The following is a 115,343-nucleotide window of genomic DNA, read 5'->3' on the forward strand; positions in this document are numbered from 1 at the left end:
CAACCCCAGGGTCGATCCGTAAAATGGAGTCGGACTTGTCAGACGTTTCGCCCTTAGGCTTGGGCTTCAGGTAGTAATCCAGGGCACGAGTGGCCGCTTCGTCGAGCTTTTTGTTGCGAGCCGATTGGGCCCGTGATGTGGGTTCGTCTGTATCTGTAACTGGAGGATTCGGTGTAATTTTGACCATAGCCTTAGCTCTCTTGGTTGGGCTACGTCCCGCTCGCGACTAAACGATTGGGAGGCAGCTGTACGCAGGTTAGTCGACCGACGAGCTAAGGAATCGGCGCGCCCGAGGGCGCCCTGCGCACAGCCACCATCGAGTGCAGGGATGGGGATACCTGACTGATGGACGCTTGAGCGACTTAGCAACGACGGGCGACTAAACCCGATCACTGATGAGCAGTGACAGGTCCCAAACTACCGATGCAGCCCAAGGCGAACAAGCCGGCGGATTCTGGCGTAGTTGTAGGCAAAGGCGCAAGGCGACGTCGGCTGGCGAGGCCCGTCTGCCCAACGACTGACAGCCCCGCCTGACATTCCTACATCCCAGGCAAAAAATCTTTCCACTCCATCCCCTTGCGCAAAGCTCCCATCCGCTCCAGCAAACTCCCCCGCCAATCCCCGCCTCGATAATGCCTTCTTCACTCACCCCCTACCGCTGCAGCCGAGCAACGTGTACTCCCATGAACCTACACACCTTCATCCGGAGCTATTGCCTCAACTCCAGGCTCGCCACGAATGCCCTGACCCGCCTGCACCGGGCGCTGTCATCCCTGGCCGGCTATCTGGCGCAGCAAGGCTTCGACTCCGAAACATGGCCAGCCACCCGTGACGAAGCCGCTCTGGACCGTCGCCTCAACACCGTGTGCCCAGAGCTGGCCGCCACCGTGTTCAGCCATGCCCGCGAAGGCATCATCCTGGTCGATCCATTCGGCCGGGTCATCGCCGTGAACGAGGCGTTCACCCGCCTGACCGGTTACGGCCAAGACGAGGTAAGGGGCCGGGAGTTGAACTCCCATCGCATGGTGCGTCGGCTCGCGGCGTTTTATGCGCCGATGAAGAACGCATTGGATTTCCACGGGCATTGGTCCGGTGAGATTCAAAGCAACCATAAGGATGGCCGGGAGATGACGTCGCGCATCAGCATCAGTGCCGTGCATGACCGTCACGGTAACGTGCAGCACTATGTGGCGCTGCTCAGCGACATGACGCAGGTGAAGCAACGCCTTCAGTTACTGGAGCGCGATGCCCGTTATGACGCCCTCACGCAACTGCCCAATCGCTTGCTGTTGGCCGAGCGGATGCGCCAGGCGCTGGGCAAGGCGCGGATTCACCAGCACAAGGTGGCCATTGCGTTCATTGATCTGGATGGGTTCAAGGCACTGAACGACAGTTATGGCCATGACTGGGGGGATCGGGTGTTGCAGATTGTCGCGGCGCGGATCAATGCGACGTTGCGTGAAGGCGATACGTTGGCGCGGCTCGGTGGCGATGAGTTCGTGGCGGGGCTGGTGGGTTTGCAGGCGGTGGAGGACAGCGAGCCGTTGCTCAAGCGGATGCTGGCGGCGGCCAATGCGCCGATCGTGATCGGTGCGCAAACGGTGGAGATTGCCGCCAGTATCGGCGTGGCGTTTTTTCCTGAGCATGGGCAGGAGGTCGATGGGCTGATCAGCAAGGCGGACAAGGCGATGTACCTGTCGAAAAAGGCCGGCGGCAATCGTCTGGCGTTTTGTCCGACGCGGTTTATTTCGCTCAATAGCGAAGCCTGACGGTGGTGCCGAGGGTTCGTTCGCTGCCGGTCATGACACCATAGTCACCGGCGCCGAGCAGTGAATAGACGGCGGTGATGTAGTTGCGGTCGAAGACGTTGCGCACCCAGCCTTCCACTTCCCAGGCGCGGTCCTGGCTGCGCAGGCCCAGGCGCAAATTGGTCAGGCCGTAGCTGGGTTGATAGCTGCCTTCGCCGCCTTCGAGGGTGCCGGAGTAGCCGGTGCGAAAGCTGTAGTCGATGCCGCTGTAGGCTTCCAGCCCATAGGGTAGCGGATGGGTGTGGTCGAGGCCGCTGCTGAGGTTCCATTCCGGCGCGTTGTAAAGGCGGTCGCCGCTGAGGTCACAGGTCCATTGGCCCGAGGCCGGCGGACACGGGGCGTTGGGGAAGCTGCGGTAGCGCGCGTCGCTCCAGGCCAGGCCCAGGCGCCCGGTGAGTCGGGGGGTGAGTTGCCAGGCGGAATCCAGCTCGATGCCGCGCAGGCGGACCTTGCCGACGTTGATCAGATTGTCCCGCAGCGGTGGCGCGAACATGGACGTCGGCGGGCTGTAGGTGAGCGCCTGGTAGTTGTCGACGTCGGTCTGGTAGACGGCGAGGTCGAGCAATGCGCGCTCATCCCAGAAACGCGTCTTCATGCCCAGCTCCAGGGACGTGGCCCGCTCCGGCTCGAAGGTGGGTGCGGTGAACGGGCCGACCACGTCGAAGTTGATGCCCCCGGCCTTGTAGCCCCGCGACCAACTGACGTAGCCCATCACTCCATCGCTGAAGCGGTAGCTGGCGCTGAGGAGGCTGGAGACGTTGTTTTCTTTTATCGAATCCTCGCGGTAATAAGCACCACCGAGGGCAATGTCGCGCAGCAACTGTCCACCGGCCTGGAACACCGGCGGCAAACCTGTCAGCGGGGCGAGGTTGCTGACGTCGCGGGAGACCCAGCCATCCTTGCGCTCCTGGCTGTAGCGCAGGCCGCCGGTGAGCTCCAGCGGGTCGATCGGGCGCCAGGAGAGCTGGCCGAAAAGGGCTCGGCTGTCGCCCTTCTGCTCGCCGTCATAGCGTTGCCGGGCGCCGTCCAGCAGCATCGCCGGCACCTGCTTCGGATCGGTGAACGTGATGCCGTAGAGCTTTTGCAATTGCTCCAATTGATCGCCGACGAACCAGGGCGCGGCGTCCTTGCCGAATTCGGCGTCGATCTCCCGATCGAGTTGTTGACGCAGGTAATAGAGCCCGGCCACATAGTCGACGGAAGAACCGACCGTGCCGGACAGGCGCCATTCCTGGCTGAACTGCCGGTGGCCCAGCTCGGTTTCGGACTGGGCCACCGACAGCGCGGTGCTGTCGCTGTCGCGGGTGGCGCGGTAGTCCCAGTCGCGGTAGGCGGTGATGCTGGTCAAGCGCATCGCCTCGTCGAGGTCCCAGTTCAGTTCCAGTGAGACACCGTTCTGCAAGGTTTGCGGATGACCCGGCGCGTCGATACGTGTCTCGCGCTTGTAAGGGTCGGGCTCCGACAATGGGTAGCCGAGGAACTGGGCGCGCTTGCGGGTCTGCTGGCTGTAGTGATTGACCAGCAGGACGTTGCCGGCTTCGTTTTGCTCGGCATAGTCGGCGATCAGGCGGGCGCTGAAGTCGGCGGTCGGCGTCCACAGCAACTGGCCGCGCAGGCCATGGCTGTCGGCGTCGCCGAGGCGGGCGCCGTCTTCGAGGTTCTCCACGGCGCCATCGGTGGAACTGTCGAAGACATTGAGTCGGCCGGCGAGCACGTCGTCCTGCAACGGCCCGGAAACCGTCCCGCGATATTCCCGCAGGCCGCGCTCGCCGTAGCTGGCTTCGAGGTTGGCTTCGGGCTGAAACGTTGGTTGGCGAGTGATGATGTTCAGCGCGCCCGCCGTGGTGTTCTTGCCGAACAAGGTACCTTGCGGCCCGCGCAGCACTTCGATGCGCTCGATGTCCATCAACTCGGTGAAGGCCATGCCCTGGCGCGCCTGGTAAACGCCATCGACGTAGGTGCCGACGCTGCCTTCCAGGCCATCGTTGTAGGCGGTCGCGCCGAAGCCGCGCAGGCCGAAGCCGGCATAACGGGCGTCGTGACCGGACACCACCAGGCCGGGCACGCGCTGTTGGATGTCTTGCAGGCGGTGCAGGCCGGCCTCGTCCAGTTGCTCGCCGTAGAGGACGTTGATCGGGATCGGCACCTGTTGCGGGTCTTCCTCGCGACGGCGAGCGGTGACGGTGGTGGCGTCGAGCGTGAGGGCGCTGGGCGCCACTTGTTCGGCCTGGACCGACGGCCAGGGCAACATCGAGAGGCCGCCGAGCAGGAACAACCGGTAACCCAAACCCGGCATCCTAGTGCTCCCGTACCAACGCGCGACGCGTGGTGTCCGGGCAGGCCAGAGCCTTCACCCACGCCAGCAATTCGCGGCTGTCAGCAGGCTTGAGCAGGACCGCGTCGAAGGCCAGGTCCTCTGGATAGTCCTGCGGCCTGCGGGGCGGCACCGCCGAATAGAGCATCACCGGCAGATGGCGCCAACGCTCGCGCACTTGGCGCAGCAGTTCCCAGCCGTCCATGCCGGGCATCATCTGGTCGCTGATCAGCAGGTCGATTGGCTGCTGCGCCAGGCAGGCCAAGGCGTCTTCGCCGTTCGCCGCCATGCTCACGTCAAACCCGTAGCCGGCCAGCAAGTCGTAGAGCCATTCGCTGTTCTGCTCGACGTCGTCCACCAGCAGAACGTGTTTGCCCTGGCCGTCGAACGGCGTGGCGTTGTTGTCGACGATACCGTTTTCCAGGTCATGTTCTTGGGCGCCATTCAATTGCAGGCGAAAGCTGAAGTGGCTGCCCTGCCCGGTGGCTTGGGGTTCGAGGCGGCTGTCCATGCGTTCCAGCAGTTGGGTGACGATGGACAGGCCCAGCCCGCTGCCTTCGTAGCGCTGGGCATTGCGACCGCGGCGGAACGGTTGCAGCAGTTGTTCGAACTCTTGCGGGTCGATGCCGATGCCGGTGTCGGTCACGCTGAAGCGCAGTTCCACGGTGTCGGCGGTGGCCCCTGGACCTGCGCTCACTTCGAAGCGGATCTGGCCGTTGCGGGTGAATTTCGCCGCGTTCGCCAGAAGGTTCATGAGCACCTGGCGAAGGCGTTTGAAGTCGGCCTCCACCAGTGGCGGCAAGTCATCCGCCAGCACCGCTTCGAAGGTGTTGCCCTGGCGTGCGGCGAGAAAGCCCGCTTCGTCTGCGATCTCTTTGAGGAAGCCGTAGAGGTAGCCCGGCGCGAGGGTCAGTTGCATCTGCTCCAGCTCGCCACGGGAAAACTCGAGCATCTCGTCGATCAGCTCCAGTTGCTGGCGGGCGTTGCGCTCGATCGTGGCTTGATAGTCGCGGTTCGGTCCGGCGTGCAGCAGACGCGCATAGTCGATGATGCGCACCAGCGGCGAGCGCAAGTCGTGGCTGATCCGCGCCATCAACGCGCTGCGGGCCGCCAGGGAGTCGCGCAACTGCGACGTACGCAGGGCCACGGTGCTTTCCAGGCGTTCGTGCTCGGCCTGGCGTTGTTGTTCGAGGGTGGCCAGGGCGTTTTTTTCGCGGTTGCGGCTGCGGGCCACTTCCATGATCAACGTGCACACCAGCAACGCCACGCCCGGGAGTGTGGACGATAAGCTGTATTTGCTCTGGGGCGACTGCCAGGGCAATTGTTCCTGGGGGAAAAGCATCCGCATCAGCAATTGTGCAAGCAAGAGCCCTGACACCAGCCAGGCCAGCCAGCTGTAGCTCAGCCGTCTGCGCCAGGCCATGAACAGCGTGACGAGCAGCACCCCGTAGAAACTCAGGAGGGATATCTGGACGATCTGCGCGCCCTGGACCGGATCGACTTTTAGCCACCAGAGTCGGCCGAGCACACACCCCGACAGCGGCAGCCAATAGCTCCAGCCAATGACTTTGGGCAGGACGGACACCTGTAACAGCACGCGGAAGTAGGCGAGGAACAGGACGAACGAGAGGGCGCTGGCGCAGGTCAGCAACTCCCGGGTCCAGCCCAGCGCGGTGGGCCAGTAAATCAGGTAGCCGTTGAGGATGCAGGTCAGCAGGATGTAGCTCAGGACCGCGCCCGCATTCACGCTCAGCAACCGGGAGCGCAGGATCCAGCCGACGATGAAGCCGAATGGCACGACCAGCAGGACAATGCCGAGGGTGAGTCCGTCGCTCAAGTAGGTCTGTTGCTGACTGCGCAGCAGCGCCGGCTCGGACCACAGCTCCGGCTCCAGCAACATTTGGAAGTTGCTGGTCACGCGGACGAACACCGTGACGCGCTCCCCCGCCGCCAGCGAGACCGGGAACGCCGGCTGACGCGCCGCCGGTTGGGGCCATTCGGCCAAGGGATAGGCGGCTCCGGCGTGGGCGTCATGTCCCGACTGGTACACACGGATGTCTTCCAAGCGCGGCGCCCCGATCACCAGCAGGCGCGAACACGACACAGCGCTTGAGTTGGTGAGCTGCACTGTCAACCAGAAGGCGGAGCGGCTATAGCCTTGGGTCGGCCAGCCAGGGGTTGCGGCGTTGAAACGCGTTTCGGGCAGTCGGGCGACGTCTTCCAGGCTCAAGCTGGCTTGGGTGTCTTCGAAAATCTGTATCGCGGGCATCAGCTCCAGATGGTCCGCCCGGCAGATATCCACAGGCGTGGCGTGCAGCAAGCCTGTGGATAACAACGCTGTCGCCAGCAATAACAACTGTAGGAGGCGCATCAGGCACGCCCGGCCGACTCGGTTTCGGTGATGCCCAGGGCTTGCTGGCGAAACTGGCTGGGCGTCATGCCGATTCGCTGGCGGAAGGCCGTGGTGAAGTTGCAGGCGTTGCGAAAACCCACCAGTTCGGCGACGTCCTGCACGCTCATGGCGCTTTCGGAGAGCAAATCCTGGCCGCGCCGCAATCGGGCGTCGCGAATGTAGGCGAACACCGTCAGCCCCAGGTGCTCGCGAAAGATCCGCGAGAGGCGCTTCTCGTGAGTGCCGACTTTCTGCGCCAGCTGGACCAGGGAAGGCATGTCATCGAGGTGTTCTTCGATCAATCGCATCGCGGCGCGCAGGACGATCTCATCGCCCTCTGGCTCCGGGGCGGCCGGGCTGGCTTGAGCGGTGGGCGGCGCGCGCCAAGTCAATTGCAGGTGGATCTTGATACGCGCCAGCACTTCCTCGGGCGCGCAGGATTTGGGGATGTAATCCACCCCGCCGACGGTCAGCCCTTCCAGACGTTCGATGGAGCTGTTGGCCGAAGACAGGAACAGAATCGGCGTGTGCCGGGTCGCCGGCGCCTCGCGCAACAGCCTGCACAGACTGAAACCGTTCATGTGCGGCATGTGCACGTCCAGCACAATCAGGTCCGGGCGCAAGGCCAAGGCCCGCTGATAACCCTGGTGGGCATCGCTGGCCAGGGAAATGCGCCAGGGTTGCGCCTTGAGCAGGACGAGCGTTGCGCGAATATCCTCCGGGACGTCGTCGATCAGCAGGATATGCGGCTCGGACCACGCCGCCGCGCTTGCCTCCATAGCCGTCCGCCTTTCGTATCGTCCGTCGTCCATTCGCTACGTTCTCTTATCGTGCGTTTGCCAATTAATTGCCGGAAAGCAACGGTATTGCAAAGCCAATCGATGGATCGGTAAAAATCGTTATACCGATAGCGGCAGCTCTGGCGAAGACTTGAAGGTGCCGAGAATACCTGTGGGAGCGAGCTTGCTCGCGATAGCGGTATACCAGCCGCCATCGATGTGCCTGACCTGACCCTATCGCGAGCAAGCTCGCTCCCACAGTGGACTGTGCCCATCGATTTGGGGCTACTGCGCAGCCCAGCGGGAGCAAGCTCCCTCGCCACGGGTTTATTGGATTGCTCAAGGTCGGCGGTGTGCGGCTAAGATGGCGCGCAGAGAAACCACAAGGAAGACAGGCGTGATGCAATCGCAATTCGATCCGTTGGTTCATATCGATTGGAAAACACCGGGCAGCGACTTGCTCGGGCTGTTGCAGCATTACTATCCCGACATCGGTGTGTTTGCCGGCCCGGGGTTCGAGGCGCTGTTGGATGAGCTGTCCAACGAGATGCCCGAAGTCTGTTTCGAGGCGCTGGCGCCGCTGTTGGCGGGTCAGGGTTATGACTTGTGGAACCTGGACGCCGGTGGCGATGATTATCGGCCGGTGATTGTTCCGGTCGCTCAGCGCGAGGCCTTCGCCCGGCACTGGCAGGGCCAGCGCGGCGAGCCGAGGTTCACGGCGAGTTTGATCGAGCCGCCCAAGCCTGCCGCCGTCGAGCGAAAACCGGCCAAACCCAAGCGCAGCAAGGTGAAGTGGCTGCAGGAAGTCCATGACTATCCCGGTGCCACCTATGTGCATGAATACAACTACCGCAACGGTTGGGCCGCCATCACCGAGCAGGACGAAGACCAGTGGTTGTGCTTTCTGATCGATTACAACCAATGGCCGCCCGCCGAGCAGGACATGCTCGAACACCGGGCCGATGGCGTGGACGGCGCGGACCTTCAGCTCGTCGATGCCGATGCCCGGCGCAGCCTGTGGAAACGTCGGGTCATACGCGGCGATTACAGTGCGGACGACCGCTACCAATACGAAACTCGTCAAGGCGATGCGATCGCGGCGTTCGGACCTGCCGGGGTGCAATGGCCGGAGTTTGAACAGCCCTGCGTGGTGGTGGGCTGGGAGATATTCGAACGTCAACGCATCTACGAACCCGAGCATTTGACGCGGATCTGGCGGATCACGGCGGACAGCAGCGAGGTGATTTTCGAGTATGCGGATGAACTGACGATCCTGCCCATCGGCCCTCGCCGTTTGCTGTTCATGCAACACAACGGGGCGAAGTGCTGGGTCTGGAATCAAGACCCTCCGCACCAAGCCATCGTCGCCCGAGCAATGCCTGCCGAGGGCTATAAACTCAGGGCGTCAACGGCTTACCTGGGGGGTGACGAGGTTCTGCTGTTCAGCGAAGGCGCGCGGCAGAACCTTGAGCATTCGGGTTATCAGGAGACGGTGCTGTTGGCGTGGCGCTTCAACTTCGTGACCGGCGCTACGACGAAGGCGCTGTTGGACGGTTTCGGCAGTGAACTGCGCCAGGACACGCGTTTGCTCGTCACCCAGCCCAAGCAGGTCATTACGTTGCGCACCTTTCATGGGCAGCTTCATGTTGCCCGGGGGCATGGGAATTGGTGGGTGTGGAGTTATCGCGCCAATACGTTTGGGTCGCAGACGCTGGCGTGGTTCTGGAATCAGGACAGTAACGAGGTGGTGAAGCTGTCGACCAAGGACATCCCGCGGATCAAGCCAGATGTTCGTTATGTACCGGCGCAGGATCGCTACCTGGCGTTCGAGACGGCGTTTGTGGCGCGGCTGCCGGAATTCAGCGAGATGGTTGAGGCCAAGGGGGGTGAGGTTTTGGTTTTTGGGTGAGGGGCTTCTGCCGCATTTCCTTCGACCGTACGCTATCACCGTGGCGAGGGAGCTTGCTCCCTCACCACGGGGTTAGCGGTGATGTTGAGGGCTCAAACCCGCAGCAACCCGCGAAACCCTCGCGCCGCGTAATACGACTGCACACCATTGTGGTAAACGAACACCCGGCCATAACGAAAGTCACCGAAAATCGCTCCTCCGAGGGCGCGAAGCTCTGGAGGGGTTGCCAGCCAGCTGGACGTCTTGGCGTCGAACTCACCGAGGGTTTGCAGGGCTCGGTATTGGTCTTCCGTCAGTAGGGCGATGCCCATCCTTTCGGCCATTTCGATGGCACTGCCTTTGGGCTTGTTCTCCTTGCGCGCTTCCAGCGCCGCGCGGTCGTAGCAAAGGCTCCGGCGTCCGGTCGGACTTTCTTTGGCGCAATCGCAGAAGGTGACGAGGCCCGTCTCTTTGTCTTGGCCAATCACGTCTGGCTCGCCGCCGGTGGCTTCCATGGCTTGGAGGGATTTCAGGGCGTTGGGGTTGTTTTCAAGCCGGCTCTGGACGCCGGCCCAAGGGATGTCTGGGTGACGATTCAGGTTTTGTTCGAAGCGGGTTTTCAGGGTTTGGATGAGGTTGTCTTGTTCTTGTTTTTTCATGGTGTGGAAGTCCGTGGGTGATCGGTTGCCGATTCCGCGCCTGGTTCAAGACTACCTAGGATAGACGTGCTGCAGATTTCCCACAGACGTCATCGTTTTTTGTGGGAGCGAGCTTGCTCGCGATGGCGGTGTAACAGCCAGCAGATTGGTTGACTGTGAATCCGCTATCGCGAGCAAGCTCGCTCCCACAGGGGGTCAGGCGTTGAACTGCTTGATCCAATCAAGGCCTGCCACGGTAGAGCTGATGGGGCGGTACTCACAGCCGATCCACCCTTGGTAGCCACGCCGCTCCAAGTCTGCGAACAAAGCCGCAAAATCCATATTCCCCGTCCCTGGTTCATGACGCCCCGGGCAGTCGGCAATTTGCACATGGACGGTTCGGTCATAGAAGCGAGCCAGGACATCCGCCGCATCCCCGGTCAACCGTTGGGCGTGGTAAAGATCGAGGATCAGCCCGACACTCGGGAAAGTCTCCAGCACTTGTTGCGCCTTGGTGAAGTCGGACATGTAATAGTCCGGCATCTCCTGCACACAGATGACTTCAATCAGCGGCCGCAAACCCTGGTCCTCAAGGTATTTGACGGCGTACTCCAGGTTGCGCCCATAGATAAGCGCGGCGTCTTCCTGAATCGTAACGCCCGACATGATGTGGACATCCAAACACGCCAGCGCCTTCGCATAGCGAGCAGCCTGGAGCAAGCCGCTGCGAAACTCCTCGTCCTTGCCGTGCAAGGCTGCGATGCCTTTGGTCACGCCAGCCGGTGCGGCGAACTGGATCAACGGCAGGTTGTGTTGAGTCAGATGATCGGCCAGAAGACTGGCATCGAATTCGTAGGGCGAAGGGAACTCCACCGCGCGAAAACCCGCAGCAGCGGCGGCTTCGATGCGTTGTAGAAAAGGCACCTCATTGAATTGAAAACCGAGGTGAGCGTTGAACTTGGGCATTGGGTCAATCATCCATCCTGGGAAGAAACGAAATCATCCGTTCAGAGCAACTTGTGCAGCGCCAGCACCGCACTGTCGGGCGTCGTCAATACTGGCAGACCGGAGCGGGCCTGAGCTTGCCCGGCAGCGCTGGTCATCGAAAACTGGGCGAAACATATCAGGTCGCAGCCCTCGACCCGGGCGGCCATTTCCACGATGGCGGCATCGTGGGCTTGCGGGTTGCCGTCTTTCAACGCCTGCAATGCACCCGGAACGAAATAGGGCACCACTTCGACCACGCGACCACTGCGCTCTGCCGCTTGCTTGAACTCGGGCATCATCGAGGTAATGGTGGGTTCGAACGTTGCCAGCACCGCAATGCGCGATGCCTGGCTCAGTGCCTGCTCGATCATGGCTTCGTTCGGCTTGAGCACGGGAATGGCCACCTCGGGTTTAATCAGGTCGATGGCATCGCCAAACGCCGAGCAGGTAAACAGAATGGCATCCGCCGCGCTTTGTACGGCGTACTGGGAAAGCGTAAGGAAGCGAGCTTTCATGCTCGTGGTCAACTCGCCCTCTTCCACCCGGTCCTGGGGCAGCGAGTCCTCAAGCAGATTGATGATCCGTGCCTGCGGCCAATGCCGGGCAAAAGCAGCGGTGATGGGCTCGATCGCCAAAGGGGTTGCATGGATCATAAAAATTCGTGGAGCCTTCATGCTTATGCCATTCTCCAGATCATGTTTTTTGCACGGTATCAGAAGCCCCGATAGCGTGTGGAATTCCTGTGGCAATAAACAATGCGGTACTGAGCACATGAGGCCCGTATGAAGAACTTCACGATTCAACGCATCGACCACATCGTCCTGCGCGTAAAGAACCTCGAGCGCAGCCTCGCTTTCTACACATCGGTGCTCGGTTGCGAGCTGAAGAAACGCCGGGACGATCTAGGCATGCTTCATCTGGGCACCGGTGTTTCGATGATTGACCTGGTTGCTGTCGACGGGCCTCTCGGTCGCCAAGGTGGGCCGGCAGCGGGAAAGCAGGGGCACAATGTCGATCACCTGTGCCTGCGGATCGAGCCGTTTGATGAACCCGCCCTTCTCGCGCATTTGGCTTCGGCAGGCCTGACCGTTGAGAAGGCGCAGATGCGCTATGGCGCGGAGGGCAAGGGCTGGTCGATTTACTGCTTCGACCCGGACGGCAACCAGATCGAGTTGAAGGGGCCGGCATTGGAACCCTGAGCTTCAACTGGCGAGCAATCCCCTGTGCGGACTTGCTCGCGAAAGCGGTCTATCTGGATCGGTGATGTTGACTGTGCCGGCGTCATCGCGAGCAAGCTCGCTCCCACAGGAGGTCGGCGGTGGACGCAATAGTGGCACATCAGTAGCATTCACCCACTTTATCGATCCTTCAAGGATGCCTCATGCTCGCCCTGCCTCGCCGTCTTGTCCCGCTGTCAGCATTGTCCGCGTTGTTCGTATTGCTCGGCGGTTGCAGCGTCAACGGCAGTTACCCCGACGCCACCGAACCGGACGCTGCCAAGTTGCGGTTCGTCGCCAATACCAGCAACGCCACGCTGGACTATTTCGATGCCGCCCATTGCGACGGGCAAACCACGGGCATTCTCAACAATCTGCTGCTGAGCGATACCGCGCGGCGGGTGGGGATGAGCGTTCCGGCGCCCAAGGATGCCAAGGGCTATCTGGAGGTCAAGTTCAAGCCCGGTGAGCAGATTTACCTGCGCACCAACATGAACAGCGGTTATGCCGTGTGCGGCAAGGGCTTCAACTTTACCCCCGAGGCCAATGCCGAATACGAGGTGACCTTCAAGTCCGAGAAGAACCTCTGCCTGACTCAGTTGCAACGCCTGCAACGGGTCGACGGCAAGGACGTGCGCACACCGATCTCGATCCTGAAAAAAGATTTTCCCGCCTGCGCCGGTCGCAACGCGCTGTTTCCCAAGACCTACCCGGACACGCCCCATCGCCTGGAGCTGATGAACCGGGTCATCGATAAAAGCCTGGTCGTCACTGTGAAAACCGATCCGGCCAAGGAAAAAGTCGAGAGTTACTCGCCAGAGAAACTCGACACGTTGATCAGCGAACGCAAGGCCAAGCTCGGCTTCGACCTGCCGCCTGACTACTGGACGCTGTACCGGGAAAACCTGAAGACATTTGGCGATGACATGGCGCAGAACAAGGCGCGCTCGCTGGAACGCTTCAAGGATGAATACCAGACGCGCCTGCGGCAGGTGAAGGATGAGCAGTTGGAACAATGGGCGTTGCCCAAAACCGCCAATGCCAAGCCGGAGAAAGCCGAGATCGATCTGGACATCGCGATGATGGTGGAGTACTTCCGGATCGGGAATGGGGTGACGGTCGAAGCGGTAGGTCATCACCTGGAAAGGATGGCGCAGATGGATGAGCGCTACGGGGTTTGTGCACGGTTTGCGGAGTGCTGGAAGCGCAACTAGCAGCCATGGCTGTAGCGCCGTCATCGCGAGCAAGTTCGCTCCCACAGGGGGGCGGTGGTGGATACAGCATTTGCACACACCCGAGATCAAAAACTGTGGGAGCGAGCTTGCTCGCGATGGCGGTGTGTCAGCCACATCAATGTTGACTGATCCGCCGCTATCGCGAGCAAGCTCGCTCCCACAATGTTCTGCGGTGGAGGTTATTGCGCCGTCAATTCCACCACACCCCGAACCCGCTGCTGCATATTGATCAAATGCAACCGCATCGACGCCCGCGCCGCTTGCGCATCATGCCGCGCCAACGCCGCGTAGATCTGCTCGCGCTCACGCACCACCAACGCCCGATTTTCATCCGTCACCGCCGGTCCGGCCTGTTGCACCACGGCGATCAACGTATTGCCCACATGGGCCATGGCGTCGATGAAAAAGCTGTTGCCGGTGCACTGGGCGATCTGCAGATGAAATTCGAAATCGACCCGGGCGCTTTCGTCAGCCGTTGAGTCAAAAGCATTCGCCGCGTCGAGCGCCTCACGCATCGCCTGCAACTGCTCCGGTGTGGCCCGTTGTGCGGCGATGCCGGCGGCTTCCACTTCCAGGCTCAGGCGCAGTTCGATCACGGCGAGCGCATCGTAGGCACCGCCCTTGACGTGTTTGCTGCCCTGGAAATCCCCCGGGCGGGCGGTGTCCACCACGAAGGTACCGATGCCGTGACGGGTTTCCACCAACCCTTCGGCCTGGAGCCGCGACATGGCTTCGCGGACCACCGTCCGGCTGACGCCGCGTTCCTTGATGATGACTTGTTCGGTGGGTAACTTGCTGCCCGCAGGCAGTTCGCCGGCCAGTATCTGCTGCGTCAGGTCGACCACCAGTTGTTGAGTCATGCTCAGGCGTCGATCGGGTGTGACACGGTCCATTGCACCTATCCATTAAAGCCAGACGATCGCGGCATTATAGCCGCGACCTTGCGCTAAAACTCACTATAATGCCCGCTGATCACCCAAGAGCAAGCCGATGACGGATCAAGCGTTATCTCCACTGAACAAGCCACGCCGCCTCGCCGAAACACTGGTCGACCGCTTTGCCCAGCGCATGCGCGACGGCACCCTCAAGTGTGGCGAAAAGCTTCCCACCGAAGTGCATATCATGGAGGCCGAGGGGGTCAGTCGTTCAGTGGTGCGCGAAGCGCTGTCGCGCTTGCAGGCGGCGGGGCTGGTGGAGACGCGCCATGGCGTCGGCACCTTTGTCCTCGACATGCCGGCGCCGGAGGGCTTCACCTTGGGGCCGGCGACGATTGCCACGTTGTCGGACGTGCTCAACCTGTTGGAGTTTCGCCTGAGCCTGGAAGTCCAGGCCGCCGGCATGGCCGCGCAACGCGCAACCCCCGAAGCCCTGGCCGAACTGGCCCAGGCGCTGGAGGCGTTGCTGCAAGGGCCGGAAAAGTCCGGTACCACCATCAATGCCGATTTCCAGTTCCATCTGAAAATCGCCAAGGCGGCCGGCAATTACTACCTGATCGATATCATGAAGCACCTGGGCACGAAGCTGATCCCCCGTACCCGCATGAACTCCGCCTACTCCGGGCAAAGTGATCGCAGCGCTTACCTGCAGGGGATCAACGCCGAACACCAGCAGATCTTCGACGCCATCGCCAGCGGCAATGTCGATGCGGCGCGGGCGGCCATGTACCTGCATTTGAGCAACAGCCGCATGCGCCTGTGTGAAACGCAACAGCGCCAGGCGTTCTACAACGAGTAAGCCCTGCCCCTGTGGGAGCGAGCTTGCTCGCGATGGCGGTGTGTCAGCCACATCAATGTTGACTGATCCGCCGCTATCGCGAGCAAGCTCGCTCCCACAGGTTGATCCCGCGCTTCAACAACTTAGAAAAAGTTGTATTGAATACCGACCCGCAGACGCAGTTGACGATCACTGTCGACGGAGTTGACCTTGATATCACCCACTTCAAAGAACGGCGCCCAGCGCTTGTCCCACTTGTACTTGACCACGGCATTCTGCTCATAGTCGTCGGTGCCGCCGTTATAACGGATGTAGTTGGCATCGAAGTACGTCAGTTGATATTCATACGCCCACGGCCCCTGGTTCGCGTAGTTGATGTACACGTCGTAACGATGGATCTTCTGGTCGTCCTGGCCGTTGTCCGGCACGTCATGGTCGACCTTGTCACGGTCGAGCTTGGAGGAGTCGTAGCGGTAGCGTCCGGCGATGCTCAGCTCCTTGGTGAGCTTGTAGCCCAGGCGCATGCCCATCTTGTAGGTGGTGGATTCTTCGTCGCTTTCCATGGCGAACGAAGGCGTGAGCGTCCAGCGATCATTGAGCTTGTGCTGGTAGTTGACGGTGAATTCATGGCCGCTGCCGACGGTGTTGTCGAAGGCAACGTCTTCGCGATCACCGGCGGTCTTGTATTTGAGTTCCCCTTCCAGCCCCACGCCGTTGTCCAACCGCATGCCGAACTTGGCGCGGTCGGCGTGCATGCGGGTTTGTTCCGCATATTGGTGGCGTACGTTGATATAGCCGGTATCGGCCATGGCAACGACTGAAGTGAACAAGGAAGCGAGGGACAGCGCGACAAGTGTCTTTTTCATGTTTTTTTATTCTTGTTAGTTGAGTTATTAGTTGGGTTGAACGCCAAATCACAGGCGAGCGCGTGCGCGGCATTGAAACCTGCGGTTCAACGTCTTCTGCGGGTTAAAACACGTGCAACGAACGAGTCAGCTCAAACAGCGATAGGTATTCGCTGTATGTCCCGACTGGCTTGCACCAGCAAACGGGTGTACGCATGGGTGGCGCCATCGCTCGCCAGCAGATGGCTGTCGAGCGTCTCCACCACCCGGCCCTGCTGCATCACCGCCAGCCGATCACACAAATGCGCCACCACCGCCAGATCGTGGGTGACCATCAGGTAGGTCAACCCTTCCTGGCGACGCAAGTCGGCCAGCAGGTTGAGGATTTCCGCCTGCACCGAGACATCCAGCGCCGAGGTCGGCTCGTCCAGCAACAGCACCCGGGGCCGCAGGATCAGCGCCCGGGCAATCGCCACGCGTTGGCGCTGCCCTCCGGACAACTGGTGCGGATAGCGGAAGCGAAAGCTGTCGTTCAAGCCAACCTTGCGCAGGATCTCGCTGACCTTCTGCCCACGCCCATCGATGCCATGGATGCGCAGCGGTTCCTGCAACGCGGCGTCGATGGTGTAGCGCGGATGCAACGAGGCATACGGGTCCTGGAACACCATCTGCACCGTGCGGTAGTGGTTCAGCGGCAGGTTGCGCGTCACGGCCTGGCCGGCGACCCGCAGTTGTCCGCTCCAATGCTGGTACTGCCCGGCCAGGCAGCGCAGCACGGTGGTCTTGCCCGAACCGGACTCCCCCACCAGGCCGAATGCCTCGCCTTCGCCCACGCTCAAATCGACGTCGTGCAGTACCGCGTTCAATGCCGCGCCGGTGCCGAAACTGAGGTTCAGGCCGGCGATTTCAATCATGCTCATGACAGGCTCCTCAAGCGTTCAACCAGAGTGGGTCGCGCTGCAGCACTGGCAGCGTGGCACGCGGATGGTCCAGGCTCGGCAACGCGGCCAACAGGCCTTGGGTGTAGGGATGGGTGGCGTGATCCAGGTCGGCGGCGGCAATCGACTCGACCACGCGGCCGGCGTACATCACCAGCACGCGGTCACAGAAACTCCGCACCAGGTTCAGGTCGTGACTGATGAAGATCAGCCCCAGGTCACGCTCGCTGACCAACTCTTCCAGCACGTTGAGCACCTGTCGGCGCACCGACACGTCCAACGCCGAAGTGGGTTCGTCGGCGATGATCACCTGGGGATCGGTGATCACCATCATGGCGATCATGATCCGCTGGCCCATGCCGCCCGAGACCTCGTGGGGGTAGAGGTCGTAGACCCGCCGGGGATCGCGAATGTGCACCTTGGCGAGCATGTCCAGGGCCCGTTCGCGCGCTTCGCGATGGGGCACCTTGTGATGGGCCAGGTACGCCTCGGCGATCTGTTCGCCAACCCGCACCACCGGGTTCAGCGAGTATTTCGGGTCTTGCATGATCATCGACATGCGTGCGCCACGAATCGCCTGGATCTGCTTTTCGCTGGCGGCCAACAGGTCGATATCGGCGAAGCGCAAGGTCTTGGCGGTGACCCGCGCCGTCGGTGGATGCAAGCGTAAAAGGCTGCGGCCGACGGTGGATTTACCCGAGCCGGACTCGCCGACGATGGCGAGCTTTTCTCGCCCCAACGTGAACGACACATCACGCACCGCCAGCGAGGTTTTGCCGGCATTGCGAAACTCCACACACAAGTCCTGCACGGCAAGTTTTATCTCAGTCATGGGCTGTTCCTCAGGATTGGCTGCGTGGGTCGAGGACGTCGCGCAAGCCGTCACCCAACAGATTGAAGGCCAGACTGACCAGCATGATCGCCGCACCCGGCGCCGCCACCAGCCACCAGCTTTCGAGCATGTAGCGCCGCCCGGTGGAGATCATCGCGCCCCACTCCGGCAGCGGTGCCTGGGCGCCAAGGCCGAGAAAGCCCAGGGCAGCGGCGGTGAGGATGATGCTCGCCATGTTCATGGTCAGGCGGATGATCACCGACGACAGGCACATCGGGATGATGTGGCGCAGGATGATGCGGGTGCTCGACGCGCCCTGAAGCTGCACCGCGACGACGAAGTCCGCGTTGCGCAGCGGCAGTGTTTCGGCGCGGGCGAGCCGGGCAATCGGCGGCCAGGCCGTGAGTGCGATGGCGATTACCGCATGCTCCAATCCCGGGCCGAGAGCGGCGATGAAGGCCAGCGCCAGGACCAGGCTGGGGAACGAGATGAAGATGTCGGTGATGCGCATGAACAGGCTGTCGACCCAACCGCCGAAGTAGCCGGAAACCGTACCGACCAACAGGCCGATGGGGCCGACGATCACCGTCACGAGCAAGACGATGTACAAGGTGATGCGCGAGCCATACACCAGTCGGGCGAAGACATCGCGACCGTATTCGTCGGTGCCGAACCAGTGCACGCCGCTGGGTGCCTGCAAGGCCCCGGCGAGGTTCTGCAACAGCGGATCGTGGCCGGCGATCCAGGGCGCGAAGACCGCGACCAGCATCAGGGTCGCGACGACGATCAGGCCGGCGAAGGTCATCGGGTTGCGCAGCAAAAATCGCAGCAGGCGCACGGTGCTGGCGACCAGCGCTGCCGTACTCGAAGCGGGCAACGTGGCGCTGCCGGCTGCGCTGGAAGCAAGGGGCAGGTTCATTAGCGAGTCCTCGGGTCGAAGATCTTGTACAGCGCATCGCTGATCAGGTTCAGCGTCACGAAGATGAGGCCGATCAGCAGCACGCAGGCCATCACCGCGTTCATGTCGCCGAGCAGCAAACTGCTGGTCAGGTACTGGCCGAAGCCCGGCCAGGCGAACACGGTTTCGATCAGCACCGCACCTTCCAGCAGGCCGCCATAAGCCAGGGCGACGATGGTCAACAACTGCACGCGAATGTTGCCGAAGGCATGACCCCAGACGATCCGCCGTTGGGACAATCCCTTGACCCGCGCCGTGATGATGTATTCCTGGGACAGTTGCTCGAGCATGAAGCTGCGAGTCATGCGGCTGATGTAGGCGACCGAGTTGAAGCTGAGGATCACCGCCGGCAACAGGATGTGCCGCAGGGCGCTGCGAAAGGCCTCCCAGTCGCCGGACCAGGCGGTATCGATCAACAACAATCCGGTGTGTTTCGGGATCAGCCCGTCATAGGCCAGACCGATGCGCCCGACGCCGCCAGCCCATCCCAGCCAGGCGTAGAACACCAGGAAGGCCATCATGCCGATCCAGAAAATCGGCGTGGAGTAACCGAACAGCGTGATCAGCCGCGCGACATGGTCACCAGCACGGCCCTGATGCGTCGCCGCGTAGACACCCAGCGGCAAGCCCGCCACCACGCCGAACAGGATGGCCAGGGTCGCCAGTTCCAACGTCGCCGGGAAGACCCGGGCGATGTCGGTGATGACCGGGTTGCCGGTCAACAAGGCCATGCCGAAGTCACCGTGCAGCAAGTCGCCGAGGTAGATCGCGAACTGGGTCCACAACGGCTTGTCCAGGCCCAGTTCTTTGTACACCTGGGCGTAGGCCGAGGCGTCGGCGTCCGGGCCGACGATGGCCAGCACCGGATCCAGGGGCATCACTCGCCCGATGAAAAAGGTCAGCAGCAGCAACCCCAGCAGCGTCACCGCCACCGAGCCGCCGCGCCGGGTCGCCGAAGCGGCCCGGGTGGTCCAGATTGAAAAGGATGCAGTCGACATGTTCATTCCTGCCTTGGCCCTGTGGCCGTCGATTTCAGCGCTGCTTGTAGACGTCCCGAAGACGCGTGGTGGCGGCGGTGTGGCCGATGTAGTTGCGCACGTCGGCGTGGATCACCACTTCGTCCACCATCTGTGAGACCGGCATGATCGCCCCGGCCTGTTGGTCGTAGAGGGTCTGGATCTGCCCATAGATTTCGCGCTGGCGCTCGGGGTCACGTTCGCGCTCGGCTTGCTCGATCAGTTGATTGAGCTGCGGGTCGAAGAACGAGGTGCGCCAGCCCTGGAAGTTGCTCAGCTTGGCTTCGGTGCGGTTGTCCGGGTTGTACACCAGGGCCCGCAGGCTCGAATGCGGATGACGCTCCGCCCCGCCACCGCCACGCCCGACGAGGATGTCGAACTGACGGTCGCGCATCGCGCCATAGATCTGGTTGCCGGTGCCGGTGATGATCGTCGCCTGGATCCCCGCCTGGGCCAGCGTCGCTTGCAGGCTGGTGGCGATGTTGATGAACGGCGGATCGGTCAGCGAACGGATAGTCACCTTGAAGCCTTCGGCATGCCCGGCCGCCGCCAACAGGCGCTTGGCTTCGGCCACGTCCAGGCGATAACCCGGATCGTCCAGGCGTGCCGGCAGCCCCAACTGCAAAGGCCGCTGATTGATCACACCGTAGTGCGGCATGACCACATCGTTGATGCCCTGGTAATCGATCAGCAGGCGGATGGCCTGGCGTACGCGGATGTCTTGGAACAACGGCTGCTGCATGCTCATCGCCACGTAGTACAGCGTGCCGCGGGCGATGCTCTGGATGCGCACTTCATCGACCTTGCCCAACGCCTTGATGTCGGTGGCGGCCATGCCGCGGGCGACGTCCAGGTCACCGCGCTCGACCATCAGGCGCAGGGCCTGGGACTCGGTCATGTTGCGCATGATCACCCGGCGCAACTTCGCCGCGCCGCGCCAATAGTCGTCATTGCGACTCATCAGGATCACGTCGTTGGCCCGCCAGATGTCGAGCTTGAACGCGCCGGAGCCGGCCGTGTGCGTCGCCAGCCACGCCGCGCCTTGGTCGTCGCCGACCTGATGTTGCAAGGCGACCGAGCGATCGATGATGAAAGCACTGGGAGAGGTGGCCAGGGTGTTGAGCACCAGCATCGGGTCAGTGACGCGTGGCAACTCCATGACAAAGGTGTGCGGCCCTTCGGCGCGCATCAGTTTGACGACGTTGTCGGCGGTGAAGCCGTAGGCTTTCCAGGTGGAAGCCAGGGCGCGGTTGAGGGTGACAACGCGCTGCAACGACCAGGCGACGTCTTGGGCGGTGAGCGGCGCGCCGGAGTGAAAACGCACGTCGTCGCGCAATTGGAAGGTCAGCCGCATGCGGTCGGGGCTGATGTCCCAGGTTTTCGCCAGGGCCGGAATCAGCGTGTCCGGCTGCGCCGCGTCCTGCTCCAGGAGCATGTCGTAGACGTTGGCGTTGACCTCGGCGACCTCCAGCCCCGTCGCCGCGGCAGGGTCCAGGGACAGCAGGTTGATCATGCTCATGCCCACCACCAATTGGTCGGGGGGCGTTTCGCCTTGGGCCAGGCTGACGGGCACCTGCACTGCGCACAGGGCCACGGTGACACACAGCAGCCTGGTCAGGCGCTTGGGCCAGAGATTCATGGTTCAGTCCTTTCTTATATTTATAAAGACTTGTCGCCCGGGCAGCCATCGACCTCAGGCGTGGAACAGGATCAATGTCGGGACAGGGTGTTGGCCTCGATATACGCGAAGTTGATGTCCTCGCCCAACCCCGGCCGGTCGGACAGGTGGACAAAACCGTCGGCGTCCATGGGGTCGACGATGCTGTTGAGGTGCGCCGGGACGTCTTCATAGTCGAGGAACGGGTGCAGCAGGCCGCGCTCGTACCAGCGGCAATTGCTGATCGCCCCGACCACCGCCAGGTTCGCCGCGCCATTGCCGTGGACCTCGCAGTCCATGCCGAACGACTCGGCCAGGTGCGCCACCTTCAGGCACGGCCCGATGCCCCCGACCCCGGCCACGCCGGCACGCAGGATGTCACAGGACTTCTGGGTGACCCAACTGGCGCGGCTATGGAACTTGCCGGCGATGCTCTCCGGGCCCAGCACCGGGATGTCCAGGTTGGCGGCCAGCCAGGCATAGGACTCCGCCGAGTCTTCCATCATCGGCTCTTCGAACCAGGCGAAATTCAGCTTTTGCAGGGCCTTGCCAATGGTCAGCGCATCCATGCGACTGTACCAGTGGTAACCGTCGAGCATCAGCGCGATGTCCGGCCCCACCGCCTCACGCACGGCGGCGCAGGCCTGGATGTCCATTTGTGGATTTGGCGCGAAGGAAATCGGCGGCATCCAGGTGTGCAACTTGATGGCCTTGTAGCCGCGCTGCACCAGTTTCTCGGCAAATTGGCCGTACTCGTCCGGCGTCGACAACCCACCCGGCAAATCGTCGCCGCACATCGTCGAGCCGTACGCCGGGACCTTGTCGCGATAACCGCCAATCAGTTTATGCACCGGCAATTTGAGCTTGCGTCCGGCCAGATCCCACAAAGCCTGCTCCACCAGCGCCAGCGCCCGGTCGGTGAACTGCCCGGCGCTACCGCGCTGCCAGTGCGCCAGGTCTTGCCAGATGCTTTCACGGTCCATCGGATCGCGGCCCACCAGCACTTTGCGCACGAAGGATTCGATGATGTGCGGACGAATCAACTCAGGCGGGCCAAAGGCATAACCCTCACTACCATCGTCGCAGCCGATTCGCAGCAAGGCCATCTTGATCATGACCTCATCGCCCGGATGGGCGTGACCGGCGCTGTCCTGGGCACGGCGCGAAGGTGTGGAAAAGACTTCGACGTGAACGCCTGTGATTCTCATAGAAGGGAGCACCCTGTTGTTATTGTTTATTTGTATGTCGTCATACAACGTAGCGGATTATTCTGACGTTTCACACGGACTGTCAACCCACAAAATCAATAAAAATTAATGAAACCTGGGATGAAAGAGAGAAATGAGATTATTTTTCTTGAGAGAAATCTAAAATGTCGTCATACCACACAACAAAAACAATACGACTCGCCCCGGGAGGGCCACGATGACGGGAGGACTGGAAACCGAGGCGGGAGAATAAAGATTTGTGGGAGCGAGCTTGCTCGCGATAGCGGTGTACCTGGGCCGATGATGTTGGAGGTGCCGCCATCATCGCGAGCAAGCTCGCTCCCACAAGGGGGCCGTGAACACCCGCTCCCACCTGGCAGAAGCCCGATGGTTTGCCCGCCGGAACACCTCACCCGGCAGTGGATGGTTTTTCTCCTAGACTGGACGTTGTCTGCTGTACGCCGGGTTCCGAAGAGGCCCGTACGATGAATGTAAAGGCAAAGGGAATTTCGCAATGCTCAAACCTGTATGGAAAGCGCTCGCCTGCACCCTGGCTTTCGGCGCGTGGGGCACGGCCATGGCGGCTGAGCCGATCGTCATCAAGTTCTCCCACGTGGTAGGCGACCAAACGCCCAAGGGCCAGGGCGCGTTGATGTTCAAGAAGCTGACGGAAGAGCGGCTGCCGGGCAAAGTGAAGGTCGAGGTCTACCCCAACTCCACGCTGTACGGCGATGACAAGGAGATGGAAGCCCTGCTCCTGGGGGAGGTGCAGATCATTGCGCGGTCACTGGCCAAGTTCGATCAGTACACCAAGACCGTGCAGCTGTTCGACTTACCCTTTCTATTCGACGACATCGCCGCAGTAGACCGTTTCCAGCAAAGCCCCGAGGGCCAGAAACTGCTCAAGTCCATGGAAAGCAAGAACGTCATCGGCCTGGCCTATTGGCACAACGGCATGAAGCAGTTGTCGGCCAGCAAGCCATTGCGCACCCCTGAGGATGCCCGTGGCCTGACGTTCCGGATACAGACCTCTGCGGTGCTGGAGGAGCAGTTCAAGGCGGTGGATGCCAAGGCCAAACCGATGATTTTCTCGGTGGTGTACCAGGGGCTGCGCACCGGCCTGGTCAACGGCACGGAAAATACCTATTCGAACTTCTACAACCAGAAGCTCAATGAGGTGCAGAAATACGTCACCGAATCCAACCACGGCATACTCGACTACATGTTGATCACCACGTCGGACTTCTGGAACGGCCTGCCGCCGGATATCCGCAGCGAGCTGGACCAGATCGTGGTCGAATCCACCGCCCATGCCAACCAGGAAGCGGAGAAATTCAACCAACAGGACAAGCAGCACGTCCTGGACGCCAAGACCACCGAGATCATCACCCTCACACCGCAAGAGCGCAGTGTCTGGCGCGAACGAATGAAACCGGTATGGGCGAAGTTCGAGAAAGAGATCGGTCCGGACCTGATCAAGGCGGCCGAGGCTTCCAACAGCGCCCAGTGACATCACCAGGCTTGACACGTTCCTGTGGCGAGGAAGCTTGCTCCTTCGCCACAAAAGCGCCCACTCCCCCATCCCCAGCGGCATAGCACATTGCGTTATGATCCCCGCCTCTCCCTGAACAGAGCTTTTTTCGCGAATGCTGTCGTCCACTCCAGACATGACCTCTACCCTGCCCCCTGTTCTGGTCGGCCCGCTGTTACGGCGCCTGGAGCCTGCGCGCCTGGTGATGTGGTTGGTGGGCACGCGAGCGTTGGCGTTGACGCTGCGCATTGACGGTGTCGGCGACCTGGCACTCGATGCATCACGTTGCACCGTGGTGCCGGTGGGGCAACGGGCGTTTGTGCACTTGATCGATGTGACGCTCGACGCGCCCCTGCCCCAGGACGTGGCGATTGACTACGACCTGCTGGTGGACGGTGCCCCCATCGCCGAGTGGGCGCCGCATCTGTTGTATGACGGCGCACAGTGCCCGAACTTCATGTTGCACTCGCGTATCGAGCAATTGGTCCACGGTTCCTGCCGCAAACCCCACTACCCGGCCAACGACGGCCTGCTCTGTGTCGACCGTCTGCTCGCGCAAGACCCGGCGCAACGCCCGGCTCTGTTGATGATGAGTGGCGACCAGGTCTATGCCGACGATGTCGCCGGGCCCATGCTGCGGGCGATTCATGGGCTGATCGAACGCTTGGGGCTGTTCGAGGAATGCCTGGACGGCGCCGTCGTGGAAGACAGCGCCAAGCTCTACCAACACCCGGCCAGTTATTACCATCGCGCCGATTTGCTACCGGCATTGGAGAGCAACGAAACCCTGCGCGAGCGTTTTTTCGGCGGGGCGCGCAAGCCGATCTTCACCAGCAGCAGCGCCGATAATCACTTGGTGACGTTCGCCGAAGTCATGGCGATGTACCTGCTGGTGTGGTCGCCGGTGCCCTGGACACTGATCGCTGTGCAGCCCCCCGAACTGACCGTCGAGCGGCGCCAGCGCTACGACCTGGAACAGCGACGCATCGACGCGTTCAAGACCGGGCTGGACGGCGTGGCGCGGGTATTTGCGCACTTGTCATGCCTGATGATTTTCGACGACCACGACATTACCGATGACTGGAATCTGTCCGCGCAGTGGGAGGAAACGGCCTACGGCCATCCGTTCTCCAAGCGCATCATCGGCAACGCCTTGATCGCCTACATGCTCTGCCAAGGCTGGGGCAACAACCCGGATGCCTTTGCGGACGTGCTCCCGCAAACCCTGGCCTTGAGCGACACCGCTCGCGACCGCTACCTCGACAGCGAACCACAGGACCAATTGATCGACACCCTGCTGGGTTTCCAGCAGTGGCATTACGTGCTGCCGAGCACCCCGGCCCTGGTGGTGCTCGACACCCGCACCCGCCGCTGGCGCAGTGAGAACACCCTCAAGCAACCTTCCGGCCTGCTGGATTGGGAAGCCCTGAGCGAGTTGCAGCAAGAGTTGTTGGATCACCCCTCGGCCATCATCGTCTCACCGGCACCGATCTTCGGCGTAAAGCTGATCGAGACCGTGCAGCGGGTGTTCAGTTGGTGCGGTTATCCGTTGCTGGTGGACGCGGAAAACTGGATGGCCCATCGCGGCGCGGCCCAGGTGATCCTGAACATTTTCCGACACTCACGCACACCGGGTAATTACGTGGTGCTGTCAGGGGATGTGCATTATTCCTTCGTCTACGAGGTGCTGATCCCACACCGCAAGGGCGGCCCGCGTATCTGGCAGATCACCAGCAGCGGCATCAAGAATGAATTCCCGCCCGTACTGCTGGAATGGTTCGACCGCCTGAACCGTTGGCTCTACTCCCCGCGCTCGCCCCTGAACTGGTTCACCAAGCGCCGCAGCATGCGCATCGTCCCCCACACCCCGGAACACGCCGAAGCGGGCGAACGGCTGTGGAACAGCGCCGGCATTGGCCAGGTGTTCTTCAATGAACAGGGCCAGCCCACGAAGATCTACCAGCACAACGCCAACGGCCAACCACCGACACGCATGCTGCCCCCCAAATCCCCACCGACCTGAAAGCGCTGGCACATCCAGCACCTACGCAAACTGACAATCCGCTATCGCGAGCAAGCTCGCTCCCACAGGGGATTGGGGATGGATGCAAAATCTACAGTCACACCAAAACAACTGTGGGAGCGAGCTTGCTCGCGATGACGGCGGCACAGCCAACACCTAGGCAAGCTGACACTCCGCTTTCGCGAGCAAGCTTGCTCCCACAGGGGATTGAGGATGGATGCAAAATCCACAGTCCTACAGGGAAGTGGCAGTCAGAACGCCAACTGCAGGGTCTGTTGGCCTTCGAGGCTGAGCAGCAATTGTTTGGCCGCCAAACCGCCAGCGAAGCCGGTGAGGCTGCCGGAGCTGCCGATGACGCGGTGGCACGGGGCGATGATCGAGATGGGGTTGCGACCGTTGGCGGCGCCGACCGCCCGGACCGCTGTCGGTTGGCCGATCTGGACGGCGATGTCGCGGTAGCTGCGGGTTTCACCGAAGGGGATGGTCAGCAGTGCGTGCCACACTCGGACCTGGAAATCAGTGCCGGCAAAGTCCAGCTCCAATTCGAAACGGCGGCGCTGACCGGCGAAATACTCCAGCAACTGACGTTCGGTTTCCTTGAGGACCGGATGCTGGGTGTCTTCTTCCAAAGGCCCCAGGCGCACCCGGTTGAGCCGCTCGTTTTCCCACAGGATGGCCGCCAATCTTGTCTCCCGGGCGACGAGGATCAACTGGCCGACGGGGGATGGGATGGTTTTGTACAGAGGCAACATCGAGGGATTCCTTGTCAAAGCCTTTGTGGCAAGAAAGCTTACTCCCTAGCCACAGTTTTTTCTCACCGCCCCCAAAACCTTGCTCAGCCCAACAACCCCAACGCCTTCGCCCGCGCCACCGCCTGGGTGCGGCGCTCGACGCCGAGTTTGCTGTTGATGTGGCTGGCGTGGGTCTTGACGGTGTGCAGCGAGATGAACAATTGCTCGCTGATCTCCTGGTTCGAACAACCTTGGGCAATCAGCTGCAACACCGCCCGCTCGCGACTGCTGAGGGTTTCGACAGGTGCCGCCGGGTCGACAGGCTGGGCCACCGTCGAGGGCAGGCGTTCGAGCAGATGTTCGCGCAACGTGCTGGGCGGTGCATGCAGCAGTTGTTCGCGAAACCATTCACAGTGTTTGCCAAACAACCACTCGAAGGGCTGCAACACCCCGCCGCTGGCGGCTTCGAAAGCTTGGGCCAGGGTACGGCGTGCTTCGGGCTCACGGCCGACGCTCAACAGCAAGGCGACCTTCTGGTTGAGCGCCATCACGCTGAGCATTTGCCGGCCGGTTTGCTGGCCGTGTTCAAGCAGGGCATCGAGTCGCCCTTCGGCAAGCATCGGTTGACCCCGGATGGATTCCAGCACCGCCTGCTGCAATTCGACATGCAGCGGCAGTTGCGGGTGGAACTCCGGCGGCGCGGCGGCCCGTTCGCCCGTGTAGGTCTGGCCCAAGCGGGCCAGCCAGGCTTCGGCCAGATCGGTGCGACCCTGGGCCAGCCAGAGCTCGCATTTGACCAGGGTAATCATCGCCAGGTAGTAGATCGGCGGAACGTCCCAGATGTGCATCAGACGCTCGGCTTCAGCCAGTTCGGCAAAGGCCCGGGCGAACTCGCCGCCATAGCCTTCGATACGGGCGATCACGCAATGACCGATCAGCACGCTGATGTCGCGGCAGGCGCGGGCTTCGGTGAGGCCTGCCTGCAACCGCGCCAGGCCGACCTGGGGTTGCATGCGCAAGGTCAGCAGGAACCCCTCGTACATGATCAACCGCGCCCGCACCGCATAAAGCCGCTGGGGCGATAATTTATGCAAACGTTGCAAACCCTGGTGCACTTCGTCCAGCGCCCGCAGGATTTCCCCCCGTGCCTGCAAGACCCGGGCACGGTCGTAATGGGCCAGGGCCTCGAACAATGGGTTGCCAACCCGCTGCGCCAGCTCCAGGGAATCGCGGTTCAGGTTCCGGGCGCGCCACAGGTCGCCGTCGGCAATCGCCAGGTTCGACAAGGTGGACAGGCACATCAGCCGCTGGCCGTAGCGTTTTTGCGGCAGGCTCTCCAGGGCTTCGCTGCAATAACGCAGGGTGGCCTCGCGATCACCGCGGCCACGGGCGACGATGCCGCTCAGGGCCAGCCATTGGGCGAGCATGGACTTTTGCGCGGTGGCGGAAGGGGCCGGCAGGAAACGACTCAAGTGCGCGGCCAGCTCTTCGGCGGCGTCCAATTGGCAGGCCAGGCCCAATGCCCAACTGTAGAGCACGATCAGCCGCGGCGTGCTGATGAGCAGGCTGTCGGGCAAATCCATTTTCCAGCGCAGCAACATGCCGACGTTCTGCTCGGCCAGCAGTTGCTCCTCCGAAAGGTTCTGCACCAGGTTCGCCGCCACATCCAGGTGCCCGGCCCGCAACGCCTGTTCCACGGCTTCGTCGATCAGGCCCTGGGCGTTGAACCAGCGACAGGCCCGCAGGTGCAGGGTCGCGGCCGGGACCATGGCCGGCGCGCTGGGGCGACTGCGCAGCAGGTCGGAAAACAAGTGGTGATAACGGTACCAATGGCCGTGCTCGTCCAGCGGTACCAGGAAGACCTGGTGGGCCGCCAGGTAACGCAGGATTTCGCCACTGTCATGGGCTTCGCGCACGGCATCGCACAGCGCGCTGCAAAAACGCTCCTGAGGGGCCGTGTCGTAGAGAAACGCCTGCACCTCGGCGGGCAGGCAATCGATGACTTCTTCGAGCAGATAATCGCGGATCAGTCCCTCCCCACCGTGCAAGGCCTGGGGCAGCAGGCCTTCGTTGCCGGCCTCGGAGGCGGCCAGCAACCAGAACCGCAGCCCGGCCACCCAGCCTTCACTGCGCTGGATGAGGTTTTCCAGCGCCTCGCCGCGCAACGAGCTGCTGTGATGCTGGAGCAGGGTCAAGGCTTCGTCATGGGTCAGGCGCAGGTCTTGCTCGTTGAGTTCGAGCAATTGCCGCGACAGGCGCAGGCGCGCCAGGTGCCAGTCCGGCCGCTGGCGGCTGGTGACGAGTACCAGCAAACCGTCGGGCAGGTGATTGAGGAAAAATTGCAGGCAGCGATCCAGCACCGGGCTTTGGGCCAGGTGGTAATCGTCGAGGACCAGCAACAAGGGATTGCGGGGCGATAAGTGCGCGGACAACTCGTCCAGCAAGCCATCGAGCCATTCTTCGAAGGCAAAGGGCTGATGGCGCTGGCGCATTTTCAGCAGCCCCAGCGCCCGGCCGCCCAGTTGCGGGAAAAATGCCTGGAGCCCGTCGAGCAAGCGTTCCAGGAAACGCCCCGGATCGTTGTCCCGGGCACTGAGCCCCAGCCAGAGGCTTTGCCAATGGGCCGGCAGGCTCTGGCAGAACTCCACCGCCAGGGAGCTTTTACCGAACCCCGCCGGGGCACTGACCAACAGCAACCGCCCGCCGAGCCCGGCGCTCAAACGTTCGCACAACCGCGGCCGCGCGACATGGCCGTCGGGCAAGGGCGGGCGGTAGAAACGCCCGTCCTGTACCGCGATGGCTGCGCGGGCAGAATCCGGAAGTGAAGACAAATCAGTCATGGCCGGCTCTTGTAGGAATGCGGGTGGCGGCGTTGCAGATGTCCGCAGACTAGCGGTAAACGAGAAGGTATTGAAGGGAGTGCTACAAATGGCTACAAAAAGACTACAAGCCGACCGACTTGAAAAAACTCAGGCAGCCAACGCTCTTGTGGCGAGGGAGCTTGCTCCCGCTGGGTTGCGAAGCAACCCGCAAGGCAGCGACTGCGTTGTACCTGACACAATGAGTCGGCTGGTTTGGGGCTGCTGCGCAGCCCAGCGGGAGCAAGCTCCCTCGCCACAGGGTTTTGTGTTGACTGATCGAACAAAAAAAACGCCCCGAACCAGTCGGGGCGTTGTTTCGAGGATGCGGCCTCGGGTGAAGCGGTTTAGCGGATGCCGTCCTGACGCAGTGCGTTCGGGGTGAAGTCGGCGGTGGTGGCGGTGAAGCCGAAGTCGTAGGCCGATTTCTCCTCGTTCTTCATGCCCAGCGCCAGGTAGCGGCCGGACTGCAGGTCGTAGAGGGTTTCCAGGGCGTACCACGGCACTTGCTTGTCGTAGTAGTTCTCGGCATGGGCCTCGGCCACACGCCACAGTTGGCCACGACCGTCGTAGTGGTCGATCACCGCGGCTTGCCAGGTGTCTTCATCGATGTAGAAGTCACGCTTGGCGTAGATGTGGCGCTGGCCTTCCTTCAGGGTCGCAGTCACATGCCAGACGCGACGCAGCTCGTAGCGGGTCAGGTCCTGGTTGATGTGGCCGGCCTTGATGATGTCGGCGTACTTGAGTTGCGGCGAATCGATCCGGTAGCTGTTGGCGGCGATGTACAGCTCTTTCTTGCCTTCCAGTTTCCAGTCGTAGCGGTCCGGTGCGCCGTTGTACATGTCCAGGTTGTCGGAGGTACGCAGGCCGTCGGCGGCAGTACCCGGGCCGTCATAGGACACTTGCGGGGCACGGCGCACACGGCGCTGGCCAGCGTTGTAGACCCACGCCGAACGCGGCTCCTTCACTTGGTCGAGGGTCTCGTGCACCAGCAGCACGCCACCGGCCAGGCGCGCCGGCGCGGTCACTTGTTGCTTGAAGTAGAACAGGATGTTGCCAGGGTTGGCCGGATCGAAATCCTTCATCTTGTCGCGGAACACGAACTGGTCGCGGAAGTACACCAGGCTGTACGAACCGTTGGGCTGCGGGGTGGCCTGGGTGACCAGGCGCGTCACGCTGCCGCCGCGATAGCGGGTGATGTGGTTCCAGATGACTTCGACGCCGCTCTGGGGAATCGGGAACGGCACGGCCGTCTCGAAGTTCTCCAGACCGTTGCCGCCGGAAACCAGCTTGGTGTTGACCGCATTCTTCTTGATGGAGGCGAACACCTCGTCCGGCACGGTGGCGCCGCGATGGGTCGGGTAGACCGGCATCTTGAAGGTTTCCGGGTAGCGCTTGAACATCGCGTACTGGCCCGGGGCGAGCTTGGCCTTGTATTGCTCGACGTTCTGCGCAGTGATGGTGAACAGCGGTTTTTCAGTCGGGAACGGGTCGGCCAGGAAGCCCTTGCTGTCCACGGCACCGGCGTTCTTGGCCATGGGTTTCCAGGCCGAGATCGAGCCATCGGCATTGCCGGCCATCTCGGCGCCCATCGGCGTCAGGCTCTTGCCCAGCTTGTCGGCCTCGGCCGCGGGTACTGCCGCCATGACACTGGCGGCCAGCAGGGACAGCCCCAAGACACCGGCCTGCAACAGATTCTTTGTTACTTTCATAGTGTGTCGTCCTGAAATACGGTGCTTAGAAGGTCACGCCGACGCTGAGCGCCAGGAAGTCACGATCGTCCACAGTGCTGAAGTCGCCACCAAAGAAGTTGGTGTAGGCCAGGCTGGCGTTGTAGGTGTTCTGGTACTCGGCATCCAGCCCGAGGCTGACGGCTTTGCGGCCTTCTTCGAAGTTGCCGCCAGGGCCTGGCGAGTAGCCTTTGACGTCATGGGACCAGGCCACGTTGGGCTTGAGGTTCACGCCAGCGAACACGTCCGGGTATTCCCAGATGGCGCGAGCACGGTAGCCCCAGGACGTGGAGGTGGTGAAGCCGTCGTTGTTGCAGTTGCTGTTCACGTCGTTGATGGTCTGGCCGCCCCCCGTCGCAGTAGACGTATTGAGCGAGTTACAGAAACCGTTGGGCAGTTCGCCCGGACCGAACACCGGATCACGGCCATAGCGAGCGTCGGATTTGCTTTCCAGGCCGCCGACATGGGTCACCCCGATTTCACCCACCAGGGTCAGGCGGCTGGCGCCCATGACTTGATCGAGGAAGTGCGTGAATGTGGTCTGGAACTGAGTGATCTCTTTACGGCGATAGCCATGCAGGTCTTGGCCCGGCGTGCCCTGGAGCACCGATGCATCACCAAATCCGGGAAGTGGCGTCACACCGGCGAAGAGGATATCAGTGGTGCTCAGTTGCACAGGTGCATTCGGGCGGTAGCTGATCTCACCGCTCCATGCCGTGCCGGTAGGCAGTGTCGTGGAGAAACTCAGGCCATAGAGACGGATATCTTCCGGGTATTCGACGAAGTAGTTGGAGTTACCCGCCACGATCAGAGGACGCAGTGCCGCGATTGGCCCCGCGGTGTAGAACTGCTGCGCAGCCCCTTGGGCACTGAAAATCGGCGCACGGCTGTGGTAGTTCATGAAGTAGGCACCGAACTCGGTGTCCAGTGGTTCGAACATGTACTTCAACGATGCGCCCCACTGGCCGCTGTCGCGGGCATCGCGGTCCGGGCCACGGCGTACCAGCACGCCTTCTTCGTTGATATCGACACCCTGGCCTTCCAATATTGGAAGAATGACGCCCGGCAGCGGAATGGTCGAACGCTTGTTCAGCACCCGCAGGTTATCGGTGCAACCGTCGGCAATCACATCCGGCTGGGAGAAGAACGTACCGCAGTTATCCACCACGGTCTGGTCCCATTCAATCTGGTAGAACGCCTCGGCCGACAGGTTGTCGGTCAGGCTCTGGGACACGTAGAACATGTTGACCGGGATCAGGCCTTCCTTGATCTCGGCGCCAGGACGACGGAACGCGGACACGTCGACCGGGTTGATGGAGTTGATGCCGCCCTGGATGAACGTGCTTTCACCCCAACTGACCACCTGCTTGCCCAGGCGCACAGAGCCTGGCTGATCGGCAATGGAATAGTTGTGGTAGACGAACGCATCGAGGATCTGCCCGCCGGAGGACTTGGCGCCTTCCTTGCGGTTGCTGTCGCTGATGTCCTTGTACAGGCGGTGTTCGTCCTTGAGTTCGAAGTCGTACCAGTACTTGCCACGCACGAACACGCCAGTATCGCCGTATTTCAGTTCCAGGTCATGGATGCCCTTGAAGATCTTCGAGAAGGTTTCCCCTCGCTTGAAGTTCAAGTGGCCGTCATCGGAGGTCTGCGACAAGCCCTTGCCGCCATTGTTGACGCCGATCAGGTCCTTGTTGGCGTTGGCCGTGGACCAGCTCGCGCCGACCGACAGGGACGAGTCGAACTGGCCTTCGATTTCACCGATGTTGAAACTGACGCCGAATGCTGGCCCGGCGAGCGAAGAGGCGAGACTGACCGCCAGAGGCAGTTTTGCCCGGCGCCAGAACGTGGTTGCTGAGGTCATCGACGCTACTCCATGTGCATTATTGTTATGGCAATGGACATTTCAAAAACACCTCGGCGGCAGGGAGCGGCAGCGTCCCGATATCCGTCGAAGTCGCATCGCCCTTTCGTGCGTGCGCCCCGTTCTTGAGAATCCGTGAGCGGACTATAGCCAGCAGGTAGTACGGCTTGATCCCTCTAAAGTGTGATTTGCAGCCCGCGACCACTCTGGAACAGTCCTTTCGCCAGTCCGACAGATGTCGGCACGGCAAGGATGGCTGAAATTTGCGGTTTGACAAGGCAAGCGCTTGCTTGGTGGGGCTGCCGTGCCCTTTCGGGCACGGCAAAAAGACCTAAAGCGTGGACAGGAAGGTGCTGTTGTTGCTCTGCCATTCGGTGATGTCGACGCGGATACGCTTCTTGTCGAGCTTGCCGACGCTGGTCTTGGGAATTTCCGTAACAAGGGCGATCTGGCTCGGGATCGCCCACTTGCTCAAGTGCCCCAGCTCGACGAACGGCTTGAGGTGTTCCTTGAGTTCGCGAGCCCCGATCTCATGCCCTTCCCGAACCACCAGCAAGGCAAACGGCCGCTCGCCCCACTGCGGATCGGGAATGCCGACCACTGCTACTTCGCGTACCGCCACATGACGGCTGATGAGGTCTTCCAGGTCCAGGGAGGAGATCCATTCGCCACCGGTCTTGATCACGTCCTTGATACGGTCGCGGATGTCGATGAAGCCCATGTTGTCCAGCGTGGCGACGTCACCGGTGTGCAGCCAGCCGCCGGCCCAGAGCTCGGCGCCCTTCTGCGGCTCGTTGAAATAGCCCTCGGTGAGCCACGGCGCGCGCAGCACCAGTTCGCCCTGGGTCTCGCCGTCGGCGGGCAGGAACCGTCCCTCGGTGTCGACGATCGCCGCCTCCACCAGCGGCCCCGGCACGCCGGCCTTGATCCGGTAGGTGGTGCGCTCGTCCTCGCTGCCGGCCATCAATTCGTCGTTGAGGTGGGCGCAGGACACCAGCGGGCCAGTTTCCGACATGCCGTAGGCGGCGGTGAGCTGGATGCCCCGCGCCTTCGCCGCTTCGTACAGGCTGCGATTCAGCGCGCTGCCGCCGATGACGATCTTCCAGCCGCCGAAGTCGGTGTCCTGGGCGCCCTTGGCATTGAGGACCATTTGCAGGATGGTTGGCACGCAATGGGAAAAGGTGACATTTTCCTTGCGCCACAGCTGGACCAGGAATTCGGGGTCGTAGCGCCCCGGGTAGACCTGCTTGAGCCCGAGCATGGTCGCCACGTAGGGCAAGCCCCAGGCATGGACGTGGAACATCGGTGTGATCGGCATGTACACGTCGTTGGTGCCCAGCAGCCGCACGCTGTCGATGGCCCCCATGATGGTCGCCACGCCCATGGTGTGCAGCACCAGTTGCCGATGGGTGAAGTAAACGCCCTTGGGGTTGCCCGTGGTGCCGGTGGTGTAGAACGTGGTGGCGACGGAGTTTTCGTCGAAATCCTGGAAGTCGTAGGCGGGCGCCGCGGCGGCCAGCAATTGCTCGTATTCACCCACCAGGTTCGGCAGGTCGGCGGTTTTTTCCGGCAGGTCGGTCAGCAGCAGGGTCTTGTCCACCGTGGTCAGGTGCCCGGCTATCGCCTGGTACAGGCCGACGAACTCGCTGTTGACCAGCACGAAGCGGTCCTCGGCGTGGTTCATGGTGTAGACGATCTGCTCCGGTGACAGGCGCACGTTGATGGTGTGGATCACCGCGCCGATCATCGGGATCGCGAACATGCATTCCAGGTAGCGATGGCTGTCCCAGTCCATCACCGCCACGGTATCGCCGGCCTTGACCCCCGCCTCGGTCAACACGTTGGCCAGGCGCGCGACCCGTTCGATCAGCGTCGGATAGCTGTAGCGCAACTGGTCACGGTAGACGATCTCGCGGGTTTTCTCGTAACGCGTGCCGGACATCAGCAGCCGCTTGATCAGCAGCGGGTATTGATAGGCGCCTTCGGCTGGAGGAATAACGCGAGTCTGCAACATAAGAATCCCTTTTCTGACTGCACGGTCTTGGCTGGAAGCAAGCACTCTAGAGCGCTTATACACGGATCAAATCAGCCAAAGGAATGATTTGATCCGCGCGCAAATACTAGCCTAGAGCCATCCCCCCCCAGGTTTCGCAAGCATTGCGCAACCAAACCTTGTCAGATCGGGATCCAACAGCGAGCATAGGTGTCACGCTTGTTACAAAAGCCTGTGGGGAAAATGCCCTGGCAGGTCTCCAGCATGCCACCACTTTTTGACAGAAAATAATGAACACCGAACTGACCTCTTCTCAGGCCACCGCGCCTCAAGGTGCGCCGCTTGTGTCGATCGTGGCCCCTTGCTACAACGCCGGGAAGTACCTGGAAGAAGCGATCCACAGCCTCTTTGCCCAGGATTACCGGAACATCGAGGTCATCGTGGTTGACGACGGCTCCACCGACGACAGCCTCGCCATGCTCCGGCAGTTGCAGCAAACCTACGATTTCCAGCTCTACTCCCAGGAGAACCAGGGGGTGAGCGCGGCACTCAACCACGGGCTGCAGTATGCCAAGGGCACGTATGTCGCCACCCCGGACCTTGACGATGTGATGTTGCCCCATTCGATCGGGGTCCGTGCCCAATACCTGGACGAGCACCCGCAGGTGGGCTGTGTCGGCGCGCTGATCATCTACATGGACAGCGAGGGCCGGACCATCAAGGAGCAACAACGCGACCACATCCAGGTGCATACCTTCGATGACCTGCTGCGTAACGCCGCGGTCATCGGCGCGCCCACGGCCCTGTATCGCATGAGTGCCCTGCGGGACGCCGGTTTTTATGATCCGCAGCTAAGGGTCCAGGATTTCCAGATCACCCTGCGGATCGCCCGCCAGGGTTACGAAATCCATGAGTTGCCGATCTGCGTCACGCGCTATCGGCGCCACCCCAATAACCTCTCGAGAAAGTACCGCTTGATGCTCAAGACGGACCTGCAGGCCATCGAGCCCTATCGGGATCACCCCGCCTACCCGTCGGCCCGTACGGTGCTGGTGCACAAAGCGCTGAAGTACGCCGTGGTCGAAGACCGGAAAGAAGCCTGGCAACTGTTGCGCAGCATCCCCTGGCGCCATTGGAACAAAACCAGTTTCAAACGCCTCAAGCGGCTGGCCTTGCGACTGCCGATGACAAGGTCCCAACCATGAAGTTCTTGCAGAAACTCAAGGAGCGAAAGGAGCGAAAGCACCTCAAGCGCCTGGAAAAACTCGAACGCTCACCGGAAAAAATCCGTCTGCGCTATCCGAGGTACCAGGTCGGGGTGGGCACGTATGGCATTCCCGAGGTGATGGAGTTCGGCGACGACACGGTCCTCAAGGTCGGTTCCTATACGTCGATCGCCGAAGGCGTGAAGATCCTGCTGGGCGGTGGGCATCGCACCGACTGGGTCAGCACGTTTCCATTCCCGCGGATGATCGATGAAGCCCGGGACATTCCCGGCAGTAACCCGACCAAGGGCGACGTGGTGGTTGGCAGCGACTGCTGGGCGGTGGGCATCGCACCGACTGGGTCAGCACGTTTCCATTCCCGCGGATGATCGATGAAGCCCGGGACATTCCCGGCAGTAACCCGACCAAGGGCGACGTGGTGGTTGGCAGCGACTGCTGGATCTGCGCTGACGCGATGATCCTGTCGGGCGTGACCATCGGCCATGGCGCCGTGGTCGCCGCCGGCGCGGTGGTGACACGCGATGTCGAGCCTTACGCCATGGTGGGCGGCAACCCGTGCCGGTTCATTCGCTGGCGCTTCGAGGAGCCGGTGCGTCAGGCCCTGCTGGAGTCGGCCTGGTGGGAATGGCCGATGGAAGAGGTCAAGGCGGTGTCACCCCTGCTGTGCAGTGACAACATCGACGCTTTTCTGGATTACGCCCGCCAACGGCATTGATCGCCCCACACCCGCATGGAAGCGATCAGAGGAAAGATCAGAGCGGTCAGTGCGCCTCGGTAAACGCCAGCTTCACCCCAATGGCGACGAGCACCGCGCCCATGGTCCGGTCGAACCAATGACCCATGCGCGCGAAACCGGCACGCACCCGTTGCTGGCTGAACAACAGCGCCACCAGGCAGAACCAGACGGCCGTCGCCACCGCCAGGTACACGCCGTAACCGGCCTGGATCGCCAACGGCGTATGCGGGTTGATCACCACGGTGAACAGCGACAGGAAAAACAGCGTCGCCTTGGGGTTCAAGCCATTGGTGACAAAGCCCGAAATGAATGCGCCACGGGCGGTCCGCTCACCGACTTCCTTGTGCAGGTTTTCCTCGGCCGGCTTGGCCGGTTGCGCCCGCAGTGCCTTGAAGCCGATGTACAGCAGGTACGCGGCAGCGGCCCACTTCAGCGCGTTGAACAGCACGATCGATTGCGACACGATCAGGCCGATGCCCAGCAACGAATAGCCCACGTGCAGGAAAATCGCCGTGCCGACGCCCAGCGCCGTCCAGGTCCCGGCGCGTCGGCCATGGGTCACGCTTTCGCGCACCACCACGGCAAAATCCGGCCCGGGGCTGGCAACAGCCAGCAGGTGGATCAGGGCGACGGTGAGGAATTCGGTGAGGTACATGGAAGCTCCTTACGACAATCTTTTGTTGGATGAAGTCCCGTGTCGAGGGGGCTTGCTCCCTCGCCACGGTGTTCGGCGCCAGGGCCGCATTCATCTGATAGGCTCGCCACATTACGCCTTCGGTTCTTGACATAAAAGGTACAGCTGATGATGAACACCGCCCGCGCCGTTTTCCTCGACCACCCTTCCCTGGACCTCGGCGACCTGGACCTGAACCCGTTGCGCAGTTGCTTCGGCGAACTGCAACTGTTCGCCCGGACCACGCCGGACCAGGTCATCGAGCGGCTCAAGGGCGCCACTGTGGCAATCACCAACAAAATCGTGATCGATGCCCAGGCCATGGCGGCCAGCCCTGAACTGAAGCTGATCCTGATCAGTGCCACCGGTACCAACAATGTCGACCTGGCGGCCGCCCGTCACCACGGCATCACGGTGTGCAATTGCCAGGGCTACGGCACGCCGTCGGTGGCCCAGCACACCCTCATGCTGTTGCTGAACCTGGCGACGCGCCTGGCCGATTATCAAAACGCGGTGGGGGAAGGTCGCTGGCAGCAGGCTTCGCAGTTCTGCCTGCTGGACTATCCGATTGTCGAGCTGGAAGGCAAGACCCTGGGCTTGCTCGGCCATGGCGAATTGGGCAGCGCCGTCGGGCGGCTGGCCGAAGCCTTTGGCATGCGCGTGCTGCTGGGGCAGATCCCTGGGCGCCCGGCCCGTCCCGACCGCTTGCCACTGGAGCAATTGTTACCGCAAGTCGATGCCCTGACCCTGCACTGCCCGCTCAACGAGCACACCCGGAACTTCATCGGCGCCCGCGAGCTGGCGCTGCTCAAGCCCGGCGCATTCGTGGTCAATACCGCCCGTGGTGGGTTGATCGACGAACAGGCCCTGGCCGAAGCACTGCGCAGCGGTCACTTGGGAGGCGCCGCCACCGACGTGCTCAGCGTGGAGCCGCCGACCCAAGGCAACCCGCTGCTGGCCGGCGATATCCCACGGTTGATCGTCACCCCACACAACGCCTGGGGCAGCCGCGAAGCGCGGCAGCGGATCGTCGGCCAAATGAGCGAAAACGCCCAGGGCTTTTTCAGCGGTACAGCGCGGCGTGTCGTCAGTTGATAAACTGCCGCACTTTTTTTTACCCGCTTTATCAAGGAGCAGACCATGGATCCGCGCAGTGAAGTACTGCTTCGTCAGGCCGAGTTATTCCAGGGTTCGGTGTTGTTGGCCGGCCTGCCCGCCGACGATTTGCTCGGCCGTTTGCCAGAAGCCCATGGCTGGTGCTGGCATGCCGGCGATCAGGCGGCGCTGGATGCTCGTTTTCCCGAGCGCAGCCACTTTGGCGTGACCGTGCCCGAGCGCGCGTTCGACACCGCCGTGGTGTTCCTGCCCAAGGCCAAGGACCTGACCGACTACCTCCTCAATGCCGTGGCGGCGCGCCTGGCCGGGCGCGAGGTGTACCTGGTGGGGGAAAAACGCAGCGGCATCGAAGGCGCATCCAAGCAGCTCAACCCGTTCGGCAAGCCACGCAAGCTCGACAGCGCGCGGCACTGCCAACTGTGGCAGGTCACTGTCGCCAACGCGCCCGAGGCCAAGCCCCTGGAAAGCCTGGCCCAGACCTACGAACTGCCCCTGGCCGAAGGCCCGCTGAAGGTTATCAGCCTGCCGGGTGTGTTCAGCCACGGTCGCCTGGATCGCGGCAGTGCGCTGCTGTTGGAACACCTGGATAAACTGCCCAGCGGGCATTTGCTCGACTTCGGCTGCGGCGCCGGGGTGCTGGGGGCGGCGGTCAAGCGGCGCTATCCGCACAACACCGTCACCCTGTTGGACGTAGACGCTTTCGCAGCCGCCAGCAGTCGCCTGACCCTGGCCGCCAATGGCCTGGAAGCCGAAGTGCTGACCGGTGATGGCATCGACGCCGCACCGATGGGTTTGAGCGCGATCCTGAGCAACCCGCCGTTCCATGTCGGCGTGCACACCGATTACCACGCCACGGAAAACCTGCTGCGAAAAGCAGCCAAACATCTGAAAAACGGTGGCGAACTTCGGCTGGTTGCCAATAGCTTCCTCAAGTACCAGCCGCTGATCGAGGAGCATTTGGGCGTTTGCGCGATCAAGGCCGAAGGCCAAGGCTTTCGCATCTACCGGGCCAAGCGCGGTTGAAGTTTTTTAGGAAACAGTACTTGCTCAATCGGGTTTGCCTAGGCAGAATCCGCTCCGTCCTAGGGGAGTAGTCTCCCGCGAGCGCCATGCTCGCCCGGCATACGTCAACATACTTGGTCAGCAGGCCATGGCGTATGCGGCCCAAGCGTCCACGCAGATGGTCGCTGGGTTTGACAAGACCTATGACACGCACACCTTACCCGGGGCGGGAAGGCTGTACGTGTCATAGCCGTGTCGACCCGCCCCTTTAGGAAATCCCTGATGCTGGACTCACTCCTCGTACCTACGGCGATCGTTGCGCTGGCCGAAATCGGCGACAAGACGCAATTGCTCGCGCTCATCCTGGCGGCTCGCTTTCGCAAACCCTGGCCGATCATCGCCGGCATCGTTGCCGCGACCCTGGCCAACCATGCGGCAGCCGGCGCGGTCGGCGCCTGGGTCAGCGGCTTTTTCTCCAACGCGGTCCTGCACTGGATATTGGCGGCCAGCTTCGCGGCCACGGCACTGTGGACCCTGGTCCCGGACAAACTGGACGATGAAGAAGCCAACACGGCCCGCCGGTTCGGCCCGTTCCTGACCACACTGATTGCGTTCTTCCTAGCGGAAATCGGCGACAAGACCCAGATCGCAACGGTGATGCTCGCCGCGCAATACCCGGAGCTGTGGCTGGTGATCATCGGCACCACCGTGGGCATGTTGATTGCCAACGTGCCGGTGGTCCTGGCGGGCAATTTCGCCGCCGAGAAGCTGCCCCTGACCCTGATCCGCCGCCTGGCCGCCTCGGCGTTCTTCGTCCTGGCGATCGTGGCGGTGTACAAGGCGATGCAGAGTAGTGGGTGGGTTTGACCCTTTGTCACCCCTTGGGCAGAGGATAACTGTGGGAGCATAGCTTGCTCGCGATAAACGATGACGCGGTCTGATTGACGTCTGCGTCGCCCCTGTCGCGAGCAAGCTTTGCTCCCACAACGATGCTTACTTCTTGGCCTGCTGATACAGCGGCATCACCTTCGGAATCGCCGCTTGCAACGAAGCGATACGACTGCTCGACGACGGGTGGGTGCTCATGAATTCCGGCGGCGCGCCTTCGGAAGCCTTGGCCATCTTGTTCCACAAGGTGATCGCCGCATTCGGGTCGTAGCCGGCGCGGGCGGCCAGTTCGAGGCCGATCAGGTCGGCTTCGTTCTCGTTGCCACGGCTGTTGGGCAAGGTCATGCCGTAGTTGGCGACGGTGTCGGCCAAGGCCAGGCTGTCCTGGCCGAGGCCGAACAAGGCACCGGCGCCCTGCTTGGCCATCTCGATGCCATAGGCCTTGGACATCGCTTCGCGCCCGTGCTCGCGCAGGGCGTGGGCAATTTCGTGGCCCATGATCGCGGCGATTTCAGCGTCGGTCAGCTTCAACTGGTCGATCAGGCCGGTATAGAACATGATCTTGCCGCCAGGACCGCAATTGGCGTTGAGTTCATCGCTCTTGATCAGGTTCACTTCCCAGTTCCACTGGGCCGAATCCGGGCGGAACACCGGCGCCTGGGCAATCAAGCGATCGGCAATGACCTGGATGCGCTTGGCATCGTTGCTGGTCTTGTCCAGCGCACCCTGGGCCTTGGCCTCACCCATCGTCTTTTGATAGGACTGGGCGTACATCTGGTTGACCTCGTCGGTCGACAGCATGCTGAACATGTACTGCTTGCGCTCCACACCCACGGCTCCGCCGCTGGTGGTGTTGACCGACTGGCAACCGGCGAGCAGCAGCGCCGCGCTCAGAGCACTCACCATCAATGTCTTGTTCATGTAAAAGAAGCTCCCTGGAAACGTGGGCGTATCCTAGGCCTTGATTTGTATCGGCGCCAGATACACAACGAGGGATTAGCGTTTTTTCGGACAGATCCCACCGCATCCATTTGCGACACCCACGCAGCTATTAGAGTCACCCGACGAACAGCGACTCATGCCGCGCCACAGAAACGCCGATAAAGAGCCCAGACGTCATTTCCGCGTCCGGAGCCTTTATGAAATTCAAATCGATCCAGTTTTCCGTGGCCGCCCTGGCCGGTGCCATCGTGCTCAGTGTGGTTGCCGCCCTTGTGCTGTACGCGCTGTTTGCCGGTGCCCGCACCCAGGAGATGGTGCAACAGCGCACCAAGGCACAGTTCGAGCAACTCATCGAACAACGCCTCAGTGCCCTGGCGCGCACCCAGGCCAGCCTGATCCAACGGGAACTGGAAGCCCCGCTGCTGCTCGCCCGTGGCCTGGCCACCACGAACGCCTTGATGGGCATCAACGGCGCGGACGGCAACCCGCAACTGAAGGTGCCCCGTGAGCAAATGATCAGCCTGCTGCGGGAAACCGTGGTGCGCAACCCGAAGATCCTCGGCGCCTACATCGCCTGGGAGCCGAACGCCATCGACCACGACGACGCCAACTATGTGAACAGCCCGGTGGTGGGCATGGAAACCAGCGGGCGTTTCCTGCCGTGGTGGTTTCGCAACCAGGACGGCTCCCTGGGCCTGGAAAAACTCGCCGACGTGACCGACCAGAAACTGCTCTCCACCGGCATCCGCGCCAGTGAGTACTACCTGTGCTCCCAGGACAGCAAGAAAGCCTGCGTGATCGACCCGGCGCCCTATCGCGTCGGCAGCACGATGACCATGCTCGCCTCGTTCATCGAACCGATCATGATCGATGGCAAGTTCCAGGGCATCGTTGGCGCCGACCTGTCGGTGAACTTCATCCAGGACATGCTCGTGGCCGCCGATGGCAAGCTGTACGACGGCGCCGGGGAAATGGCCCTGCTCTCGAGCAACAACCGGCTGGTAGCCTTCACCAAGGACCCGAGCAAACTCGGGGAAAAAGCCAGCGACCTGCTGGATGCCAGCGAATTGGACAACCTGGCCAAGCTGGGCGTCGGCGAGGTGCGCTACGACATCGACGAAGAACACGGGCATATCGAGGTGTACATGCCGTTCGGCATCGGCGAGACCAACGCCCGCTGGACGTTGATGCTGCAGTTGCCGCTGAATGCGGTCATGGCCGACCTGCAAGCCTTGCAGCAAGACCTCGACCATCAGCGCCAGGCCGATATCTTCGGCATGGCGATGGTGGGCCTGGTGATTGCCGGCATCGGTCTGCTGGTGATCTGGCTGGTGGGCCATGGCATTGCCCGGCCGCTCAAGCAAATGGTGGCGATGCTCGATGACATCGCCCAGGGCGAAGGCGACCTGACCCGTCGCCTGGTGAGCGACCGCGCCGATGAGCTAGGGGCGATCGCCAGGGGCTTCAACACTTTCCTGAGCAAGTTGCAGGGCATGATCACCCAAGTGGTGACCTCGGTGCAGAGCGTCAGCGATTCATCGGAGCACACGGCCGATATTGCGATCCGCACCAACCAGGGTGTGCACAAGCAAATGTCCGAGATCGATCAGGTCGCCACTGCGGTGCACGAAATGACCGCCACCGCCCAGGACGTGGCCCGCAACGCGACCCAGGCGGCCCAGGCCGCCAGTCATGCGGACCAGGCCGCCAGCCAGGGCATGCAGATCGTCCGGGACACTTCCACCTCCATTGGCGCCCTGGCCGTGGAAATCGGCAAGGCGGTGGGTGTGGTGCAGACCCTGGCCAAGGACAGCGAGAACATCAACGCGATCCTCACCGCCATCCGCGGGATCGCCGAGCAGACCAACCTGCTGGCCCTCAACGCAGCCATCGAAGCGGCCCGGGCCGGCGAACAGGGCCGTGGTTTCGCGGTGGTCGCCGATGAAGTGCGCAACCTGGCGCAGAAGACGCAGCAGGCGACCGAAGAAATCCAGGCGATGATCCAGCAACTGCAGCAAGGCACCCGGGATGTGGTGCGGGTGATGGAAGACAGCCAGCACCGTACCGATGAAAGCGTGCAGCATGCGGCGAAAGCGGCCCAGGCCCTGGAAACGATCACCCAGGCCGTGTCGGTGATCAACGACATGAACACCCAGATCGCCAGCGCTGCCGAGGAACAAAGCGCCGTGGCCGACGACATCAACCGCAACGTGATCAACATCGGGCAAGTGGCGAACGAAGTGGCCAGCGGCGCCGACGAATCCAGCGCGGCCAGCGCCGGGCTGACCAAATTGGCGGAGCAGCAGCGGCGGTTGATCAATCAGTTCAGGGTCTGATCCGAAGGCCCCATCGCGAGCAAGCTCGCTCCCACAAGGGATTGGCGCTGGAACGCCGACAGTGCGAACACCCCAAAACAACTGTGGGAGCGAGCTTGCTCGCGATAGCGTCAGTTCAGCCACCATGAAGCGGCTGACACTACGCCTTCGCGAGCAAGCTCGCTCCCACAAGGGATTGGCGTTGGAACGCCGATATTGCGAACACCCCAAACAACTGTGGGAGCGAGCTTGCTCGCGATGGCGCCAGTTCAGCCAACATTGAAGTGACTGACACTACGCCTTCGCGAGCAAGTCCGCTCCCACAAGGGATTGGCGTTGGAATGCCGACAGTGCGAACACCCTAAAACAACTGTGGGAGCGAGCCTGCTCGCGATAGCGTCAGTTCAGCCACCATGAAGTGACTGACACTACACCTTCGCGAGCAAGCCCGCTCCCACAGGGTCAATGCAGGGTTTCAGAGTTCGCCGAGGGCTTCGATCAGGGCCTGGTTCTGCTCCGGTGTGCCAATGCTGATCCGCAGGAACTGGGCAATCCGCTCCTGTTTGAAGTGCCGCACGATCACCCCCTGCTCCCGCAGTTTCGCCGCCAACCCTGCCGCATCGTGCCGGGGGTGGCGGGCGAAGATGAAGTTGGCCGCCGAGGGCAGCACTTCAAAGCCCTTGGCTTCCAATTGGGTCACGACCCATTCACGGTGCTCGATGACTAACCGGCAGGTCCGGTCGAAATGCTCGCGATCATCGAACGCCGCCGCGCCGCCGACGTTCGCCAGGCGATCCAGCGGGTAGGAGTTGAAGCTGTTCTTGATCCGCTCCAGCGCTTCGATCAGGTCCGGATGCCCCACCGCCAGGCCCACGCGCAGCCCCGCCAGCGAGCGGGATTTGGACAATGTCTGGGTCACCAGCAGGTTCGGATAACGATCCACCAGGCTGATGGCCGTCTCGCCGCCGAAGTCGATGTAGGCCTCGTCGACCACCACCACCGAATCCGGGCTGGCCTTGAGGATCCGCTCGACCGCGTCCAGCGCCAGCAGGCAGCCGGTGGGCGCGTTCGGGTTGGGGAAAATGATCCCGCCGTTGGGCTTGGCATAGTCCGCCGGATCGATCCGGAATTGTTCATCCAGCGGCACGGCGTCGAACTGGATGCCGTACAACCCGCAATACACCGGATAGAAGCTGTAGCTGATGTCCGGGAACAACAGCGGCTGGTCATGTTGCAACAAGCCGTGAAAAATGTGCGCCAGCACTTCATCCGAGCCATTACCCAGGAACACCTGGTTGCTCTGCACGCCGTAGTAGCGGGCCACGGCGCCTTTGAGCAGGTCACTGTTGGGGTCCGGATACAGGCGCAGGTTGTCGTTCAGTTCGGTCTGCATCGCCGCCAGGGCCTTGGGCGATGGGCCGTAGGGGTTCTCGTTGGTGTTGAGCTTGACCAACCGGGTCAGCTTCGGTTGCTCGCCCGGCACGTAGGGCACCAGGTTCTTGACGAACGGGCTCCAGAATTTACTCATTTCAGTTCCCCTGCCCTTCAACGGATTGCTCATCAAGAATACGGTACTCGGCGCTGCGGGCGTGGGCGCTCAGCGATTCGCCACGGGCCAGCACCGAGGCGGTCTTGCCCAGTTCGGAAGCCCCCTGCTCGGAGCAGAAGATGATCGACGAACGCTTCTGGAAGTCATACACCCCCAGCGGCGACGAAAAGCGGGCGGTGCCGGAAGTCGGCAACACGTGGTTGGGCCCCGCGCAATAATCGCCCAGTGCCTCGCTGGTGTGGCGGCCCATGAAGATCGCGCCGGCGTGGCGGATCTGTGGCAGCCAGGCTTGCGGATCGGCAACGGACAATTCCAGGTGTTCCGGCGCGATGCGGTTGGCGACCTCGATGGCCTGCGCCATGTCATCGACCTTGATCAGCGCCCCACGGCCGTTGATCGAGGTGTTGATGATCTCGGCGCGGTCCATGGTCGGCAGCAGCTTGTCGATGCTGGCGGCGACCTTGTCGAGGAACTCGGCGTCCGGGCTGACCAGGATCGCCTGGGCGTCTTCGTCGTGCTCGGCCTGGGAAAACAGGTCCATGGCGATCCAGTCCGGATCGGTCTGGCCGTCGCACACCACGAGGATTTCCGAAGGGCCCGCGATCATGTCGATGCCGACCTGGCCAAACACGTGGCGCTTGGCGGTGGCGACATAGATATTGCCCGGCCCGACCACCTTGTCCACCCGTGGCACGCTTTCGGTGCCATAGGCCAGCGCAGCCACGGCCTGGGCGCCGCCGATGGTGAATACCCGGTCCACCCCGGCAATGCAGGCCGCGGCCAGCACCAGCTCGTTGATTTCACCCCGCGGGGTCGGGACGACCATGACCACTTCGGTCACGCCGGCGACCTTGGCCGGGATGGCGTTCATCAGCACCGAGGACGGATAGGATGCCTTGCCGCCCGGCACGTACAGGCCGGCGCGGTCCAGCGGCGTGACTTTCTGGCCCAGCACCGTGCCGTCGGCTTCGGTGTAGCTCCAGGAGTCCTGTTTCTGCCTTTCGTGATAATCACGCACCCGCGACGCGGCTTTTTCCAGGGCTTCGCGCTGGGGCACGGTGATCCGGGTCAGGGCCAGTTCCAGGCGCTCGCGCGGCAGGATCAGGTCGGCCATGGACGCCACTTGCAGGCCGTCGAATTTCTGGGTGAATTCCACCAGTGCCGCATCGCCACGCTCGCGCACCGCCTTGATGATGTCCAGCACCCGCTGATTGACCGAGTCGTCAGACACGCTTTCCCAGCTCAGCAGATGATCCAGATGATGTGCGAAATCCGGATCGGCAGCGTTGAGTCGGCGAATCGAAGTGGGAGCGGTCATAGCGAGGGCCTCATTAATGGCAAATGCTCAGGCGCCCTAAGCTACCAGTCCATTCGCGTGGGCACCTGAGAAAATTGGCTATGACACGGATAGACGGGCGCGACTCAAGGTCGCGCAGGTGAATCAGCCGCGGTGTCGCGATTCCACTGCCTTGCGCAGGGTATCGATCAGAGCCTGGATACGAGCATGCTGCATTTTCATCGACGCCTTGTTGACGATCAGCCGGGAAGTGATGTCAGCAATGAAATCCTGGGGTTCCAGACCGTTGGCCCGCAGGGTGTTGCCGGTGTCGACCACGTCGATGATCTTGTCCGCCAGGCCGATCAGCGGCGCCAGCTCCATCGAACCGTACAGCTTGATGATGTCGACCTGACGGCCCTGCTCGGCGTAATAACGCTTGGCAATGTTGACGAACTTGGTCGCCACGCGCAAACGCCCCTTGGGCTCCGGCGCGCCGACTTTACCGGCGGTCATCAGCTTGCAACGGGCGATCCGCAGGTCCAGGGGCTCGTACAGGCCCTGGCCGCCGTACTCCATCAGCACGTCCTTGCCGGCAACGCCCAGGTCGGCGGCACCGTGTTCCACATAGGTCGGCACATCGGTGGCACGCACGATCAGCAAGCGCACATCGGCCTGGGTCGTGGGGATGATCAGCTTGCGGCTCTTGTCCGGATTCTCGGTCGGCACGATGCCCGCTTCAGCCAGAAGCGGCAGGGTGTCGTCAAGGATGCGGCCCTTGGACAGTGCGATGGTCAACATGGGAAACGTCAGTCCTTATCAAGGTACTCATGCCCGGTCGCAAACGGCGCCGGACACACATCGAGGGTGCAAACACCCTCGATAAAACGAAATCAACGGACGCGTCCCTGCGCCCATGCAGCCGGAATTAGCCCGGCACGCGTCGGATCTTGGCGCCGAGCATCTGCAGTTTTTCTTCGATGCACTCGTAGCCACGGTCGATGTGGTAGATGCGGTCGATCAGGGTATCGCCTTCGGCAACCAGGGCCGAAATGACCAGGCTGGCCGACGCCCGCAGGTCGGTGGCCATGACTGGCGCGCCCTTGAGCTTCTCGGTGCCAGTGACGATGGCCGTGTTGCCTTCGACCTGGATCTTGGCGCCCATGCGGTGCAGCTCGTAGACGTGCATGAAGCGGTTTTCGAAGATCGTCTCGATGACCGCGCCCGTGCCTTCGGCAATGGCGTTGAGGGAGATGAACTGCGCCTGCATGTCGGTCGGGAACGCCGGGTATGGAGCGGTCCGCACGTTGACAGCCTTGGGCCGCTTGCCGTGCATGTTCACTTCGATCCAGTCTTCGCCGCAGGTGACTTCGGCACCGGCTTCCTTGAGCTTCTCCAGGACGGCTTCGAGGATGGTCGGATCGGTGTCCTTGACCTTGACGCGGCCACCGGTGACGGCAGCGGCCACCAGGTAGGTGCCGGTTTCGATCCGATCCGGCATCACCTTGTAGGTGGCCGAATGCAGGCGCTCGACGCCATCGATGGTGATGGTGTCAGTACCGGCACCGCTGATCTTGGCGCCCATGGCGATCAGGAAGTTCGCCAGGTCGACCACTTCAGGCTCGCGGGCAGCGTTTTGCAGCACGCTGCGGCCCTTGGCCAGTGCGGCGGCCATCATGATGTTCTCGGTACCGGTCACGCTGACGGTATCGAAGAAGAAGTGCGCGCCGCGCAAGCCGCCTTCCGGCGCCTTGGCCTTGATGTAGCCACCTTCGACGTCGATCACCGCGCCCATGGCTTCCAGGCCGCGGATGTGCAGGTCCACCGGACGCGAGCCGATGGCGCAACCGCCAGGCAAGGCGACTTCGGCTTCACCGAAACGGGCGACCATCGGGCCCAGTACCAGGATCGACGCACGCATGGTCTTCACCAGCTCGTACGGGGCGATCAGGGTCTTGATGGTACGTGGGTCGATCTCGACGCTGAGCTTCTCGTCGATCACCGGCTCGATGCCCATGCGGCCGAACAGCTCGATCATCGTGGTGATGTCGTGCAGGTGCGGCAGGTTGGCCACGGTCACAGGACCATCGCACAGCAGGGTTGCGGCCAGGATTGGCAGGGCGGAGTTCTTTGCCCCGGAGATACGGATTTCGCCATCAAGACGAACGCCGCCGGTAATAATCAGTTTATCCATAAGAATCTCGAGGCCCTTGGGCTCAGGTGCGCTCGGCCCAGGCCGCGCTGCTGAAAAATTTCATCGTGACCGCGTGGATGCTGCCATCGGCAATCCATGGGTTCAAATGGGCATAGATGCTCTGCTGACGCTTCACTGGGCTCAATGCCGCCAGTTCATCGCTGATCACGTTCAGCTGGAAGTTGCAGCCTTCGCCTTCAACTTCCACCTGCGTACCAGGCAGCTTTCCTTCAAGGAAGCTCTTCACTTCTACAGCCTGCATGCTCAACCTCAATCGGCGCCCTGTGCGCGCGGGTCGCACATCATACAAAAAAGCCCCGCGCCTGCGAACCCCGCGAAGCAGGACTCTGACGGGGGGACTTTTCCAACAATGTGGTCAGGAGTGCGCCAACAGCTCGGTCAGCTCGCTGACCTGGGCTATTTCGCGCATGTCTTCGGGCATCCCACGGATGCTCCACGTTTTGCCGGCCGCCTTGGCGTCCCGCATGAAGCACAGCAGCAGCGACAAGCCGACACTGCTGGACTTCTGCACCGCCGAGCAGTCAACGACCACCTCGGCGGCACCGACGGACTTGATCAGCGCCTGGCCCTGCTTGCGCAAGGCCGTGCCGGTGCGGTAGTCCAGCACGCCACTGAGCAGCAGCTCACCGGCGCCGCCCAGACGAACGGCCGACTCACTCACCGACTCGATCATTGTTCCTGCTTCTCTTTGGCTTCTTCGGTCACTTCCTTGGCCTTGGCGACTTCACCGGCCCAGCCGTCGATGGTCTTGTCCAGGTCGTTGCCATTGCGCTGCATCGCGTCAGCGAACTGATCGCGGAACAGCTTGCCAATGTTGATGCCGTTGATGATCACGTTGCGCACTTTCCACTCGCTGTTGATCTTCTCCAGCGTGTAGGACACAGGGTAGACCGCGCCATTGTTGCCCTTGACCTGCATGTCGACGCTGGTGCGGGTGCCGCTTTCGTCCTTGGCCGGGGAAACGGTGATGCCCTGGTTGTTGTATTCCAGCAAGGCGTTGCCATAGAACTGCATCAGGCTGCGCTTGAAGTTCTCCTGGAAGCGGGTCATCTGCGCCGGGGTTGCCTTGCGCGAGTACTTGACGGTCATGATGCTCTTGGAGATGCCATCGGCGTCCACCACAGGGCCGACGATGCCATTCAGCGCGTCATAGAACGCGCTGGGGTCCTGCTTGTATTTCTCTTTATTGGCGGCAAGGTCCGCCAACAACCGGGTGGTCGTGTCCTGGATGATGTCATGGGCCGAAGGCGCGGCCACTGCGTTGGCCATCAACGGCAGCGCCGCGAGCAGCACCAACAGGCTACGTCGCAAGATAGAGATCATTCAAAAGCTCCTCATTTGGCGTCTTTGCTAACGGTATTGAGCAGGAATTTACCGATCAGGTCCTCGAGCACCAGGGACGACTGCGTGTCATGGATGACGCCGCCGTCCTTGAGCACGGTGTCTTCCCCTCCCACGCTGATGCCAATGTATTTCTCGCCCAGCAGCCCGGCCGTGAGGATAGATGCAGTGGAGTCAGTCGGCAGGTTGTCCACGCGCTTTTCCAGCTGCAGCGTCACCCGACCGGTGAAATCCTCGCGGTTCAGATCGATTGCCGTGACCTTGCCGATGGTCACACCGGCCATGGTCACCTTGGCTCTGACCGTCAAACCGGCGATATTGTCGAAGTTGGCATAAAGTTTATAAGTATCGGTGCTTGCCGTCGGCGCCAGGCCACTGACCCGCAAGGCCAGCAGCAGCAAAGCCAGGATGCCAGCCAGCAAGAAAAGGCCGACACCGATTTCCAGGGTGCGGTTTTGCATCAGAAATCTCCAAACATCAAGGCGGTCAGAATAAAGTCAAGGCCCAGGACCGCCAGCGAGGCGTACACCACGGTCTTGGTTGTGGCACGGCTGATCCCCTCTGAAGTGGGCTCACAGTCATAGCCTTGAAACACGGCGATCCAGGTCACGACGAACGCGAACACGGCACTTTTGATCACGCCATTGAGGACATCGTCGAGGAAGTCGACGCTGTTTTGCATGTTCGACCAGTAGGACCCTTCATAGACCCCCAGCCAGTCGACGGCCACCCAGGAGCCGCCCCAGATCCCCACGACGCTAAAAATCATCGCCAGCACCGGCAGGGAAATGAAACCGGCCCACAGGCGCGGGGCAATGATGTACTTGAGTGGGTCGACACCGATCATTTCCAGGCTGGACAACTGCTCGGTGGACTTCATGTTACCGATTTCAGCCGTCAGCGCCGAACCGGCTCGCCCAGCGAACAGCAGCGCCGTCACCACGGGGCCCAGCTCGCGCAGCAGCGTCAGGGCGACCATCTGCCCGACCGCCTGCTCCGAACCGTAGCTGGACAAAATGCTGAAGCCCTGCAGCGCCAACACCATGCCAATGAAGATCCCGGAGACCACGATGATCACCAGGGACATCACGCCCACCGAGTGCAACTGCTTGACCAGCAGGCCAAAGCCGCCGCCTGTCGCGTTGCGACCGAGCAGGGCGTGCATCAGGAACAGCGAGGAACGGCCCAGCACCGCCACCACATCGATGCCGGAGCGACCAAACAGACGAACTCTTTCCAACAGTGACTTCTTGCGCATCAGCGCTTCCCCAGCAGATCGGTACGGTAATCCGTGGCCGGAAAATGGAATTCCACCGGGCCGTCCGGATCACCCTTCATGAATTGGCGAATACGCGGGTTGTCCGAATCCGCCAGTTCCTGCGGTGTGCCCTGCCCCAGCACCTGGCCATCGCCGACCACATAGATGTAGTCGGCAATGCTGGCGGTTTCGGCCAGGTCATGGGAGACCACGATACTGGTGATGCCCAGTGCATCGTTGAGCAGGCGGATCAGGCGCACGAGTACACCCATGGCGATCGGGTCCTGGCCGACGAAGGGTTCGTCGTACATGAGGATCTTCGGATCGAGGGCAATCGCCCGCGCCAGCGCGACCCGCCGCTTCATGCCGCCGGACAGCTCGTCCGGCATCAGGTCGATGGCGCCACGCAGCCCGACGGCCTGCAACTTGAGCAGGACGATGTCGCGGATCATTTCTTCCGGCAGGTCGGTATGGACCCGCAGCGGAAACGCCACGTTCTCGAACACATCGAGGTCGGTGAACAGCGCGCCGCTCTGGAACAGCACGCCCATGTGCTTGCGTGCATCGAACAGGTCGCTGCGAGACAACTGGGGAAGATTCTGGCCATTGACCCAGACTTCGCCGGCGCTGGGACGCAACTGCGCGCCTATCAGCCGCAGCAGCGTGGTCTTGCCACACCCGGAGGGCCCCATGATGCCGGTGACCTTGCCCCGTGGTATGCGAATATCGATGTCATTGAAAATGCTGCGCGTCCCTCGCTTGAAGGACAGTCCCTTCAGCTCGACCGCGTAGGCGTTGTCGGCACTCATCTAAACTCCTTGCGATGCAGCCTCACATTCGAATGCCCTGGGCAGCCGACAAGCGCCGGCACCGCCGGGCACGCGAACCGGCGGCGAACTATATCACTGCAACAGCCAAGCGCCCAAGGCCAACGCCCCGCCCGTTAAGCCTGGCTTAAGGTAAAAGCCACATTTTATGTCAAACGTTGCGGCCCCTTGAACAAAGCATGACGAACTTACGTGAGGGAATTGTTCATTACCGCTATAATCGCCGCCTTTTCATCGGGCTATACGATTTCAGACATGAGCCAATCCAGCGACCTGATTCAATCGGCACAACGTACCATCCGCCTCGAGCTCGAAGCCGTGCAAGGCTTGCTGCCCCATATCGACGCTGATTTCGTACGCGCCTGCGAGATGATTCTGGCCAGCAAGGGCCGCGTCGTCGTGGTCGGCATGGGCAAGTCCGGGCACATCGGCAACAAGATCGCCGCCACCCTCGCCAGCACCGGCACCACGGCCTTTTTCGTCCATCCGGCCGAAGCCAGTCATGGCGACATGGGCATGATCACCCGGGACGACATCATCCTGGCCCTGTCCAACTCCGGCTCCACCAACGAGATCATCACCCTGCTGCCGCTGATCAAGCGCCTGGGCATCCAGTTGATCAGCGTGACCGGCAACCCCGACTCGCCGCTGGCCAAGGCCGCCGAAGTGAACCTCAATGTGCATGTCGAGCACGAGGCCTGCCCATTGAACCTGGCGCCAACCTCCTCCACCACCGCGGCCCTGGTCATGGGCGACGCCCTGGCCGTGGCGCTGCTGGAAGCCCGGGGCTTCACCGCGGAAGACTTCGCCTTTTCCCATCCCGGTGGCGCCCTCGGCCGTCGCCTGCTGCTGAAAGTCGAAAACGTGATGCACGCCGGCCAGGAACTGCCACAGGTCGTGCGCGGCACGCTGCTCAAGGACGCACTCATGGAGATGACCCGCAAGGGCCTGGGCATGACGGTTATTCTCGAAGCCGACGGCAAGCTCGCCGGGATCTTCACCGACGGCGACCTGCGTCGCACCCTGGACCGCACCATCGACATCCACAGTGCGACCATCGAGCAAGTCATGACCCCCCACGGCAAGACCGCCCGCGCCGAGATGCTCGCCGCCGAGGCCCTGAAAATCATGGAAGACCACAAGATCAGCGCCCTGGTGGTCGTCGATGACGAAGACCGTCCGGTGGGCGCCCTGAACATGCACGATCTGCTGCGTGCGGGAGTCATGTAAATGAACACAGACCTGTTGCAACGTGGCAAAGCCATCAAGCTGGCCGTGTTCGATGTGGACGGCGTGCTGACCGACGGCCGCCTGTACTTCCTCGAAGACGGCAGCGAATTCAAGACTTTCAACACCCTCGACGGCCAAGGCATCAAGATGTTGATGGCCGCCGGCGTACAGACCGCTATCATCAGCGGCCGCAAGACCCCGGTGGTCGAACGGCGTGCGAAGAACCTCGGCATCCCGCACCTTTACCAGGGACGCGAAGACAAACTGGTGGTGCTGGACGAGCTTCTGGGTCAACTCAACCTAAGCTATGAACAGGTGGCCTACCTCGGTGACGACCTGCCAGACCTGCCGGTGATTCGCCGGGTCGGCCTGGGCATGGCGGTCGCCAACGCGGCCAGCTTCGTGCGCGAGCATGCCCACGGCATCACCACGGCGCGAGGTGGCGAAGGTGCTGCCCGCGAATTCTGTGAACTGATCCTGCGCGCCCAGGGCCGCCTCGAAGCGGCCAACGCCGCGTACCTGTGAGCCATTTATGCTGAGCAAAAAGATTCGCACCATTGTGGTGTTTGCCTGTATCGCGGCGATTTTCGCCGCGGTGGGCTATTGGAACATCAGCCCCGAACGGTTTCTCGACCAGCCTGCGGCCCAGGTCGAGGAACGGATCGACTGGTACGCGACCAACACCCATACCCTGCAGTACCTGCCCGACGGCAAAGTGCAGTATGAGATGACGTCCGACAAGGTTGACCACGTAAAGGCCACTGACATTACGCTGGTCACCAAGCCGGACCTGAACATGTTCCGCGGCACCGAATTCCCGTGGCACGTGCAGAGCGAGCACGCCGAAGTCAATTCCGGCGGCACCGAAGTGGAGCTGATCGACTCGGTACGCGTCGCCCGAACCGACGAGAAAAACCGCACGACCATCATCACCAGCACACGCATGACCGTGTTCCCACAGCAAGAATATGCGCAGACCGAGCAACCCGTTAGAATCGACGGCGCCGGGGGTGTATCGACCGGCACGGGCATGAAAGCGTATTTGAAGGAAAGCAGGATACACCTGCTATCGAACGTAAGAGGACAGTATGAAGCTCGCTAAAACCCTCCCTATTTTGCTCAGTCTGGGCGCAGCACTGGGAAGCGCGAGCGCCTGGGCTCTTCCCAACGACCGCGACCAGCCTATCCGCATCCAGGCCGACGACGCCCAACTCGACGACAAGAATGGCGTCGCCACCTATAAAGGCGACGTGATCATCACCCAGGGCTCGATGAAGGTCACCGGCAACACCGTGACCATCACCCGCACCCCGACCGGCGATATCGATGTGGTGACCTCGGTGGGCAACCTGGCCTATTTCGAGCAACTGCAAACCGCGGGCGATACCAAGCCGGTACAGGGCTACGGGGTCACCATCCAATACCACGCCTCCCAGGATCGCGTGGTCCTGATCGACCGTGCCAAGGTCGTCGACAAGGACAACAACGTCACCCAGGGCGAGAAAATCGTCTACGACACCGTCAAGAAACTGGCCAGCGCCGGCCGCGCCACCGGCAGCAAGGTGACCGAGCAGCGTCCGCGGATCGACATGGTGATCCAGCCTAAAAAGAAAACCGAGCAGAAGGCCCAGTAATGGCAACTCTGAAAGCCCAGCACTTGGCCAAGAGCTACAAGGGCCGGCAAGTCGTGCGTGATGTCAGCCTGTCCATCGACAGCGGCCAGATCGTCGGCCTGCTCGGCCCCAATGGCGCGGGCAAGACCACCTGCTTCTATATGATCGTCGGCCTGGTCCAGGCCGATCAGGGTCGCGTGCTGATCGACGACCTGGATGTCAGCCACCAGCCGATGCACGGCCGGGCGAAGGCCGGTATCGGCTATTTGCCGCAAGAAGCGTCGATCTTCCGCAAACTGTCGGTTGCCGACAACATCATGGCGATCCTCGAGACCCGCAAGGAGCTCGACAAGGCCGGCCGTCGCCAGGAGCTGGAAAGCCTGCTGCAGGAATTCCACATCAACCACATTCGCGACAACCTGGGCATGAGCCTGTCGGGCGGCGAACGGCGCCGTGTGGAAATCGCCCGCGCCCTGGCCACCGCACCGAAGTTCATCCTGCTCGACGAACCGTTCGCCGGCGTGGACCCGATCTCGGTGGGCGACATCAAGCAGATCATCCATCACCTCAAGGCCAAGGGCATCGGCGTGCTGATCACCGACCACAACGTGCGCGAGACCCTGGACATCTGCGAAACCGCCTACATTGTCAATGACGGCCAATTGATCGCCGAAGGTGACTCCGCCGCGATCCTGGCCAACGACCTGGTCAAGGAAGTGTACCTGGGCCATGAGTTCCGCCTGTAAGCACACATGTCTGGCGAATTGCCCGGGCGTCGTTTAATTTTATTATGGCGACGCTCTAGGCAAACACTTCGGTTTCAGGCATATAATTTGCTTAAGTTTGGCGCTCCGGCGCCCTGTAGTGGATGGCGCATGTGCGCCGGCGAATAAGGTGTTAAGCCCCTGCCATGAAACCATCGCTAGTCTTGAGAATGGGCCAGCAGCTGACGATGACACCGCAGCTGCAACAGGCCATCCGCCTGCTCCAATTGTCGACCCTGGACCTGCAACAGGAAATCCAGGAGGCCCTGGAGTCCAATCCGATGCTCGAACGCCAGGAAGAAGGCGACGACTTCGATAACACCGACCCGCTGGCCGACAACGTCGAGCAGAAGACCAATACCGAGATCCCGGAACCGTCCTACCAGGAAACCGCCCCGACGGTGGATAACCTCGAGGATGGCGAATGGAACGAGCGCATCCCCAACGAGCTGCCCGTGGACACGGCCTGGGAAGATGTCTACCAGACCAGCGCCAGCAACCTGCCCAGCAGCGATGACGACGAGTGGGACTTCACCACCCGTACCTCGGCCGGCGAAAGCCTGCAAAGCCACCTGCTGTGGCAACTGAACCTGGCACCGATGTCCGACACCGATCGCCTGATCGCCGTGACCCTGATCGATTGCATCAACAACCAGGGCTACCTGGACGAGACCCTCGAAGAAATCCTCGAAGCCTTCGACCCCGAGCTCGACATCGAGCTGGACGAGATCGAAGCCGTCCTCCATCGCATCCAGCAATTCGAACCGGCCGGCATCGGCGCCCGCAACCTGGGCGAGTGCCTGCTGCTGCAACTGCGCCAGTTGCCTGCCAAGACGCCATGGCTGGCCGAAGCCAAGCGGTTGGTCACCGATTACATCGACCTGTTGGGCGGTCGCGACTACAGCCAGTTGATGCGACGCATGAAGCTCAAGGAAGATGAGCTGCGCCAGGTCATCGAGCTGGTACAGAGCCTCAACCCGCGCCCCGGCTCACAGATCGAATCCACTGAACCTGAGTACGTGGTCCCCGATGTGATCGTGCGCAAGCACAACGATCGCTGGCTGGTGGAGCTCAACCAGGAGTCGGTGCCCAAGCTGCGGGTCAACGCCCAGTACGCCGGCTTCGTCAAGCGCGCCGACACCAGCGCCGACAACACCTTCATGCGCAACCAGTTGCAGGAGGCCCGCTGGTTCATCAAGAGCCTGCAGAGCCGCAACGAAACCCTGATGAAAGTGGCCACCCAGATCGTCGAGCATCAGCGCGGCTTCCTGGAGTACGGCGATGAGGCGATGAAACCGTTGGTCCTGCATGACATTGCCGAGGCAGTGGGCATGCACGAGTCGACGATTTCCCGGGTGACCACCCAGAAATTCATGCATACCCCCCGAGGCATCTATGAATTGAAATACTTTTTCTCCAGCCATGTCAGCACCTCCGAAGGCGGCGAATGCTCGTCCACGGCCATCCGCGCGATCATCAAAAAACTGGTGGCCGCGGAAAATCAGAAAAAGCCGTTGAGTGACAGCAAGATCGCTGGTTTACTGGAGGCACAAGGCATTCAGGTGGCCCGCCGTACCGTCGCCAAATACCGCGAATCCCTCGGGATCGCGCCTTCGAGCGAACGCAAGCGGTTGATGTAACAGGCCACGCCACAGCGTTCCAGTGGCAGGCATTTCTGCCTGCCGCTTTATGCACTGGCAACGAAGGAGAAGCTGTATGCAAGTCAACATCAGTGGACACCAACTGGAAGTGACCGAACCCCTGCGCACCTACATCGGCGAAAAACTCGACCGGTTGGAGAGGCATTTCGACAAGATCACCAACGTGCAAGTCACGATGAACGTCGAGAAGCTGCTGCAGAAAATCGAAGCCACGCTGCATATCCCCGGCGGAGAAGTGGTCGCCAACGCAGAGCACACAGACATGTATGCCGCGATTGACCTGCTGACCGACAAGCTGGATCGCCAACTCAAAAAGCATAAGGAAAAGACCCAGAGCCTCCTCCAGGGCGCGACCGGTCGTTAACCCCCCCAATCCATGATCCGACTAGAAAAGATCCTGACCCCCGGCCGTTCCCTAGTGAACGCGCCGGGCGGCAGTAAAAAGAAAGCCCTCGAACAAACTGCCAACCTGATCCACCGCGAGGTACCGGATCTGGGAATGCAGGACGTCTTCGAGGCGCTGGTTGCCCGTGAAAAACTCGGTTCCACCGGTTTTGGCAACGGCATCGCCATTCCCCATTGCCGCCTCAAGGGTTGTACCGCGCCCATCAGCGCACTGTTGCACCTTGAAGCTCCCATAGATTTCGACGCCATCGACGGCGCCCCGGTCGACCTGCTGTTCGTATTGCTGGTTCCGGAAGCGGCGACCGATGCGCACCTCGAGCTGCTGCGCCAGATCGCCAGCATGCTGGACCGCAAGGAAGTGCGCGAAAAACTGCGCAGCGCGCCAAGTAACGAAGCTCTGTACCAGGTGGTCCTGGACGAGCAGAACGGTCATTAAACATGCGCATGATCATCGTCAGTGGCCGCTCCGGCTCCGGTAAAAGCACGGCCCTCAACGTGCTTGAGGACAGCGGCTACTATTGCATCGACAACCTGCCCGCCGGCCTGCTGCCGGAACTGGCCGAGCGCGCCCTGATCCACACCGAGCTGGCGCAGCCGCTGGTGGCGGTGTCCATCGATGCGCGCAACCTGCCGAGCCACCTGTCGCGCTTTCCCGAACTGCTCGAGGAAGTGCGCAGCCGGCATATTCAATGCGATGTGTTGTACCTGGATGCCGATGAGGAGACGCTGCTCAAGCGTTTTTCCGAAACCCGCCGGCGTCACCCGTTGAGCAACGCCAACCGCTCCCTGGCCGAAGCCATCGAGGATGAAAGCCAGCTGTTGGGGCCGATCGCCGACCTGGCGGACCTGAAGGTCAACACCACGCACCTGAACCTGTATCAGTTGCGCGACACGATCAAGCTGCGCCTGCTGAACCAACCGGAGCCGGGCACGGCGTTCCTGGTGGAGTCGTTCGGCTTCAAGCGTGGCATGCCGGTAGACGCCGACCTGGTGTTCGATGTGCGTTGCCTGCCCAACCCTTATTGGAAACCGGAACTGCGCGAGCAGTCCGGGCTCGATCAGCCGGTGATCGACTACCTGGCCGCACAGCCGGACGTCGAGGAAATGTACCAGGACATCTCCAGCTACCTGCTCAAATGGCTACCCCGCTTTGCCGCCAGCAACCGCGCCTATGTCACGATCGCCATCGGCTGTACCGGCGGTCACCACCGCTCCGTCTACCTGACCGAACGCCTGGGTCAGCTCCTGCAACAATCCCTGAAGAATGTCCAGGTTCGCCACCGCGACCTCAGCTAAAGGATTCACACCGCGATGCCTGCTCAGGAAATTGAAATCATCAACAAGCTGGGTTTGCATGCCCGAGCGTCGGCCAAGTTTGTCGGAGTCGCGGGACAGTTCAAGGACACCACCATCAGGGTCGGCCGCACGCCGGAGTCCACGGTCGATGGCAAAAGCATCATGGCAATGATGATGCTCGCCGCCGGCAAGGGCACCAAGATCCACCTGAGCACTGAAGGGGATCAGGCGCAGGAAGCGATGAATGCCTTGGTAGACCTGATCAACCGATACTTCGACGAAGGCGAATAACGGCCCCAGGACTCGAATCGAGCTTGTTGTGGCAACGGGATTTTTTGTGGGAGCAAAGCTTGCTCGCGATGGAGGCGACTCGGCAACTCCGAAACCGAGGCGCCTGTATCGCGAGCAAGCTTTGCTCCCACTGATCCCCTCGCCACAGATAATAAATCCCTTCTCCGCAGGTGTCGGTGTTCTCAACGCCTTCGCTGTCACGCCAACGCCGTATCCAGCACCATCATCAGGCAAAACCCCACCAACAACCCCAGGCTCGCCAGTTTCTCGTGACCATTGCGGCGGGATTCGGGAATGACTTCGTGGGTCACCACCAGCAGCATCGCCCCAGCCGCCAACGCCAGGCCCAGGGGCAAGAGCATCTCGGCCAGGCTCACCAACCAGGCGCACAGCAGCGCGAACACGGGCTCGACCAACCCTGACGCCGCGCCAATCAGGAACGCCCTGACCCGCGACATGCCCGCCGTGGCCAGCACCAGTGCGATCACCAGCCCTTCAGGGACATCCTGCAAGGCGATGCCCATCGCCAGGCTGTCGGCATCCGGCATGCCGCCGCCCGCCGACACGCCCACCGCCATGCCTTCTGGAATGTTGTGGGCGATGATGGCGAACACGAACAACCAGATCCGCGGCGCAATGATCGGGCGTCCCGGTGCCGCCACCAGCCTTTCGGGGCTGGCCGAAACCTTGCGGTCCACCAGGTACAGCCCGAACGCCCCCGACAGAATGCCAAAGCAGATAAGGCCGCTGGCCGCCCAAGGCGTGAATCCCAACTGCTCGGCCGCGGCAATGCCCGGCACGATCAGCGAAAACGCCGTGGCCGCGAGCATCACTCCGGCACCGAAGCCCAGCAGCGAATCGCTCACGGCCTGGGGCATGCGCCGAATGACCAGCACCGGCACGGCCCCCAGCGCGGTGCCCAAGGCACAAAGTCCGCCGCCCTGAAGGGCTCGCAACAGCCTGGGCTCCAGGTCCAGCCACGCCAGGCCCTGGGCCGCCAACAACGTCATCCCGGCCAACAGCAGCAATGACCCCAAGGCATAGCGGAACATCCGCCCGCTTCCAATCGCCAGTGTTTGAGTATCCATAGTCAGCCTTGGAGGGTGTTCATGAAGGACTCGACGCCAGCGCCGCCTGATAGCGTCGGGCGACTTCAGGCCAATTGATCACGTTGTAGAAGGCGCTGATGTATTCCGGACGACGGTTCTGATAGCGCAGGTAATAGGCATGCTCCCAGACGTCCAGGCCAAGAATCGGCGTGTTGCCATTCATCAGCGGACTGTCCTGGTTGCCGCTGCTTTCCACCACCAGGGTCTTTTGCGGGGTCACGCTCAACCACGCCCAGCCGCTGCCGAAACGAGTCAGTGCCGCTTTGGTGAACGCTTCCTTGAAACGCTCGATACCACCCAGTTGCGCATCGATCGCGGCCGCCAGGGCGCCCTCGGGCAGGCCGCCGCCCTGGGGCGTCATCACCTCCCAGAACAACGAATGATTGGCATGGCCACCGCCCTGGTTGATCACCGCCGCCTTCAGGCTGGGCGGCAACTGCTCCACGCTGGACACCAGTTTTTCGACGGGCCATCCGGCGTATTCGGTGCCGTCCACCGCCGCGTTGAGGTTATTGATGTAGGTCTGGTGGTGCTTGGTGTAGTGGATCTCCATGGTTTGCGCATCGATGTGCGGTTCCAGGGCGTCGTAGGCGTAGGGCAATGCAGGCAAGGTAAAAGCCATGTTCAATGAACTCCATGATGAAGAGGGGCATTGCGCTGCCGGGGCGTAGCGGCATTGCAATGCAGCAGGCGCTGGGTGCGTGGGTACTCACCGTGCTCGCTGATGAAATTCAGCAGTTCGACGTAGGTCTTGTGGCTCTGGCGCTGAGCGGCGGCGCGCAGGGCCGGAGCCAGGCGTTCGTCCTGCATCGTCTGCAACAACCGTTGGTGGATCGCACACAAGTATTCGGCGCTCTCCTCCGGCTGGTTCAGGCGCAAGTGCAGGTCCGCCAGGTTGTGATGGGAGACGACGCAAGCAGCGACCGCTTCGTCGGCATCCGCCCAGCGCTCGAACAACACTTGGGCCAGCGCCAGGGCTTGCAGGTAGGCTTCGCGGGCATCCACCAGCTCGCCCAGCATGAAACAGCGATTGGCCCGTTCGATCGTACGTTTCCAGTGTTCCATGGTGAGTCCTCCACACAGGTGTCGGGGTTACACGCCGCCAGCGGTGAGCTTCTCCGGGTCCAGCAGGACTTCGAGTTCGCTGCGAGACAGGTCGGTGTGTTCCAGGGCGACATCGATGACTGGTCGGCCTTGCTGATAAGCCTTCTTGGCGATTTCAGCGGCCTTCTGGTAACCGATGATCGGATTCAGCGCGGTCACCAGGATCGGATTGCGCGACAACGCCTCCTTGAGCCTGGCTTCGTTGACCTTGAACGTGGCGATGGCCTTGTCCGCGAGCAAGCGGCTGGCGGTGGACATCAGGGCGATGCTGCTCAGCAGGTTCTGGGCGATGATCGGCAACATCACGTTCAATTCGAAGTTGCCCGATTGACCGGCAATGGTGATCACCGTGTCATTACCGATCACCTGGGCCGCGACCATCGCAGTGGCTTCAGGAATGACCGGGTTGACCTTGCCGGGCATGATCGAGGAGCCCGGCTGTAGGCCTTCGAGTTCGATCTCGCCCAGGCCCGCCAGCGGCCCGGAGTTCATCCAGCGCAGGTCGTTGGCGATTTTCATCAGCGACACGGCCGTGGTCTTGAGCTGCCCGGAAACCGCCACGGCGGTGTCCTGGGAGCCGATCAGCGCGAACAGGTTCTTGCCCGGGGTGAATTGCACCTGGGTCAATTGCGTCAGTTGCTGGCTGAACAACTCGGCGAAGCGTGGATGGGCATTGACCCCAGTGCCGACCGCCGTACCGCCCTGGGCCAGGGATTGCAGGCTCGGCAGCAGGTCCTGCAAGTGGCCGATATTGGCCTTGAGCTGTTGCGCCCAACCGTCGAGCACCTGGCTCAGGCGCACCGGCATGGCGTCCATCAGGTGGGTGCGGCCCGTCTTGATAAACGGGTGGACTTCTTCGGCCTTGCGCTCGATCACCTGCACCAGGTGCAACAACGCCGGCAGCAGTTGCTCATGCAAGGCCAGCGCGGCGCTGACATGAATGCTGGTGGGGATGATGTCGTTGCTGCTCTGGCCGCAGTTGACATGGTCGTTCGGGTTGATCGCCTCTCCCAGCAGGCCGCTGGCGAGGGTGGCGATCACTTCGTTGGCGTTCATGTTGGAGCTGGTGCCGGAGCCGGTCTGGAAGATATCCACCGGAAAATGATCCATGAAACGGCCTTCGAGCAGCCCCAGGGCGGCATCGACGATGGCCTTGCCCTGGGCCGCACTGATCTGTTCCAGCTCCACGTTGGCCCGGGCGGCCGCAGCCTTGGCCAGGATCAGGGCGCGGATGAACTGCGCCGGCATGCGCTGGCCGCTGACCGGGAAGTTATCCACGGCACGCTGGGTCTGGGCGCCATAGAGGGCGTCCACCGGGACCTGCAGCTCGCCCATGCTGTCGCGTTCGATACGGGTATTACTCATCGGGAGATCCTTGCACCAGTTCAATAAGGGGAATCGATGGCGCCAGGGCGCAGGTCGCCAGCGCCCAGGCATGGCTCTGCCAGCGCTTGAGGCGGCAGCGGCACAGTGATTGGCGTTCGAGGTCACGCAGGGGGCGCCAGGCCTGGTCGAGGCAGAGGCTGCGCCAATGCCAGGGCAGCGCGACATCCGAGGCGGTGTCGAGCAACAGGCGGAAGGCGGTTTCGGAGATCATCCACGGCGAGGTGGCGGTGCAGCAGGCCAGATAGCGGCCCTCGGCCAGGTAGTGCTCGATCAACCGCGGCTCGTCCGGGTTCATCGCGCAACGGATCTGACGGCTCATCCAGCGCCAGCTTTCAAGGTAGGGTTGTTCGTGCAGGGCAGAACTCATGACCGGGGCTCACTCGGCGAATGAGATTCATTATTAGATGATAATAAGAAGCAACACAACTGTAAGTCGGTACAAAATTCACCGTGGTGAGGGAGCTTGCTCCCGCTGGTCTGCGAAGCAGACCCTGTCTACCAGGGCCTTCACGTCTTTCGCTGCTGTTGAGATTTTTGCGGCTGCTGCGCAGCCGAGCGGGAGCAAGCTCCCTCGCCACAGGGGTCTGCGAACATAAAAAAAGGCGCGTCACCCCATGGATGACACGCCTTTTTTCTGCGATTGAGGGTCAGCTACCCGCCACCGTCATCCGCTCGATCAGTACCGAGCCGGTGCGGATGTTGCTGCGCAGTTCCAGGTCATTCCCCACGGCCACGATCTGCTTGAACATGTCGCGCATGTTCCCGGCGATGGTGACTTCCTGGACCGGGAACTGGATCTCGCCGTTCTCGACCCAGAAACCCGCCGCGCCACGGGAATAGTCGCCGGTGACCATGTTCAGGCCGTGGCCCATCAGTTCCGTCACCAGCAGGCCCCGGCCCATGCGCCGCAGCAGGGCGGCCTGGTCTTCTTCGCCATGGGTCACGAACAGGTTATGCACGCCACCGGCATTGGCGGTGCTCGGCATGCCGAGTTTGCGCCCCGAATAGGTGCCGAGGATGTAGGACACCAGCTCGCCTTTTTCCACGAACGGCTTGGCATAGGTGGCCAGGCCATCGCCATCGAACGCCGAGCTGCCCATGGCCTGCATCAGGTGCGGACGCTCGTCGATGGTCATCCATTCCGGGAACAGTTTCTGGCCCAGTGCGCCTTCGAGGAACGACGATTTGCGGTACAGGTTGCCGCCAGACACCGCCGACAGGAAGCTGCCGAACAGGCCACCGGCCAGCTCGGCAGAAAACAGCACTGGCACTTCGCAGGTCGGCACCGGCCGTGCACCCAGGCGGCTGGCCGCCCGTTGCGCGGCTTTCTGGCCGATGCTCACCGGATCCGCCAACAAGGTGCCCTGACGGTTGACGTCGTACCAGTAATCACGCTGCATCTGGCCGTTGGCTTCGGCGATCATGACGCAACTGAGGCTGTGGCGGGTCGATGCATAACCGCCGATGAAACCGTGGCTGTTGCCGTAGACGCGGCAGCCCTGGTGGGTATTTAGCGTCGTACCGTCGGCATTCTTGATCCGCGAGTCGGCATCGAACGCCGCCGCTTCGCAACGCAGTGCCTGTTCGATGGCCTGTTCAGGGGTGATGTCCCAGGCGTGAAACAGGTCGAAGTCCCGCAGTTCCTTGCACATCAGCGCGGCATCGGCCAGGCCCGAGGCTTCGTCTTCGGAGGTGTGCTGGGCAATCGCCAGTGCCGCGGCGACGGTTTCGCGAATAGCGTCCGGGCCACTGGCCGACGTGCTGGCCGAGCCTTTGCGCTGGCCCACGTACAAGGTGATGCCAAAGCCCTGGTCGCGATTGAATTCGACGGTTTCCACCTCGCGCTGGCGTACCGACGTCGACAGGCCCTGCTCCAGGGACACCGCCACCTCGCACGCACTGGCGCCTTGTCGCTTGGCCTCGGCGAGGATCTGCTCGACTTGTTCCTGCAGTGCCGGCAATGCTTGCGGGCCGACGCTTTGAACTGCACTCATGGTGTTCTCCACTCAAATTCTGTTTTCGGTGATGGCCATCGAGCGACCGGGCCGGACAAGCGGCCCCCGACTGGTTATCATGGCGGCGTTTCTTTGCGGACTGCCACCATGGTTGATTCTTACGACGACTCCCTCTACGAGGGTGAAAAAAGCAAATCCCAGGTCAAACGCGAGCTGCATGCTCTGGTTGACCTCGGCGAGCGCCTGACAACACTCAAGCCTGACTTGCTGGCCAAATTGCCTTTGACCGACGCCTTGCGTCGGGCCCTGGCCGATGCGCCCAAGCACACCGCGAATATCGCGCGTAAACGGCACCTGCAATTCATCGGCAAACTGATGCGCGATCAGGACACTGACGCCATCCTGGTGCTGCTCGATCAACTCGATGCCTCCACCCGGCAGTACAACGAACGCTTCCACAACCTGGAGCGCTGGCGCGATCGCTTGATCGCAGGCGACGACGGCGTGCTGGAAAAATTCGTCATCGACTACCCGGAGGCCGATCGCCAGCAATTGCGCTCCCTGATCCGTCAGGCCCAGCACGAACTGGCGCAGAACAAGCCACCGGCTTCGAGCCGTAAAATCTTCAAGTACATCCGTGAGCTGGACGAGACTCAACGCGGCTTGCGCTGATCGCTCACTGGCTCACCAAACCCTTGCCGGGGTAGCAATTACCGTGGCGAGGGAGCTTGCTCCCGCTCGGTTGCGTAGCGACCGCATTGGGGCTACTGCGTAGCCCAGCGGGAGCAAGCTCCCTCGCCACGGTGATTCACGCAAGCCCCTGAATATTTTCATGCGCCCGTGCCACCCACGGTAATCGCATCGATCTTCAGGGTCGGCTGGCCGACGCCCACCGGCACCGATTGCCCGTCCTTGCCACACGTCCCCACCCCGCTGTCCAGCGCCAGGTCGTTACCGACCATCGACACCTTGCTCATCGCCTCCGGCCCGTTGCCGATCAGGGTCGCACCCTTGACCGGCGCGGTGATCTTGCCGTCTTCGATCAGGTAGGCCTCGCTGGTGGAGAACACGAACTTGCCGCTGGTGATGTCCACTTGGCCGCCGCCGAGGTTGGCGCAATAGATGCCTTTTTTCACCGAGGCGATGATTTCCGCCGGGTCGCTTTGGCCACCCAACATGTAGGTGTTGGTCATGCGTGGCATCGGCAGGTGCGCGTAGGACTCACGACGGCCGTTGCCGGTGCGGGCCACGCCCATCAACCGGGCGTTGAGCTTGTCCTGCATGTACCCCTTGAGCACCCCGTTTTCGATCAGCGTGGTGCATTCGGTTGGCGTGCCTTCATCGTCGACACTCAGGGAGCCACGACGCCCGGCCAGGGTGCCGTCATCAACGATGGTGCAGAGTTTCGAAGCGACCATTTCCCCCATGCGCCCGCTGTAGGCCGAACTGCCCTTGCGGTTGAAATCGCCTTCCAGACCGTGGCCCACCGCTTCGTGCAGCAGCACACCGGACCAGCCGGAGCCGAGCACCACCGGCAATGTGCCGGCCGGGGCCGGGATGGCTTCCAGGTTGACCAGGGCCTGGCGCAGCGCCTCACGGGCGTAGCCCATGGCGCGGTCTTCACTGAGGAAATAACGGTAATCGGTGCGCCCGCCACCGCCATGGCCGCCACGCTCGCGACGACCGTTCTGTTCGACGATCACGCTGACGTTAAAGCGCACCAGCGGCCGTACGTCCGCCGCCAGGCCGCCGTCGGTGGAAGCCACCAGGATCCGCTCCCAGACCCCGGCCATGCTGACCGACACCTGCTGGATGCGCGGGTCGAGGGCGCGGGTGGCGACGTCGATGCGCTTGAGCAATTCGACTTTCTCGGCGCGGCTCATGACTTCCAGCGGGTTGTCCGGGGCATAGAGCTGCGCAACGTCCTGGCTGGTGAACGCCTGGACCGTGCCATTCTGCCCGGCGCGGGAGATCGAGCGGGCCGCACGGGCCGCAGCGCCGAGGGCTTCGAGGGTGATGGCGTTGCTGTAGGCAAAACCAGTCTTTTCCCCGGACTGGGCGCGCACGCCCACACCCTGGTCGAGGTTGAAACTGCCTTCCTTGACGATGCCGTCTTCCAGCGACCAGGACTCGGAAATCTGGCCTTGGAAATACAGGTCGGCGGCATCGATGCCCGGGCCGGCCAGGTCGCCCAGCACGCCTTGCAGGCTTTCAAGCGTCACGCCGCCAGGGGCTAAAAGGTGTTCACTGACTGAGGATAACAACCCGCTCATATGTTTTACGCCTTGAATTCGTCGTCTTGGACAGGCCGCTGTCGAGCGCCCTGCGAGAAAAAGCGCCGATGGCTGGCCACCGGCATGCGCGCCCGGATGGACGCTTGTTCGCTGCTGTCGCGCTCGGCCACCAGCACGGCCTCGCCTTGATCCTGTTGTGCCAGCACGCGGCCCCATGGGTCGACAATCGCGGCATGGCCAAAGGTTTCCCGAGGCCCCGGATGCACGCCACCCTGGGCGGCCGCCAGCACGTAGCACTGGGTCTCGATGGCCCGGGCGCGGATCAGCACGTCCCAATGGGCCGCGCCGGTCACCGCGGTAAACGCCGACGGTGCCGTGATCAACTCGGCCCCGGCCGCCCGCAGCTCGCTGTAGAGCTCCGGGAACCGCAAGTCATAACAAACCGTCAGGCCCACCCGGCCGACGGGAGTATCGGCAACCACCACGTTGGCACCATAAGCATAGTCATCCGACTCGCGATAGCGCCCGCGATTGTCCGCCACATCCACATCGAACAGGTGCAGCTTGTCGTAGCGCGCCACAATCTGGCCCTGGTCGTCGACCAGCAACGAACAGGCATGGGACCTGGCCTCGGGCTGGTCCACCGGCGGCAACGGCAGCGTGCCGGCCACAATCCATAACTTGAGGTCACGGGCGACCTGTTTCAACCACGGCAGGATCGGTCCCTGACCAAAGGCTTCGGCACGACCGATATCGGCAATGTCCCGTCGCCCCATCGCCGCGAAATTCTCCGGCAGCACCGCCAGCCTCGCGCCGCCGGCGGCAGCCTGCTCCAGCAGCACCCGGGCACGGGCCAGGTTGGCGAGCACGTCGCTTTGGCTGACCATTTGAATCACGGCGACTGGCATGGAGCTTCCCTCATTTTTTGCATCATTCCCCTGTGGGAGCGAGCTTGCTCGCGATAGCGCAGGATCAGCAAAGGAAATGTGACTGATACACCGCTATCGCGAGCAAGCTCGCTCCCACAGGGGTTATCCCATCGTCTGTCAGAACGGCTTGTCGAAGGTGATCTTCGGCTCTTTCCACGGCCCCTTGACGTCGTATCTTACGCTGGCAAAACGCGCCACGCGGTCGCCAATCAGCTTGTCGATCAGAAACAACGCCCCACCCACCGCCGGTGCACCGACGATCAGCGCGGCGATCGGCAGGTTGTTGGTCACCGGCAACGTCACCAGCAGCTTGGCGTCGACGCGGTCGGCCACCATGTCCAGCGTGCCATTGAGCTCCAGGTTGCTCGACGGCCCGGTCAGGGTAATGGGCTCGCGGGTCACGTACACCCCGTCGCTCGCCACCAGCAGTCCCTTGACCCGGTCGTAGCTCAAGCCCTTGCCGAACAGGTCGGAGAAGTCCAGGCGCAAGCGTCGGCCGATGGAGTTGAAGTTCAACAGGCCAAATACCCGCAACGCCTGGGCGCTGCCTTCGACTTCGACGAACTGGCCCTTGGTCAACGACGCGTCGAGGCTGCCGGAGAAGCGCTTGGTGGCGACCCACGCCGGCGAACCGGGCCAGCGACCATCGACATCCAGGCGGAAGGCCTGGCTGGTCACGCTCGGTGCGAACCCCCAGCCCTTGAGCACATCGCCCAGGTTCTTGCCGCCGATCCGTCCCTTGTACCAACTGCTGGTGGCGCCAGGGGTACCTTCCCAGCCGCCGCTGCCGTTCAACACCATGCCCTTGAGGCCCATGTCCAGGTTGTTCAGCGCGATGCCCTTGGCGGTCGGTCGCACTTGCAACGACCACGCGCCGATGAGGTCAGGGCCCTGGAACAATTGGTCGATGGCGATATCCATCGCCGGGATCTTGCCGGGATCGACCGACGCCAACGGGTCCGGAGCGTTTTCATCGGCCTGGACCGTCGGGTCTGGGGCCGGCAGGCGAACGTAGTCAAGCTTGATGCCAATCGGAGCGGCCTTGGCGTCCGGCAGGCTGACATTGCCTTTGGCCTGCTGGCTGTCGAGCCGCAAGGCCCAGGCGTTCGGCTTGCGATCCAGTTGCACCGACGCCTGGTCCAGGGTGGTGCCCATGGCCGTGAGCTTGCCGACGGTCAGATCGACGCTGCTGAGCAGTTGCTTGGCACTGCCACCCGGATCCTGGCCGGCGTACTTGTTCACCAGGTCCTGCCAGGGACTTACGTCCAGCTCCGACAATGTGCCGCGCAGTCGCAGCCCCTTGGCCCCAGGCAGCACCGCATCGCCGGCGCCCAGCAGCAACTCGCCGCGACCGTCAGCGACTTTCCCGCTGGGTGCGGCGTAAGTGAAGCTGGCCAGGTCACCATAATCGACCCAATAACGCCGCTCCGGCCCCTGCAGGGTCATGCGAAACACCGTGTCACGCCCGACATCGGCGGCCATGCCGAAGGGGGCCGGCAGGTCGACGGCCACGCCCTTGAGGCTGGAGCTGACCGACAACTGGCTGTCGGCGCCGTCGAGGATCACTTGCAACTGGTAGGGCACGACGCCCGATACCGGCAACGGTTGGGTGACGTTCAGCCAACTGGTGAGCTTCTTGATCTCCACCTGCCCGGACGCGGCGACCCGCGTGTTGAGCGCACCGGCACGGCCCTCGGCGAAAATCTGCGCGGTCACGGGCCGGTCGAATGCCCGGGCGCTGATGCCCTTGCCGCTCAGGCCCTTGTTGCTGTCGAAGCGGAAATCGCCCTTGAGCTGGGTCAGTTCCAGCGCCGGCTCGCTGAGCTTGAGACGAGCCTGGTCAGTGGCAAAGTCCACCAGGATCTTCGGTTGCTCGCCTTTGACCAGCGGGATATCCAGCTTCACGCTGCCTTTCAGGTCGCCCTCGCCTTCCCAGCCGGCAAACGTCTCGGCGGTCCCGATCGGTGCGCTCTGGAGGATTTTCAAACCATCGCCCAGCCCACCGGCGAACCCGCCGTCCAGCAGCAGATGAGAGCTCTGGCCGGTCGGTACATGGGGAATGTTCACCGAAACATCCTTGACCTGGGTATCGAGCAACTGCCCCTGGCTGGCATAGATGCGCACGCCGCTGTCTTCGACGAAGACATCGCCGCTGACCTTGCTGACCGAAGGCCAGCCCGGCTGGAACGCCAGTTCGGCGTCGTGCACCTTGAAAAACAGGCTGATGCTGCGCGCCGCGTCCCCGGCACCGTGATTGAGCGAGCCTTGATACTGGAAAAAACCCTCGTCCACCGCGCCCTTGACGATGGCCGTGCGCAACCACTCATCCAGCGCCGGACTGAGGACCGCCGGCAGGTACTTGGCGGTGTAGCGCCCGTCACCGTCCACCAGGCCGACCCGCAGGTCCATGTAGTCTTCCTGGCTGTGGTCCAAATGCAGGCGAATCAGGAAGTCGCCGGCAATCCGGCCTTCCTCGCCCAGCACCTTCAGGTAGGGCGCGATCAGGGTGAAGCTTTGCTTGTCGAGCTTCCAGGTCAGCCGGGCATTGGCCTGCAAGTACTGCCAGGGCTTGGCGAAGATCGGGTCCAGGTGCAGGGAAAAGTCCTTGCTGTCCATGCGCAGTTCGCCGCCGCCCAGGTCGCCGCTCAGGCTCCCGGAGACGTTGCGCGCCGCCGGAGCGCCGCGATAGGCATCAAAGCCGACGGTGTCCAGGTTGGTGGCGAAGCTGACTTTCTGGTCACCGGTGTTCTGCGGCCGGTAGTCCAGCAGCACGTTGCGCAGGCCACCGGTCACCTTGAGCCGATCAATCGTCGTGGCCAGGCCTTCGGGCAACGGCGCCAGGGCATTGAGCAAAGGCGTGAGCGGGGTCAGGTCGAGGCGATCGGCCTGCAGGTGCCAACGCTCCTCGGCCTGCTCGGTGGCGGCGGTTTGTTGCAGTTGCAGGTGCGATTCCCAGCGGGTCTCGCCCAGGTTCATCGCCAGGGAATCGAAGGTCGCGGTGAACCCTTGGCTACCGCGCTGGAAATAAGCGTTGAGGGCCAGGTTGTGAATCTGTACCGGCTTGCGTTCGCCGTAGGCGCCCTGGAGCTGCGGCGCGTTCAGGCGCATGGCCGCGCTTTGCACCGTGCCCTCGCCCCAACTGAGCCAGAACTCACCACCGGCCTGGATCCGGGAGAAATTCCATTGCTGGGTCAGGCGTTTGGGCAGCCATTTGGACCAGTCGCTTTGCGGCAGGCTCAAATAGGCATCGGCCTGGCCGTTCTTCCAGTCGCTGGCGCGCAGGCGGGTGCGCAGGTTGATCGCCACCGGCTGCCCGTCAGGCAGGGTCAGGCGTGCGTCCAGGCGCTGGCGGGTGGTGCCGGTACGCAGGCTCAAGCCGACGTAGGTCAGGGTCAGCGGCGGTTGCTCGACGGGTTGCAAGGTCACCTGGCTATCGAGCACCGAGAACTTGGAGACCACTTGCATGCGTTCGAGCAGTTGCTGCGGATCGAGGGGCTGCTCGTCCTTCACCGGCAGGCCTTCCAGCGCCCACTTGCCGTCGGCGCCCTCCTTGAGGCTGATCTTCAGGCCACTGACTTCCAGGTGGGCGATGCGCACCTGACGCGCCAGCAGGCTGCCCCACAGGTCAGGCACGGCCCGCACCTGGTCCAGGTGCAAGGCATTGGGGCCCTCGCCGACCACCACGTCGCGCGCCGCCAGGATCGGTGCCAAAGCGTCCCAACTGCCGTCCAGGCTACCGATGTGCACAGGCATGCCCAAGGCGGCACCCGCGCGGGTCTCGACCTCGGCGCGGTATTCGGCCACCAGCGGGACCAGCTCGCGACCGAGGCTGACGTACAACGCCAGCAACACCAGCAACAGGGCGCAAAGCCCCAGCCCCCAACGGGTCAGCGTCGCGATCAAGCGTGTCAGACGCTCCATGTCAGTGGGCTCCCCTGGCAAAGATAATCAAATCCGCGGGCCCGCCGCTTCCCAAGCTCTTCAGAGCAACACCACGTCGTATTGTTCCTGGGAATACATGGTTTCGACCTGGAAACGAATCGTGCGTCCGATAAACGCTTCCAACTCCGCGACATTGCCTGACTCCTCGTCGAGCAGGCGATCCACCACTTTCTGGTTGGCCAACACTCTATAGCCGGTCGCCTGGTAGGCGCGCGCCTCCCGGAGGATTTCCCGGAAGATTTCGTAACACACGGTTTCCGGGGTCTTGAGCTTGCCGCGCCCCTGGCAACTGCTGCACGGCTCGCACAGCACCTGCTCGAGGCTTTCGCGGGTGCGCTTGCGGGTCATCTGCACCAGGCCCAGTTCGGTGATCCCGATGATGTTGGTCTTGGCGTGATCGCGTTCGAGTTGTTTTTCCAGGGTCCGCAGCACCTGGCGCTGGTGCTCTTCATCTTCCATGTCGATGAAGTCGATGATGATGATCCCGCCCAGGTTGCGCAGGCGCAGTTGGCGGGCAATCGCCGTGGCGGCTTCCAGGTTGGTCTTGAAGATGGTTTCTTCCAGGTTGCGATGGCCGACGAACGCTCCGGTGTTGACGTCGATGGTGCTCATGGCTTCGGCCGGATCGACCACCAGGTAACCGCCGGACTTGAGCGGCACCTTGCGCTCCAGGGCTTTCTGGATTTCATCCTCGACCCCGTACAGGTCGAAAATCGGCCGCTCGCCAGGGTAATGTTCCAGGCGATCGGCGATTTCCGGCATCAGTTCGGCGACGAACTGCGTGGTTTTCTGGAAGGTTTCCCGGGAGTCGATACGGATTTTCTCGATCTTGGGGCTGACCAGGTCGCGCAAGGTCCGCAGTGCCAGGCCCAGGTCTTCGTAGATCACGCTGGGGGTGGCGATGGTCTTGATCTGCGCGGCGATCTGGTCCCAGAGCCTTCGCAGGTAGCGGATGTCCATGAGGATCTCATCGGCCCCGGCCCCTTCGGCGGCGGTGCGCAGGATGAACCCACCGGCTTCCTTGATGCCTTCTTTTTCCACGCAGTCGCTGACCACCTGCTTGAGGCGCTCGCGCTCGGCTTCGTCTTCGATCTTCAGGGAAATGCCGACGTGGGCGGTGCGCGGCATGTACACCAGGTAGCGAGACGGAATCGACAACTGCGTAGTCAGGCGGGCGCCCTTGGAACCGATGGGATCCTTGGTGACCTGCACCACCAGGCTCTGGCCTTCGTGCACCAGCGCGCTGATGCTCTCCACGGCCGGCCCTTCACGCATGGAGATTTCCGACGCATGGATGAACGCCGCGCGGTCCAGGCCGATGTCGACGAAGGCCGCCTGCATGCCCGGCAGCACTCGCACCACCTTGCCCTTGTAGATATTGCCAACGATGCCACGCTTTTGCGTGCGCTCGACGTGGACCTCTTGCAGCACACCGTTTTCAACCACCGCCACGCGCGATTCCATCGGCGTGATGTTGATCAGGATCTCTTCACTCATGGCAGGGTCTCGTTCAGGCATGTTCACGATAATGGCCGCATCAAGTCAGACGGCGCTCAGCGCGCGCTCAAGGTTTGCCAACAGGGTATGCCGAAATGGCCCAGCAGTTCTGCGGTTTCGCACAGGGGCAGGCCAACCACGGCCGAATAGCTGCCTTCGAGCCCGGCGACGAACACCGCGCCCAGCCCTTGGATACCATAGCTGCCGGCCTTGTCCCGAGGTTCGCCGCTGGCCCAATAGGCCAGCGCTTCCTGTTCGGTGATGGGGCGAAAACGCACCCGACTGCGCACCACCCGTGATTCGCAGCTCGAGCCGTCCAGCACGGCAATGGCGGTCAGCACTTCATGGTCGCGACCAGACAGGCTCAGCAGCATGGACAAGGCGTCGGCCTGGTCCACTGGCTTGCCGAGAATCCGCCCCTCCAGCACCACGGCGGTGTCCGCACCGAGCACGCAGCCATCCACATCGGCGTCCAGGGCTCGCCGCCCAGCCTCGGCCTTGCCGCGCGCCAGGCGCTCGACATAGGCCGAGGGGGGTTCGTGATCCAGGGGTGTTTCATCGATGTCGGCGCCAATGGCGGTAAAGGGCACGCCGATCTGCGTGAGCAGCTCACGCCGACGCGGTGAGCCTGAGGCGAGGTAAAGCGGTTTCATCAAGACATCTCCCTCTCAAAGCACAGCCATCCAGACAAAAACAGCTTTTGTGGCGAGGGCGCTTGCTCCCGCTGGGCCGGCCCGACGCTTCGGGCGTAGCGGCCCCAACTTTTACGGTCGCTACGCAACCGAGCGGGAGCAAGCTCCCTCGCCACAGGGATGTAAGTCATCAGAAAAAGTGTAGATATCCTGACCGAATCAGTTGATTTTGAAACGCAGGCGCAGGCCACGCAAACCGAAGCTGACCCATGGCCAGAGCAAGGCACTGACCAGGGCTGGCAAGACCAGCGCCAGGGTTGGCTGGCGATTGCCGGTCAGCGCGCTGAGCCACAGCTGCACCAGTTGCGCCAGACCGAAGATCACCAGAATCACCAGGCACTGCTGCCACATGGGGAACATCCGCAGGCGTTGTTGCAGCGACAGCACCAGGAAGGTAATCAGCGTCAGGATCAACGCGTTCTGCCCCAGCAGCGTGCCGTAAAGCACATCCTCGGCCAGGCCGAGGCACCAGGCGGTGACCATGCCGACCTTGTGGGGCAACGCCAGCGCCCAGAAGGCCAGCAACAGGGCCAGCCACAGGGGGCGCAGGATTTCCATGAATTGCGGCAGCGGCGAAACACTGAGCAACAGGCCGATGGCGAAGGTCAACCAGACCATCCAGCCGTTACCGGATTGGGTACTGCTCATTCTTCTCGTGCTCCCCTGGTGGCTGGCGCAGTGGCCGGCGTGGAGGCTGGCGGTTTGGCGGCGGGCCGGGCTGGCTGAGCTGGCTGCGCGGCGGGCGCGTGGGTAGCCGAGCGGGTCGGTTTCGCAGCAGGTGCGGCCGGAGCAGCGGCCGGCGTCGTTGCCGTAGCCGGTGCAGGCACGGGTGGTTTTGGCACGATGGCTGGGACTGGCGCCGGCACAGCCGTAGCCGGGGCGGCCGACTCGCCGCCCTGCCGGTCCTGGGCTTCCTGGGCCACGGCGGCGTCGTTGGCGCGCTCTTCGGGCGTGCGGTTGTCGCTGAAGACCAGCAGCAGGTAGCGGCTGCGATTCAGCGCCGCCGTCGGCACCGCGCGCACAATGGCGAACGGCTGGCCGGAGTCATGGATGACTTCCTTGACCGTTGCCACCGGATACCCGGCCGGGAAACGCTGGCCGAGGCCGGAGCTGACCAGCAGGTCGCCTTCCTTGATATCGGCGGTATCGGCCACGTGCCGCAGCTCCAGGCGCTCCGGGTTGCCGGTGCCGCTGGCAATCGCCCGCAGGCCGTTGCGGTTGACCTGCACCGGAATGCTGTGGGTGGTATCGGTCAGCAACAGCACGCGAGATGTGTAAGGCATCAACTCCACCACCTGGCCCATCAGGCCCCGGGCATCGAGCACCGGTTGACCAAGGACCACACCGTCGCGCTCGCCCTTGTTGATCAGGATGCGGTGGGTGAAGGGGTTGGGGTCCATGCCGATCAACTCGGCCACTTCGACCTTCTCGTTGACCAGTGCGGAGGAGTTGAGCAACTCGCGCAGTCGCACGTTCTGCTCGGTGAGGGCCGCCAGCTTCTGCATGCGCCCCTGCAACAGCAGGTTTTCGGTCTTGAGTTTTTCGTTTTCGGCGACCAGTTCGGTCCGGCTGCCAAATTGGCTGGCGACACCTTGCCACAAGCGCTGCGGCAGGTCGGTGATCCAATAGGATTCCATCAACACCAGCGACATCTGGCTGCGTACAGGCTTGAGCAGCGTGAAGCGGGCATCGACCACCATCAGCGCGACCGATAGCACGGTCAGCACCAGCAGGCGCACACCCAATGAGGGGCCTTTGGCGAAAAGCGGTTTAATAGGCCGCTCCTCCCAGGCAAATGTTTTCTTTATTCATACGGCATCAGACCGGCCTGGATACGAATGACAGAAGATAAACGCCAACGGGCAGCACTGCAAAGTGCTGCCCGAGAGCGAACAACATAGACCACTGCGCCAGACTTATTCGCTGGAGAGCAGGTCCATGGTGTGCTTGTCCATCATTTCCAATGCACGGCCACCGCCGCGGGCAACACAGGTCAACGGGTCTTCGGCAACGATCACCGGCAGGCCGGTTTCCTGGGCCAACAACTTGTCGAGGTCACGCAACAGCGCGCCACCACCGGTCAGCACCAGGCCGCGCTCGGCGATGTCCGACGCCAGTTCCGGCGGCGACTGCTCCAGGGCGCTCTTGACGGCCTGGACGATGGTCGCCAGCGACTCTTGCAGCGCTTCGAGCACCTCGTTGGAGTTGAGGGTAAAGGCCCGTGGAACGCCTTCGGCCAGGTTGCGACCGCGCACGTCGACTTCACGTACTTCACCGCCCGGGTAGGCCGTGCCGATTTCCTGCTTGATACGCTCGGCGGTGGATTCGCCGATCAGGCTGCCGTAGTTGCGACGCACATAAGTGATGATCGCTTCGTCGAAACGGTCGCCGCCCACACGTACGGATTCGGCGTAGACCACACCGTTGAGGGAGATCAGCGCGATTTCAGTGGTACCGCCACCGATGTCGACGACCATCGAGCCGCGGGCTTCTTCCACCGGCAGGCCGGCACCGATGGCAGCGGCCATGGGTTCTTCGATCAGGAACACTTCACGGGCACCGGCACCGAGGGCCGATTCACGGATAGCGCGACGCTCTACCTGGGTGGACTTGCATGGAACGCAGATCAGCACACGAGGGCTGGGCTGCAGAAAGCTGTTTTCGTGAACCTTGTTGATGAAGTACTGCAGCATCTTTTCGCAGACGCTGAAGTCGGCGATCACGCCGTCCTTCATTGGGCGAATGGCCGCGATGTTGCCCGGTGTACGGCCCAGCATGCGCTTGGCTTCCGTACCGACAGCCACGACACTTTTCTGGTTACCGTGGGTGCGGATGGCCACGACCGAGGGTTCATTCAGGACGATACCGCGCTCGCGCACGTAAATAAGGGTGTTGGCAGTGCCCAGGTCGATGGAAAGATCGCTGGAAAACATGCCACGCAGTTTCTTGAACATGGGAAAGGGACCCTAGGCAACGCGTGGGTAAAAAAGTGCGGCAAACTCTAACAACGACAGGGATTTTGGGCAAGGCGCCAATATGTTAAATTGACCGCTTTTCTGCGCACCAAACCCCACAATCGCGGCCGTAGGGCCGTAGAAATGCGGTAGTGTTCCGACAATCTAACACACGGACAGACTGCGTCCGTTTTGTTTTCCACTGGAGAATCCCATGGCGCTTGAACGCTCCGACGTGGAAAAAATCGCTCATCTGGCCTGTCTGGGCCTCAATGAAGCCGATCTTCCACACATCACTTCTGCCCTGAACAGCATTCTGGGGCTGGTCGACGAGATGCAGGCGGTCGACACCGACGGTATCGAACCGCTGGCCCACCCACTGGAAGCCAGCCAGCGCCTGCGCGCCGACGTCGTGACCGAGTCCAATCATCGCGAGGCCTACCAGTCCATCGCACCAGCGGTCGAAAACGGCCTGTACCTGGTTCCGAAAGTCATCGACTAAAGGGAAAGAGCCTCTCATGCATCACATGACCCTGGCCGAGATCGCCCGCGGACTCGCCGACAAAAAGTTTTCTTCCGAAGAGCTGACCCAGGTCCTGCTGGCGCGCATCGCCCAGCTCGACCCGCAGCTCAACAGCTTCATCAGCCTCACCCAGGAGCTGGCCCTGAGCCAGGCCAAGGCCGCCGACGCGCGCCGCGCCAACGGTGAAACCGGCGCCCTGCTCGGTGCGCCGATTGCCCACAAGGACTTGTTCTGCACCCAGGGCATCCGCACCAGCTGCGGCTCGAAGATGCTCGACAACTTCAAGGCCCCGTACGATGCCACCGTGGTCGCCAAGCTGGCCGCCGCCGGCACCGTGACCCTGGGCAAGACCAACATGGACGAATTCGCCATGGGCTCGGCCAACGAGTCGAGCTACTACGGCGCGGTGAAAAACCCCTGGAACCTGGAACACGTACCGGGCGGCTCGTCCGGCGGTTCCGCCGCCGCCGTGGCCGCGCGCCTGTTGCCGGCCGCCACCGCCACCGACACCGGCGGCTCGATTCGCCAGCCAGCGGCGTTCACCAACCTCACCGGCCTCAAGCCGACCTACGGTCGTGTCTCGCGCTGGGGCATGATCGCCTACGCCTCCAGCCTCGACCAGGGCGGCCCGCTGGCACGCACCGCCGAAGACTGCGCGATCCTGCTGCAAGGCATGGCCGGCTTCGACCCGAACGATTCCACCAGCATCGATGAGCCCGTGCCGGACTACAGCGCCAGCCTCAACGGCTCGCTGCAAGGCCTGCGCATCGGCGTGCCGAAGGAATACTTCAGCGCCGGCCTCGACCCGCGCATCGCCGAGTTGGTCCACAACAGTGTCAAAGCGCTGGAGAAGCTCGGCGCGGTCATCAAGGAAATCAGCCTGCCGAACATGCAGCACGCGATTCCGGCGTACTACGTGATCGCCCCGGCGGAAGCGTCCTCGAACCTGTCGCGCTTCGACGGTGTGCGCTTCGGCTATCGCTGCGAGAACCCGGAAAACCTGATCGACCTGTACAAGCGCTCCCGTGGCGAAGGCTTCGGTGCCGAAGTGCAGCGCCGGATCATGGTCGGTGCCTATGCGCTGTCCGCCGGCTACTACGATGCCTATTACCTCAAGGCGCAGAAAATCCGCCGCCTGGTGAAGAACGACTTCATGGCCGCCTTCAACGAAGTCGACATCATCCTCGGCCCGACCACGCCGAACCCGGCCTGGAAGCTCGGCGCCAAGAACAGTGACCCGGTCGCCGAGTACCTGGAAGACGTCTACACCATCACCGCCAACCTCGCCGGCTTGCCGGGCCTGTCCATGCCGGCCGGTTTCGTCGATGGCCTGCCGGTGGGCGTGCAACTGCTCGCGCCGTATTTCCAGGAAGGCCGCCTGCTCAACGTGGCTCACCAGTATCAGTTGAACACTGACTGGCACACCCGCACCCCAACCGGCTTCTGAGGAGAAACACATGCAATGGGAAGTCGTGATCGGGCTGGAGATTCATACCCAGCTCACCACCCGGTCGAAAATCTTTTCCGGTAGCTCCACCACGTTCGGCTCCGAGCCCAACACCCAGGCCAGCCTGGTCGACCTGGGCATGCCCGGCGTGCTGCCGGTGCTCAACGCCGAAGCCGTGCGCATGGCGGTGATGTTCGGCCTGGCGATTGACGCCGAGATCGGCCAGCACAACGTGTTCGCCCGCAAGAACTACTTCTACCCGGACCTGCCCAAGGGCTACCAGATCAGCCAGATGGAACTGCCGATCGTCGGCAAGGGCCACCTGGACATCGCCCTGGAAGACGGCACGGTCAAGCGCGTCGGCATCACCCGGGCGCACCTGGAAGAAGATGCCGGCAAGAGCCTGCACGAAGAATTCAACGGCGCCACCGGCATCGACCTGAACCGTGCCGGCACGCCGCTGCTGGAGATCGTCTCCGAGCCGGACATGCGCAGCGCCAAGGAAGCCGTGGCCTACGTCAAGGCGATCCACGCGCTGGTGCGCTACCTGGGCATCTGCGATGGCAACATGGCCGAAGGCTCGCTGCGCTGCGACTGCAACGTGTCGATCCGGCCCAAGGGCCAGGTCGAGTTCGGCACCCGCTGCGAGATCAAGAACGTCAACTCGTTCCGCTTCATCGAGAAGGCGATCAACAGCGAGATCCAGCGCCAGATCGAACTGATCGAGGACGGCGGCAAAGTCATCCAGCAAACCCGCCTGTATGACCCGAACAAGGACGAGACCCGTCCGATGCGCAGCAAGGAAGAAGCCAACGACTACCGTTACTTCCCCGACCCGGACCTGCTGCCGGTGGTCATCGAGGACTCGTTCCTCAATGACGTGCGCGCCACCCTGCCGGAACTGCCGCCGCAGAAACGCGAGCGCTTCCAGGCGCAGTTCGGCCTGTCGAGCTATGACGCCAACGTCCTGGCCACCAGCCGCGAACAGGCCGATTACTTCGAAAAAGTCGTGAGCATCGGCGGCGACGCCAAGCTGGCGGCCAACTGGGTGATGGTCGAGTTGGGCAGCCTGTTGAACAAGCAGGGCCTGGAAATCGATGAGTCGCCGGTCTCGGCCGAGCAACTGGGCGGCATGCTGCTGCGGATCAAGGACAACACCATTTCCGGCAAGATCGCCAAGATGGTGTTCGAAGCCATGGCCAATGGTGAAGGCAGCGCCGACGAGATCATCGAGAAGCGCGGCTTGAAACAGGTCACCGACACCGGGGCGATCAGCGCCGTGCTCGATGAGATGCTCGCGGCCAACGCCGAGCAGGTCGAACAATACCGCGCGGCAGACGAAGCCAAGCGCGGCAAGATGTTCGGCTTCTTCGTCGGCCAGGCCATGAAAGCCTCCAAGGGCAAGGCCAACCCGCAGCAGGTCAACGAACTGCTGAAAAGCAAGCTCGAGGGCTGATGGACATGGAGCCAGTCTTGCTGTCTGGCTCAATTCCCTGTGGGAGCGAGCCTGTGGGAGCAAAGCTTGCTCGCGATGAAGACACCTCGATCTATCAGTGGACCGAGTTATCGTTCGTCGCGAGCAAGCTTTGCTCCCACTGGCTCGCTCCCACATTTGTATTTGGAAACTTTCGAATGAAGCGTCTCCTCGGCGCCTGCGCCCTGCTGTCCCTGCTGGCCGGTTGCGCCAGCCAGAGCGGGACGGTCGATCCACACGGCTACGACCAGACCGGCGTCGCCTCTTATTACGGTGCCAGGCACCATGGCAAGCGCACCGCCAGTGGCGAGCGTTTCAACCAGCACGGCCTGACCGCCGCCCATCGCCAGTTGCCGTTCGGCACTCGGGTGAAAATCACCAACCTGGGCAACAGTAACAGCGTGGTGGTGCGCATCAACGACCGTGGCCCATACTCCCGAGGCCGTTTGATCGACGTGTCCCGCGAAGCCGCCGAGCAACTGGGCATGCTGCGCAGCGGCACCGCACGAGTGCGCGTGCAAGCCCTCGACGATTGATAGACGGAGCCCGGCCATTTCCCTACTCACCGCCCTACCGCTGCTCAGCCTGATCGAATTGTTCGGCGCCCTGCTGTTGCTGATCGGCGGCGCCGAACTGCTGGTGCGCGCCGCCGTGGGCCTGGCGGCACGCTTGCAGGTACGACCGCTGATCATCGGCCTGACCGTCGTCGCCTTCGGCAGCAGCGCGCCGCAAATGGCCGTCAGCCTGCAAGCGACCCTGGCACAGAACGCCGACATCGCCGTGGGCAGCGTGATCGGCAGCGGCATCTTCAACATCCTCGTCACCCTCGGGTTGTCGGCGCTGATCATTCCGTTGCGCGTCTCGCGCCAACTGGTACGCCTGGACATCCCGCTGATGATCGGCGCCAGCCTGTTGGTGTTCGTGCTGGCCTGGAATGAAGAACTGACCCGGTTGGACGGCGTCTGGCTTCTGCTGGCCCTGGCGGTGTACCTCGGGCTGTTGCTGCGCCAGTCACGGCATTCGGGGCGACCGCACCCGGTGGGGGGCAACGTGGCCCAGCTGTCCTGGGTCAAAAGTGTGTTGATGATCGCGTCGGGCCTGGCGATGCTGGTTTTCGCCGGACACCTGTTGCTGGGGGCGGCGGTGGAAGTGGCGACGGACCTCGGCCTCTCGGAACGCATCATCGGCCTGACCATCGTCGCCGTCAGCACCTCGCTGCCGGAACTCGCCACTTCGCTGATCGCCGCCTTGCGGGGCCAGCGGGACATTGCGGTGGGCAACGTGATCGGCAGCAACCTGTTCAACCTGCTGGGCGTGCTGGGAGTCACCGCCCTCGCCGCGCCCACGCCACTGTCGGTCTCGCCGAACGCCCTGGATTTCGACCTGCCGGTGATGCTCGGCGTGGCGGTGCTGTGCCTGCCGGTGTTCTATTCCGGTTATCGCGTTACCCGCGCCGAAGGCCTGTTGTTCCTGGGCTTGTACCTGGCCTACGGGCTGCACGTGGTGTCGTTCACCACCGGCATGCCCCTGGCCGGTCAACTGGAACGGCTGATGCTGTTCTATGTGCTGCCGGCCCTGCTCGCGTTTTTGCTGTTCACCTCCCTGCGCGCCTGGCGCCGCCAACACCACAAGAGGGATTTGCCATGACCGACACTCCAAAGACCGGCCTGGACATGCGTCGCCAGGTCATGGGCGACGCGTTCGTCGACCGCGCCCTGGGCAACGCCACCGAGTTCACCCAGCCGTTGCAGGACTTCGTCAACGAACATGCCTGGGGCAGTGTCTGGCAACGCGAGGGGCTGCCGCTGAAGACCCGCAGCCTGATCACCCTGGCCGCCCTCACCGCCCTCAAGTGCCCGCAGGAACTCAAAGGCCACGTGCGCGGCGCGCTGAACAACGGTTGCACGGTGGAAGAAATTCGCGAGGCGTTGCTGCATTGCGCGGTGTACGCGGGCGTGCCGGCGGCGATCGATGCGTTTCGGGCGGCGCAGGAAGTGATCGATAGTTACCAGAAGCCGGAGTGATCGTTAGATCGCTATCGCGAGCAAGCTCGCTCCCACAGTTGACCGGCGCTGAACACAAAATTTGTGTACGCCACGAACCTCCTGTGGGAGCGAGCTTGCTCGCGATTGGACCTCCAGAACACCGCAAGCCCAAGCCTAGATCCACCCACCCCACTGCAACACAAAGATCCCCAGGTTGGTGGTAATCGCCGCCATCAAGGTGGTGATCACGATGATCGCCGCCGCCAGTTCATGGTTGCCATCGGCCGCCCGGGCCATGACGAAGCTGGCGGCGGCGGTGGGGCTGCCGAAGTACAGGAACAGGATCCCCAGTTCCGCCCCACGAAAGCCCCAGAGCCAGGCACCGAGGGTGGCCACCAGCGGCAGGCCGACCATTTTCACCAGGCTCGAACTCAGGGCCATCTTGCCACTCTTGCGCAGGGCCGCCAGCGACAGCGTACCGCCGATGCAGATCAGCGCCAGGGGCAAGGTCATTTGCGACAGGTATTTGGCCGAGGTCTCGAACCAGTTGGGCACGCCGATCTGCCAGTAGGCGAACGGCGCGGCGACGATCACGCTGATGATCAGCGGATTGCTGATCACGCTTTTGCAGATGCTCCACGGATCGGACTTGATCACCGGGCTGTAGACCGCCAGCACGATGGTCGACAAGGTGTTGTAGAACAGGATCACCAGCGCCGCGAGAATCGCCCCCAGGGAAATCCCGTAGTCGCCATACATGCTCGCCGCCAGCGCCAGGCCGATGACCCCGTTGTTGCCGCGAAACGCACCTTGGGTATAGATGCCGCGATCTTCCCGCGGGCAACGCCAGATCGCCCAGCCCCAGGCCATCGCAAAGCTCACCAGGGTGGCGATGGAAAAATAGATCAACAGAGCCGGCTGCAACGCCGCGTGCAGGTCCGCGTGCAGGATGCCGAGGAACAACAGCGCCGGCATGGTGACGTTGAACACCAGGGACGAGGCGATGTGGATGAAGTTGTCGTTGATCCAGTCGATGCGCTTGAGCAACACCCCCAGAAACAGCATGGCAAACACCGGCGCGGTGACGTTCAGGGTTTCGAGGAAAATTGCCAGCATGCCGGGGACCTTGAGAGGGGTGTCGTTAGGTGGCTAATGATAAGCCACTCACGGCACTGGCGTCTGGTGAAGTGCTATCGCGAGCAGGCTCGCTCCCACATTGGTTCTTTGGTAAACACAGAATCCACATTCACCGCAGCCCCCTGTGGGAGCGAGCTTGCTCGCGAAGACGGCGGCACATCCAACATCAATGCGAGCTGAACCACCGCCATCGCGAGCAAGCTCGCTCCCACACTGGGTCTCCAGCGATCACGACATCATCAAGTTATCGGCGCCGGGTTGAACAAGGTGATGTCGTTGTACAGCTTGTGCCGCTCGGCCCAGGTCTGCTTCTTGCCGCTGGCCACGTCCAGGTAGTAGTGGAACAGTTCCCAACCCAACTCTTCGATGGTCGCCCGTCCGGTGGCGATCCGGCCGGCGTCGATGTCGATCAGGTCCGGCCAGCGCTGGGCCAGTTCGGTGCGGGTCGAGACCTTCACCACTGGGGCCATGGCCAAGCCGTACGGCGTGCCCCGGCCGGTGGTGAACACATGCAGGTTCATCCCCGCCGCCAGTTGCAAGGTGCCGCAGACAAAATCACTGGCCGGCGTGGCACAGAAGATCAGGCCCTTTTGCTTGAAGCGTTCGCCCGGGCCGAGCACGCCGTTGATCGCGCTGCTGCCAGACTTGACGATCGAGCCCAGGGATTTTTCGACAATGTTCGACAGCCCGCCCTTCTTGTTGCCCGGCGTGGTGTTGGCACTGCGATCGGCCTCGCCCTTGGCCAGGTAGCGGTCGTACCAGTCCATTTCCCGCACCAGCTCCTGGGCGACTTCCTGGGTTTGCGCCCGGGAGGTCAGCAGGTAGATCGCATCGCGCACTTCGGTGACTTCGGAAAACATCACCGTCGCCCCGGCGCGCAGCAACAGATCCGAGGCATACCCCAGCGCCGGGTTGGCGGTGATGCCGGAAAACGCATCGCTGCCACCGCACTGCATGCCCAGGATCAGCTCCGAGGCCGGCACGGTTTCGCGACGACGCAGGTCGAGTTTCTTCAGGCGTGTCTCGGCCAATTCCATGATCTGCTCGATCATTTCGGTGAACCCGTGACTCGAATCCTGCAAGCGATACAACCACGGCTCGCTGAGGTCCACCGAACTGTCGCCCTCATGCATCACCTGCCCGGCCTGCAATTTCTCGCAGCCCAGGCTGATCACCAGCGCTTCGCCACCCAGGTTCGGGTTGCGTGCCAGGTTACGCACGGTACGAATCGGGATGTACGCATCGGTGGCGGTGATCGCCACCCCACAGCCGTAGCTGTGGGTCAGCGCCACCACGTCATCGACGTTCGGGTACTTGGGCAGCAGCTCATCCTTGATGCGCTTGACCGCATGGTCCAGCACCCCGGTCACGCACTGCACCGTGGTGGTGATGCCCAGGATGTTGCGCGTACCGACGGTGCCGTCGGCGTTGCGATAACCCTCGAAGGTGTAGCCCTCCAGCGGCGCATCGGCCGCCGGCACGTCGGTGGACAGCGGCAAGCTGTCCAGCGGCGGCGCGGTGGGCATACGCAACTGGTCTTCCTTGACCCAACTGCCACGGGGGATCGGTTGCAGCGCGTAGCCGATGACCTGGCCATAGCGAATCACCTCGCCGCCCTCGGGAACATCCTGCAGCGTGACCTTGTGGCTCTGGGGCACAAAGTCCACGGTGACCAGGCCGTCCGGGAACTCGGTCCCGGCCGGTACGCCCTGGTCGTTGACGACGATCACCACGTTGTCCCGCTCATGCAAGCGGATGTAACGGGGCGAGTCGGCATGTTCAATCAATTGCATTGCTGCCGCTCCTTCAGGATTTCGCTTCGGACAGGCTGGAGATGCCGGCATCCTTGGCCGTTGGTTCCTTGAGCACGACACGCTTGATCGGCCCCACGATGACCAGGTAGCTGAACACCGCCATCAGCGCGTTGCAACCGACGAACACCAGTGCCCACTTGAACGAACCGGTGGAGCTGATGATGTAGCCGATGACAATCGGCGTAGTGATCGACGCCAGGTTACCAAAGGTGTTGAACAGGCCACCGCTCAAACCGGCGATCTGTTTTGGCGACGTGTCGGAAACCACGGCCCAGCCCAATGCGCCCACGCCTTTACCGAAGAAGGCCAGGGCCATGAAGCCCACCACCATCCATTCGATGTCCACGTAGTTGCACGCCACGATGCTGCTGGACACCAGCAGGCCGGCGATGATCGGCGCTTTGCGGGCGAAGGTCAGCGAGTGGCCCTTGCGCAGCAGGTAGTCGGAAATCACCCCGCCCAGCACGCCACCGATGAAACCGCAGATGGCCGGCAAGGACGCGATGAAACCGGCCTTAAGGATGGTCATGCCGCGCTCCTGCACCAGGTACACCGGGAACCAGGTCAGGAAGAAGTACGTGATGCCGTTGATGCAGTACTGGCCCAGGTAAACGCCGAGCATCATGCGATTGGTCAGCAGTTGACGGATGTAATCCCACTTCGGACCGTCGGCTTTCTTTTCCTTGCCCTTGTCCTGGTCCATGTCGACCATCGCGCCGTTGGCGGCGATGTGATTGAACTCGGCCTCGTTGATCATCGGGTGCTGACGAGGGCTGTAGATCACTTTCAGCCAGATCAGCGAGAACACGATGCCGATCACGCCCATCACGATGAACACGTGCTGCCAGCCGAAACGGTAGACGATCCAGCCCATCAGCGGTGCGAACAACACGGTGGCGAAATACTGCGCCGAGTTGAAGATCGCCGAGGCGGTGCCGCGTTCTGCGGTGGGGAACCAGGCGGCGACGATCCGTGCGTTGCCCGGGAAGGACGGCGCTTCGGCCAGCCCAACCAGGAAGCGCAGCATGAACAGCGCAACCACGGCCGTGGACATGCCGAATTCACCCACATAGCCTTGCAGCACGGTGAACAGCGACCAGGTGAAAATGCTCAAGGCATAGATTTTTTTCGACCCGAAACGGTCGAGCAGCCAGCCGCCAGGGATCTGCCCGGCCACATAGGCCCAGCCGAAAGCGGAGAAGATGTAACCGAGGGTGACGGCATCGATGCCGAGGTCTTTTTGCAGGCTGGAGCCTGCGATGGCGATGGTGGCACGGTCGGCATAGTTGATCGTCGTCACCAGGAACAGCATGAGCAGGATCAAATAGCGGACGTGTGTCGGCTTGGTCGCTTGCATGTAGATGTACTCCCACTATTTATTTTTATGCGGGTCAGCAGATTGTGACGCCAGGACGGGATCACCCGCCCTGGCGGTGTCGCACTTACGATCCGATGTAAGAAGTTTTAACCACGGTGTAGAACTCTTGCGCGTAGCGACCTTGCTCACGCGAACCATAGGACGAACCTTTGCGCCCGCCGAACGGCACGTGGTAATCCACGCCGGCGGTCGGCAGGTTGACCATCACCATGCCCGCCTGGGAATGGCGCTTGAAGTGGTTGGCATACTTCAGCGAGGTGGTGGCGATACCGGCGGACAGACCGAACTCGGTGTCGTTGGCCATCGCCAGCGCCGCCTCGTAGTCGGCCACGCGCACGACGTTGGCCACCGGGCCGAAGATCTCTTCGCGGCTGATGCGCATCGAGGCTTCGCTGTCGGCGAACAGGGTCGGCGCCAGGAAGTAACCTTCGGTGTCGCACGTCACCAAACCACCACCGCTCACCAGCCGCGCGCCTTCGCTCTGGCCGATGTCGATGTACTTCAAGTCCTGGCTGAGCTGGGCTTCGGAAACCACCGGGCCGATGTCGGTGCCGGCCTTCAACGCATGACCGACCTTGATCGACTGCATGCGCTCGGCCATGGCCGCAACGAACTTGTCGTGGATGCCGGCGGTGACGATCAGGCGACTGGAGGCCGTGCAACGTTGGCCGGTGGAGTAGAACGCGCTCTGCACCGCCAGTTCGACGGCTTGCTTGAGGTCGGCGTCGTCGAGGATGATCTGCGGGTTCTTGCCGCCCATCTCCAGCTGCACCTTGGCCTGGCGTGACACGCAGTTGACCGCGATCTGCCGGCCCACGCCCACGGAACCGGTGAAGCTGATGCCGTCGACTTTCGGGCTGTTGACCAGGACTTCACCGACCACGCGGCCGCTGCCCATCACCAGGTTGAACGCACCGGCCGGGAAACCGGCGCGGGAAATGATCTCGGCCAGGGCCCAGGCACAGCCCGGCACCAGCTCGGCGGGCTTGATCACCACGCAGTTGCCGTAGGCCAGGGCTGGGGCGATCTTCCATGCGGGGATGGCGATCGGGAAGTTCCACGGGGTGATCAGGCCGACCACACCGAGGGCTTCACGGGTGACTTCGACGTTGACGCCTGGGCGCACTGACGGCACGTAATCGCCCGACAGGCGCAGGCATTCACCGGCGAAGAATTTGAAGATGTTGCCGGCGCGGGTCACTTCGCCGATGGCTTCAGGCAGGGTCTTGCCCTCTTCCCGGGCCAGCAGTTGGCCGAGTTCTTCGCGGCGGGCGAGGATCTCGCTGCCGACTTTGTCCAGGGCATCGTGACGGGCCTGGATGCCCGAGGTCGACCAGGCCGGGAAGGCGGCGCGGGCGGCTTCGATGGCGGCATTGACTTGCGCTGCGTCAGCCTTGGCGTATTCACCGATGACATCGGACAAGTCAGACGGGTTGATGTTGGTGCAATAGTCGGCACCGGCCACCCACTGACCGTTGATGTAGTTATCGAAACGCTTTGAATCTGCCACGGATGCTCCTCCTAACAAAAAGCCTGTCTGGTCTTGAGGCGTTCCCCCGCAGCGCGTGGGAACGATCAAGCCTTACGCAAAAAGCCGCTGATTACTCAGCGGCCTTGTCGGGTCTGTTATTGCTTGCCTTGCTTGTCGATCAGCGCGGCCAGGGCTTCGTATTCTTCTGGCAGCAGATCGGTCAGCGGCGTGCGCACAGGACCTGCGTCGTAGCCAACGATTTTCGCGCCGGCCTTGACGATGCTCACGGCGTAACCGGCCTTGCGGTTACGGATGTCCAGGTAAGGCAGGAAGAAGTCGTCGATGATCTTGCCGACGGTCTCGTGATCGTCGCGGGCAATGGCGTGGTAGAAGTCCATCGCGGTTTTCGGGATGAAGTTGAACACCGCCGAGGAGTAGACCGGAACGCCCAGGGCCTTGTAGGCCGCGGCGTAGACTTCAGCGGTCGGCAGGCCGCCCAGGTAGCTGAAACGATCGCCGAGGCGACGACGGATCGACACCATCAGTTCGATATCGCCCAGGCCATCCTTGTAGCCGATCAGGTTCGGGCAGCGCTCGGCCAGTTGTTCCAGCTGAGTGGCGTTCAGGCGGCAGACGTTGCGGTTGTACACCACCACGCCGATCTTTACCGATTTGCACACGGCTTCAACGTGGGCGGCAACGCCGTCCTGGCTGGCTTCGGTCAGGTAGTGCGGCAGCAGCAGCAGGCCCTTGGCACCCAGGCGCTCGGCTTCTTGAGCGTATTCGATGGCCTGGCGGGTGGCACCGCCAACACCGGCAAGGATTGGCACGCTGGTGGCGCAGGTATCGACGGCGGTCTTGATGACCTGCGAATACTCGCTGGCGGCCAGGGAGAAGAATTCACCAGTGCCGCCCGCTGCGAACAATGCAGAGGCGCCATACGGGGCCAGCCACTCGAGGCGCTTGACGTAGCTGTCGCGATTGAAATCGCCTTGGGCAGTGAAATCGGTGACCGGGAACGACAGCAGGCCAGACGAGAGGATGGACTTCAGTTCTTGTGGATTCATTATTCGAACACCCTGGGACGCAAATGATTGTGTGAGATGGTTAAGCTTCGGCCAGAAGTTGTAGGTCATCGTACAACTTAAATAATCTGCGTCAACTGCATTTCGTCATCGAAGGGTAAAAAAGGCCGACGGACCGTTCGTCAGCACTGTCGACTCTGCCAGTAGGCGTGACGGTGTGTTGCAGGCATAACGCAGCAGTGGCCGTGCGACCGCCCGGCCGGTGTTTTCTGGCTAGCTATCTAACAGTGAGTCACCGTATGCGACGTGCACGGTCGCCTCACAGGGAGAGACACCATGGCTAATTTTGCACTGCCCATCCTCACCCAGTTCTCAGGCAACAAACCCGCCGAGAAGGTCACGATCAACCTGTCGAAGCTGGGGGCCAATCTGGAAGTCCAGATTCCTGACTCGAATGAAATCTCCGCCGATTGGTCGGTCTACCCGATTCTCGGCGCCAACAAGGATCATCCCGACTGGTCCGGCCAGCAGGTGGCGGCCGGCACCTGGGACGATGCCAACGACGGCATGGTGAAACTGACGGGGCTGAAAGTCACCGTGCCCAAGGCGGAACTGCAAAAGTATCTGGGCCGGCAGGTTGAACTGCGCTACCGGTTTGCCAATGAGTCGGGGTATGACTTGTATTCCGACCCGTCAGTGAAGTTGAAGATCGAGCCCTAGGCGCCCAGGCACGGCGGCGGCTGACCCGACGCCATCGCGAGCAGGCTCGCTCCCACAGGGGGATTGTGGCGGACCTGAATCCAGAGACCACAGGAGATCAATTGTGGGAGCGAGCTTGCTCGCGAATAGGCCACTCATCCAGCCTATCTATAAGCTGCCCCTCCGCCATCGCGAGCAAGCTCGCTCCCACAGGGGGATTTTGTGGCGGACTTTAATCCAGTGATCACAAGAAATCACTGTGGGAGCGAGCCTGCTCGCGATAGCGGTGGCTCGACTGGTCAGATCAACCCTGGGCCTGGGCCTCTTCATGAGCCTGGCGCAGCCGCTCGCGGCTATTGGTCAGATGCAGGCGCATGGCCGCACGGGCCGCGTCGGAGTCCTGGCGGGCGATGGCTTCGTAGATTTCCTCGTGCTCGCGGCTCAGGCGATCCATGTAGTGCTGGTGGTCGTCGTGGGCCAGGCGCGCCGAGTTCAGCCGGGTACGCGGGATGATGCTGGTGCCCAGGTGGGTCATGATGTCGGTGAAGTAGCGGTTGCCGGTGGACAGGGCGATTTCCAGGTGGAAGGCGAAGTCCGAGGCCACCGCGTCGCTGGCGTGGGCAGCGCTTTCCTTCAAGGCGTCGAGGGCGGCGCGCATGGTCGCCAGTTGTTCGTCGCTGCGGCGCTGCGCCGCGAGCCCGGCGGATTCCACTTCCAGGCTGATGCGCAGCTCCAGGATCGCCAGCACGTCCCGCAAGGTGACGACCGTGGCCGGGTCGATGCGAAAACCGCTCGGGCTGGGCGTGTCCAGCACGAAGGTGCCGATGCCATGGCGGGTTTCCACCTGGCCGGCGGCCTGCAACCGGGAAATCGCCTCGCGCACCACGGTGCGGCTGACGCCATGGGCTTCCATGATCGCCGACTCGGTGGGCAATTTATCGCCACGCTTGAGCAGGCCATCGCGAATCTGCTCGGTCAGCACCGTCACCAGCTCCTGCGCCAGGCTGCGGCGCTTGCGGGGAAGGCGGGGTATGTCGATCGGGTTTTCCATTGTGTCTGTGTCTCGGCAAGCGGCTGAATGACAACATCATAGCGCAACGTGGTTGTACGATCACCGTGGGTGCAGTGGCGAGTCGAGGGCTGACACCGAGTCGCCTTCATCGCGAGCAGGCTCGCTCCCACATCGGATCGGTTATAGACATGAACATCCGATTCACCACAAACCCTTGTGGGAGCGAGCTTGCTCGCGATGGCGGAGGGTCAGCCACATCAACATCAACTGATACACCGCTATCGCGAGCAAGCTCGCTCCCACAGGTCTTGGGTGTTTATGCTGTCACGGTGCGCTCCACCAGTTGGCCATTTTCGATACGCACATGTCGCGGATGGAAACGTTTCAAACTGCTTCGGTGGCCGACGCTGACGATGCTCAGGCCCGGCAACTGGTCGATCAGCGCCTGGTACAGCGTCGCCTCGTCTTCTTCGTCCATCGCCGACGTGGCTTCGTCCATGTACAACCATTGCGGTGCATAAAGCAATGCACGGGCAAAGGCCAGGCGTTGTTGCTCGCCAGGCGAGAGCATGCGCTGCCAGTGGTTGCTTTCATCCAGTCGCGGGATCAGGTGCGGCAGGCGGCAGGTTTCCAGCACCTGTGCATAACGTTCGTTGGGGTAGACGTCGCCAGCCTGTGGATAACTCAACACTTCCCGCAGGCTGCCAATGGGCAGATAGGGCTTTTGCGGCAGGAACAGGTAACGCGCCGCCGGAAGCCGGATCGTCCCGTGCCCCGCGGGCCACAAATGTCCCATCGCGCGAAACAGGGTCGACTTGCCACTGCCGGAACGACCGCTGAGCATGACCCGCTCGCCCGGTGCCACGCTCATATCGGCGTTGTCGAGCAGATGACGACCGTCGGCCAGATCCAAGCCGAGGTTATGAACCGCCAACGCACTCCCCTGGTTCTGCACATCGATGGCCGGCACGCGGTCTTCGTTGTCGCTCATGGCCTGGCGGAAGCTCAACAGACGATCACAGGTGGCGCGCCACGCGGCAAGGTCGGCGTAGGCGCTGATGAACCAACTGAAGTTCTCCTGCACATTGCCGAAGGCCGAGTTGATCTGCATGAGCTCGCCCAGCTGGATCTTGCCGGCGAAGTAGCGCGGCGCGGCAACGATGAACGGGAAGATGATCGCGATCTGGCCGTAGCCGGAGGTGAAGAACGTCAGGCGCTTGGACACCCGCATGATGTCCCAGAAGTTATGCCAGACCAGGCCGAAGCGCCCGCTCAGGCGGCGGTTCTCGTTCGGTTCGCCGTTGTACAGCGCAATGCTTTCGGCGTTTTCACGCACCCGGACCATGGAGAAACGCAGGTCGGCTTCGAAGCGTTGCTGGTTGTTGTTCAGCCCGATCAGGCGTCGGCCGATCAGGTGCGTCAACCAACTGCCCACCGCCGCATATACCAGGGCGCACCAGAACATGTAGCCGGGGATGGTGTAGCCGAACACTTCGATGCTGCCGGACACGCCCCACAAGATGATCGAGAACGACACCAGGCTGACCACGGTGCGCAGCAATCCCAGCCCCAGGCCCAGGGTATTGGTGGTGAAACTGTTGAGGTCTTCGGAAATCCGCTGGTCCGGGTTGTCGGTATAGCCGCCCTGCTCCAGCCGGTAGTAATTCTTGTTGCCCAGCCAGCGGGCGAAATGCTGCTCGGTGAGCCAGGCCCGCCAACGAATGGTGAGCATCTGCGTGAGGTACAAGCGATAGACGGCGCCGAGGATCGCCACCGCCGCGATGCCGCAGAAATACAGGATCAACTGCCAGAACGCCGCGCTGTCCTTCTCTTGCAGGGCGTTGTAGAAATCCTTGTACCAACTGTTGATCCACACCGAGATCGCCACGCTGAACAACGACAGCGCGATGACCGCGATCAACAGCGTCCAGGCCTTGCCCTTCTCCTCACTGCGCCAGTACGGCGTGGTCATTTGCCAGACACGGCGGAAAAACTGCCCGCGCACCGCGTCATTGACCGCGGAATATTCAGCGTTCTGATTCATGGTTAAGGCTCAATAGGGAAAAGAACTAGTGTCATGTTTCGCAAATACGTTTCTTTTTGACGAGTGGCTGTTGTCGTCAGGCAAGGCGCCGCGACGAGTCATAGCCCGCTATGGCGAGGAGCGGCAACGCAGCATGACGGCAACAGACGCCGTCAAAAAGGAACAGTATTTGTGATACATGACGCTGGGGCCGATCATAAAGCAACGGCCCGATGTGTCGCGAGGGTGGACAACACCTGTTCAGCGCAGGTTCAGCGACGCACGGGACGCTTTTGCAGTTTGCGCTGCAAGGTCCGCCGGTGCATGCCCAGGGCGCGGGCCGTGGCGGAGATATTGCCCTCGTGCTCGGTCAGCACCCTCTGGATGTGTTCCCATTGCAGGCGATCCACCGACATGGGGTTTTCCGGCACCAGGGTGTCGAGGTCGGCGTGCTCGGACAACAGCGCCGCCAATACGTCATCGGCATCCGCCGGCTTGCACAGGTAATTGCAGGCGCCGCGCTTGATGGCTTCGACCGCGGTGGCGATGCTCGAATAACCGGTGAGGATCACCACACGCATTTCCGGGTCCAGCTCCAGCAACTTGGGCAGCAGCACCAGGCCGGAATCGCCGTCCATTTTCAGGTCCAGGGCGGCGTAGTCCGGCAGGTCGGCCTGGGCGATGGTCAGGCCCTCTTCGGCGGAACCGGCGGTGCTGACGCGAAAACCGCGGCGGGACATGGCCCGGGCCATGACGCGGGTGAAGGTGGCGTCGTCATCCACCAGCAACAGGTGCGGCAGTTCTTCGCCGTCGACTTGGATCTCGTCACTCATGTTTCGTCTCCTCGGTCGGCATGGGGCAGGCGCAGCTCGGTGAGCGTGCCGCCTTCCTCATGGGGGTAGAGTTTCACCGAGCCGCCGGCGCGTGTCACGCTGGCTTTGCTCAAGAACAGGCCCAGGCCGAAGCCTTTGCCCTTGGTGGTGTAGAACGGCTTGCCGATCTGCTCGGCAATCGCCAGCGGCACACCGGCACCGTGGTCGCGAATGCAGATGGTCAGTTCATAAGCGTTCCAGTCCAACGCCACTTCCAGGTTGTCGGGACAGGCATCGGCGGCATTGTTCAGCAGGTTCAACAGTGCTTGGGTCAGGTCTGGCGGCGGCGCCATGCGCGGCACCACGCCCTTGCCCAGGCACTGGAAGCGATAACTGGCTTCCGGGCGCATCAGGTGCCAGCGGTTCAGCGCATCGTCGAGCCAGAAGGTGACCGCCTGCATGTCGATGTCCAGCCGGCGATTGGCCTCGGCGGCACGCACCAGGTATTGCAGGGTTTCCTTGCAGAGCTTGACCTGGTCCTGGAGCACGCTGAGATCGTCCTGCAGTGCCGGGTCGTGATGGTCCTGGCGCATTTCCTTGAGCAGCACGCTCATGGTCGCCAGCGGTGTACCCAATTCATGGGCGGCACCGGCAGCCTGGGTTGCCACGGCCAGCAATTGCTCGTCCCGCAGGCCCTCCTCACGACGGATGGCCCGCAGCTCTTCCTGGCGGCGCAGCTCCTCGGCCATGCGCGCGGCAAAAAACGTGATGACCGCCGCCGCCAGGGCGAAACTCAGCCACATGCCGTAGATCTGCAGGTTCTCCCGGGCGATGGGAAAGGTTTCCAGCGGGTAGAAGCGCGCCAGCAGCAAGGTGTACAGCGCCAGGGCGATGCCGGAAAGGATCAGCGAAAACCGCCACGGCAACGTCACCGCGGCGATGGTCAGCGGCACCAGGTAATAAGAGACGAAGGGGTTGGTGGAGCCGCCGGAGAAATACAGCAACGCGCTGTGGATAAACAAGTCGCCGGCCAGCTGCACGGCATATTCCAGCTCGGTCACCGGCCACGAGGCACGCAGGCGAATCGCCGTCAGCGCGCACAGCACGCTGGAACAGACCAGGGTGATCGCCAGCTGCAGCCAGGGCAGCGGCAGCAGGTCGAACCAATAGGCGAGCCCCACGGAGCCGGCCTGGGCCGCCAGGACCAGAATACGGATAAACGTCAGGCGCCAGAGGTTCTGGCGGGAAGCGGAAGTCATTTGCAAAGGGGCGAGCATGAGCTCTCCTGATGAGCGCTCCAGGCGGATCGCACGGAGTATAACCAAGGCGGGGGTTGCAGCGGCAGATATGCGGCAAAGCGCCACAGCTCTCAATGCTGCATATACCCCTTGTGGCGAGGGAGCTTGCTCCCGCTGGCCTGCGCAGCAGGCCCAACCCCGGCGCCGCGTTGTGTCAGATGAATGGAGCCGCTGCTTTTAGGGCCGCTTCGCGCCCCAGCGGGAGCAAGCTCCCTCGCCACGGGGCTCTTCATTGGCTTCAGGTATCTGTATAGAAGTTGTAACTGTGCGAACCCACCCATAAAAGCTAGAGTCTTATCCTTCACGCAGGCCCGGACCTTACCCCTGCGCCTCATCCCAAGGAGCTTTCATGCACACGTTCAGTCGCCACGTCGCCCTGCTCGCCTTCAGCCTCGGCACCGTCGCCAGCCTGCCGGCCCTGGCCGCCGACGAGCTTCACTACAACCAGATTTCCCTGCGCGCCGAAGTCAGCCAGGAAGTGGCCCGCGACCTGATGATCGTCACTCTCTATACCGAAGAACAGAATACCGATCCGGCCAAACTCGCCGCCACTGTCAGCACCACGGTGAACAAAGCCATCGGCCAGGCCAAAGAGGTCAAGGACATCACCCTGCGCCAGGGCAGCCGCAACAGCTACCCGATCTACGACAACAAAGGCCAGAAAATTACCGGCTGGCGCGAGCGCGCCGAACTGCGCCTGGAAAGCGCCGACTTCGCCGCCCTGTCCAAACTCACCGGCGAGCTGCTGGGCGACATGAAGATGGGCGGCATGGACTTCGCCATCGCCACCGCCACCCGCCAGAGCAGCGAAGACGCCCTGCTCAAAGACGCCGTCAACGCCTTCAAGGCCCGCGCTCAACTGGCCACCGAAGCCCTGGGCGGCAAGGGTTACAAGATCGTCAACCTGAACTTCAATACCAACGGTTATCCACAACCCTTCATGCGCGCGCCAACGATGATGATGAAAAGTGGTTCCATGGATGCTGAATCCGTGACGCCTGACGTGGAAGCCGGTACCAGTAAAGTGATCATGACGGCGGATGGGGTGGTTGAGGTGTTGAAGGAGTAACGGATGCCTGATCGTTCCCCCGCTCCGGCGGGGGAACGATCGAACCGCCTTTACTTCAGCAAAGGCACAGCCGCCTGTGCGAGTTGGGTGAGCAACTCAATATCTCGCTCGTCGCATGCGCCATCTTCGTTTAAATCGGTTTTTATACCCACCTTGTCGTAGCGCCCATCCTTCAGGGAAGAAGCGACAAAGGTGAGCAAGTAACTCTTGTTGTCACGAAAAAACTCGAGCCGAACCTCCGGGCTTTCGTCTTTATCGAAGTCTTTAAGAGATATACGGATTTCTTCGGCGGCCATCGCTACACCTCCTCCATGGATTAGCTCAATACGGCATCGCCGCTTAGCAGCGCGCCTGTTGCTACCTTATAACCATGCCTCCAAAAATCTACTGTCAGAAGTATCAGGTGTACGTCCGCACAGTAGAGCCTACGGAGAATCGAGCATGCTTTGTGGCAAGGGGATTTATCCCCGCTGGGCCGCGAAGCGGCCCCAACAGCAGCGACTCAATCTGTCTGACGCACCGAGGTGTCAGGTTTGGGTCTGCTGCGCAGCCCAGCGGGAGCAAGCTCCCTCGCCACAGGACGGTGCCCGACCTCAAGCGGGCGGGCAGGCCGAGCTGGCCGGTGTCTCGACCTGATCCAACGCCTTGTCCACCAGCAACTGGCACAGCTCCACCAACTGATGAATCCCCAACGCCACGCTCCGACGCGTGCCCTCCACTTCGAAAGCCAGGTCTTCGGCCATGGCTTTTATCGAGGCCAGGGTTTCCGAGGTGCTGGTGAGCAGCGTATCGGTGTCGGCTTTGGCGGTGACTGAAAACAGGCTATCGATGCGCTGATCGGTGCTTGGCTCTGGTTTTTTTGGATTCAGGTAATGATCGAGGGCGCGCTCGGCGGCGGCGCGGTCTTTTAGGAGGTCTTCGATGGCGTCGAAGCCGGAAAGGGGATTGGTTTTGTTGAAGGGTGGGTCTGGGACTGACTTATCCATAGTTAAATTCTCCTGCTTAAAAATTGGAGCCATCCCTGTGTCGTTTCCACGCGACAGTTAGGTGGCAGCGGTACGCGGGGTGGAAATACCGGTTAGCAGGACCCGGCCAGACCGAAGTCTGCCCACGCACAGCCGCCAAGACGCAGTTTGCAGACGAAACGAGACGTCGGCAACACGATGTTCAGCCATGCCACTGCTAAAAGGTTCAGGTTTCCACACCCGGTCGCTGATTAGGCAGCGACGTTCAAAGGTTAGAGAGCCCACTTCCGAGGGACAACCTTAAAAACTTGTCGGATGTTTCGTTCTGGAAAGCGGATCCTTCCGACGCACCTGAATGATTTATGCAGCCTTCCGACCCACCGCAAACCCGTGGCGAGGGAGCTTGCTCCCGCTGGGGCGCGAAGCGGCCCTAAAAGCAGCGACTCCATCCAACAGACACAACGCGGCGCTTGGGTTGGGTCTGCTGCGCAGCCCAGCGGGAGCAAGCTCCCTCGCCACGGGGTTAGGTGCTCGACGAGACGGAAGCGTATTGCTTCAACCAGTGAATCGGGTACACCCAAGGGAACCAGGCCGGCTGTCAGGCCGCCTTCGCGGGCAAGCCCGCTCCCACAATTGAATCGGAGTACGACTGTGAGAGCCAGGTCGGCTATCAGGCCGCCTCGCGAGCAAGCTTTGCTCCCACAGATCTGACCGGAGTAGGACCGTGAGAACCAGGTCGGCTATCAGGCCGCCTCGCGAGCAAGCTTTGCTCCCACAGATCTGACCGGAGTAGGACCGTGAGAACCAGGTCGGCTATCAGGCCGCCTCGCGAGCAAGCTTTGCTCCCACAGATCTGACCGGAGTAGGACCGTGAGAATCAGGTCGGCTATCAGGCCGCCTCGCGAGCAAGCTTTGCTCCCACAGATCTGACCGGAGTAAGACCGTGAGAACCAGGTCGGCTATCAGGCCGCCTCGCGAGCAAGCTTTTCTCCCACAGATCTGACCGGAGTAGGACCGTGAGAACCAGGTCGGCTATCAGGCCGCCTCGCGAGCAAGCTTTGCTCTCACAGATCTGACGGGTGTATGACCGAGAGAGCCAGGTCGGCTATAAGGCCGCCTCGCGGTGGACGTTGATCTCGGCGCCCCGTTAACCACGCTGGCCGAACGCAGGCATTGTGGAGTGGGCATCCCGGCATGGATGCCGGGATAGCCGCGCTGGGCCATGGATGGCCCTTCGCGGCGGGCCCACGGAGCAATGCCGGAGTGAGGGCATGCCGAGCCCTAGCGAGGCACCAAGTGGTGGGGCAAAAAGCGTTTTGCTTACTTTTGCGCTTCTCAAAAGTGAGCCGCTGTAAGAGCGGAACCCTAAGTAGCCGTTACCGCAGCAATGGATATGTACGCGGTCAACAAAATCCTGGCCGGCTGTCAGGCCGCCATCGCGAGCAAGCTCGCTCCCACAGTTTGATCGAAGTATGCCTGGGAGACAGGCCGGCTATCAGGCCGCCTCGTCCAAAAGCGCTATACCCAAACCCAACGGTCCCCCTCACTTTTCGATATTTCCAACACCCCCACCCGCAACGCTACTCTCCTGAAAACCTCACCACCCCCCAAGGGATTTCATGGACAGAACCACCTTCAAGCCCCTCCTGCTCACCCTGGCCCTGATCAGCAGCGCCCCAATGGCCCAAGCCGCCACCACCCTGGTCTACTGCTCCGAAGCCAGCCCCGCCGGGTTCGACCCCAGCCAATACACCAGCGGCACCGACTTCGACGCCTCGGCCGAAACCGTCTTCAACCGCCTCACCCAGTTCAAGCGCGGCGGCACCGAGGTCGAACCCGGACTAGCCACAAACTGGGACGTATCCGCCGACGGCTTGGCCTACACCTTCCACCTGCGCAACGGCGTGAAATTCCACACCACCGACTACTTCACCCCCACCCGCGACTTCAACGCCGACGACGTGCTATTCACCTTCCAGCGCCTGCTCGACCCACAGCACCCGTTCCGCCAGGCCTACCCCACCGAATCGCCGTACTTCACCGACATGGGCCTGAACACCACGATCAAAAGCGTCGAAAAAGTCGACGAACACACCGTGCGCTTCAACCTGAACAACGTCGACGCCGCCTTCGTGCAGAACCTGGCGATGAGTTTCGCCTCCGTGCAGTCCGCCGAATACGCAGCGCAGTTGTTGAAGGAAGGCAAGGCCGGCGACCTCAACCAGAAACCCGTTGGCACCGGGCCGTTCGTGTTCAAGCGCTACCAGAAGGACTCGCAGATCCGCTACGCCGCCAACACGGCGTACTGGAAACCCGAGGACGTGAAACTCGACAACCTGATTTTCTCCATCACCCCGGACGCCGCCGTGCGCCTGCAAAAGCTCAAGCGCGGTGAATGCCAGGTCAGTGGCTACCCACGCCCGGCCGACATCGAGGTGATCGAACAGGATCCAAACCTGCAGGTGCTCAAGCAGCCCGGCTTCAACCTGGGTTTCCTGGCCTACAACGTGACACACCCGCCCCTGGACCAGCTCAAGGTCCGCCAGGCGCTGGACATGGCCATCGACAAGCCGGCGATCATCAAGGCCGTGTACCAGAGCGCCGGCCAACTGGCGCAGAACGCCTTGCCACCGGCCCAGTGGTCGTTCGACCCGAGCATCCAGGACGCGCCCCACGACGTGACCAAGGCCAAGGCGCTACTCAAGGAAGCCGGGGTTGCGCCGGGTACCACCCTCAATTTATGGGCGATGACGGTGCAACGCGCGTCCAACCCCAATGCGCGAATGTCGGCACAGATGATCCAGCAGGATTGGGCCAAGATCGGCATCAAGGCCAACATCGTCAGTTATGAATGGGGCGAGTACATCAAGCGTGCAAAAAATGGCGAACATGACGCAATGATCTACGGCTGGACCGGCGATAACGGCGACCCCGACAACTGGCTGGGGGTGCTGTACAGCTGCGCGGCGGTCAAGGGCAGCAACTACGCCAAGTGGTGCGACCCGGCCTACGACCGCTTGATCCAGCAGGCCAAGGTGTCCACCGACCGCCAGAAACGGATCGATTTGTACCAACAAGCGCAGAAAATCCTCAAGCAACAGGTGCCGATCACGCCCATCGCCAACTCCACGGTCTTCCAGCCAATAAACAGGAAAGTGGTGGATTTCAAACTCAGTCCATTCGGACTGACACCCTTCTACGGCGTGGGTTTGACGAAGTAACACCCGAGCCAAACCGGTGCGTCACGGCCGCGCAACGCACCGGCAAGGGGCGCTTTTGGCGTCAAAAAAACACCCGCAAACGGTCAACTGCGTCAGAAGTTACACGAATGCGACATTAAGGTACGTTCGTGCCACTGTTTCAGACTTGCAACCGCTCTGGATCTTGCATTGGGTATGGGGCCTGCATAAGTATCCGCAGGACGACTCACGAGGTCGCCCTCAAATCCAAAAATGACAACAAATCATGAGGCCAACATGCTTAAACAAGCGGTCATTCCGTTTTTAGTCGGTGCAAGCTTATTAGCCAGCGCACCTTTCGCCCAAGCCGCGACTAACCTGGTGTTCTGCTCCGAAGGGAGCCCGGCCGGTTTTGACCCGGGTCAGTACACCACCGGAACCGACTTCGACGCCTCTGCAGAGACCGTATTCAACCGGCTGACCCAGTTTGAACGCGGCGGCACCGCCGTGATTCCTGGCCTGGCGACCAAGTGGGATATTTCCGAAGACGGCCTGACCTACACCTTCCACCTGCGTGAAGGCGTCAAGTTCCACACCACCCCGTACTTCAAGCCGACCCGCGAGTTCAACGCCGACGACGTGCTGTTCACCTTCAATCGCATGATCAGCAAGGATGACCCGTTCCGTAAGGCGTACCCGACTGAATTCCCGTACTTCACCGACATGGGCATGGACACCAACATTGCCAAGGTCGAGAAGCTCGACGACAAGACCGTCAAGTTCACCCTCAACGCCGTAGACGCCGCGTTCATCCAGAACATGGCCATGCACTTCGCCTCCATCCAGTCCGCCGAGTACGCCGCCCAGTTGCTCAAGGAAGGCAAGCCTTCCGACATCAACCAGAAGCCGATCGGTACTGGCCCGTTCGTGTTCAAGAGCTACCAGAAAGACTCGAACATCCGCTTCACCGGCAACAAGGAATACTGGCTTCCGGAAGACGTGAAGATCGACAACCTGATCTTCGCCATCACCACCGACCCGTCGGTGCGTATCCAGAAGCTGAAAAAGAATGAATGCCAGGTCACGCTCTTCCCACGCCCGGCCGACCTCAAGGCGATCAAGGAAGACAAGAACCTGAAGATGCCGGACCAACCGGGCTTCAACCTGGGCTACATCGCCTACAACGTGATGGACAAGATCAAGGGCAGCGACCAGCCCAACCCGATGGCCCAGCTGAAAGTACGCCAGGCACTGGACATGGCCGTCAACAAGCAGCAGATCATCGACTCGGTGTACCAGGGCGCCGGCCAACTGGCCGTCAATGCCATGCCTCCGACCCAATGGTCCTACGACACCACCATCAAGGACGCGGCGTACAACCCGGAGAAAGCCAAGGAACTGCTCAAGGAAGCCGGTATCAAGGAAGGCACCGAGATCACCCTGTGGGCCATGCCGGTCCAGCGTCCCTACAACCCGAACGCCAAGCTGATGGCCGAAATGCTGCAATCGGACTGGGCCAAGATCGGGATCAAGGCCAAGATCGTCACTTACGAGTGGGGCGAGTACATCAAGCGTTCCAAAGGTGGTGAAAACGGCGCCATGCTGATCGGCTGGAGCGGCGACAACGGTGACCCGGACAACTGGCTCAACGTGTTGTTTGGCTGCGACTCGCTGCAAGGCAACAACTTCTCGAAATGGTGCGACAAGAAGTTTGACGACATCGTCAAGCAAGCCAAGCGCACTTCGGATCAATCCAAGCGCACCGAGCTGTACAAACAGGCGCAGCACATCCTCAAAGATGCTGTTCCGATGACACCCATCGCTCACTCGACGGTGTTCCAACCCATGCGCGCCAACGTGCAGGACTTCAAGATCAGCCCCTTTGGCTTGAACTCCTTCTACGGCGTCAGCGTCAGCAACTAAGGTGACCTGTGGCGAGGGAGCTTGCTCCCGCTGGGCCGGTCCGACGCTTCGTGCGTCGCGGCCCCTCTTTTGAGCGTGATGGCGGAGCGGTAAGCAACGCCATCGCGAGCAGGGTTCGCTCCCACGGCATACCGTTGCTTTACGCCAAGACCTAGGAAAACGCCTACATCCAAAAGCACTGCGTACCACAGCAGTTGGTTTGGGATGTATTGCCTTTTCCCACAAGTCTTTCAGGCATTACGCATTTACCGCCCGGCCCACGGCTCATACCGTCGGCACTTGGACGACTTGCCAGCCCTGCGGCATCGCTACGCAATGGAATGAACTCAGTGCCCCGACCTGTCCCCGGAAGGACGCCGGTTCACTGTTAAAACACCCCGAACGAGAGAGGGAGCGTCATGCGCCATACCTTGGTTTTATCCGCATTGCTGGGCACCGGCCTGCTGGCCGCGACATCCGCGGCCCAGGCCGCCGGCGGTAGCCTGGTGTTCTGTTCCGAAGGCAGCCCCGCCGGTTTCGACACCGCGCAATACACTACGGCCACCGACAACGATGCCGCCGAACCGCTGTACAACCGCCTGGCCGAGTTCGAAAAAGGCGCGACCAACGTCGTCCCAGGCCTGGCAACCCGCTGGGACATTTCCGAAGACGGTTTGAAGTACACCTTCCACCTGCGCGAAGGGGTGAAATTTCACACCACCGACTACTTCACGCCGACCCGGGATTTCAACGCCGACGACGTACTGTTCACCTTCAACCGCATGCTTGATCCGCAGCATCCGTTCCGCAAGGCCTACCCCACCGAGTTCCCCTACTTCAACGGCATGAGCCTGAACAAGAACATCGCCAAGGTGGAAGCGACCGGGCCATTGACCGTGGTCATGACCCTCAACAGCGTGGACGCCGCGTTCATCCAGAACATCGCCATGAGCTTCGCCGCGATCCTGTCGGCCGAATACGCCGACCAGTTACTCAAGAGCGGCAAGCCGAGCGACATCAACCAGAAGCCGATCGGCACCGGGCCGTTCGAGTTCAAGAGCTACCAGAAAGACTCCAACATCCGCTACGTCGCCAACCAGCAGTACTGGGCGCCGGAGCGGGTCAAGCTGAACAACCTGATCTTCTCCATCAACACCGATGCCTCGGTACGGGTGCAGAAGCTCAAGGCCAACGAGTGCCAGGTCACCCTGCATCCACGTCCCGCCGACGTACCGGCCTTGAAGAACGACCCCAAGCTGCAACTGATCGAAAAACCGGGCTTCAACCTCGGCTACATCGCCTACAACACCCGCCACAAGCCGTTCGACCAGGTCGAAGTGCGCCGTGCGCTGGACATGGCGGTGAACAAGCAAGGCATTCTCAATGCCGTGTACCAGGGCGCAGGGCAACTGGCGGTCAACGCCATGCCACCGACGCAGTGGTCCTACGACGACACCATCAAGGACGTCGCCTACAACCCGGAAAAAGCCAAGGAGTTGCTCAAGGCCGCCGGGGTCAAGGAAGGCACCGAAATCACCCTCTGGGCCATGCCCGTGCAACGTCCGTACAACCCCAACGCCAAGCTGATGGCCGAGATGCTCCAGGCCGACTGGGCGAAGATCGGCTTGAAAGTGAAGATCGTCAGCTACGAATGGGGCGAGTACATCAAGCGCACCAAGAACGGCGAGCACGACGTCAGCCTGATCGGTTGGACCGGTGACAACGGGGACCCGGACAACTGGCTCGGCACGCTGTACAGCTGCGACGCCATTGGTGGCAACAACTACTCCATGTGGTGCGACCAGGACTACGACAAGCTGATCAAGCAGGCCAAGGTCGTCACCGACCGCGACCAGCGCACCGTGCTCTACAAACAGGCCCAGCAGTTGCTCAAGCAGCAAGTGCCGATCACCCCTGTTGCCCACTCGACGGTCAACCAGCCGCTGAGTGCCAAAGTCGAAGGGTTCAAAGTCAGCCCCTTCGGTCGCAATGTCTTTTCGGGCGTCAGCCTGAACCCATAACCGTTAGCCACACAGCGCGGGCTTCCTATGGAAGCCCCACGCCGACGTCTTGCCGTAATTCGCCAATCAGGCACCAGGCAAACGTTTGCAAGCTGTGAATGAGTTGTAAAACCGATAGCCGTATCACCAAAAAAGAACGGCATGAAAAAGAAAGAAAAGGAGCGTTACCGATGAAACTGAGCAACACAGCGATACTGGCCTTGGCCATCAGCAGCATCAGCGCAACAGCGTTTGCAGAATCCCAGAGCCAGGCGGTCACCCCGGTGACCCTCAAGACCACCAGTGAGCAAAGCGAAGCCAAGGGTTTCATCGACGGCCAGTCCATCACGGGCACCACGCGCAACTGGTACGCCAACGAGCAATTCAAGCGCGGCACGAAACTCACCTATCGCAAGAACGGTGAAGCACGCGAGACCGACCGCCGGATCAACTGGCTGCAAGGCACCATCATCAAGTACAACTCGGGCTTCACCGAAGGCACCGTGGGCTTCAGCACTGAACTGGCCGCCTACAACGCCATCGCCCTGGACCAGGACCGCAAGGACCTGGCATCCAACAACGGCGGCGCGCCGACCACCCGTCCGGGCGCCGGCAACAACCGTACCCTGACCCGCGAAGGCGGCGACGCCGTGGGCCAGTGGAGCAAGCTGGGCCTGGCGAACGTCAAGGCCCGCGTTTCCAACACCACCCTGACCGCCGGCCGCCAGAACTTCAGCAGCCCGATGGTCGACGTCATCGGCAACCGTGCCCTGCCCTCCAGCTTCCAGGGTGTGAGCCTGCACAGCGAAGAATTCGAAAACCTGGGCTTCGACATCGCCACCTTCGACCGCAACTCGCCGCGTACCGAAGAGAGCCTGCGCAAGTTCCGCTCCGAGTACGGTGACAGCAGCGTCGAGACCGATCACGTCAACACTGCCGGTATCACTTACCAGCCACTGGCCAGCCTGAAGACCAGCCTCTGGGCGACCCAGGCCGAGGACATGTGGAACCAGTACTACTTCGGCGCCACCCATGAGCTGGGCGACAGCTCGGTGCTGAGCCTGACCACCGGCCTGAACTACTACAAGACCGTGGACTCGGGCAAAAGCAAGCTGGGCGAAATCGACAACGACACCTACTCCCTGTCGTTCGGCCTGACGCATCAGGCCCACAGCCTGACGTTCTCGTACCAGGAAGTGAACGGTAACGAGTACTTCGACTACCTGCACGAAACCAACGGCATCTACCTGGCCAACTCCCTGCTGTCGGACTTCAACGGCCCGAACGAGAAATCCTTCCAGATCGCCTACGGCCTGAACATGGCTGAATACGGCGTGCCAGGCCTGAAGTTCAACATCTACCAGGCGCGCGGCTGGGGTATCGACGGTACGCACTACAACAGCACCGGTTACAGCGATGTACGGGCGATGGACGGCGAGCACCACTACGAATACGGCGTCGGTGCGTCCTATGCCGTACAGAGCGGCCCGCTGAAAGCCACCGCGATCCGTGCCACCTACACCGCACACCGCGCCAGCGAAAACCAGGCCGACGGCAGCCTCAACGAGTTCCGCCTGGTCACCACCATCCCGTTCAACATTCTCTAAACTGCCACCGGGCGGTCGACTCACGAGGTCGTCCGCCTGGTCTTTTGCCATTGACCCGATTGCAGAGGATTGACGATGAACATGATTCCCCTACGCGCCGCCATCGCCGCCGCATTGCTGAGCGTCGCCGTTGGCGCCACCGCCAAACCCCTGGTGGTTTGCACAGAAGCCAGCCCGGAAGGCTTCGACATGGTCCAGTACACGACTGCAGTCACTGCCGACGCCGTGGCGGAAACCATTTTCAATCGCCTGGCCGATTTCAAGCCCGGCACCACCGAGGTGATTCCGGCCTTGGCCGAATCCTGGGACATCAGTGACGATGGCCTGACGTACACCTTCCACTTGCGCAAGGGCGTCAAGTTCCACACCACCGAATACTTCAAGCCGACCCGCGACATGAACGCCGACGACGTGGTCTGGAGCTTCCAGCGCCAGCTGGACCCGAACCACCCATGGCACAAACTGTCGAGCGTGGGCTTCCCCTACTTTGAAAGCATGGGCTTCAAGGAACTGCTCAAAAGCGTCGAGAAAGTCGACGAGCACACGGTCAAGTTCAGCCTGACCCGCCGCGAAGCGCCCTTTCTGGCCGACATCGCCATGGCCTTCTCCTCGATCTACCCGGCCGAATACGCCGACCAGTTGCTCAAGGCCAATAAGGCCGGCGATCTCAACAGCAAACCAGTGGGCACCGGGCCGTTCGTCTTCCAGCGCTACAACAAGGACGCCCAGGTTCGCTTCAAGGCCAACCCGGACTACTTCCGTGGCAAGCCACCGGCCGATGCGCTGGTATTGGCCATCGCCACCGACAACAACGTGCGCATGCAGAAGCTCAAGACCAACGAGTGCCAGATCGCGCTGTACCCCAAACCCGATGACATCCCCAGCATCAAGAAAGACCCGAACCTGAAGGTCGCTGAACTGGACGCGATGACGGTTTCCTACACGGCCCTGAACACCAGCCACAAATACATGAGCGACGTGCGGGTGCGCAAAGCCATCGACCTGGCCTTCGACAAGGAAGCCTACGTCAACGCGCTGTTCGGCAAGGGTAACGCCACCGTGGCGGTCAACCCGTACCCGCCAACCCTGCTGGGCTTCAACCACGACCTGAAGAACCCGCCCCGCAACCTCGACAAGGCCCGCGAGCTGCTCAAGGAAGCCGGCGTGCCGGAAGGCACCGTGTTCACCCTGTTCACCCGCAACGGCGGCGGCCCGACCAACCCCAACCCGATGCTCGGCGCGCAGATGATGCAGGCGGACCTGGCGAAGGTCGGGATCAAGGTCGACATCCGCGTGATGGAATGGGGCGAAATGCTCAAGCGCGCGAAAAACGGCGAGCACGACATGGTCTCCGCCGGATGGGCGGGTGATAACGGCGACCCGGATAACTTCCTGACGCCTATGCTCAGTTGCGAGGCGGCCAAGAACGGCGAAAACTACGCGCGCTGGTGCAACGAGAAATTCCAGGCACTGATCGACCAGGCTCGCGCCACAGTGAACCCCGAGGAGCGTATCAAGCTCTATGAGCAGGCCCAGGTGCTTTTCAACCAGGACCTGCCTTGGATCAGCATGGCCCACACCCGCATGTTCACGGCCATGCGCAACAACGTAGAGGGTTATGTGATTAGCCCGCTCACCACCAACAACTTCGCCACCACCCAGGTGAAGTAGATAAGAAGACGCCCGGCAACCCTAACCCAGGGATTGCCGGGCACGCCTAACCGGCTGATGAGGTACACCTGAAGATGTTTAGTTTTATTGCCCGCCGACTGGGATTATTGATCCCCACGTTCTTCGGCATCACCTTGCTGACCTTCGCGTTGATTCGCATGATCCCCGGCGACCCCGTGGAAGTGATGATGGGCGAACGTCGGGTCGATCCCGAAATGCATGCACAGGCAATGGAACGCCTTGGCCTCAATAAACCGCTGTATGCCCAGTACCTGGACTACATCGGCAAACTGGCCCACGGCGACCTCGGCGAATCGCTGCGTACCCGTGAAAGCGTATGGACCGAGTTCAGCTCCCTGTTTCCCGCGACCCTGGAACTGTCCATGGCCGCCCTGTTGTTCGCCGGTATCCTGGGCCTGCTGGCCGGGGTGATCGCGGCACTCAAGCGAGGATCCCTGTTCGACCATGGGGTGATGGGCATCTCCCTGGCGGGGTATTCGATGCCGATCTTCTGGTGGGGCCTGATCCTGATCATGTTCTTCTCGGTGTCCCTGGGCTGGACGCCGGTGTCGGGGCGGATCGACCTGCTCTACGACATCGAGCCGAAAACCGGCTTCATGCTGATCGACACGCTGTTGGCCGACGAGCCAGGCGCGTTCCTCGATGCCCTGCACCACCTGATCCTGCCGGCCATCGTGCTGGGCACCATTCCGCTGGCGGTGATCGCCCGCATGACCCGCTCTTCGATGCTCGAAGTGCTGCGTGAAGACTACATCCGCACCGCCAAGGCCAAGGGCCTGTCGCCGTCGCGCGTGGTGTTCGTGCATGGCCTGCGCAACGCACTGATCCCGGTGCTGACCGTGGTCGGCCTGCAAGTCGGCACGCTGCTGGCCGGTGCGGTCCTGACCGAAACGATCTTCTCCTGGCCGGGCATCGGCAAGTGGCTGATCGAAGCCATCGGCGCCCGGGACTACCCCGTGGTGCAGAACGGCATCCTGTTAATCGCCTGCCTGGTGATTCTGGTCAACTTCGTCGTGGACATCCTCTACGGCTTTGCCAACCCACGCATCCGTCACCAGCGCTGAGATCAAAACCATGAGTACTCCAACTACCGCGGTAGCAGTCGATCAAAGCCTGCTGTACCCGTCCCCGTACAAAGAATTCTGGCACGCGTTTTCCCGCAACAAGGGCGCCGTGGCCGGGCTGCTGTTCATGATCCTGGTGGTGTTCTGCGCGCTCTTCGCGCCATGGGTCGCGCCTCACGACCCGAGCGAGCAGTACCGCGACTTCCTGCTGACGCCGCCGGCGTGGCTTGAAGGCGGGCAGATCCAGTTCCTGCTGGGCACCGACGAACTGGGCCGCGATTTGCTGTCACGCCTGATCCAGGGTTCGCGCCTGTCGCTGCTGATCGGTTTGTCGTCGGTGGTGATGTCGCTGATCCCGGGCATCCTGCTGGGGCTGTTCGCCGGGTTCTTCCCGCGCATCCTCGGCCCGACCATCATGCGCCTGATGGACATCATGCTGGCCCTGCCTTCGCTGCTGCTGGCCGTGGCGATTGTCGCCATCCTCGGCCCAGGCCTGATCAACACCGTGATCGCCATCGCCATCGTCTCGCTGCCGTCCTACGTGCGCCTGACCCGCGCCGCCGTGATGGGCGAACTGAACCGTGACTACGTGACCGCCGCCCGCCTGGCCGGTGCCGGCCTGCCGCGCCTGATGTTCATCACCGTGCTGCCCAACTGCATGGCACCGCTGATCGTCCAGGCGACGCTGAGCTTTTCCTCGGCGATCCTCGACGCCGCCGCCCTGGGCTTCCTCGGCCTCGGCGTGCAACCGCCAACCCCGGAGTGGGGCACCATGCTGGCCTCGGCCCGGGACTACATCGAACGCGCCTGGTGGGTCGTGAGCCTGCCTGGCTTGACCATTTTGCTCAGCGTGCTGGCAATCAACCTGATGGGCGACGGTCTGCGCGATGCGCTGGACCCGAAACTCAAGAATGCCGCCTGAGGAGATTCCCATGTCACTGCTAGAAATCAAGAATCTCAACGTTCGCTTCGGCGACGCCACCGCCGTGCCAGTGGTCGATGGCCTGGACCTGAGCGTGGAAAAAGGCGAAGTCCTGGCGATCGTCGGCGAATCGGGCTCGGGTAAATCCGTGACCATGATGGCGCTGATGGGCCTGATCGAGCACCCCGGCATCGTCACCGCCGATGCGCTGAACTTCGACGGCAAGAACATGCTCAAGCTGAGCAACCGCCAGCGCCGGCAGATCGTCGGCAAAGACCTGGCGATGGTCTTCCAGGACCCGATGACCGCGCTCAACCCCAGCTACACCGTGGGTTTCCAGATCGAAGAAGTGTTGCGCCTGCACCTGAAGATGTCCGGCAAGGCCGCCCGCAAGCGCGCCATCGAACTGCTGGAAAAAGTCGAGATCCCGGGCGCTGCCAGCCGCATGGACGCCTACCCCCATCAGTTGTCCGGTGGCATGAGCCAGCGCGTGGCGATTGCCATGGCCATTGCCGGCGAGCCGAAGTTGCTGATCGCCGACGAACCGACCACCGCCCTCGACGTGACCATCCAGGCCCAGATCATGGACCTGCTGCTGGCCCTGCAAAAAGAACAGGACATGGGCCTGGTGCTGATCACCCATGACCTGGCCGTGGTGGCTGAAACCGCCCAGCGCGTGTGCGTGATGTACGCCGGCCAGGCCGTGGAAGTGGGCCAGGTGCCGCAACTGTTCGACATTCCGGCCCACCCGTACAGCGAAGCGCTGCTGGCGGCGATTCCGGAGCACAGCATGGGCGCCGAGCGCCTGGCGACCCTGCCGGGCATCGTGCCCGGCCGCTACGACCGTCCGCAAGGCTGCCTGCTGTCGCCGCGCTGCCCGTACGTGCAGGACAACTGCCGGCAACAACGCCCGGCCCTCGATGCGAAATCCAACAGCCTCGCCCGCTGCTTCTACCCGTTGAACCAGGAGGTGGCGTGATGGCCGTCGTACTTACCGCCCGTGACCTGACCCGTCATTACGAAGTGTCCCGTGGCATGTTCAAGGGCCATGCGACCGTGCGCGCCCTCAACGGTGTGTCGTTCGAACTGGAAGCCGGCAAGACCCTGGCCGTGGTGGGTGAATCCGGTTGCGGCAAATCCACCCTGGCCCGGGCCCTGACGCTGATCGAAGAACCGTCCTCCGGCTCCTTGAAAATCGCCGGGCAGGAAGTGACCGGCGCCAACAAGGCCGAACGCAAGCAATTGCGCAAAGACGTGCAGATGGTGTTCCAGAGCCCCTATGCGTCCCTCAACCCGCGACAGAAAATCGGTGATCAGCTGGCCGAACCGTTGCTGATCAACACCAACCTGTCGGCCACCGAACGGCGGGAAAAAGTCCAGGCGATGATGAAGCAGGTGGGCTTGCGCCCCGAGCATTACCAGCGCTACCCGCACATGTTCTCCGGCGGCCAGCGCCAGCGCATCGCCCTGGCCCGTGCCATGATGCTGCAACCCAAGGTGCTGGTGGCGGACGAACCGACGTCGGCGCTGGACGTATCGATCCAGGCCCAAGTGCTCAACCTGTTCATGGACTTGCAGCAGGAGTTCAACACCGCCTACGTGTTCATTTCCCACAACCTGGCGGTGGTGCAACACGTGGCCGACGACGTGATGGTGATGTACCTCGGTCGCCCGGTGGAGATGGGCCCCAACGAGTCCATCTACAGCCGCCCGCTGCACCCGTACACCCAGGCGCTGCTGTCGGCCACGCCGACCATCCACCCGGACCCGAACAAGCCGAAGATCAAGATCGTCGGCGAGCTGCCCAACCCGCTCAACCCACCGTCCGGCTGCGCCTTCCACAAGCGCTGCCCGTACGCCACCGAACGTTGCAAGACCGAAGAACCGGCGCTTCGCCCGCTCGATAACCGGCTGGTGGCCTGTCACTACGCCGAGCGGTTCCTCGAAGGCGCGGCATAAGGCAAAAGGCAGATAGAGCACGTGTGGCGAGGGAGCTTGCTCCCGCTGGGCCGCGAAGCGGACCTTCCTTTTGGGCCTGCTGCGCAGTCCAGCGGGAGCAAGCTCCCTCGCCACGGGTGATGCATCAGGCTGAGTACATGAAAAACCCTCCGCCCGACGAAGCAACAGTCGGGCAGGAGGGTTTTTTATTGGCCTCGATTCTACGTCTGGCTATCGCCTTCGTCGGCATCGTCGCCCTCACCACCATCACCACTATCCCCGCCGTCGTCAGGATCCTGGTCGATGGGCGAGTCATCATCCTGATCACCCGACTCCTGTGTGGTGGTCGCGGCAAGCATCATCTCGCCTTGCGCCATTTGCCCATTCGACGCGTGCTGCTCATGCTCATCGCATTCGGCCCATACGGCGGTAGAGCCCAGGGACAGCATCACCAACACCTTCAGCAAAAACATCATGCGTAGCAGCTTGTTCATAGCCAACTCCTTCTTTTCCGGATGAAGCCGGGGCCTGACGGCGCTCAAGAAATCTAGTTCTGAACAGGCCGGTTCACCAGATAGGACGCTGCATAACAGCCAGAAATGCCGCTGCTCGACAGATTGGTTTCGAATAAGGGTTATCTCCAATCCAACTAACCGCCAAAACCCAGTGTGGGAGCGAGCTTGCTCGCGATGACGGCAACACATCCAACATCCAGGCAAGCTGACCCACCGCTATCGCGAGCAAGCTCGCACCCACAGGGGGTCATGAGTGATCGAGAGATTGAGGATTGGCACAAAACCAATGTGGGAGCGAGCTTGCTCGCGATGACGGCAGCACATCCCACATCCAGGCAAGCTGACCCACTGCTATCGCGAGCAAGCTCGCTCCCACAATGGGTCACTCTTGATGCTTAGTGATGCTCACGGGTCGCGCGGAATTTCACATCCGGCCAGCGCTCTTCCATCAGCGCCAGGTTGACCCGGGTCGGGGCCAGGTAGGTCAGGTGACCGCCGCCATCCAAGGCGAGGTTTTCCACAGCCTTGTTGGAGAATTCCTCGAGCTTTTTCTTGTCGCCGCATTCGACCCAACGGGCGGAGTACACGGTGATTGGCTCGTAGGAGCATTCAACCTTGTATTCCTCTTTCAAGCGGCTGGCGACCACATCGAACTGCAGCACACCGACGGCGCCGAGGATGATGTCGTTGCTGCGCTCCGGGAAGAACACCTGGGTGGCGCCCTCTTCGGCCAATTGCTGCAGGCCCTGGCGCAGTTGCTTGGACTTGAGCGGGTCCTTCAGGCGTACGCGGCGGAACAGTTCCGGGGCGAAGTGCGGGATGCCGGTGAAACCCAGGGCTTCGCCTTCGGTGAAGGTGTCGCCGATCTGGATGGTGCCGTGGTTGTGCAGGCCGATGATGTCACCGGCGAAGGCTTCTTCCAGTTGCTCGCGTTCCGAGGAGAAGAAGGTCAAGGCGTCGCCGATGCGCACGTCCTTGCCAGTGCGCACGTGGCGCATCTTCATGCCCTTGTCGTATTTGCCGGAGCAGATGCGCATGAAGGCGATACGGTCGCGGTGCTTGGGGTCCATGTTCGCCTGGATCTTGAACACGAAGCCCGAGAACTTCTCTTCCACCGGCTCCACGGTGCGCTCGTTGGCAACGCGCGGCAGCGGGCGCGGGGCCCAGTCCACCACGGCGTCGAGCACATGGTCCACGCCGAAGTTGCCCAGGGCCGTACCGAAGAACACCGGGGTCAGTTGGCCGTCGAGGAATTCCTGCTGGTTGAACTCGTGGCAGGCGCCCTGCACCAGCTCCAGTTGCTCGACGAAACGCTCGTATTCATCGCCCAAGTGCGCGCGAGCCTCGTCGGAGTCGAGTTTCTCGATGATCTTCACCTCGGTGCGCTCGTGCCCGTGCCCGGCGGTGTAGACGATGATGTAGTCGTCGGCCAGGTGGTACACGCCCTTGAAGTCGCGGTAGCAACCGATCGGCCAGGTGATCGGCGCCGCCTTGATCTTCAGGACCGCTTCGATCTCGTCGAGCAGTTCAATCGGGTCACGGATGTCGCGGTCGAGTTTGTTGATGAAACTGACGATCGGCGTGTCCCGCAGGCGGCAGACGTCCATCAGCGCGATGGTCCGTGGTTCGACGCCTTTACCGCCGTCGAGGACCATCAAGGCCGAGTCCACTGCCGTCAGGGTGCGGTAGGTGTCTTCGGAGAAGTCTTCGTGGCCCGGAGTATCGAGCAGGTTGATCATGTGATCGCGATACGGGAACTGCATGACCGACGTGGTAATGGAGATACCCCGTTGCTTTTCCATTTCCATCCAGTCGGAGGTGGCATGGCGATCGGACTTGCGAGACTTCACCGTGCCGGCGACCGCAATCGCCTTGCCCATCAGCAAGAGCTTTTCGGTGATGGTGGTCTTACCGGCATCGGGGTGGGAAATAATGGCGAAAGTGCGGCGTTTCGCGACTTCGGCGGCCTGTTTGGTCATGGGAAATCGCCTGGCAGGTGATTCAAAAAAGGGCGGCGATTATAGCTCAACTTGTGCCAGGAACCGAACCGTTGAGCACATCCAGGGTGGCCAGATCATTCCTCGCATGGGAACCTTTTGCCGCGTGGAGGCGTCCACCCCCCTGATACGAGCAACCGTCAGGGGCTGAAAAATCAGCAAGTTAGCCTGACGAGGCTGCGCTCATGGCTCACTTCGACGGCCGTTTACCGACCTCGAAAAGAGCTGCTTCTCGCGAACGTTTTCCCGGCAACCAGTGATGGTTTGCCGCCCGGGAAAGCGTGCGCCGACTGAAAGACAAAGGAGTCCGCCTGTGGCTATCCGCTATGGCAAAGGGCTTATCGGGGGTGCGGTCGTCGTCGCGCTCCTGGCCCTGTTGATCCACTGGATCGGCATCGATACGATCCAACGCTACCGCGACGATCTGCTGTTTTACCTGCAAGCGCACCTGATGCTTGTATTGGCCTCCATGCTGGCGGCCCTCATTGTCGGCATCCCCGCTGGCATCGCCCTCAGCCGCCCCGGCCTGGTCGGGCGCGCCGAACGCTTCATGCAAGTGTTCAACATCGGCAATACGGTACCGCCCCTGGCCGTGCTGGCCATCGCCCTGGGCATCCTGGGCATCGGCAGCGGACCTGCCATCTTCGCCCTGTTCCTCGCCTCGCTGCTGCCCATCGTGCGCAACACCTATGAAGGCCTGAAGAATGTCCAGGGTTCCCTCAAGGAAGCCGCCGTCGGCATCGGCATGACCCCACGCCAGGTGCTGTGGAAAGTCGAGTTGCCCAACGCCGTGCCGATCATCGTCGGTGGCGTG

At 62.0% G+C, this 115,343-nt stretch carries 100 protein-coding genes, 3 pseudogenes and 1 riboswitch (2 of these 104 cut by a window edge); of the genes and pseudogenes, 44 read left to right on the top strand and 59 right to left on the bottom strand.

Annotation, left to right across the window (positions count from 1 at the left end; genetic code table 11):
- Positions 1–187: the 5' portion of a DUF6124 family protein gene (locus tag AO356_RS06790; RefSeq protein ID WP_060739113.1), read on the bottom strand. Its footprint begins 179 nt before the window's first position; 187 of the gene's 366 nt are visible here — the first part of the coding sequence; it begins with the start codon at positions 185–187; its stop codon lies off the left edge, out of view.
- A gap of 496 nt (positions 188–683) precedes the next feature.
- Between AO356_RS06790 and AO356_RS06795 the strand changes: the two genes are divergently transcribed.
- Positions 684–1,769 (top strand): sensor domain-containing diguanylate cyclase, encoded by a 1,086-nt coding sequence (locus tag AO356_RS06795; RefSeq protein ID WP_060739114.1) that lies wholly within the window; start codon positions 684–686, stop codon positions 1,767–1,769.
- Here the strand turns inward: AO356_RS06795 and AO356_RS06800 are convergent.
- Genes AO356_RS06800 through AO356_RS06810 form a run of 3 tightly spaced genes read right to left on the bottom strand, consistent with a single transcriptional unit; the run spans position 1,753 to position 7,293 of the window.
- A complete protein-coding gene (locus AO356_RS06800) occupies positions 1,753–4,104 on the bottom strand; it encodes a TonB-dependent receptor (protein ID WP_060739115.1) in 2,352 nt (783 codons plus the stop codon). The two genes, AO356_RS06795 and AO356_RS06800, sit on opposite strands and share 17 nt — an antisense overlap.
- 1 nt (position 4,105) lies before the next feature.
- Positions 4,106–6,493, bottom strand: a complete 2,388-nt coding sequence (locus tag AO356_RS06805; protein WP_060739116.1) for a hybrid sensor histidine kinase/response regulator — start codon at positions 6,491–6,493, stop codon at positions 4,106–4,108.
- Positions 6,493–7,293, bottom strand: coding sequence for a helix-turn-helix domain-containing protein (locus AO356_RS06810; protein ID WP_060739117.1), 801 nt, complete (start codon positions 7,291–7,293; stop codon positions 6,493–6,495). The genes AO356_RS06805 and AO356_RS06810 overlap by 1 nt, the downstream gene beginning before the upstream one ends.
- A 400-nt stretch (positions 7,294–7,693) precedes the next feature.
- On the opposite strand from AO356_RS06810, the gene AO356_RS06815 reads away from it, so the two are divergent.
- A complete protein-coding gene (locus AO356_RS06815) occupies positions 7,694–9,202 on the top strand; it encodes a hypothetical protein (RefSeq protein WP_060739118.1) in 1,509 nt (502 codons plus the stop codon).
- A 92-nt stretch (positions 9,203–9,294) separates the two neighbouring features.
- On the opposite strand, the gene AO356_RS06820 is transcribed toward AO356_RS06815, so the two are convergent.
- From AO356_RS06820 to AO356_RS06830, 3 genes are all read right to left on the bottom strand, one after another.
- Entirely contained in the window at positions 9,295–9,840 is a 546-nt protein-coding gene (locus tag AO356_RS06820) for a DUF4256 domain-containing protein (protein ID WP_060739119.1), read from the bottom strand.
- A 195-nt stretch (positions 9,841–10,035) separates the two neighbouring features.
- Positions 10,036–10,785 carry a hydroxypyruvate isomerase family protein gene (locus AO356_RS06825; RefSeq protein ID WP_060739120.1) on the bottom strand — a complete coding sequence of 250 codons (750 nt, stop codon included), beginning with the start codon at positions 10,783–10,785 and terminating at the stop codon, positions 10,036–10,038.
- Between the two features lie 41 nt (positions 10,786–10,826).
- Complete coding sequence (locus AO356_RS06830) at positions 10,827–11,480, bottom strand: arylsulfatase (protein ID WP_060739121.1); 654 nt, start codon at positions 11,478–11,480, stop codon at positions 10,827–10,829.
- A gap of 108 nt (positions 11,481–11,588) precedes the next feature.
- Between AO356_RS06830 and AO356_RS06835 the strand changes: the two genes are divergently transcribed.
- Positions 11,589–12,005: a VOC family protein gene (locus AO356_RS06835; protein ID WP_060739122.1), complete on the top strand. Its 417-nt coding sequence runs from the start codon at positions 11,589–11,591 to the stop codon at positions 12,003–12,005.
- Between the two features lie 182 nt (positions 12,006–12,187).
- A complete protein-coding gene (locus AO356_RS06840) occupies positions 12,188–13,237 on the top strand; it encodes a hypothetical protein (RefSeq protein ID WP_060739123.1) in 1,050 nt (349 codons plus the stop codon).
- A gap of 200 nt (positions 13,238–13,437) precedes the next feature.
- Here AO356_RS06840 and AO356_RS06845 read toward each other — a convergent pair whose 3' ends face one another.
- The gene (locus AO356_RS06845) at positions 13,438–14,151 is read right to left on the bottom strand and encodes a FadR/GntR family transcriptional regulator (RefSeq protein ID WP_060739124.1); all 714 of its coding nucleotides are present in this window, start codon (positions 14,149–14,151) and stop codon (positions 13,438–13,440) included.
- 97 nt (positions 14,152–14,248) lie between these two features.
- Between AO356_RS06845 and AO356_RS06850 the strand changes: the two genes are divergently transcribed.
- The gene (locus tag AO356_RS06850) at positions 14,249–14,992 is read left to right on the top strand and encodes a FadR/GntR family transcriptional regulator (RefSeq protein ID WP_060739125.1); all 744 of its coding nucleotides are present in this window, start codon (positions 14,249–14,251) and stop codon (positions 14,990–14,992) included.
- A gap of 122 nt (positions 14,993–15,114) precedes the next feature.
- Here AO356_RS06850 and AO356_RS06855 read toward each other — a convergent pair whose 3' ends face one another.
- The 7 genes from AO356_RS06855 to AO356_RS06885 form a co-directional block, all read right to left on the bottom strand.
- Positions 15,115–15,837 (bottom strand): oligogalacturonate-specific porin KdgM family protein, encoded by a 723-nt coding sequence (locus tag AO356_RS06855; protein ID WP_060739126.1) that lies wholly within the window; start codon positions 15,835–15,837, stop codon positions 15,115–15,117.
- A 131-nt stretch (positions 15,838–15,968) separates the two neighbouring features.
- On the bottom strand, positions 15,969–16,736 hold the full coding sequence (locus tag AO356_RS06860) for an ABC transporter ATP-binding protein (RefSeq protein WP_060739127.1): 768 nt from the start codon (positions 16,734–16,736) through the stop codon (positions 15,969–15,971).
- A 10-nt stretch (positions 16,737–16,746) separates the two neighbouring features.
- The gene (locus tag AO356_RS06865; RefSeq protein ID WP_060739128.1) at positions 16,747–17,586 is read right to left on the bottom strand and encodes an ABC transporter ATP-binding protein; all 840 of its coding nucleotides are present in this window, start codon (positions 17,584–17,586) and stop codon (positions 16,747–16,749) included.
- Positions 17,587–17,596: 10 nt separating this feature from the next.
- The gene (locus AO356_RS06870; protein WP_060739129.1) at positions 17,597–18,505 is read right to left on the bottom strand and encodes an ABC transporter permease; all 909 of its coding nucleotides are present in this window, start codon (positions 18,503–18,505) and stop codon (positions 17,597–17,599) included.
- Positions 18,505–19,542: an ABC transporter permease gene (locus tag AO356_RS06875; protein ID WP_060739130.1), complete on the bottom strand. Its 1,038-nt coding sequence runs from the start codon at positions 19,540–19,542 to the stop codon at positions 18,505–18,507. Before AO356_RS06875 ends, AO356_RS06870 begins: the two co-directional genes overlap by 1 nt.
- 34 nt (positions 19,543–19,576) lie before the next feature.
- A complete protein-coding gene (locus AO356_RS06880) occupies positions 19,577–21,199 on the bottom strand; it encodes an ABC transporter substrate-binding protein (protein ID WP_060739131.1) in 1,623 nt (540 codons plus the stop codon).
- Between the two features lie 71 nt (positions 21,200–21,270).
- Positions 21,271–22,425, bottom strand: a complete 1,155-nt coding sequence (locus AO356_RS06885; protein WP_060739132.1) for a mandelate racemase family protein — start codon at positions 22,423–22,425, stop codon at positions 21,271–21,273.
- A 514-nt stretch (positions 22,426–22,939) separates the two neighbouring features.
- Between AO356_RS06885 and AO356_RS06890 the strand changes: the two genes are divergently transcribed.
- Complete coding sequence (locus tag AO356_RS06890) at positions 22,940–23,935, top strand: TRAP transporter substrate-binding protein (RefSeq protein WP_060739133.1); 996 nt, start codon at positions 22,940–22,942, stop codon at positions 23,933–23,935.
- Between the two features lie 136 nt (positions 23,936–24,071).
- Entirely contained in the window at positions 24,072–25,979 is a 1,908-nt protein-coding gene (locus tag AO356_RS06895) for an alkaline phosphatase D family protein (RefSeq protein WP_060739134.1), read from the top strand.
- Positions 25,980–26,230: 251 nt separating this feature from the next.
- On the opposite strand, the gene AO356_RS06900 is transcribed toward AO356_RS06895, so the two are convergent.
- The 5 genes from AO356_RS06900 to AO356_RS06920 all read right to left on the bottom strand — a co-directional run bounded on the left by AO356_RS06900 (position 26,231) and on the right by AO356_RS06920 (position 35,176).
- Positions 26,231–26,731, bottom strand: a complete 501-nt coding sequence (locus tag AO356_RS06900; protein ID WP_060739135.1) for a methylated-DNA--[protein]-cysteine S-methyltransferase — start codon at positions 26,729–26,731, stop codon at positions 26,231–26,233.
- A gap of 83 nt (positions 26,732–26,814) precedes the next feature.
- Complete coding sequence (locus AO356_RS06905; protein ID WP_060739136.1) at positions 26,815–29,550, bottom strand: LuxR C-terminal-related transcriptional regulator; 2,736 nt, start codon at positions 29,548–29,550, stop codon at positions 26,815–26,817.
- Positions 29,551–29,915: 365 nt separating this feature from the next.
- Positions 29,916–31,280, bottom strand: coding sequence for a DUF1329 domain-containing protein (locus tag AO356_RS06910; RefSeq protein ID WP_060739137.1), 1,365 nt, complete (start codon positions 31,278–31,280; stop codon positions 29,916–29,918).
- Between the two features lie 25 nt (positions 31,281–31,305).
- The gene (locus AO356_RS06915) at positions 31,306–33,162 is read right to left on the bottom strand and encodes a DUF1302 domain-containing protein (RefSeq protein ID WP_060739138.1); all 1,857 of its coding nucleotides are present in this window, start codon (positions 33,160–33,162) and stop codon (positions 31,306–31,308) included.
- 331 nt (positions 33,163–33,493) lie between these two features.
- A complete protein-coding gene (locus tag AO356_RS06920) occupies positions 33,494–35,176 on the bottom strand; it encodes a fatty acid--CoA ligase (protein ID WP_060739139.1) in 1,683 nt (560 codons plus the stop codon).
- A gap of 269 nt (positions 35,177–35,445) precedes the next feature.
- Between AO356_RS06920 and AO356_RS06925 the strand changes: the two genes are divergently transcribed.
- The 3 genes and pseudogenes from AO356_RS06925 to AO356_RS33230 all read left to right on the top strand — a co-directional run.
- Positions 35,446–36,360, top strand: coding sequence for a glycosyltransferase family 2 protein (locus tag AO356_RS06925; RefSeq protein ID WP_060739140.1), 915 nt, complete (start codon positions 35,446–35,448; stop codon positions 36,358–36,360).
- Positions 36,357–36,581, top strand: a pseudogene (locus tag AO356_RS33315) (antibiotic acetyltransferase); the annotation flags it as partial. The gene AO356_RS06925 and the pseudogene AO356_RS33315, both read left to right, overlap by 4 nt.
- A gap of 125 nt (positions 36,582–36,706) precedes the next feature.
- A pseudogene (locus tag AO356_RS33230) lies at positions 36,707–37,096 on the top strand (CatB-related O-acetyltransferase); the annotation flags it as partial.
- Positions 37,097–37,142: 46 nt separating this feature from the next.
- On the opposite strand, the gene AO356_RS06940 reads toward AO356_RS33230, so the two are convergent.
- Positions 37,143–37,772 (bottom strand): LysE family translocator, encoded by a 630-nt coding sequence (locus tag AO356_RS06940; RefSeq protein ID WP_060739142.1) that lies wholly within the window; start codon positions 37,770–37,772, stop codon positions 37,143–37,145.
- Between the two features lie 147 nt (positions 37,773–37,919).
- Between AO356_RS06940 and AO356_RS06945 the strand changes: the two genes are divergently transcribed.
- The 3 genes from AO356_RS06945 (at position 37,920) to AO356_RS06955 (ending at position 40,775) form a co-directional block, all read left to right on the top strand.
- Positions 37,920–38,885 carry a 2-hydroxyacid dehydrogenase gene (locus AO356_RS06945; protein WP_060739143.1) on the top strand — a complete coding sequence of 322 codons (966 nt, stop codon included), beginning with the start codon at positions 37,920–37,922 and terminating at the stop codon, positions 38,883–38,885.
- A gap of 45 nt (positions 38,886–38,930) precedes the next feature.
- Positions 38,931–39,929: a class I SAM-dependent methyltransferase gene (locus AO356_RS06950; protein ID WP_060739144.1), complete on the top strand. Its 999-nt coding sequence runs from the start codon at positions 38,931–38,933 to the stop codon at positions 39,927–39,929.
- Positions 39,930–39,979: 50 nt separating this feature from the next.
- Positions 39,980–40,100, top strand: a riboswitch (yybP-ykoY riboswitch).
- Between the two features lie 90 nt (positions 40,101–40,190).
- Positions 40,191–40,775, top strand: a complete 585-nt coding sequence (locus AO356_RS06955; RefSeq protein ID WP_060739145.1) for a TMEM165/GDT1 family protein — start codon at positions 40,191–40,193, stop codon at positions 40,773–40,775.
- A gap of 126 nt (positions 40,776–40,901) precedes the next feature.
- Here AO356_RS06955 and AO356_RS06960 read toward each other — a convergent pair whose 3' ends face one another.
- Positions 40,902–41,717, bottom strand: coding sequence for a M48 family metallopeptidase (locus AO356_RS06960; protein ID WP_060739146.1), 816 nt, complete (start codon positions 41,715–41,717; stop codon positions 40,902–40,904).
- Positions 41,718–43,111: 1,394 nt separating this feature from the next.
- On the opposite strand from AO356_RS06960, the pseudogene AO356_RS33320 reads away from it, so the two are divergent.
- Both AO356_RS33320 and AO356_RS33325 read left to right on the top strand, forming a co-directional pair.
- A pseudogene (locus AO356_RS33320) lies at positions 43,112–43,168 on the top strand (hypothetical protein); the annotation flags it as partial.
- 201 nt (positions 43,169–43,369) lie between these two features.
- Positions 43,370–44,074, top strand: a complete 705-nt coding sequence (locus AO356_RS33325) for a methyl-accepting chemotaxis protein (protein ID WP_411828789.1) — start codon at positions 43,370–43,372, stop codon at positions 44,072–44,074.
- Between the two features lie 454 nt (positions 44,075–44,528).
- On the opposite strand, the gene hisC is transcribed toward AO356_RS33325, so the two are convergent.
- From hisC to AO356_RS07015, 10 genes are all read right to left on the bottom strand, one after another.
- On the bottom strand, positions 44,529–45,581 hold the full coding sequence (gene hisC / locus AO356_RS06970) for a histidinol-phosphate transaminase (protein WP_060739148.1): 1,053 nt from the start codon (positions 45,579–45,581) through the stop codon (positions 44,529–44,531).
- Between the two features lies 1 nt (position 45,582).
- Positions 45,583–46,920, bottom strand: coding sequence for a histidinol dehydrogenase (gene hisD, locus AO356_RS06975; protein WP_060739149.1), 1,338 nt, complete (start codon positions 46,918–46,920; stop codon positions 45,583–45,585).
- 123 nt (positions 46,921–47,043) lie between these two features.
- On the bottom strand, positions 47,044–47,679 hold the full coding sequence (gene hisG / locus AO356_RS06980) for an ATP phosphoribosyltransferase (RefSeq protein WP_047228656.1): 636 nt from the start codon (positions 47,677–47,679) through the stop codon (positions 47,044–47,046).
- 127 nt (positions 47,680–47,806) lie between these two features.
- Complete coding sequence (murA, locus tag AO356_RS06985; RefSeq protein ID WP_018614024.1) at positions 47,807–49,072, bottom strand: UDP-N-acetylglucosamine 1-carboxyvinyltransferase; 1,266 nt, start codon at positions 49,070–49,072, stop codon at positions 47,807–47,809.
- Positions 49,073–49,094: 22 nt separating this feature from the next.
- Positions 49,095–49,334: a BolA family protein gene (locus AO356_RS06990; protein ID WP_007953556.1), complete on the bottom strand. Its 240-nt coding sequence runs from the start codon at positions 49,332–49,334 to the stop codon at positions 49,095–49,097.
- Positions 49,335–49,448: 114 nt separating this feature from the next.
- Positions 49,449–49,754, bottom strand: a complete 306-nt coding sequence (locus AO356_RS06995) for an STAS domain-containing protein (RefSeq protein WP_060743079.1) — start codon at positions 49,752–49,754, stop codon at positions 49,449–49,451.
- A gap of 8 nt (positions 49,755–49,762) precedes the next feature.
- Complete coding sequence (locus AO356_RS07000; protein WP_060739150.1) at positions 49,763–50,416, bottom strand: MlaC/ttg2D family ABC transporter substrate-binding protein; 654 nt, start codon at positions 50,414–50,416, stop codon at positions 49,763–49,765.
- Between the two features lie 11 nt (positions 50,417–50,427).
- A complete protein-coding gene (gene mlaD / locus AO356_RS07005; protein WP_003178020.1) occupies positions 50,428–50,895 on the bottom strand; it encodes an outer membrane lipid asymmetry maintenance protein MlaD in 468 nt (155 codons plus the stop codon).
- The gene (gene mlaE, locus AO356_RS07010) at positions 50,895–51,692 is read right to left on the bottom strand and encodes a lipid asymmetry maintenance ABC transporter permease subunit MlaE (protein ID WP_060739151.1); all 798 of its coding nucleotides are present in this window, start codon (positions 51,690–51,692) and stop codon (positions 50,895–50,897) included. Before mlaE ends, mlaD begins: the two co-directional genes overlap by 1 nt.
- On the bottom strand, positions 51,692–52,501 hold the full coding sequence (locus AO356_RS07015) for an ATP-binding cassette domain-containing protein (protein WP_060739152.1): 810 nt from the start codon (positions 52,499–52,501) through the stop codon (positions 51,692–51,694). The genes mlaE and AO356_RS07015 overlap by 1 nt, the downstream gene beginning before the upstream one ends.
- Before the next feature lie 273 nt (positions 52,502–52,774).
- Here AO356_RS07015 and AO356_RS07020 point away from each other — a divergent pair, with 273 nt between their 5' ends.
- From AO356_RS07020 to AO356_RS07065, 10 genes are all read left to right on the top strand, one after another.
- On the top strand, positions 52,775–53,749 hold the full coding sequence (locus AO356_RS07020) for a KpsF/GutQ family sugar-phosphate isomerase (RefSeq protein WP_060739153.1): 975 nt from the start codon (positions 52,775–52,777) through the stop codon (positions 53,747–53,749).
- The gene (locus AO356_RS07025) at positions 53,750–54,274 is read left to right on the top strand and encodes a KdsC family phosphatase (protein ID WP_060739154.1); all 525 of its coding nucleotides are present in this window, start codon (positions 53,750–53,752) and stop codon (positions 54,272–54,274) included.
- Between the two features lie 7 nt (positions 54,275–54,281).
- Positions 54,282–54,851 carry an LPS export ABC transporter periplasmic protein LptC gene (lptC, locus tag AO356_RS07030; protein ID WP_060739155.1) on the top strand — a complete coding sequence of 190 codons (570 nt, stop codon included), beginning with the start codon at positions 54,282–54,284 and terminating at the stop codon, positions 54,849–54,851.
- On the top strand, positions 54,838–55,383 hold the full coding sequence (lptA, locus tag AO356_RS07035) for a lipopolysaccharide transport periplasmic protein LptA (RefSeq protein ID WP_060739156.1): 546 nt from the start codon (positions 54,838–54,840) through the stop codon (positions 55,381–55,383). Before lptC ends, lptA begins: the two co-directional genes overlap by 14 nt.
- Positions 55,383–56,108, top strand: coding sequence for an LPS export ABC transporter ATP-binding protein (lptB, locus tag AO356_RS07040; protein WP_060739157.1), 726 nt, complete (start codon positions 55,383–55,385; stop codon positions 56,106–56,108). The genes lptA and lptB overlap by 1 nt, the downstream gene beginning before the upstream one ends.
- Positions 56,109–56,272: 164 nt before the next feature.
- Positions 56,273–57,766, top strand: a complete 1,494-nt coding sequence (locus AO356_RS07045; RefSeq protein WP_060739158.1) for an RNA polymerase factor sigma-54 — start codon at positions 56,273–56,275, stop codon at positions 57,764–57,766.
- A gap of 76 nt (positions 57,767–57,842) precedes the next feature.
- Positions 57,843–58,151 carry a ribosome hibernation-promoting factor, HPF/YfiA family gene (gene hpf, locus AO356_RS07050; RefSeq protein ID WP_003178005.1) on the top strand — a complete coding sequence of 103 codons (309 nt, stop codon included), beginning with the start codon at positions 57,843–57,845 and terminating at the stop codon, positions 58,149–58,151.
- 12 nt (positions 58,152–58,163) lie between these two features.
- Positions 58,164–58,628: a PTS IIA-like nitrogen regulatory protein PtsN gene (gene ptsN / locus AO356_RS07055; protein ID WP_060739159.1), complete on the top strand. Its 465-nt coding sequence runs from the start codon at positions 58,164–58,166 to the stop codon at positions 58,626–58,628.
- A gap of 2 nt (positions 58,629–58,630) precedes the next feature.
- Positions 58,631–59,488 carry an RNase adapter RapZ gene (gene rapZ / locus AO356_RS07060; RefSeq protein WP_018613998.1) on the top strand — a complete coding sequence of 286 codons (858 nt, stop codon included), beginning with the start codon at positions 58,631–58,633 and terminating at the stop codon, positions 59,486–59,488.
- A 15-nt stretch (positions 59,489–59,503) separates the two neighbouring features.
- Positions 59,504–59,779: an HPr family phosphocarrier protein gene (locus AO356_RS07065; protein ID WP_060739160.1), complete on the top strand. Its 276-nt coding sequence runs from the start codon at positions 59,504–59,506 to the stop codon at positions 59,777–59,779.
- A gap of 197 nt (positions 59,780–59,976) precedes the next feature.
- Here the strand turns inward: AO356_RS07065 and AO356_RS07070 are convergent, their stop codons facing one another.
- From AO356_RS07070 to pmbA, 6 genes are all read right to left on the bottom strand, one after another.
- On the bottom strand, positions 59,977–60,867 hold the full coding sequence (locus AO356_RS07070; protein WP_060739161.1) for a ZIP family metal transporter: 891 nt from the start codon (positions 60,865–60,867) through the stop codon (positions 59,977–59,979).
- A 19-nt stretch (positions 60,868–60,886) separates the two neighbouring features.
- Positions 60,887–61,510 (bottom strand): superoxide dismutase, encoded by a 624-nt coding sequence (locus AO356_RS07075; protein ID WP_060739162.1) that lies wholly within the window; start codon positions 61,508–61,510, stop codon positions 60,887–60,889.
- Positions 61,511–61,512: 2 nt separating this feature from the next.
- Positions 61,513–61,953 carry a hypothetical protein gene (locus AO356_RS07080; RefSeq protein WP_060739163.1) on the bottom strand — a complete coding sequence of 147 codons (441 nt, stop codon included), beginning with the start codon at positions 61,951–61,953 and terminating at the stop codon, positions 61,513–61,515.
- 27 nt (positions 61,954–61,980) lie between these two features.
- The gene (locus tag AO356_RS07085) at positions 61,981–63,357 is read right to left on the bottom strand and encodes a class II fumarate hydratase (protein WP_060739164.1); all 1,377 of its coding nucleotides are present in this window, start codon (positions 63,355–63,357) and stop codon (positions 61,981–61,983) included.
- Positions 63,350–63,745, bottom strand: coding sequence for a hypothetical protein (locus AO356_RS07090; RefSeq protein ID WP_053118468.1), 396 nt, complete (start codon positions 63,743–63,745; stop codon positions 63,350–63,352). Before AO356_RS07090 ends, AO356_RS07085 begins: the two co-directional genes overlap by 8 nt.
- Before the next feature lie 280 nt (positions 63,746–64,025).
- Positions 64,026–65,372 (bottom strand): metalloprotease PmbA, encoded by a 1,347-nt coding sequence (gene pmbA / locus AO356_RS07095; RefSeq protein ID WP_060739165.1) that lies wholly within the window; start codon positions 65,370–65,372, stop codon positions 64,026–64,028.
- 108 nt (positions 65,373–65,480) lie between these two features.
- Here pmbA and yjgA point away from each other — a divergent pair, with 108 nt between their 5' ends.
- Positions 65,481–66,005 carry a ribosome biogenesis factor YjgA gene (gene yjgA, locus AO356_RS07100; RefSeq protein WP_003197830.1) on the top strand — a complete coding sequence of 175 codons (525 nt, stop codon included), beginning with the start codon at positions 65,481–65,483 and terminating at the stop codon, positions 66,003–66,005.
- Positions 66,006–66,163: 158 nt separating this feature from the next.
- On the opposite strand, the gene tldD is transcribed toward yjgA, so the two are convergent.
- From tldD to mreB, 8 genes are all read right to left on the bottom strand, one after another.
- Positions 66,164–67,606 (bottom strand): metalloprotease TldD, encoded by a 1,443-nt coding sequence (gene tldD, locus AO356_RS07105; protein WP_060739166.1) that lies wholly within the window; start codon positions 67,604–67,606, stop codon positions 66,164–66,166.
- A gap of 5 nt (positions 67,607–67,611) precedes the next feature.
- A complete protein-coding gene (locus AO356_RS07110) occupies positions 67,612–68,475 on the bottom strand; it encodes a carbon-nitrogen hydrolase family protein (RefSeq protein ID WP_060739167.1) in 864 nt (287 codons plus the stop codon).
- Positions 68,476–68,613: 138 nt separating this feature from the next.
- Positions 68,614–72,417 (bottom strand): YhdP family protein, encoded by a 3,804-nt coding sequence (locus AO356_RS07115; protein ID WP_060739168.1) that lies wholly within the window; start codon positions 72,415–72,417, stop codon positions 68,614–68,616.
- 60 nt (positions 72,418–72,477) lie between these two features.
- Entirely contained in the window at positions 72,478–73,935 is a 1,458-nt protein-coding gene (gene rng / locus AO356_RS07120; protein WP_018613976.1) for a ribonuclease G, read from the bottom strand.
- A gap of 56 nt (positions 73,936–73,991) precedes the next feature.
- Positions 73,992–74,588 (bottom strand): Maf family protein, encoded by a 597-nt coding sequence (locus AO356_RS07125; protein WP_060739169.1) that lies wholly within the window; start codon positions 74,586–74,588, stop codon positions 73,992–73,994.
- Between the two features lie 198 nt (positions 74,589–74,786).
- Entirely contained in the window at positions 74,787–75,275 is a 489-nt protein-coding gene (mreD, locus tag AO356_RS07130) for a rod shape-determining protein MreD (protein ID WP_003197820.1), read from the bottom strand.
- A complete protein-coding gene (gene mreC / locus AO356_RS07135; protein WP_081015329.1) occupies positions 75,272–76,402 on the bottom strand; it encodes a rod shape-determining protein MreC in 1,131 nt (376 codons plus the stop codon). Before mreC ends, mreD begins: the two co-directional genes overlap by 4 nt.
- Before the next feature lie 141 nt (positions 76,403–76,543).
- Positions 76,544–77,581 carry a rod shape-determining protein MreB gene (gene mreB, locus AO356_RS07140; protein WP_002555108.1) on the bottom strand — a complete coding sequence of 346 codons (1,038 nt, stop codon included), beginning with the start codon at positions 77,579–77,581 and terminating at the stop codon, positions 76,544–76,546.
- A 214-nt stretch (positions 77,582–77,795) separates the two neighbouring features.
- Between mreB and gatC the strand changes: the two genes are divergently transcribed.
- From gatC to AO356_RS07170, 6 genes are all read left to right on the top strand, one after another.
- Positions 77,796–78,083 carry an Asp-tRNA(Asn)/Glu-tRNA(Gln) amidotransferase subunit GatC gene (gatC, locus tag AO356_RS07145; RefSeq protein ID WP_020297123.1) on the top strand — a complete coding sequence of 96 codons (288 nt, stop codon included), beginning with the start codon at positions 77,796–77,798 and terminating at the stop codon, positions 78,081–78,083.
- 16 nt (positions 78,084–78,099) lie between these two features.
- Positions 78,100–79,551 (top strand): Asp-tRNA(Asn)/Glu-tRNA(Gln) amidotransferase subunit GatA, encoded by a 1,452-nt coding sequence (gatA, locus tag AO356_RS07150; RefSeq protein WP_018601844.1) that lies wholly within the window; start codon positions 78,100–78,102, stop codon positions 79,549–79,551.
- A gap of 10 nt (positions 79,552–79,561) precedes the next feature.
- The gene (gatB, locus tag AO356_RS07155) at positions 79,562–81,007 is read left to right on the top strand and encodes an Asp-tRNA(Asn)/Glu-tRNA(Gln) amidotransferase subunit GatB (protein WP_060739170.1); all 1,446 of its coding nucleotides are present in this window, start codon (positions 79,562–79,564) and stop codon (positions 81,005–81,007) included.
- A gap of 176 nt (positions 81,008–81,183) precedes the next feature.
- Positions 81,184–81,561 carry a septal ring lytic transglycosylase RlpA family protein gene (locus tag AO356_RS07160; protein ID WP_060739171.1) on the top strand — a complete coding sequence of 126 codons (378 nt, stop codon included), beginning with the start codon at positions 81,184–81,186 and terminating at the stop codon, positions 81,559–81,561.
- Between the two features lie 49 nt (positions 81,562–81,610).
- Positions 81,611–82,672 (top strand): calcium/sodium antiporter, encoded by a 1,062-nt coding sequence (locus tag AO356_RS07165; protein ID WP_060739172.1) that lies wholly within the window; start codon positions 81,611–81,613, stop codon positions 82,670–82,672.
- Positions 82,669–83,049 (top strand): carboxymuconolactone decarboxylase family protein, encoded by a 381-nt coding sequence (locus tag AO356_RS07170; protein ID WP_025211835.1) that lies wholly within the window; start codon positions 82,669–82,671, stop codon positions 83,047–83,049. The genes AO356_RS07165 and AO356_RS07170 overlap by 4 nt, the downstream gene beginning before the upstream one ends.
- A 135-nt stretch (positions 83,050–83,184) precedes the next feature.
- On the opposite strand, the gene AO356_RS07175 is transcribed toward AO356_RS07170, so the two are convergent.
- The 5 genes from AO356_RS07175 to kdgD all read right to left on the bottom strand — a co-directional run bounded on the left by AO356_RS07175 (position 83,185) and on the right by kdgD (position 89,877).
- The gene (locus AO356_RS07175) at positions 83,185–84,126 is read right to left on the bottom strand and encodes an AEC family transporter (RefSeq protein WP_060739173.1); all 942 of its coding nucleotides are present in this window, start codon (positions 84,124–84,126) and stop codon (positions 83,185–83,187) included.
- Positions 84,127–84,386: 260 nt separating this feature from the next.
- The gene (gene garD, locus AO356_RS07180) at positions 84,387–85,940 is read right to left on the bottom strand and encodes a galactarate dehydratase (protein WP_060739174.1); all 1,554 of its coding nucleotides are present in this window, start codon (positions 85,938–85,940) and stop codon (positions 84,387–84,389) included.
- A 13-nt stretch (positions 85,941–85,953) separates the two neighbouring features.
- The gene (locus AO356_RS07185) at positions 85,954–87,318 is read right to left on the bottom strand and encodes an MFS transporter (protein ID WP_060739175.1); all 1,365 of its coding nucleotides are present in this window, start codon (positions 87,316–87,318) and stop codon (positions 85,954–85,956) included.
- Between the two features lie 85 nt (positions 87,319–87,403).
- A complete protein-coding gene (locus AO356_RS07190) occupies positions 87,404–88,849 on the bottom strand; it encodes an aldehyde dehydrogenase family protein (RefSeq protein WP_060739176.1) in 1,446 nt (481 codons plus the stop codon).
- Between the two features lie 116 nt (positions 88,850–88,965).
- The gene (kdgD, locus tag AO356_RS07195) at positions 88,966–89,877 is read right to left on the bottom strand and encodes a 5-dehydro-4-deoxyglucarate dehydratase (RefSeq protein WP_060739177.1); all 912 of its coding nucleotides are present in this window, start codon (positions 89,875–89,877) and stop codon (positions 88,966–88,968) included.
- Positions 89,878–90,171: 294 nt separating this feature from the next.
- Here kdgD and AO356_RS07200 point away from each other — a divergent pair, with 294 nt between their 5' ends.
- A complete protein-coding gene (locus AO356_RS07200) occupies positions 90,172–90,555 on the top strand; it encodes a hypothetical protein (RefSeq protein ID WP_060739178.1) in 384 nt (127 codons plus the stop codon).
- Between the two features lie 283 nt (positions 90,556–90,838).
- On the opposite strand, the gene AO356_RS07205 is transcribed toward AO356_RS07200, so the two are convergent.
- The 4 genes from AO356_RS07205 to AO356_RS07220 all read right to left on the bottom strand — a co-directional run bounded on the left by AO356_RS07205 (position 90,839) and on the right by AO356_RS07220 (position 95,658).
- Entirely contained in the window at positions 90,839–91,585 is a 747-nt protein-coding gene (locus tag AO356_RS07205; RefSeq protein WP_060739179.1) for a FadR/GntR family transcriptional regulator, read from the bottom strand.
- A gap of 277 nt (positions 91,586–91,862) precedes the next feature.
- The gene (locus AO356_RS07210) at positions 91,863–93,590 is read right to left on the bottom strand and encodes an ABC transporter ATP-binding protein/permease (RefSeq protein ID WP_060739180.1); all 1,728 of its coding nucleotides are present in this window, start codon (positions 93,588–93,590) and stop codon (positions 91,863–91,865) included.
- 251 nt (positions 93,591–93,841) lie between these two features.
- Positions 93,842–94,402, bottom strand: a complete 561-nt coding sequence (locus tag AO356_RS07215) for a response regulator transcription factor (protein WP_003177957.1) — start codon at positions 94,400–94,402, stop codon at positions 93,842–93,844.
- A complete protein-coding gene (locus AO356_RS07220; protein WP_060739181.1) occupies positions 94,399–95,658 on the bottom strand; it encodes an ATP-binding protein in 1,260 nt (419 codons plus the stop codon). The genes AO356_RS07215 and AO356_RS07220 overlap by 4 nt, the downstream gene beginning before the upstream one ends.
- A 370-nt stretch (positions 95,659–96,028) precedes the next feature.
- Here AO356_RS07220 and AO356_RS07230 point away from each other — a divergent pair, with 370 nt between their 5' ends.
- Entirely contained in the window at positions 96,029–96,748 is a 720-nt protein-coding gene (locus AO356_RS07230; protein ID WP_060739183.1) for an SIMPL domain-containing protein, read from the top strand.
- Positions 96,749–96,798: 50 nt separating this feature from the next.
- Here AO356_RS07230 and AO356_RS07235 read toward each other — a convergent pair whose 3' ends face one another.
- Positions 96,799–97,044: a hypothetical protein gene (locus tag AO356_RS07235; RefSeq protein WP_060739184.1), complete on the bottom strand. Its 246-nt coding sequence runs from the start codon at positions 97,042–97,044 to the stop codon at positions 96,799–96,801.
- Positions 97,045–97,341: 297 nt separating this feature from the next.
- Positions 97,342–97,734 (bottom strand): DUF6124 family protein, encoded by a 393-nt coding sequence (locus AO356_RS07240; RefSeq protein ID WP_060739185.1) that lies wholly within the window; start codon positions 97,732–97,734, stop codon positions 97,342–97,344.
- Positions 97,735–99,332: 1,598 nt separating this feature from the next.
- On the opposite strand from AO356_RS07240, the gene AO356_RS07245 reads away from it, so the two are divergent.
- The 9 genes from AO356_RS07245 to AO356_RS07285 all read left to right on the top strand — a co-directional run bounded on the left by AO356_RS07245 (position 99,333) and on the right by AO356_RS07285 (position 112,038).
- A complete protein-coding gene (locus AO356_RS07245) occupies positions 99,333–100,934 on the top strand; it encodes an ABC transporter substrate-binding protein (RefSeq protein WP_060739186.1) in 1,602 nt (533 codons plus the stop codon).
- Positions 100,935–101,189: 255 nt separating this feature from the next.
- Positions 101,190–102,815, top strand: a complete 1,626-nt coding sequence (locus tag AO356_RS07250) for an ABC transporter substrate-binding protein (RefSeq protein WP_060739187.1) — start codon at positions 101,190–101,192, stop codon at positions 102,813–102,815.
- 398 nt (positions 102,816–103,213) lie between these two features.
- Complete coding sequence (locus AO356_RS07255; protein ID WP_060739188.1) at positions 103,214–104,815, top strand: ABC transporter substrate-binding protein; 1,602 nt, start codon at positions 103,214–103,216, stop codon at positions 104,813–104,815.
- Between the two features lie 170 nt (positions 104,816–104,985).
- On the top strand, positions 104,986–106,401 hold the full coding sequence (locus AO356_RS07260) for an OprD family porin (RefSeq protein ID WP_060739189.1): 1,416 nt from the start codon (positions 104,986–104,988) through the stop codon (positions 106,399–106,401).
- A gap of 75 nt (positions 106,402–106,476) precedes the next feature.
- Positions 106,477–108,072, top strand: coding sequence for an ABC transporter substrate-binding protein (locus AO356_RS07265; protein WP_060739190.1), 1,596 nt, complete (start codon positions 106,477–106,479; stop codon positions 108,070–108,072).
- A 74-nt stretch (positions 108,073–108,146) separates the two neighbouring features.
- Positions 108,147–109,157, top strand: a complete 1,011-nt coding sequence (locus AO356_RS07270; RefSeq protein ID WP_030139822.1) for an ABC transporter permease subunit — start codon at positions 108,147–108,149, stop codon at positions 109,155–109,157.
- 10 nt (positions 109,158–109,167) lie between these two features.
- Positions 109,168–110,079, top strand: a complete 912-nt coding sequence (locus tag AO356_RS07275; protein WP_060739191.1) for an ABC transporter permease subunit — start codon at positions 109,168–109,170, stop codon at positions 110,077–110,079.
- Positions 110,080–110,089: 10 nt separating this feature from the next.
- Positions 110,090–111,058: an ABC transporter ATP-binding protein gene (locus AO356_RS07280; protein ID WP_060739192.1), complete on the top strand. Its 969-nt coding sequence runs from the start codon at positions 110,090–110,092 to the stop codon at positions 111,056–111,058.
- Positions 111,058–112,038 (top strand): peptide ABC transporter ATP-binding protein, encoded by a 981-nt coding sequence (locus AO356_RS07285; RefSeq protein ID WP_060739193.1) that lies wholly within the window; start codon positions 111,058–111,060, stop codon positions 112,036–112,038. Before AO356_RS07280 ends, AO356_RS07285 begins: the two co-directional genes overlap by 1 nt.
- Before the next feature lie 200 nt (positions 112,039–112,238).
- Here AO356_RS07285 and AO356_RS07290 read toward each other — a convergent pair whose 3' ends face one another.
- Positions 112,239–112,511 carry a hypothetical protein gene (locus tag AO356_RS07290; protein WP_060739194.1) on the bottom strand — a complete coding sequence of 91 codons (273 nt, stop codon included), beginning with the start codon at positions 112,509–112,511 and terminating at the stop codon, positions 112,239–112,241.
- Between the two features lie 416 nt (positions 112,512–112,927).
- The gene (locus AO356_RS07295; protein WP_060739195.1) at positions 112,928–114,511 is read right to left on the bottom strand and encodes a peptide chain release factor 3; all 1,584 of its coding nucleotides are present in this window, start codon (positions 114,509–114,511) and stop codon (positions 112,928–112,930) included.
- A 331-nt stretch (positions 114,512–114,842) separates the two neighbouring features.
- Between AO356_RS07295 and AO356_RS07300 the strand changes: the two genes are divergently transcribed.
- On the top strand, positions 114,843–115,343 hold the 5' portion of the coding sequence (locus AO356_RS07300) for an ABC transporter permease (protein ID WP_060739196.1). It continues 216 nt past the right edge of the window; the window shows 501 of its 717 coding nt (coding positions 1–501); its start codon is at positions 114,843–114,845; its stop codon lies beyond the right edge, outside the window.

The sequence above is a fragment of the Pseudomonas fluorescens genome, from assembly GCF_001307275.1.
Classification (GTDB): Bacteria; Pseudomonadota; Gammaproteobacteria; order Pseudomonadales; family Pseudomonadaceae; genus Aquipseudomonas; species Aquipseudomonas fluorescens_AA.

Bases quoted from the DNA above. Each gene is read 5' to 3' on its own strand.
- AO356_RS06795 (WP_060739114.1), top strand. From the start codon at position 684: ATGAACCTACACACCTTCATCCGGAGCTATTGCCTCAACTCCAGGCTC.
- AO356_RS06800 (WP_060739115.1), bottom strand. From the start codon at position 4,104: ATGCCGGGTTTGGGTTACCGGTTGTTCCTGCTCGGCGGCCTCTCGATG.
- AO356_RS06805 (WP_060739116.1), bottom strand. From the start codon at position 6,493: ATGCGCCTCCTACAGTTGTTATTGCTGGCGACAGCGTTGTTATCCACA.
- AO356_RS06810 (WP_060739117.1), bottom strand. From the start codon at position 7,293: ATGGAGGCAAGCGCGGCGGCGTGGTCCGAGCCGCATATCCTGCTGATC.
- AO356_RS06815 (WP_060739118.1), top strand. From the start codon at position 7,694: ATGCAATCGCAATTCGATCCGTTGGTTCATATCGATTGGAAAACACCG.
- AO356_RS06820 (WP_060739119.1), bottom strand. From the start codon at position 9,840: ATGAAAAAACAAGAACAAGACAACCTCATCCAAACCCTGAAAACCCGC.
- AO356_RS06825 (WP_060739120.1), bottom strand. From the start codon at position 10,785: ATGCCCAAGTTCAACGCTCACCTCGGTTTTCAATTCAATGAGGTGCCT.
- AO356_RS06830 (WP_060739121.1), bottom strand. From the start codon at position 11,480: ATGAAGGCTCCACGAATTTTTATGATCCATGCAACCCCTTTGGCGATC.
- AO356_RS06835 (WP_060739122.1), top strand. From the start codon at position 11,589: ATGAAGAACTTCACGATTCAACGCATCGACCACATCGTCCTGCGCGTA.
- AO356_RS06840 (WP_060739123.1), top strand. From the start codon at position 12,188: ATGCTCGCCCTGCCTCGCCGTCTTGTCCCGCTGTCAGCATTGTCCGCG.
- AO356_RS06845 (WP_060739124.1), bottom strand. From the start codon at position 14,151: ATGGACCGTGTCACACCCGATCGACGCCTGAGCATGACTCAACAACTG.
- AO356_RS06850 (WP_060739125.1), top strand. From the start codon at position 14,249: ATGACGGATCAAGCGTTATCTCCACTGAACAAGCCACGCCGCCTCGCC.
- AO356_RS06855 (WP_060739126.1), bottom strand. From the start codon at position 15,837: ATGAAAAAGACACTTGTCGCGCTGTCCCTCGCTTCCTTGTTCACTTCA.
- AO356_RS06860 (WP_060739127.1), bottom strand. From the start codon at position 16,736: ATGAGCATGATTGAAATCGCCGGCCTGAACCTCAGTTTCGGCACCGGC.
- AO356_RS06865 (WP_060739128.1), bottom strand. From the start codon at position 17,586: ATGACTGAGATAAAACTTGCCGTGCAGGACTTGTGTGTGGAGTTTCGC.
- AO356_RS06870 (WP_060739129.1), bottom strand. From the start codon at position 18,505: ATGAACCTGCCCCTTGCTTCCAGCGCAGCCGGCAGCGCCACGTTGCCC.
- AO356_RS06875 (WP_060739130.1), bottom strand. From the start codon at position 19,542: ATGTCGACTGCATCCTTTTCAATCTGGACCACCCGGGCCGCTTCGGCG.
- AO356_RS06880 (WP_060739131.1), bottom strand. From the start codon at position 21,199: ATGAATCTCTGGCCCAAGCGCCTGACCAGGCTGCTGTGTGTCACCGTG.
- AO356_RS06885 (WP_060739132.1), bottom strand. From the start codon at position 22,425: ATGAGAATCACAGGCGTTCACGTCGAAGTCTTTTCCACACCTTCGCGC.
- AO356_RS06890 (WP_060739133.1), top strand. From the start codon at position 22,940: ATGCTCAAACCTGTATGGAAAGCGCTCGCCTGCACCCTGGCTTTCGGC.
- AO356_RS06895 (WP_060739134.1), top strand. From the start codon at position 24,072: ATGCTGTCGTCCACTCCAGACATGACCTCTACCCTGCCCCCTGTTCTG.
- AO356_RS06900 (WP_060739135.1), bottom strand. From the start codon at position 26,731: ATGTTGCCTCTGTACAAAACCATCCCATCCCCCGTCGGCCAGTTGATC.
- AO356_RS06905 (WP_060739136.1), bottom strand. From the start codon at position 29,550: ATGACTGATTTGTCTTCACTTCCGGATTCTGCCCGCGCAGCCATCGCG.
- AO356_RS06910 (WP_060739137.1), bottom strand. From the start codon at position 31,280: ATGAAAGTAACAAAGAATCTGTTGCAGGCCGGTGTCTTGGGGCTGTCC.
- AO356_RS06915 (WP_060739138.1), bottom strand. From the start codon at position 33,162: ATGACCTCAGCAACCACGTTCTGGCGCCGGGCAAAACTGCCTCTGGCG.
- AO356_RS06920 (WP_060739139.1), bottom strand. From the start codon at position 35,176: ATGTTGCAGACTCGCGTTATTCCTCCAGCCGAAGGCGCCTATCAATAC.
- AO356_RS06925 (WP_060739140.1), top strand. From the start codon at position 35,446: ATGAACACCGAACTGACCTCTTCTCAGGCCACCGCGCCTCAAGGTGCG.
- AO356_RS06940 (WP_060739142.1), bottom strand. From the start codon at position 37,772: ATGTACCTCACCGAATTCCTCACCGTCGCCCTGATCCACCTGCTGGCT.
- AO356_RS06945 (WP_060739143.1), top strand. From the start codon at position 37,920: ATGATGAACACCGCCCGCGCCGTTTTCCTCGACCACCCTTCCCTGGAC.
- AO356_RS06950 (WP_060739144.1), top strand. From the start codon at position 38,931: ATGGATCCGCGCAGTGAAGTACTGCTTCGTCAGGCCGAGTTATTCCAG.
- AO356_RS06955 (WP_060739145.1), top strand. From the start codon at position 40,191: ATGCTGGACTCACTCCTCGTACCTACGGCGATCGTTGCGCTGGCCGAA.
- AO356_RS06960 (WP_060739146.1), bottom strand. From the start codon at position 41,717: ATGAACAAGACATTGATGGTGAGTGCTCTGAGCGCGGCGCTGCTGCTC.
- AO356_RS33325 (WP_411828789.1), top strand. From the start codon at position 43,370: ATGACCGCCACCGCCCAGGACGTGGCCCGCAACGCGACCCAGGCGGCC.
- hisC (WP_060739148.1), bottom strand. From the start codon at position 45,581: ATGAGTAAATTCTGGAGCCCGTTCGTCAAGAACCTGGTGCCCTACGTG.
- hisD (WP_060739149.1), bottom strand. From the start codon at position 46,920: ATGACCGCTCCCACTTCGATTCGCCGACTCAACGCTGCCGATCCGGAT.
- hisG (WP_047228656.1), bottom strand. From the start codon at position 47,679: ATGTTGACCATCGCACTGTCCAAGGGCCGCATCCTTGACGACACCCTG.
- murA (WP_018614024.1), bottom strand. From the start codon at position 49,072: ATGGATAAACTGATTATTACCGGCGGCGTTCGTCTTGATGGCGAAATC.
- AO356_RS06990 (WP_007953556.1), bottom strand. From the start codon at position 49,334: ATGCAGGCTGTAGAAGTGAAGAGCTTCCTTGAAGGAAAGCTGCCTGGT.
- AO356_RS07000 (WP_060739150.1), bottom strand. From the start codon at position 50,416: ATGATCTCTATCTTGCGACGTAGCCTGTTGGTGCTGCTCGCGGCGCTG.
- mlaD (WP_003178020.1), bottom strand. From the start codon at position 50,895: ATGCAAAACCGCACCCTGGAAATCGGTGTCGGCCTTTTCTTGCTGGCT.
- mlaE (WP_060739151.1), bottom strand. From the start codon at position 51,692: ATGCGCAAGAAGTCACTGTTGGAAAGAGTTCGTCTGTTTGGTCGCTCC.
- AO356_RS07015 (WP_060739152.1), bottom strand. From the start codon at position 52,501: ATGAGTGCCGACAACGCCTACGCGGTCGAGCTGAAGGGACTGTCCTTC.
- AO356_RS07020 (WP_060739153.1), top strand. From the start codon at position 52,775: ATGAGCCAATCCAGCGACCTGATTCAATCGGCACAACGTACCATCCGC.
- AO356_RS07025 (WP_060739154.1), top strand. From the start codon at position 53,750: ATGAACACAGACCTGTTGCAACGTGGCAAAGCCATCAAGCTGGCCGTG.
- lptC (WP_060739155.1), top strand. From the start codon at position 54,282: ATGCTGAGCAAAAAGATTCGCACCATTGTGGTGTTTGCCTGTATCGCG.
- lptA (WP_060739156.1), top strand. From the start codon at position 54,838: ATGAAGCTCGCTAAAACCCTCCCTATTTTGCTCAGTCTGGGCGCAGCA.
- lptB (WP_060739157.1), top strand. From the start codon at position 55,383: ATGGCAACTCTGAAAGCCCAGCACTTGGCCAAGAGCTACAAGGGCCGG.
- AO356_RS07045 (WP_060739158.1), top strand. From the start codon at position 56,273: ATGAAACCATCGCTAGTCTTGAGAATGGGCCAGCAGCTGACGATGACA.
- hpf (WP_003178005.1), top strand. From the start codon at position 57,843: ATGCAAGTCAACATCAGTGGACACCAACTGGAAGTGACCGAACCCCTG.
- ptsN (WP_060739159.1), top strand. From the start codon at position 58,164: ATGATCCGACTAGAAAAGATCCTGACCCCCGGCCGTTCCCTAGTGAAC.
- rapZ (WP_018613998.1), top strand. From the start codon at position 58,631: ATGCGCATGATCATCGTCAGTGGCCGCTCCGGCTCCGGTAAAAGCACG.
- AO356_RS07065 (WP_060739160.1), top strand. From the start codon at position 59,504: ATGCCTGCTCAGGAAATTGAAATCATCAACAAGCTGGGTTTGCATGCC.
- AO356_RS07070 (WP_060739161.1), bottom strand. From the start codon at position 60,867: ATGGATACTCAAACACTGGCGATTGGAAGCGGGCGGATGTTCCGCTAT.
- AO356_RS07075 (WP_060739162.1), bottom strand. From the start codon at position 61,510: ATGGCTTTTACCTTGCCTGCATTGCCCTACGCCTACGACGCCCTGGAA.
- AO356_RS07080 (WP_060739163.1), bottom strand. From the start codon at position 61,953: ATGGAACACTGGAAACGTACGATCGAACGGGCCAATCGCTGTTTCATG.
- AO356_RS07085 (WP_060739164.1), bottom strand. From the start codon at position 63,357: ATGAGTAATACCCGTATCGAACGCGACAGCATGGGCGAGCTGCAGGTC.
- AO356_RS07090 (WP_053118468.1), bottom strand. From the start codon at position 63,745: ATGAGTTCTGCCCTGCACGAACAACCCTACCTTGAAAGCTGGCGCTGG.
- pmbA (WP_060739165.1), bottom strand. From the start codon at position 65,372: ATGAGTGCAGTTCAAAGCGTCGGCCCGCAAGCATTGCCGGCACTGCAG.
- yjgA (WP_003197830.1), top strand. From the start codon at position 65,481: ATGGTTGATTCTTACGACGACTCCCTCTACGAGGGTGAAAAAAGCAAA.
- tldD (WP_060739166.1), bottom strand. From the start codon at position 67,606: ATGAGCGGGTTGTTATCCTCAGTCAGTGAACACCTTTTAGCCCCTGGC.
- AO356_RS07110 (WP_060739167.1), bottom strand. From the start codon at position 68,475: ATGCCAGTCGCCGTGATTCAAATGGTCAGCCAAAGCGACGTGCTCGCC.
- AO356_RS07115 (WP_060739168.1), bottom strand. From the start codon at position 72,417: ATGGAGCGTCTGACACGCTTGATCGCGACGCTGACCCGTTGGGGGCTG.
- rng (WP_018613976.1), bottom strand. From the start codon at position 73,935: ATGAGTGAAGAGATCCTGATCAACATCACGCCGATGGAATCGCGCGTG.
- AO356_RS07125 (WP_060739169.1), bottom strand. From the start codon at position 74,588: ATGAAACCGCTTTACCTCGCCTCAGGCTCACCGCGTCGGCGTGAGCTG.
- mreD (WP_003197820.1), bottom strand. From the start codon at position 75,275: ATGAGCAGTACCCAATCCGGTAACGGCTGGATGGTCTGGTTGACCTTC.
- mreB (WP_002555108.1), bottom strand. From the start codon at position 77,581: ATGTTCAAGAAACTGCGTGGCATGTTTTCCAGCGATCTTTCCATCGAC.
- gatC (WP_020297123.1), top strand. From the start codon at position 77,796: ATGGCGCTTGAACGCTCCGACGTGGAAAAAATCGCTCATCTGGCCTGT.
- gatA (WP_018601844.1), top strand. From the start codon at position 78,100: ATGCATCACATGACCCTGGCCGAGATCGCCCGCGGACTCGCCGACAAA.
- gatB (WP_060739170.1), top strand. From the start codon at position 79,562: ATGCAATGGGAAGTCGTGATCGGGCTGGAGATTCATACCCAGCTCACC.
- AO356_RS07160 (WP_060739171.1), top strand. From the start codon at position 81,184: ATGAAGCGTCTCCTCGGCGCCTGCGCCCTGCTGTCCCTGCTGGCCGGT.
- AO356_RS07170 (WP_025211835.1), top strand. From the start codon at position 82,669: ATGACCGACACTCCAAAGACCGGCCTGGACATGCGTCGCCAGGTCATG.
- AO356_RS07175 (WP_060739173.1), bottom strand. From the start codon at position 84,126: ATGCTGGCAATTTTCCTCGAAACCCTGAACGTCACCGCGCCGGTGTTT.
- garD (WP_060739174.1), bottom strand. From the start codon at position 85,940: ATGCAATTGATTGAACATGCCGACTCGCCCCGTTACATCCGCTTGCAT.
- AO356_RS07185 (WP_060739175.1), bottom strand. From the start codon at position 87,318: ATGCAAGCGACCAAGCCGACACACGTCCGCTATTTGATCCTGCTCATG.
- kdgD (WP_060739177.1), bottom strand. From the start codon at position 89,877: ATGAATCCACAAGAACTGAAGTCCATCCTCTCGTCTGGCCTGCTGTCG.
- AO356_RS07200 (WP_060739178.1), top strand. From the start codon at position 90,172: ATGGCTAATTTTGCACTGCCCATCCTCACCCAGTTCTCAGGCAACAAA.
- AO356_RS07205 (WP_060739179.1), bottom strand. From the start codon at position 91,585: ATGGAAAACCCGATCGACATACCCCGCCTTCCCCGCAAGCGCCGCAGC.
- AO356_RS07210 (WP_060739180.1), bottom strand. From the start codon at position 93,590: ATGAATCAGAACGCTGAATATTCCGCGGTCAATGACGCGGTGCGCGGG.
- AO356_RS07215 (WP_003177957.1), bottom strand. From the start codon at position 94,402: ATGAGTGACGAGATCCAAGTCGACGGCGAAGAACTGCCGCACCTGTTG.
- AO356_RS07220 (WP_060739181.1), bottom strand. From the start codon at position 95,658: ATGCTCGCCCCTTTGCAAATGACTTCCGCTTCCCGCCAGAACCTCTGG.
- AO356_RS07230 (WP_060739183.1), top strand. From the start codon at position 96,029: ATGCACACGTTCAGTCGCCACGTCGCCCTGCTCGCCTTCAGCCTCGGC.
- AO356_RS07235 (WP_060739184.1), bottom strand. From the start codon at position 97,044: ATGGCCGCCGAAGAAATCCGTATATCTCTTAAAGACTTCGATAAAGAC.
- AO356_RS07240 (WP_060739185.1), bottom strand. From the start codon at position 97,734: ATGGATAAGTCAGTCCCAGACCCACCCTTCAACAAAACCAATCCCCTT.
- AO356_RS07245 (WP_060739186.1), top strand. From the start codon at position 99,333: ATGGACAGAACCACCTTCAAGCCCCTCCTGCTCACCCTGGCCCTGATC.
- AO356_RS07250 (WP_060739187.1), top strand. From the start codon at position 101,190: ATGCTTAAACAAGCGGTCATTCCGTTTTTAGTCGGTGCAAGCTTATTA.
- AO356_RS07255 (WP_060739188.1), top strand. From the start codon at position 103,214: ATGCGCCATACCTTGGTTTTATCCGCATTGCTGGGCACCGGCCTGCTG.
- AO356_RS07260 (WP_060739189.1), top strand. From the start codon at position 104,986: ATGAAACTGAGCAACACAGCGATACTGGCCTTGGCCATCAGCAGCATC.
- AO356_RS07265 (WP_060739190.1), top strand. From the start codon at position 106,477: ATGAACATGATTCCCCTACGCGCCGCCATCGCCGCCGCATTGCTGAGC.
- AO356_RS07270 (WP_030139822.1), top strand. From the start codon at position 108,147: ATGTTTAGTTTTATTGCCCGCCGACTGGGATTATTGATCCCCACGTTC.
- AO356_RS07275 (WP_060739191.1), top strand. From the start codon at position 109,168: ATGAGTACTCCAACTACCGCGGTAGCAGTCGATCAAAGCCTGCTGTAC.
- AO356_RS07280 (WP_060739192.1), top strand. From the start codon at position 110,090: ATGTCACTGCTAGAAATCAAGAATCTCAACGTTCGCTTCGGCGACGCC.
- AO356_RS07285 (WP_060739193.1), top strand. From the start codon at position 111,058: ATGGCCGTCGTACTTACCGCCCGTGACCTGACCCGTCATTACGAAGTG.
- AO356_RS07290 (WP_060739194.1), bottom strand. From the start codon at position 112,511: ATGAACAAGCTGCTACGCATGATGTTTTTGCTGAAGGTGTTGGTGATG.
- AO356_RS07295 (WP_060739195.1), bottom strand. From the start codon at position 114,511: ATGACCAAACAGGCCGCCGAAGTCGCGAAACGCCGCACTTTCGCCATT.